109 protein-coding genes, 1 tRNA gene and 2 other RNA genes (1 of these 112 running past the window's edge) are annotated in these 112,220 nt (G+C 70.4%); 54 read left to right on the top strand and 58 right to left on the bottom strand.

Annotated elements, in window-relative coordinates; genetic code table 11:
- Positions 1-798 precede the first annotated feature (798 nt).
- Positions 799-1,227, bottom strand: coding sequence for a CBS domain-containing protein (locus tag KF910_RS08115; protein WP_292260387.1), 429 nt, complete (start codon positions 1,225-1,227; stop codon positions 799-801).
- Between the two features lie 214 nt (positions 1,228-1,441).
- Here KF910_RS08115 and hfaA point away from each other — a divergent pair, with 214 nt between their 5' ends.
- From hfaA to KF910_RS08135, 4 genes are all read left to right on the top strand, one after another.
- Positions 1,442-1,888, top strand: a complete 447-nt coding sequence (hfaA, locus tag KF910_RS08120) for a holdfast anchoring protein HfaA (protein ID WP_292260391.1) — start codon at positions 1,442-1,444, stop codon at positions 1,886-1,888.
- Entirely contained in the window at positions 1,885-2,877 is a 993-nt protein-coding gene (hfaB, locus tag KF910_RS08125) for a holdfast anchoring protein HfaB (RefSeq protein ID WP_292260393.1), read from the top strand. Before hfaA ends, hfaB begins: the two co-directional genes overlap by 4 nt.
- Positions 2,804-4,054: a holdfast anchor protein HfaD gene (gene hfaD / locus KF910_RS08130; protein ID WP_292260395.1), complete on the top strand. Its 1,251-nt coding sequence runs from the start codon at positions 2,804-2,806 to the stop codon at positions 4,052-4,054. The genes hfaB and hfaD overlap by 74 nt, the downstream gene beginning before the upstream one ends.
- 313 nt (positions 4,055-4,367) lie before the next feature.
- Positions 4,368-7,208, top strand: coding sequence for a M16 family metallopeptidase (locus KF910_RS08135; RefSeq protein WP_292260398.1), 2,841 nt, complete (start codon positions 4,368-4,370; stop codon positions 7,206-7,208).
- A 105-nt stretch (positions 7,209-7,313) separates the two neighbouring features.
- Here the strand turns inward: KF910_RS08135 and KF910_RS08140 are convergent, their stop codons facing one another.
- Positions 7,314-8,186: a hypothetical protein gene (locus KF910_RS08140; RefSeq protein ID WP_292260401.1), complete on the bottom strand. Its 873-nt coding sequence runs from the start codon at positions 8,184-8,186 to the stop codon at positions 7,314-7,316.
- A 112-nt stretch (positions 8,187-8,298) separates the two neighbouring features.
- On the opposite strand from KF910_RS08140, the gene KF910_RS08145 reads away from it, so the two are divergent.
- Positions 8,299-8,820 (top strand): PAS domain-containing protein, encoded by a 522-nt coding sequence (locus tag KF910_RS08145; RefSeq protein WP_292260402.1) that lies wholly within the window; start codon positions 8,299-8,301, stop codon positions 8,818-8,820.
- Here KF910_RS08145 and KF910_RS08150 read toward each other — a convergent pair.
- Positions 8,817-9,344 (bottom strand): gamma carbonic anhydrase family protein, encoded by a 528-nt coding sequence (locus tag KF910_RS08150; protein WP_292260405.1) that lies wholly within the window; start codon positions 9,342-9,344, stop codon positions 8,817-8,819. The genes KF910_RS08145 and KF910_RS08150 overlap by 4 nt on opposite strands.
- Before the next feature lie 282 nt (positions 9,345-9,626).
- On the opposite strand from KF910_RS08150, the gene KF910_RS08155 reads away from it, so the two are divergent.
- Positions 9,627-10,412 (top strand): PhoH family protein, encoded by a 786-nt coding sequence (locus tag KF910_RS08155; RefSeq protein WP_292260868.1) that lies wholly within the window; start codon positions 9,627-9,629, stop codon positions 10,410-10,412.
- Between the two features lie 9 nt (positions 10,413-10,421).
- On the opposite strand, the gene KF910_RS08160 is transcribed toward KF910_RS08155, so the two are convergent.
- The 4 genes from KF910_RS08160 to thiE form a co-directional block, all read right to left on the bottom strand.
- Positions 10,422-11,660 carry a cation:proton antiporter gene (locus KF910_RS08160; RefSeq protein WP_292260408.1) on the bottom strand — a complete coding sequence of 413 codons (1,239 nt, stop codon included), beginning with the start codon at positions 11,658-11,660 and terminating at the stop codon, positions 10,422-10,424.
- Positions 11,661-11,778: 118 nt separating this feature from the next.
- Positions 11,779-12,579 (bottom strand): hypothetical protein, encoded by an 801-nt coding sequence (locus KF910_RS08165; RefSeq protein WP_292260411.1) that lies wholly within the window; start codon positions 12,577-12,579, stop codon positions 11,779-11,781.
- A gap of 61 nt (positions 12,580-12,640) precedes the next feature.
- Positions 12,641-14,332: a sensor histidine kinase gene (locus KF910_RS08170; RefSeq protein ID WP_292260413.1), complete on the bottom strand. Its 1,692-nt coding sequence runs from the start codon at positions 14,330-14,332 to the stop codon at positions 12,641-12,643.
- 83 nt (positions 14,333-14,415) lie between these two features.
- The gene (gene thiE, locus KF910_RS08175; RefSeq protein WP_292260415.1) at positions 14,416-15,069 is read right to left on the bottom strand and encodes a thiamine phosphate synthase; all 654 of its coding nucleotides are present in this window, start codon (positions 15,067-15,069) and stop codon (positions 14,416-14,418) included.
- Positions 15,070-15,185: 116 nt separating this feature from the next.
- On the opposite strand from thiE, the gene KF910_RS08180 reads away from it, so the two are divergent.
- The 3 genes from KF910_RS08180 (at position 15,186) to KF910_RS08190 (ending at position 16,595) form a co-directional block, all read left to right on the top strand.
- Positions 15,186-15,371 (top strand): (2Fe-2S)-binding protein, encoded by a 186-nt coding sequence (locus KF910_RS08180; protein WP_292260417.1) that lies wholly within the window; start codon positions 15,186-15,188, stop codon positions 15,369-15,371.
- 125 nt (positions 15,372-15,496) lie between these two features.
- Positions 15,497-15,997 (top strand): bacterioferritin, encoded by a 501-nt coding sequence (gene bfr / locus KF910_RS08185; protein WP_292260419.1) that lies wholly within the window; start codon positions 15,497-15,499, stop codon positions 15,995-15,997.
- Positions 15,998-16,040: 43 nt separating this feature from the next.
- Positions 16,041-16,595 carry a tryptophan-rich sensory protein gene (locus KF910_RS08190; protein WP_292260422.1) on the top strand — a complete coding sequence of 185 codons (555 nt, stop codon included), beginning with the start codon at positions 16,041-16,043 and terminating at the stop codon, positions 16,593-16,595.
- A gap of 78 nt (positions 16,596-16,673) precedes the next feature.
- On the opposite strand, the gene ftsZ is transcribed toward KF910_RS08190, so the two are convergent.
- The 8 genes from ftsZ to murC all read right to left on the bottom strand — a co-directional run bounded on the left by ftsZ (position 16,674) and on the right by murC (position 24,957).
- Positions 16,674-18,260: a cell division protein FtsZ gene (gene ftsZ, locus KF910_RS08195; RefSeq protein WP_292260424.1), complete on the bottom strand. Its 1,587-nt coding sequence runs from the start codon at positions 18,258-18,260 to the stop codon at positions 16,674-16,676.
- Positions 18,261-18,452: 192 nt separating this feature from the next.
- Positions 18,453-19,778, bottom strand: coding sequence for a cell division protein FtsA (gene ftsA / locus KF910_RS08200; protein WP_292260426.1), 1,326 nt, complete (start codon positions 19,776-19,778; stop codon positions 18,453-18,455).
- Positions 19,779-19,798: 20 nt separating this feature from the next.
- Positions 19,799-20,680, bottom strand: coding sequence for a cell division protein FtsQ/DivIB (locus KF910_RS08205; protein WP_292260429.1), 882 nt, complete (start codon positions 20,678-20,680; stop codon positions 19,799-19,801).
- Positions 20,668-21,606, bottom strand: a complete 939-nt coding sequence (locus tag KF910_RS08210; protein WP_292260432.1) for a D-alanine--D-alanine ligase — start codon at positions 21,604-21,606, stop codon at positions 20,668-20,670. Before KF910_RS08210 ends, KF910_RS08205 begins: the two co-directional genes overlap by 13 nt.
- Positions 21,607-21,872: 266 nt before the next feature.
- Positions 21,873-22,796 carry a UDP-N-acetylmuramate dehydrogenase gene (gene murB, locus KF910_RS08215; RefSeq protein ID WP_292260870.1) on the bottom strand — a complete coding sequence of 308 codons (924 nt, stop codon included), beginning with the start codon at positions 22,794-22,796 and terminating at the stop codon, positions 21,873-21,875.
- Complete coding sequence (locus KF910_RS08220; protein ID WP_292260435.1) at positions 22,796-23,191, bottom strand: type II toxin-antitoxin system VapC family toxin; 396 nt, start codon at positions 23,189-23,191, stop codon at positions 22,796-22,798. The genes murB and KF910_RS08220 overlap by 1 nt, the downstream gene beginning before the upstream one ends.
- Positions 23,191-23,436: a type II toxin-antitoxin system VapB family antitoxin gene (locus KF910_RS08225; protein WP_292260438.1), complete on the bottom strand. Its 246-nt coding sequence runs from the start codon at positions 23,434-23,436 to the stop codon at positions 23,191-23,193. Before KF910_RS08225 ends, KF910_RS08220 begins: the two co-directional genes overlap by 1 nt.
- Before the next feature lie 93 nt (positions 23,437-23,529).
- Entirely contained in the window at positions 23,530-24,957 is a 1,428-nt protein-coding gene (gene murC, locus KF910_RS08230; RefSeq protein ID WP_292260440.1) for a UDP-N-acetylmuramate--L-alanine ligase, read from the bottom strand.
- A 247-nt stretch (positions 24,958-25,204) separates the two neighbouring features.
- Between murC and KF910_RS08235 the strand changes: the two genes are divergently transcribed.
- The 3 genes from KF910_RS08235 to KF910_RS08245 all read left to right on the top strand — a co-directional run bounded on the left by KF910_RS08235 (position 25,205) and on the right by KF910_RS08245 (position 29,783).
- Complete coding sequence (locus KF910_RS08235; protein ID WP_292260443.1) at positions 25,205-26,284, top strand: site-specific DNA-methyltransferase; 1,080 nt, start codon at positions 25,205-25,207, stop codon at positions 26,282-26,284.
- Between the two features lie 128 nt (positions 26,285-26,412).
- Positions 26,413-27,528 carry a glycosyltransferase family 4 protein gene (locus KF910_RS08240; RefSeq protein WP_292260446.1) on the top strand — a complete coding sequence of 372 codons (1,116 nt, stop codon included), beginning with the start codon at positions 26,413-26,415 and terminating at the stop codon, positions 27,526-27,528.
- A 104-nt stretch (positions 27,529-27,632) separates the two neighbouring features.
- Complete coding sequence (locus KF910_RS08245; RefSeq protein WP_292260449.1) at positions 27,633-29,783, top strand: amylo-alpha-1,6-glucosidase; 2,151 nt, start codon at positions 27,633-27,635, stop codon at positions 29,781-29,783.
- Here KF910_RS08245 and mutY read toward each other — a convergent pair.
- A complete protein-coding gene (mutY, locus tag KF910_RS08250; protein ID WP_292260452.1) occupies positions 29,780-30,799 on the bottom strand; it encodes an A/G-specific adenine glycosylase in 1,020 nt (339 codons plus the stop codon). The two genes, KF910_RS08245 and mutY, sit on opposite strands and share 4 nt — an antisense overlap.
- Positions 30,800-30,961: 162 nt before the next feature.
- Between mutY and KF910_RS08255 the strand changes: the two genes are divergently transcribed.
- From KF910_RS08255 to KF910_RS08280, 6 genes are all read left to right on the top strand, one after another.
- Positions 30,962-31,504, top strand: a complete 543-nt coding sequence (locus KF910_RS08255; protein ID WP_292260454.1) for a DUF721 domain-containing protein — start codon at positions 30,962-30,964, stop codon at positions 31,502-31,504.
- Positions 31,505-31,807, top strand: a complete 303-nt coding sequence (locus KF910_RS08260; protein ID WP_292260457.1) for a hypothetical protein — start codon at positions 31,505-31,507, stop codon at positions 31,805-31,807. It abuts the gene before it with no gap.
- A 96-nt stretch (positions 31,808-31,903) separates the two neighbouring features.
- Complete coding sequence (locus KF910_RS08265) at positions 31,904-32,551, top strand: DsbA family protein (RefSeq protein ID WP_292260460.1); 648 nt, start codon at positions 31,904-31,906, stop codon at positions 32,549-32,551.
- A 5-nt stretch (positions 32,552-32,556) separates the two neighbouring features.
- Positions 32,557-33,177: a thioredoxin domain-containing protein gene (locus KF910_RS08270; protein WP_292260463.1), complete on the top strand. Its 621-nt coding sequence runs from the start codon at positions 32,557-32,559 to the stop codon at positions 33,175-33,177.
- A gap of 10 nt (positions 33,178-33,187) precedes the next feature.
- Positions 33,188-36,628, top strand: coding sequence for a chromosome segregation protein SMC (smc, locus tag KF910_RS08275; protein WP_292260466.1), 3,441 nt, complete (start codon positions 33,188-33,190; stop codon positions 36,626-36,628).
- The gene (locus KF910_RS08280; RefSeq protein WP_292260469.1) at positions 36,625-37,059 is read left to right on the top strand and encodes a hypothetical protein; all 435 of its coding nucleotides are present in this window, start codon (positions 36,625-36,627) and stop codon (positions 37,057-37,059) included. The genes smc and KF910_RS08280 overlap by 4 nt, the downstream gene beginning before the upstream one ends.
- Before the next feature lie 8 nt (positions 37,060-37,067).
- Here KF910_RS08280 and murG read toward each other — a convergent pair whose 3' ends face one another.
- The 11 genes from murG to rnpB all read right to left on the bottom strand — a co-directional run bounded on the left by murG (position 37,068) and on the right by rnpB (position 49,102).
- On the bottom strand, positions 37,068-38,156 hold the full coding sequence (murG, locus tag KF910_RS08285; protein WP_292260472.1) for an undecaprenyldiphospho-muramoylpentapeptide beta-N-acetylglucosaminyltransferase: 1,089 nt from the start codon (positions 38,154-38,156) through the stop codon (positions 37,068-37,070).
- An 8-nt stretch (positions 38,157-38,164) separates the two neighbouring features.
- Positions 38,165-39,346: an FtsW/RodA/SpoVE family cell cycle protein gene (locus KF910_RS08290; RefSeq protein ID WP_292260475.1), complete on the bottom strand. Its 1,182-nt coding sequence runs from the start codon at positions 39,344-39,346 to the stop codon at positions 38,165-38,167.
- Between the two features lie 2 nt (positions 39,347-39,348).
- Positions 39,349-40,809, bottom strand: a complete 1,461-nt coding sequence (gene murD / locus KF910_RS08295; RefSeq protein ID WP_292260478.1) for a UDP-N-acetylmuramoyl-L-alanine--D-glutamate ligase — start codon at positions 40,807-40,809, stop codon at positions 39,349-39,351.
- Positions 40,806-41,915, bottom strand: coding sequence for a phospho-N-acetylmuramoyl-pentapeptide-transferase (mraY, locus tag KF910_RS08300; RefSeq protein ID WP_292260481.1), 1,110 nt, complete (start codon positions 41,913-41,915; stop codon positions 40,806-40,808). The genes murD and mraY overlap by 4 nt, the downstream gene beginning before the upstream one ends.
- The gene (locus KF910_RS08305) at positions 41,916-43,358 is read right to left on the bottom strand and encodes a UDP-N-acetylmuramoyl-tripeptide--D-alanyl-D-alanine ligase (protein WP_292260483.1); all 1,443 of its coding nucleotides are present in this window, start codon (positions 43,356-43,358) and stop codon (positions 41,916-41,918) included. It lies immediately after the preceding gene.
- Positions 43,351-44,820, bottom strand: a complete 1,470-nt coding sequence (locus KF910_RS08310) for a UDP-N-acetylmuramoyl-L-alanyl-D-glutamate--2,6-diaminopimelate ligase (RefSeq protein ID WP_292260486.1) — start codon at positions 44,818-44,820, stop codon at positions 43,351-43,353. Before KF910_RS08310 ends, KF910_RS08305 begins: the two co-directional genes overlap by 8 nt.
- A complete protein-coding gene (locus tag KF910_RS08315) occupies positions 44,817-46,595 on the bottom strand; it encodes a peptidoglycan D,D-transpeptidase FtsI family protein (protein WP_292260489.1) in 1,779 nt (592 codons plus the stop codon). The genes KF910_RS08310 and KF910_RS08315 overlap by 4 nt, the downstream gene beginning before the upstream one ends.
- On the bottom strand, positions 46,592-46,981 hold the full coding sequence (gene ftsL, locus KF910_RS08320) for a cell division protein FtsL (protein WP_292260491.1): 390 nt from the start codon (positions 46,979-46,981) through the stop codon (positions 46,592-46,594). The genes KF910_RS08315 and ftsL overlap by 4 nt, the downstream gene beginning before the upstream one ends.
- Complete coding sequence (gene rsmH / locus KF910_RS08325) at positions 46,978-47,928, bottom strand: 16S rRNA (cytosine(1402)-N(4))-methyltransferase RsmH (RefSeq protein ID WP_292260494.1); 951 nt, start codon at positions 47,926-47,928, stop codon at positions 46,978-46,980. Before rsmH ends, ftsL begins: the two co-directional genes overlap by 4 nt.
- Complete coding sequence (locus KF910_RS08330) at positions 47,925-48,401, bottom strand: division/cell wall cluster transcriptional repressor MraZ (protein ID WP_292260496.1); 477 nt, start codon at positions 48,399-48,401, stop codon at positions 47,925-47,927. The genes rsmH and KF910_RS08330 overlap by 4 nt, the downstream gene beginning before the upstream one ends.
- A 286-nt stretch (positions 48,402-48,687) precedes the next feature.
- Positions 48,688-49,102, bottom strand: an RNA gene (rnpB, locus tag KF910_RS08335) — RNase P RNA component class A.
- Between the two features lie 93 nt (positions 49,103-49,195).
- On the opposite strand from rnpB, the gene KF910_RS08340 reads away from it, so the two are divergent.
- A complete protein-coding gene (locus KF910_RS08340; protein ID WP_292260498.1) occupies positions 49,196-49,741 on the top strand; it encodes a hypothetical protein in 546 nt (181 codons plus the stop codon).
- A 9-nt stretch (positions 49,742-49,750) separates the two neighbouring features.
- Positions 49,751-50,236, top strand: a complete 486-nt coding sequence (locus KF910_RS08345; RefSeq protein ID WP_292260501.1) for a hypothetical protein — start codon at positions 49,751-49,753, stop codon at positions 50,234-50,236.
- On the opposite strand, the gene KF910_RS08350 is transcribed toward KF910_RS08345, so the two are convergent.
- From KF910_RS08350 to sppA, 3 genes are all read right to left on the bottom strand, one after another.
- A complete protein-coding gene (locus tag KF910_RS08350; RefSeq protein WP_292260504.1) occupies positions 50,233-50,994 on the bottom strand; it encodes an N-acetylmuramoyl-L-alanine amidase in 762 nt (253 codons plus the stop codon). The two genes, KF910_RS08345 and KF910_RS08350, sit on opposite strands and share 4 nt — an antisense overlap.
- A gap of 4 nt (positions 50,995-50,998) precedes the next feature.
- Positions 50,999-51,319: a hypothetical protein gene (locus tag KF910_RS08355; RefSeq protein WP_292260507.1), complete on the bottom strand. Its 321-nt coding sequence runs from the start codon at positions 51,317-51,319 to the stop codon at positions 50,999-51,001.
- 107 nt (positions 51,320-51,426) lie between these two features.
- Positions 51,427-53,205, bottom strand: a complete 1,779-nt coding sequence (sppA, locus tag KF910_RS08360; RefSeq protein WP_292260509.1) for a signal peptide peptidase SppA — start codon at positions 53,203-53,205, stop codon at positions 51,427-51,429.
- 205 nt (positions 53,206-53,410) lie between these two features.
- Here sppA and KF910_RS08365 point away from each other — a divergent pair, with 205 nt between their 5' ends.
- Both KF910_RS08365 and KF910_RS08370 read left to right on the top strand, forming a co-directional pair.
- Positions 53,411-54,160 (top strand): SIMPL domain-containing protein, encoded by a 750-nt coding sequence (locus KF910_RS08365; RefSeq protein WP_292260512.1) that lies wholly within the window; start codon positions 53,411-53,413, stop codon positions 54,158-54,160.
- Positions 54,161-54,163: 3 nt separating this feature from the next.
- Positions 54,164-54,439 (top strand): hypothetical protein, encoded by a 276-nt coding sequence (locus tag KF910_RS08370; protein ID WP_292260515.1) that lies wholly within the window; start codon positions 54,164-54,166, stop codon positions 54,437-54,439.
- 46 nt (positions 54,440-54,485) lie between these two features.
- On the opposite strand, the gene KF910_RS08375 is transcribed toward KF910_RS08370, so the two are convergent.
- Complete coding sequence (locus KF910_RS08375; protein ID WP_292260517.1) at positions 54,486-55,235, bottom strand: SIMPL domain-containing protein; 750 nt, start codon at positions 55,233-55,235, stop codon at positions 54,486-54,488.
- Positions 55,236-55,407: 172 nt separating this feature from the next.
- On the opposite strand from KF910_RS08375, the gene KF910_RS08380 reads away from it, so the two are divergent.
- A tRNA-Ile gene (locus KF910_RS08380) sits at positions 55,408-55,480 on the top strand.
- Here KF910_RS08380 and KF910_RS08385 read toward each other — a convergent pair.
- On the bottom strand, positions 55,478-56,962 hold the full coding sequence (locus tag KF910_RS08385) for a hypothetical protein (protein ID WP_292260519.1): 1,485 nt from the start codon (positions 56,960-56,962) through the stop codon (positions 55,478-55,480). The genes KF910_RS08380 and KF910_RS08385 overlap by 3 nt on opposite strands.
- Positions 56,963-56,975: 13 nt before the next feature.
- Positions 56,976-58,445, bottom strand: coding sequence for a tetratricopeptide repeat protein (locus KF910_RS08390; protein WP_292260522.1), 1,470 nt, complete (start codon positions 58,443-58,445; stop codon positions 56,976-56,978).
- Positions 58,446-58,680: 235 nt separating this feature from the next.
- Here KF910_RS08390 and KF910_RS08395 point away from each other — a divergent pair, with 235 nt between their 5' ends.
- From KF910_RS08395 to KF910_RS08420, 6 genes are all read left to right on the top strand, one after another.
- A complete protein-coding gene (locus KF910_RS08395; RefSeq protein ID WP_292260525.1) occupies positions 58,681-59,178 on the top strand; it encodes a GAF domain-containing protein in 498 nt (165 codons plus the stop codon).
- Positions 59,179-59,231: 53 nt separating this feature from the next.
- Positions 59,232-59,909, top strand: coding sequence for an SDR family NAD(P)-dependent oxidoreductase (locus KF910_RS08400; protein WP_292260528.1), 678 nt, complete (start codon positions 59,232-59,234; stop codon positions 59,907-59,909).
- Entirely contained in the window at positions 59,909-60,721 is an 813-nt protein-coding gene (locus tag KF910_RS08405) for an HpcH/HpaI aldolase/citrate lyase family protein (RefSeq protein ID WP_292260531.1), read from the top strand. Before KF910_RS08400 ends, KF910_RS08405 begins: the two co-directional genes overlap by 1 nt.
- Before the next feature lie 23 nt (positions 60,722-60,744).
- The gene (locus tag KF910_RS08410; protein ID WP_292260533.1) at positions 60,745-62,799 is read left to right on the top strand and encodes a capsular polysaccharide biosynthesis protein; all 2,055 of its coding nucleotides are present in this window, start codon (positions 60,745-60,747) and stop codon (positions 62,797-62,799) included.
- 72 nt (positions 62,800-62,871) lie between these two features.
- Complete coding sequence (locus tag KF910_RS08415; RefSeq protein ID WP_292260536.1) at positions 62,872-64,011, top strand: beta-ketoacyl-ACP synthase III; 1,140 nt, start codon at positions 62,872-62,874, stop codon at positions 64,009-64,011.
- A gap of 181 nt (positions 64,012-64,192) precedes the next feature.
- The gene (locus KF910_RS08420) at positions 64,193-64,474 is read left to right on the top strand and encodes a hypothetical protein (protein WP_292260538.1); all 282 of its coding nucleotides are present in this window, start codon (positions 64,193-64,195) and stop codon (positions 64,472-64,474) included.
- A 66-nt stretch (positions 64,475-64,540) separates the two neighbouring features.
- Here KF910_RS08420 and KF910_RS08425 read toward each other — a convergent pair whose 3' ends face one another.
- The 10 genes from KF910_RS08425 to KF910_RS08470 form a co-directional block, all read right to left on the bottom strand.
- Positions 64,541-65,062, bottom strand: a complete 522-nt coding sequence (locus KF910_RS08425) for a porin family protein (RefSeq protein WP_292260541.1) — start codon at positions 65,060-65,062, stop codon at positions 64,541-64,543.
- 189 nt (positions 65,063-65,251) lie between these two features.
- Positions 65,252-67,942, bottom strand: coding sequence for a pyruvate, phosphate dikinase (gene ppdK / locus KF910_RS08430; protein ID WP_292260543.1), 2,691 nt, complete (start codon positions 67,940-67,942; stop codon positions 65,252-65,254).
- A gap of 102 nt (positions 67,943-68,044) precedes the next feature.
- On the bottom strand, positions 68,045-68,404 hold the full coding sequence (locus KF910_RS08435; protein WP_292260546.1) for a hypothetical protein: 360 nt from the start codon (positions 68,402-68,404) through the stop codon (positions 68,045-68,047).
- Between the two features lie 213 nt (positions 68,405-68,617).
- Positions 68,618-70,840, bottom strand: a complete 2,223-nt coding sequence (gene glyS, locus KF910_RS08440) for a glycine--tRNA ligase subunit beta (RefSeq protein ID WP_292260549.1) — start codon at positions 70,838-70,840, stop codon at positions 68,618-68,620.
- The gene (locus KF910_RS08445) at positions 70,840-71,370 is read right to left on the bottom strand and encodes an endonuclease domain-containing protein (protein WP_292260551.1); all 531 of its coding nucleotides are present in this window, start codon (positions 71,368-71,370) and stop codon (positions 70,840-70,842) included. The genes glyS and KF910_RS08445 overlap by 1 nt, the downstream gene beginning before the upstream one ends.
- Positions 71,340-72,233 (bottom strand): glycine--tRNA ligase subunit alpha, encoded by an 894-nt coding sequence (locus tag KF910_RS08450; protein WP_292260555.1) that lies wholly within the window; start codon positions 72,231-72,233, stop codon positions 71,340-71,342. The genes KF910_RS08445 and KF910_RS08450 overlap by 31 nt, the downstream gene beginning before the upstream one ends.
- Before the next feature lie 229 nt (positions 72,234-72,462).
- Positions 72,463-72,930, bottom strand: a complete 468-nt coding sequence (locus KF910_RS08455) for a hypothetical protein (protein WP_292260557.1) — start codon at positions 72,928-72,930, stop codon at positions 72,463-72,465.
- 56 nt (positions 72,931-72,986) lie between these two features.
- Positions 72,987-73,865, bottom strand: coding sequence for a 4-(cytidine 5'-diphospho)-2-C-methyl-D-erythritol kinase (locus KF910_RS08460; RefSeq protein ID WP_292260560.1), 879 nt, complete (start codon positions 73,863-73,865; stop codon positions 72,987-72,989).
- A 4-nt stretch (positions 73,866-73,869) separates the two neighbouring features.
- Positions 73,870-75,702, bottom strand: coding sequence for a tetratricopeptide repeat protein (locus KF910_RS08465; protein WP_292260563.1), 1,833 nt, complete (start codon positions 75,700-75,702; stop codon positions 73,870-73,872).
- 57 nt (positions 75,703-75,759) lie between these two features.
- The gene (locus tag KF910_RS08470; RefSeq protein ID WP_292260873.1) at positions 75,760-77,412 is read right to left on the bottom strand and encodes an electron transfer flavoprotein-ubiquinone oxidoreductase; all 1,653 of its coding nucleotides are present in this window, start codon (positions 77,410-77,412) and stop codon (positions 75,760-75,762) included.
- A gap of 191 nt (positions 77,413-77,603) precedes the next feature.
- Here KF910_RS08470 and KF910_RS08475 point away from each other — a divergent pair, with 191 nt between their 5' ends.
- Entirely contained in the window at positions 77,604-78,413 is an 810-nt protein-coding gene (locus KF910_RS08475; RefSeq protein WP_292260566.1) for a uracil-DNA glycosylase, read from the top strand.
- 90 nt (positions 78,414-78,503) lie between these two features.
- The gene (locus KF910_RS08480) at positions 78,504-80,153 is read left to right on the top strand and encodes a lytic transglycosylase domain-containing protein (protein WP_292260569.1); all 1,650 of its coding nucleotides are present in this window, start codon (positions 78,504-78,506) and stop codon (positions 80,151-80,153) included.
- 188 nt (positions 80,154-80,341) lie between these two features.
- Here the strand turns inward: KF910_RS08480 and KF910_RS08485 are convergent, their stop codons facing one another.
- Positions 80,342-81,004, bottom strand: coding sequence for a glutathione S-transferase family protein (locus KF910_RS08485; protein WP_292260571.1), 663 nt, complete (start codon positions 81,002-81,004; stop codon positions 80,342-80,344).
- Between the two features lie 106 nt (positions 81,005-81,110).
- On the opposite strand from KF910_RS08485, the gene purB reads away from it, so the two are divergent.
- On the top strand, positions 81,111-82,412 hold the full coding sequence (purB, locus tag KF910_RS08490; protein ID WP_292260574.1) for an adenylosuccinate lyase: 1,302 nt from the start codon (positions 81,111-81,113) through the stop codon (positions 82,410-82,412).
- A complete protein-coding gene (locus KF910_RS08495; protein ID WP_292260577.1) occupies positions 82,409-82,897 on the top strand; it encodes a DNA-deoxyinosine glycosylase in 489 nt (162 codons plus the stop codon). Before purB ends, KF910_RS08495 begins: the two co-directional genes overlap by 4 nt.
- Positions 82,898-83,058: 161 nt before the next feature.
- On the opposite strand, the gene KF910_RS08500 is transcribed toward KF910_RS08495, so the two are convergent.
- Positions 83,059-83,382 carry a DUF1476 domain-containing protein gene (locus KF910_RS08500; RefSeq protein WP_292260580.1) on the bottom strand — a complete coding sequence of 108 codons (324 nt, stop codon included), beginning with the start codon at positions 83,380-83,382 and terminating at the stop codon, positions 83,059-83,061.
- Positions 83,383-83,628: 246 nt separating this feature from the next.
- On the opposite strand from KF910_RS08500, the gene purC reads away from it, so the two are divergent.
- The 9 genes from purC to KF910_RS08545 all read left to right on the top strand — a co-directional run bounded on the left by purC (position 83,629) and on the right by KF910_RS08545 (position 88,785).
- Positions 83,629-84,387: a phosphoribosylaminoimidazolesuccinocarboxamide synthase gene (gene purC, locus KF910_RS08505; RefSeq protein ID WP_292260582.1), complete on the top strand. Its 759-nt coding sequence runs from the start codon at positions 83,629-83,631 to the stop codon at positions 84,385-84,387.
- Complete coding sequence (locus KF910_RS08510) at positions 84,387-84,578, top strand: DUF5397 family protein (protein WP_292260585.1); 192 nt, start codon at positions 84,387-84,389, stop codon at positions 84,576-84,578. The genes purC and KF910_RS08510 overlap by 1 nt, the downstream gene beginning before the upstream one ends.
- Positions 84,578-84,862: a virulence factor gene (locus KF910_RS08515; protein WP_292260588.1), complete on the top strand. Its 285-nt coding sequence runs from the start codon at positions 84,578-84,580 to the stop codon at positions 84,860-84,862. Before KF910_RS08510 ends, KF910_RS08515 begins: the two co-directional genes overlap by 1 nt.
- Positions 84,859-85,089, top strand: coding sequence for a phosphoribosylformylglycinamidine synthase subunit PurS (purS, locus tag KF910_RS08520; RefSeq protein ID WP_292260591.1), 231 nt, complete (start codon positions 84,859-84,861; stop codon positions 85,087-85,089). Before KF910_RS08515 ends, purS begins: the two co-directional genes overlap by 4 nt.
- The gene (locus KF910_RS08525; protein WP_292260595.1) at positions 85,086-85,217 is read left to right on the top strand and encodes a hypothetical protein; all 132 of its coding nucleotides are present in this window, start codon (positions 85,086-85,088) and stop codon (positions 85,215-85,217) included. The genes purS and KF910_RS08525 overlap by 4 nt, the downstream gene beginning before the upstream one ends.
- A 50-nt stretch (positions 85,218-85,267) precedes the next feature.
- Entirely contained in the window at positions 85,268-85,732 is a 465-nt protein-coding gene (locus KF910_RS08530; RefSeq protein ID WP_292260597.1) for a YbhB/YbcL family Raf kinase inhibitor-like protein, read from the top strand.
- Positions 85,733-85,736: 4 nt separating this feature from the next.
- Complete coding sequence (locus KF910_RS08535) at positions 85,737-86,885, top strand: DJ-1/PfpI family protein (protein WP_292260600.1); 1,149 nt, start codon at positions 85,737-85,739, stop codon at positions 86,883-86,885.
- 33 nt (positions 86,886-86,918) lie between these two features.
- Positions 86,919-87,581: a phosphoribosylformylglycinamidine synthase subunit PurQ gene (gene purQ, locus KF910_RS08540; protein WP_292260603.1), complete on the top strand. Its 663-nt coding sequence runs from the start codon at positions 86,919-86,921 to the stop codon at positions 87,579-87,581.
- 415 nt (positions 87,582-87,996) lie between these two features.
- On the top strand, positions 87,997-88,785 hold the full coding sequence (locus KF910_RS08545) for a hypothetical protein (protein WP_292260605.1): 789 nt from the start codon (positions 87,997-87,999) through the stop codon (positions 88,783-88,785).
- A gap of 6 nt (positions 88,786-88,791) precedes the next feature.
- On the opposite strand, the gene KF910_RS08550 is transcribed toward KF910_RS08545, so the two are convergent.
- The gene (locus KF910_RS08550) at positions 88,792-89,187 is read right to left on the bottom strand and encodes a type II toxin-antitoxin system VapC family toxin (protein WP_292260609.1); all 396 of its coding nucleotides are present in this window, start codon (positions 89,185-89,187) and stop codon (positions 88,792-88,794) included.
- Positions 89,187-89,450, bottom strand: a complete 264-nt coding sequence (locus tag KF910_RS08555) for a type II toxin-antitoxin system VapB family antitoxin (RefSeq protein WP_292260611.1) — start codon at positions 89,448-89,450, stop codon at positions 89,187-89,189. The genes KF910_RS08550 and KF910_RS08555 overlap by 1 nt, the downstream gene beginning before the upstream one ends.
- Positions 89,451-89,518: 68 nt before the next feature.
- Here KF910_RS08555 and purL point away from each other — a divergent pair, with 68 nt between their 5' ends.
- Together purL and KF910_RS08565 are read left to right on the top strand one after the other, a co-directional pair.
- A complete protein-coding gene (gene purL / locus KF910_RS08560; protein WP_292260614.1) occupies positions 89,519-91,723 on the top strand; it encodes a phosphoribosylformylglycinamidine synthase subunit PurL in 2,205 nt (734 codons plus the stop codon).
- Positions 91,723-92,151, top strand: coding sequence for a DUF305 domain-containing protein (locus tag KF910_RS08565; RefSeq protein WP_292260617.1), 429 nt, complete (start codon positions 91,723-91,725; stop codon positions 92,149-92,151). The genes purL and KF910_RS08565 overlap by 1 nt, the downstream gene beginning before the upstream one ends.
- On the opposite strand, the gene KF910_RS08570 is transcribed toward KF910_RS08565, so the two are convergent.
- From KF910_RS08570 to KF910_RS08595, 6 genes are all read right to left on the bottom strand, one after another.
- Positions 92,145-92,561, bottom strand: coding sequence for a hypothetical protein (locus KF910_RS08570; protein ID WP_292260618.1), 417 nt, complete (start codon positions 92,559-92,561; stop codon positions 92,145-92,147). The two genes, KF910_RS08565 and KF910_RS08570, sit on opposite strands and share 7 nt — an antisense overlap.
- Positions 92,562-92,594: 33 nt before the next feature.
- On the bottom strand, positions 92,595-93,416 hold the full coding sequence (locus tag KF910_RS08575) for a TIGR00282 family metallophosphoesterase (protein ID WP_292260621.1): 822 nt from the start codon (positions 93,414-93,416) through the stop codon (positions 92,595-92,597).
- Positions 93,417-93,422: 6 nt separating this feature from the next.
- Positions 93,423-94,025, bottom strand: coding sequence for a 5-formyltetrahydrofolate cyclo-ligase (locus KF910_RS08580; protein ID WP_292260624.1), 603 nt, complete (start codon positions 94,023-94,025; stop codon positions 93,423-93,425).
- Positions 94,026-94,181: 156 nt separating this feature from the next.
- Positions 94,182-94,342, bottom strand: a non-coding RNA gene (ssrS, locus tag KF910_RS08585) — 6S RNA.
- Between the two features lie 192 nt (positions 94,343-94,534).
- Entirely contained in the window at positions 94,535-94,852 is a 318-nt protein-coding gene (locus KF910_RS08590; protein ID WP_292260626.1) for a cell division protein ZapA, read from the bottom strand.
- Complete coding sequence (locus KF910_RS08595) at positions 94,852-95,097, bottom strand: hypothetical protein (RefSeq protein ID WP_292260629.1); 246 nt, start codon at positions 95,095-95,097, stop codon at positions 94,852-94,854. Before KF910_RS08595 ends, KF910_RS08590 begins: the two co-directional genes overlap by 1 nt.
- 140 nt (positions 95,098-95,237) lie before the next feature.
- Between KF910_RS08595 and tkt the strand changes: the two genes are divergently transcribed.
- Together tkt and purT are read left to right on the top strand one after the other, a co-directional pair.
- On the top strand, positions 95,238-97,190 hold the full coding sequence (gene tkt, locus KF910_RS08600) for a transketolase (RefSeq protein WP_416354691.1): 1,953 nt from the start codon (positions 95,238-95,240) through the stop codon (positions 97,188-97,190).
- Between the two features lie 173 nt (positions 97,191-97,363).
- Positions 97,364-98,557, top strand: a complete 1,194-nt coding sequence (gene purT, locus KF910_RS08605; protein ID WP_292260634.1) for a formate-dependent phosphoribosylglycinamide formyltransferase — start codon at positions 97,364-97,366, stop codon at positions 98,555-98,557.
- On the opposite strand, the gene KF910_RS08610 is transcribed toward purT, so the two are convergent.
- On the bottom strand, positions 98,554-99,777 hold the full coding sequence (locus KF910_RS08610) for a S41 family peptidase (protein ID WP_292260875.1): 1,224 nt from the start codon (positions 99,775-99,777) through the stop codon (positions 98,554-98,556). The two genes, purT and KF910_RS08610, sit on opposite strands and share 4 nt — an antisense overlap.
- A gap of 57 nt (positions 99,778-99,834) precedes the next feature.
- On the bottom strand, positions 99,835-100,617 hold the full coding sequence (locus KF910_RS08615) for a ZIP family metal transporter (RefSeq protein WP_292260636.1): 783 nt from the start codon (positions 100,615-100,617) through the stop codon (positions 99,835-99,837).
- Positions 100,618-100,693: 76 nt separating this feature from the next.
- On the opposite strand from KF910_RS08615, the gene proB reads away from it, so the two are divergent.
- The 3 genes from proB to ligD are packed head-to-tail and all read left to right on the top strand — an operon-like array spanning position 100,694 to position 105,698.
- Positions 100,694-101,851: a glutamate 5-kinase gene (gene proB / locus KF910_RS08620; RefSeq protein ID WP_292260638.1), complete on the top strand. Its 1,158-nt coding sequence runs from the start codon at positions 100,694-100,696 to the stop codon at positions 101,849-101,851.
- Complete coding sequence (locus tag KF910_RS08625; RefSeq protein ID WP_292260642.1) at positions 101,848-103,110, top strand: glutamate-5-semialdehyde dehydrogenase; 1,263 nt, start codon at positions 101,848-101,850, stop codon at positions 103,108-103,110. Before proB ends, KF910_RS08625 begins: the two co-directional genes overlap by 4 nt.
- A 38-nt stretch (positions 103,111-103,148) precedes the next feature.
- Positions 103,149-105,698: a DNA ligase D gene (ligD, locus tag KF910_RS08630; protein ID WP_292260644.1), complete on the top strand. Its 2,550-nt coding sequence runs from the start codon at positions 103,149-103,151 to the stop codon at positions 105,696-105,698.
- Here ligD and KF910_RS08635 read toward each other — a convergent pair.
- Both KF910_RS08635 and KF910_RS08640 read right to left on the bottom strand, forming a co-directional pair.
- On the bottom strand, positions 105,695-106,420 hold the full coding sequence (locus tag KF910_RS08635; RefSeq protein ID WP_292260647.1) for an ABC transporter permease: 726 nt from the start codon (positions 106,418-106,420) through the stop codon (positions 105,695-105,697). The two genes, ligD and KF910_RS08635, sit on opposite strands and share 4 nt — an antisense overlap.
- Positions 106,420-107,352 carry an ABC transporter ATP-binding protein gene (locus KF910_RS08640; RefSeq protein WP_292260648.1) on the bottom strand — a complete coding sequence of 311 codons (933 nt, stop codon included), beginning with the start codon at positions 107,350-107,352 and terminating at the stop codon, positions 106,420-106,422. The genes KF910_RS08635 and KF910_RS08640 overlap by 1 nt, the downstream gene beginning before the upstream one ends.
- A gap of 96 nt (positions 107,353-107,448) precedes the next feature.
- On the opposite strand from KF910_RS08640, the gene KF910_RS08645 reads away from it, so the two are divergent.
- Both KF910_RS08645 and KF910_RS08650 read left to right on the top strand, forming a co-directional pair.
- Positions 107,449-107,946, top strand: coding sequence for a DUF2975 domain-containing protein (locus tag KF910_RS08645; protein WP_292260650.1), 498 nt, complete (start codon positions 107,449-107,451; stop codon positions 107,944-107,946).
- The gene (locus KF910_RS08650) at positions 107,946-108,188 is read left to right on the top strand and encodes a helix-turn-helix domain-containing protein (protein WP_292260653.1); all 243 of its coding nucleotides are present in this window, start codon (positions 107,946-107,948) and stop codon (positions 108,186-108,188) included. Before KF910_RS08645 ends, KF910_RS08650 begins: the two co-directional genes overlap by 1 nt.
- A 3-nt stretch (positions 108,189-108,191) precedes the next feature.
- On the opposite strand, the gene KF910_RS08655 is transcribed toward KF910_RS08650, so the two are convergent.
- Complete coding sequence (locus tag KF910_RS08655; RefSeq protein ID WP_292260657.1) at positions 108,192-109,052, bottom strand: Ku protein; 861 nt, start codon at positions 109,050-109,052, stop codon at positions 108,192-108,194.
- Between the two features lie 101 nt (positions 109,053-109,153).
- Here KF910_RS08655 and KF910_RS08660 point away from each other — a divergent pair, with 101 nt between their 5' ends.
- The 3 genes in view from KF910_RS08660 to upp are tightly spaced (at most 14 nt apart) and all read left to right on the top strand, a layout consistent with a single transcriptional unit that may run on beyond the window.
- Positions 109,154-110,425, top strand: coding sequence for a GTP cyclohydrolase II (locus KF910_RS08660; protein ID WP_292260659.1), 1,272 nt, complete (start codon positions 109,154-109,156; stop codon positions 110,423-110,425).
- Positions 110,412-111,653 (top strand): URC4/urg3 family protein, encoded by a 1,242-nt coding sequence (locus KF910_RS08665; protein WP_292260662.1) that lies wholly within the window; start codon positions 110,412-110,414, stop codon positions 111,651-111,653. The genes KF910_RS08660 and KF910_RS08665 overlap by 14 nt, the downstream gene beginning before the upstream one ends.
- 14 nt (positions 111,654-111,667) lie before the next feature.
- Positions 111,668-112,220, top strand: the 5' portion of a protein-coding gene (upp, locus tag KF910_RS08670; RefSeq protein ID WP_292260877.1) for a uracil phosphoribosyltransferase. 77 nt of this gene lie beyond the right edge of the window; only the first 553 of its 630 coding nucleotides appear in the window; it begins with the start codon at positions 111,668-111,670; its stop codon lies beyond the right edge, outside the window.

The following is a 112,220-nucleotide window of genomic DNA, read 5'->3' on the forward strand; positions in this document are numbered from 1 at the left end:
TTCTGACCTAAGCATGACAGTCCGAAGACCGTCTGGCATTAGTTCTACGTATTCTTGACGAGATCCCACGTTCACCGATCCGAAGATCGGTTACATGGTATGTCTTTTCAAAAAGACCGCAGATGTCAGTGTCGAGATAACCTCGAAGGGTTATCGCCAGGACACCGCCGCCTGCGTTTCTCTTTCCAGATCAACGATTTCAAAGACCTCAGGAACCGCCGGAGCGGCCCCACCGTTTAGCGCCCGGTTGCGGCGGAGGCGGCGATGTAGTCGCCTCGGTTTTCCGTGTCAAGCGATCCTTCCGAAGAAGTTTCCCTTTTCACGACCCCGCCCGGAAGCGAGGGAGGCGCTGTTTAGCGCCCCGGATTTCCTAGTCAAGCCGTTCTTTTCAGAAAAGAACTTCTCGGTTCGGAACCGCCCCGGAGGGCGGCGGAGGCGGCTACCTAAAGAGGCGGCCTCTCCGTGTCAACCGGGCCTTTCGACCTTTCTGCGTTCGTTGAGGCCAGAGCCTCCAGACCGCAAAAAACCACCGCAGGAAGCCGGAGGGGCTTCCCTCAGTTCGTCTCGAACGATTCGATTGAAGCGCGGAGACTAATCGGACGGCCCGCGAAAATCAAGAGGCGAACCTCGGATTTTCGCCGAGAAATCGGGGCCGCCGTGGCCGTCCCGGTTTCGTCGCCGCCCGTCCCCGAGCGAGGCGTCGATATAGGGGGACGCTTCCGGCCCCGCAAGCGGCTTTTTCATGGCCGCGCGTTTTTCCGGATCCGGACCGCCCGAGGCCCCGAAACCCGGCCCGGATCAGCCCGCGGCGATATAGGTGCGCAGGCTCTCGGCCTCCTGGGCGGCCTCGGCGATCTGGCATTTCACCACATCCCCGATGGACACCACCCCGCACAGACGCTCTTCGTGCAGCACCGGCAGGTGGCGCACCCGGCGATCAGTCATCCGCTCCATCAGCAGGTCGACGCTCTCGGCCGGCTGGGCGAACACCACCTCGCGAGTCATATAGGCCTCGGTAGGCTGCTCCAGGGCGGCCTGGCCGTCGCGCGCCACCGCCCGCACCACGTCCCGCTCGGACAGGACGCCCACCACCCGGTCGGCGTCGCAGACGATCAGGGCGCCGACCCGGCGCGTGTCCAGTTCGCGGCAGGCCTCGGCCAGGGTCGTCGCCGGCGCGATGGCGAAGACCGCATCGCCCTTGGATTTCAGAATCTCGGTGACCAGCACGACGTCGCTCCCTCTCTCTATGTATAGGGCGCGGCCGCGGCACGGCCGCTGTCAGGGGGCCAGCCTCGCCCAGACCGGCCGACGAATCAAATCCCGGACGCGCGATTCGATCCGCGCGCGGCCCGGAACCGGCCCCGCGATCTCAAGCGCTTCTTAATAACCTTAACGGAGATTGGCCCATCGACCGGCTGAGAAGATAGGGAGCGCCCCAGCCATGAGTCCGGCCATCACAGCCCTGAGCGGCGCCGTCGCGGCCCTGGCCGTCCTGGCGTTCGCCGACGCCGCGGCCGCCCAGTCGGCCCAGGCCGCCGGGTCCGCGGGCGCCGGCGCCTTCCAGGCCGGATACGGCGCCTCGCGCTACACCACCGCCCGCCAGGCTACCGGGTCGACCCGCGACGCCAGCGGCAACCGCCTGATCATCGACGGCATCATCCAGACCGGCGCCTCCAGCTATTCCAGCGCGTCCGGCGGCGTCGCCAGCGTCTATTCCGGCGCCGGCGGAAACCGCGGAACCCAGATCGGCGGCGCCTCGGCCGTCGGCAACAGCCTGAACGTGGTGGTCCAGGGCGACCACAACACGGTGATCGTCAACTCCACCCAGACCAACACCGGCGACATCACGGCCGGAACGGCGCTGAACGGGACGCTGAAGCTTCCATGACCGCTCGTCCGCTGCGATTCGGCGCCCTGACGGCGTCCCTGGCCCTTCTGGCCGGCTGCGTCAGCCCGACCGCCGGGCCGTCGGGCCTCTACGCCGCCCCCATCGGCAATGCGCCGGTGACCGCCAATCCCACTCCCTATTCGGCGGCCCTCTACTGCCTGGCCGACTACGCCCGGCGCTACAATCTGCCGTCGCCGCGAATCGCGGTGGGCCGGATCAGCGACTACACCGGCACGGTCTCGGCCGACGGCGGACGCCAGGTGACCGGCGGCGCCTCTCTGATGGCCTATTCGGCCCTGGCCAAGGCGGGCGCGCGAATCGTCGAACGCTTCGACACCTCGGTGTCGGAACTGGAGCTGCGCTACGCCAACAACAAGCTGATCGGCGAACCGGCCGGGGCCGAGGAATCCCAATACCGCCGCATCCTGGCGGGCCAGGTGCCGGGGTCGGACTTCTATATCGTCGGCGGCATCACCGAGGTGAACTACAACATCCGCTCGGCCGGCTTCGACGCCGGCATGGGCGAGGTGGACACCAACCGGGGCGGCTCGGGCGTCATCACCGGCAAGGTGTTCGTGATGAACATCGCCATGGACCTGCGCCTGGTCCAGACCACCAGCCTGGAGGTGGTCGACGTCATCTCCTACCAGAAGCAGATCATCGGCCGCGAGGTCTCGGCCGGGGTGTTCGACTTCCTGAACGGCAACGTCTTCGACGTCTCGGCCGGCCAGGGCGGTTTCGAGCCGGTCCAGCTGGCGGTCCGGGCCATGATCGAGCGGGCCACGGTCGAGATGATGGCCAACCTCTATGGCGCGCCGGGGCCGGAAGCCTGCCTGAACGCCGCCAACGACCCCCTGGGCACGGTGGGCCCGACCGGCGGCTACTATGCGGCCTATCCCAACACGGACAGCAACAATGGCCAGACCCGCGCCGACCCATCTCGCTGGCATGATCGCCGCGACGGCGATGTGCGCCGCAGCCGCTACTGAGGCCGCCGCGCAGACGCCTCCGGGCTCACTCGTCCTGAACGAACAGCTTCAGCTGGGCGACGTCGTCGCCGGCGAGGTGCTGAACGTCGTCGACGCCCAGGATCAGGTCACCGTCACCACCACGGCCCGGGGCAACGAGATTTCCGGCGCGGTCCAGAACGACAGCCTGACCGCGACCTCGCGCCAGACCCTGCGCGGCTCGACCACGGCCTCCACCAGCCTGACCCTGGGCGGCGACACGGCAGGGACGGTCACCGCCGTCACCCAGGCGCGGGGCAACTATCTGGCCGCCGGGGCCTATGACGCCAACCTGGAGCTGTCGTCCCGCCAGGACGTCGATGACGTCTATGTCGGCGCCGCCAGCGAGATCACGGGCGAAGAGGCGCGCCTGCTGGGCGGCGGCTCGGTCCAGGCGGCGGCCATCGCCAACACCACCGCCATCGGCGGCGAAACCGCCGTCATCGCCGCCGACATCGACCAGACCTCGGCCGCCACGGTCCGGGCCGAGAATTTCATGGGCAGCCGCTATGTCCCTGGGTCGGCCGAGTTTTCCAGCCAGGCCCTGGCCAACGCCGCCGCCTCGAACGGCGACCTGGCCTCGGGCCAGGCCCTGACCGTGCGCCAGCGGTCCAGCGGCGAAAGCGTCGAGGCGGACACCAGCGCCAACGCCGCCAACGCCTGGGACCTGGCCGGACGCGCCAACGCCGGCGCCAACCAGGCGGTCTTCTACAACCAGGGCGGCGCCCTGGTCGTGGCCTCGGACCAGGGCAACGCCGGCCGCGTCTCGGCCTCCGGGGTGGTCACCGCCTACGACTTCGGCGCCGCGACGGTTCAGGCGCGCGGCGTCGGCAACGAGCTGTCGGCCGGAAACAACGACATCTATCTGGAGATCGACAACGTCCAGCTGAACAGCGGCCCGATCGACGCCTCGGCCCAATTCTCGGGCGGCAATGGCTATGACGTCTATGTCGGCGCCGACGCGGCGGGCAATGTGGTGACCGGCTACGCCTGTTCGGAATGCCAGGGGGTGATCGACGCCCGCAACAGCCAGACCAACGCCGCCTCGGTCACGGCCGTGGCCGGGGCCACGGTCCAGGGCTCGGCCCGCGCCGTGGTGGCGGGCTCAAACGCCGTGGGCAATTCGGCCACCTTCTACGTCTCCCGGCCGGCGAACTGACGCAGCCGCGCCCACGCTTCCCTCTCCCATTGGGAGAGGGCTTAAGCGCCCAAGAGCCCGTCAGGGCGATTGGCCTTGCGCGAAAGGGTGAGGGTCGGCTCGTCGAGATCAGCGCGCGATGGGCCACATCCGCCCCTCACCCTTTCGCCTTGCCGATCGCTACGCTCCCGGAGGCTCAAGCCCTCTCCCAACAGGAGAGGGATCGAAGGGGCCATCCCCGATGTCGATTGAACCTAGCCGCGACGCGCGCCGGTGGGATACGGTCCGGCCGGCGACGCCTGTCGCCGTCTCCCCTGCCCTGCCGGAGTCTTTCATGCGCCGTTTCCGCCGCCTGCTTCTCGTCGCCGCATCCGGCCTTGCCCTCGGTGCGGGCGCCGGCCTGCCCGCCCTGGCCCAGACGCAAGCTCCGGCGGCCTGGTCGCATGAGGCCAGCGACCTGGCGCCCGACGCGGCGGTGCGGTTCGGCCGCCTGCCCAACGGCATGCGCTACGCCCTGATGCACAACGCCACCCCGCCGGGCCAGGCGTCCCTGCGCCTGCGGATCGACGCCGGAACCCTGATGGAGACGGACGACCAGAAGGGGCTGGCCCACTTCACCGAACACATGGTTTTCAACGGCTCGGACGACATTCCGGAGAACGAGCTGCTGCGGATTCTCGAACGGCTGGGCCTGGCCTTCGGGGCCGACACCAACGCCACCACCGCCCCGGACGAGACGGTCTACAAGCTGGAGCTGCCTCGCACCGACGACGAGACGGTGGACGCCAGCCTGCGGATCCTGCGCGAAATGATGTCGGACGCCCTGATGGCCACGGCGGACATCGACGCCGAACGCGGCGTCATCGTCGGCGAGGACCGCAGCCGCGACACCCCTGGCCGCCGTTCCGCGGTGGCCCAGCTGGGCCTGCTGGCCCAGGGTCAGAGGCTGGCCTCGCGCCTGCCCGACGGGGACAACACCATCGTCCAGACCGCACCGGCCCAGAGCTTCATCGACTTCTACCGCGCCTGGTATCGGCCCGAACGGGCGACCCTGGTCGCTGTCGGCGATTTCGACCTGGACGTCATGGAGGCCAAGATCCGCGCCGCCTTCGAGTCCTGGCGCGGCGAAGGGGCGGCCGGCGCCGATCCCGACCTGGGTCAGGTCGCCGAGCGCGGCCCCGAGACCCGCATCCTGGTCGAACCCGGCGTCCAGTCGACGCTCCAGCTGAACTGGGTCCGCCCGCCGGACCTCAGCCCCGACACGGCCGACCAGCGCAAGCAGAAGACCCTGGCCAGCCTGGGCCTGGCGGTGCTGAACCGCCGCCTGGGCGAGATCGCGCGCGCGGACAACCCGCCCTTCCTGGGCGCCGGCGCCTCGACCGGCGATCTGTTCGACAGCGTCGAGATCGGCACGGTCTCGGCGGCCTTCAATCCGGGCCAGTGGGCCCGCGCCCTCGAGACGATGGAGCAGGAGCAGCGTCGCCTGGTCCAGTTCGGCGTGACCGAGGCCGAGCTTCAGCGCGAGATCGCCGACACCCGCACCGCGCTTCAGAACGCCGCCGCCGCCGCCGCGACCCGCTCAACCCCCGCCCTGGCCGGCGCCCTGGCCGGCAGCGTCAACGCCGACCGCGTCTTCACCAGCCCGGCGGCTAATCTGGCCTTGTTCGAGGCCCTGACGCAGGGGCTGACCCCGGCCCAGGTCGACGCCGCCGTGCGCCAGGCCTTCGAGGGCCAGGGGCCGGTCATGCTGGTCGTCAGCCCCGTCCCGATCGAGGGCGGAGAGGCGGCGGTCACGGCCGCTCTGGAGGCCTCGCGCCAGGTCCCAGTCGCGGCCCGCGCCGCCGACGCGGCCCTGGACTGGCCCTATGCCGATTTCGGCCCGGCGGCCCAGCCGGTCGACCGGACGGAGGTCCAGGATCTGGGCCTGACCCTGTTCCGCTTCGCCAACGGGGTGCGGCTGACGGTCAAGCCGACCGATTTCCGCGACGACCAGATCCTGGTCAGCGTCCGCACCGGCATCGGCGACCTGGCCCTTCCGACCGACCGCGTGACCGAGGGCCAGCTGGTCGACAACGTGCTGGTCGCCGGCGGCGTCGGCCGCCTGACCCTGGATCAGATGACCCGGGTGCTCAGCGGCCGCACCTATAATGTCAGCGCCGGCATGGGCGCCGACGCCTTCCAGTTCACCGGCGCCACCACCCCGGCCGACCTGACGCTGCAGATGCAGGTGATGGCGGCCTATCTGACCGATCCGGGCCTGCGCGCCGCCCCCTTCGACCAAATCAAGTCGGCCTTTCCGCAGATGATGGGACAGATCCTGTCCACTCCGGGCGGCGCCTTCGCGGTCAAGTCGGCCGAGCTGCTGGCCGGCGGCGACCGCCGCGCCGCCTTCCCGACCGAGGCCGAGGTCGCGGCCATGGACCTGGACGCCCTGCGCCAGATTGTCCGCCAGGGCCTGGCCCAGGGGCCGATCGACATCGTCATGGTCGGGGACGTGACGCCGGAAGACGCCGTCGCGGCGGTGGCCGCCACCTTCGGCGCCCTGCCCGCCCGCGCGCCGGCCCTCGCCCCCGCGCCGGGCGCGGACCAGCGGCGCTTCCCCGACCCGACCGCCACCCCCGTCCGCCTGACCCACAACGGCCAGCCGGGCCAGGCCCTCGGCTATGTCGCCTGGCCGACCACCGACGCCGTCGGCGACCGCACCGAGGCGCGTCGGGTCAGTCTGCTGTCGGACGTGCTTCAGCTGCGCCTCAACGCCGTGATCCGCGAACAGATGGCCCTGGCCTATTCGCCCCGCGCCGGGGCCAGCGCCTCCAACACCTTCCCCGGCTACGGCTCCATCGCCGTCACCGCTGAGGTTACGCCCGACGACCTGCCGCGCCTGTTCGAGACCATCGACCAGATCGCCGCCGACCTGCGCGACACGCCGATCGAGGCCGACGAACTGATCCGCGCCCAGCGGCCCACGGTCGAAGCCCTGAAACGCAGCCGCAACGACAACGCCTACTGGCTGGGCCAGCTTCAGGACGCCCAGAAGACCCCCGCCAGCCTGGACGAGATCCGCAACCACCTCGCCGACCTGGAATCGGTCACCCCGGCCGACATCCAGGCCCTGGCCCGGACCTATCTGCGTCCCGACCGCGCCTGGCGCGCCGAGGTCGTCCCGGCCGAATAAAAAGACCCCGGCTCATCACGAGCCGGGGCCAGGTCCATGGTCGACGGAGGATCGACACGGACAAATCTTGCGCCGCGCCGCCTGACCGGCGGCTGAACGGCGGGTTCAGAACACCCGGCCGCCGACCCCGCCGTCCAGCATCATGCTGGCGCCCGAAATGGCCACGCCGGACCGTTCGACCACCTCTTCGCGGTATTCGACATATTCCTCTTCGCGGATCAGGGTCAGGATCTTGATCCCCGCCCCATAGCGCCGCAGCAGCGAGCGTTCGTTGCAGTCGCGCTCGGCCTTCTGGACCCGGCATTCGACGCGGCCGCCGCGGCCGTGCCACAGGGCCTCGCCCTTGCGGCAGGCCAGGGTCTCGCCGTGGTCCCAGCTGATCTCGCCATTGTAGTCGGCGATGGTGGCCTGCAGCCAGGTCCCGGCGAGGCAGCGATAGATCTCGCCCTCATAGTCGCCGTCCACGTCCCGGTCGGGCCGCACCTGCGAGGCCGGATGCGGACGGGCGCGGTCGTCGATGCAGACGGCCTGGATCACCACCCGCTTCTCCATCCGGCGACGCGAGGTGAAGGGGGTCCGCACCGTCTCGCGCATCCGCGCGCCCTCGACGTTCAGTCCCTGGATGACGGTGGGATAGGGCTGTTCAACATTGATGTAGGCCGAACCGCCGCCCTGGACATAGACCGATCCCCCGGCGCGGGCGTTGATCGCCGCCCGCGCGCCAGCCGCGGCGCCGGCGTTCGCATTGACGTTGACGTTCACATTGACACTGCCCGACCCACAGCACGGCGGCGCGGGCGGCGCCTCGCAGCACCCGCTTGGGGGCGGCGGCGGGGGCGGCGGGGGCGGCGGCTGGCAGCACGGCGGCGGGGGCGGTTCGCAGCCCTGATTGCACTGGGCCGCGGCCTTGTCGGCGAAGGCCGTCAGGGCCAGGAAGCCCAGGGCCGCCGGCAGCCAGGTCTTGATGCTCAGCCGCATGGGCCGGCCCTCCATACAGGTCGTCAGCCTGCATCAGACGGGAAAACCCTTGCATTTCCGTTTCCCTGATCACGGCGCGGCCCTTGCGCCGAGGCGGTCGGAGGGACCGACGATGTTCCATCGTGGCACACAGACGCTGATCGACGCCTGGAGCCTGCTGCCGGGGGCGCAGCGCATCCCGTCGCGTCTGTCGGTCGATCCCGCCGCCTTCGGGCCCCTGCTGCCGCAGGTGTTCGTGGCGAACCGCACCGGCGAGGGGGCGAAGGTGCGGTTCGCCGGCGGTTGGATCGAGGGTTTTCACGACCGATCCCTGGCGGCGCGCCCCTGGCTGGACCTCTGGGCCGCCGACAGCCGCCCCCTGGTCGCCTCGGCCCTGATCCAGGCCTTCCGCGAGGCCCGCCCGGTGGTGGTCGTGGCCGCCGCCGGCGCCGAGGGGCTGGAGATCGCCCTGGCCCCCCTGCGCGGCCCCGACGGCCGGCCTGACCGGCTGATCGGCCTGTATCAGCCCCTGGGCGCCCTGGCCCGGGATCTGCGCGGGGTCGAGGCCCTGAACGCCCGCGTCTCCATCGGCGTCGGCCCTATCCGCCCCGCCCCCGTGGCCCTGGCCTGCCTGGACGGCCGCCGGGTCGCCTAAATCTCCTTCAGCCCCGTCGCATAGCGGCGCCAATTCTCGACATAGTGGCGGGCCGAGGCCTTCAGGGCCTCGATCTGTCCCGGCTCAAGCTCGCGGACCACCTTGCCCGGCTGGCCCATCACCAGGCTGTTGTCCGGGATGATCTTGCCTTCGGTGATCAGGGCGTTGGCGCCGATCAGGCAGTTGTTCCCGATCCTGGCCCGACCCAGCACCACCGCCCCGATGCCGATCAGGCAGTTGTCGCCGATCTCGCAGCTGTGCAGCATGGCCATGTGCCCGACCGTGACCCCCCGCCCGATGGTCAGGGGCTCGCCGGGGTCGGAATGCAGGACGCTGCCGTCCTGGATATTGCTGTCGGCGCCGATGGTGATCGGGTCGTTGTCGCCGCGCACCACCGCCCCGAACCAGACGCTGGCCCCCGGATGCAGAATCACGTCTCCTGTGACGACAGCGTTCGGCGCCACCCAGTATTCGCCCTGGGGCGGCAGCTGCGGTTTCTTGTCCGCCAACGCATAAATCGTCATAAGACCATCACCTTATTAAAGAAAACGAGCGCTTTAAGCTCTCGTAAACCACGCTAGCATCACAGTGTAAGTGCGATTCGAGGCTCTGTTTTCGCCCCGGATCAGAAGCCGGATCAAGCCCGGTCCGGTCAGTCCACGGAGAACGCGCGTGCTGCGTTCCGGTCGGCGGGTCATCCCGCTGAGCATTGAACCCGCAGACGACCCCGGTGGTCGCGTCGCGCCCCTTCTCCCGTTCATCCTCGTTCGAGGCGATGCCTTTCCGGCGTCGCCTTTTTTCATGCCCTGGAGGCGTCCATGACCAAGCGTGCGGCACTCAAGCGTCAGGCCCGTGAGTTCGGTGTTCTCGACACCCGTCAGTTCGTCGAGGACGCCAAGGTCCGGCAGATGCCGCGTAACGCGGGGGGCGGCTGGTCGCCCTATCCGTCGAATGACGAACGCGACCAGGCCTATCTGAAGACGCTGAAGCCCAAGTCGGAGGGCCAGGCCGAACTGATGGCGGCCATGGACACCCACAATCTGGTCATGGCCCTGGGCCCGGCGGGTACGGGCAAGACCTATCTGGCCGTGGCCAAGGCGGTCGAGGCGCTGGAGGCCGGGCGCGTCGGCCGTATCGTCCTCAGCCGCCCGGCGGTCGAGGCGGGCGAATCCATCGGCTTCCTGCCCGGCGACATGGAGGACAAGCTGGCTCCCTATCTGCGGCCCCTCTACGACGCCCTGTCGGACCGGCTGTCGATGAAGCGCGTCAAGGCCCTGATGGCCGAGGGGCTGATCGAGATCGCCCCGATCGGCTACATGCGCGGCCGCACCCTGAACAACGCCTTCATCGTGGTGGATGAGGCCCAGAACTGCACCTACGTCCAGCTGAAGATGCTGCTGACCCGCCTGGGTTGGCACTCGACCATGGTGGTCACCGGCGACCCGCACCAGTCGGACCTCCTGCCCGGCGTCTCGGGCCTGTCCGACATCTCGGAGCGGCTGGAACAGGTGCCGGACATCGCCGTGGTCCGCCTGGCCGAACGCGACATCGTCCGCCACCCCCTGGTCGCCTCGATGATCGGGGTGCTGTAGCCCTCTGGATCAGGCCACGTCGCGCACGGTCGGGGGGGAGGCGGCCGGAGCCTTCGCGCCTTGGGGCGCCGGGCGGGCGCCCATCCGGTCGATCAGGCCGAAGACGAAGGGGTGCAAGGAGATCGACAGCAGGGCGCCGGCCAGGATCAGGTCGCGCGTCTCGGCCCGCATCACCCCTTCCTGCAGGCCCAGGGCCGCCAGGATGAAGCTGAATTCCCCGATCTGGGCCAGACTGGCCGCGACGGTCAGGCCGGTCGCCCTGTCCAGCTTGAAGTGATGGGTGATGACCAGGGCCGCCAGCGACTTGCCGATGATGATGATGCCCAGCACCCCGACCACCGCCAGGGGCCGGCTGACCAGGATGGCCGGATCGAACAGCATCCCCACCGAGACGAAGAACAGCACGGCGAAGGCGTCGCGCAGCGGCAGGGACCGCTCGGCCGCATTGTGCCCCAGGGGCGATCCGTTCAGCACCAGCCCCGCCAGGAAGGCGCCCAGGGCGAACGAGTGGAACAGCGCATAGGCCACCCAGGCGATGCCCAGGGCGATGGCCAGAACCCCCAGGGTGAACAGTTCCCGCGACCGGGTATGGGCGATCCGCACCAGGAGCCAGGGCATGACCCGCCCGCCCAGCACCAGCATGACGGCGACGAAGGCCACGACCTTCAGAACGGTCCAGCCGACGCTGAACGCCAGGGCGGTCCCGTCCACCGCCTCTCCCGGACGGACCAGGATCATGGGCAGCATGACCAGGGCGATGACGATCACCAGGTCCTCGACGATCAGCCAACCGACCGCGATCCGTCCGATCTCGCCCTTGCTCTGCTTTCGCTCCTCCAGCGCCCGCATCAGCACGACGGTGGAGGCCACGGACAGGGAGAAGCCCATCAGGGTGGCTTCCAGATCGCTCATCCCCAGCAGGAACCGGCCCAGCAGCCAGCCCATGCCGGTCGCGGCGGCGATCTGGGCCAGGGCGCCGGGCAGCGCGACCTTTCGCACCTGCATCAGGTCGCGCGGCGAGAAATGCAGCCCGACCCCGAACATCAGCAGGATGACGCCGATCTCGGCCAGCTGGGGCGCCAGATGGGTGTCGGCGACGAACCCCGCCGTGTGCGGCCCCGCCACCACCCCCGCCACCAGATAGCCCACCAGGGGCGACAGCTTCAGCCGATTGGCGATCATGCCGAACACGAAGGCCAGGACGAAGGCCCCGACCAGGGTGACGATCAGGCTGTCGGCATGGGGCATCGGCGCTCCGCGTCAGCGAAAGGTCGGAATCGGGGTTCCGGTCTAGATGGCGGTCGCGGCGTCCTTCGACAAGGCGGGCAGCGGATATGCCGCACGAAAACCCGCGTTCGGATTCGCCCTAACGCGGATCGACCGACTGGGCGAGGCGCTCGGCCAGGACGCGGTCGGCCCCGTCCACGCTGGCGACCCAGACGTGGATTTCGCGCGGTGCGGCGTCACGCTGGAACAGGTGCTCCAGGGCCAGGCGTTGTCCCTCCTCCGTCACCACAACCGAGGTGCGGCCGGCCGCCTGGACCTGCTGGCCGTCATAGATCGGAAACTGCGAGGCCGGCCCGGCATAGATCATGGCCAGGGTGCGGCCGGCCTTGCGGACCGACCAGATGCGGAAATCCGGCCCCGGCCGGGCCGCCGTGATCGTCGTTCCCGCCGGCAGGTCGACACGGAAGGGCAGGGCCGCGATGGCGGCGGCGTCCAGGGGGGCGGGCTCCGGCTCGGGCGCGGGCTCGGCCGTCGTTTCGGGCGTCGGCCCCGGGGGCGCTTCCGTCGTCGACCGCGGCGTCGCGGCGGGTGAAGAGGCGGGCGCGGTCGCCGGGCGCGTCTGGGCCTGAGCTGGTCCCTGCGCCTGAGCCGGGGCGGGAGTGGTCTGGGCCTGCGGCGCCTGGGCCCGAGGGGGCTGGACCGCCGGGGTCCGGGCGGGCTCGATGGCCGGCGCCGCAACGGGCCGGGTGCTGACCTGGTCCTCGTCGCGCGGGGTGGCCGGGGCCATGGCCGAAGGCGGCGCCTGGTTCAGCGACCGGGTGATGGCCGAACTGCTGGTCGACTGTCCCCCCGCATTCTGGGCTTGGGTCTGGGCCTGGGCCGATGCGGCGGGAAGGGCGACGGCCGCCGCGGCGACGGCGAGAAGGGTAAGGGATTTCATGGTCCGACCTTCGCCCCGGAAAGCGACGATCGCAAGGCGCCGGGAACCGCGCGTGACGGTATCAGGCGGCGGGCATCTCGACCCAGAACGCGGAGCCCTCGCCCACGGTCGAACGCACCCCGATGGTCCCGCCCTGCAGTTCGGTCAGCCGCTTGGCCAGGGCCAGGCCGATGCCGTGCCCCTCGACCGACGACCGCTCCAGACCCAGACGATTGAAGGGCTCGAACAACTGGGCCTGTTTCTCAGGCGACAGACCCGGCCCCTGGTCGATCACCTCGATGCGGACCACGCCGCCCGCCCGTCGGGCGTGCAGCCGAACCTTGCCGCCGGTCCCGCCGTATTTGACGGCGTTGCTGCCCAGGTTGGCGACGATCTGGTTCAGCCTCTGGGAATCCGCCAGGGCCACCAGGGACTCGCCTTCGGCCTCGATCTCGATCTCCACCCCCGCCGCCTCGGGCCGCAGGACCAGGGCGCGCCGCACATCCTCCAGAAGACCCCGCACGTCGGTGGGCCGCAACTCCACGCGCACGGCGCCCGATTCCGCTCGCGCCACGTCCAGCAGGTCGTGCGACAGGCTCTCGACCTGGCGGGCGGTCTTGACCAGCATCTCGGCCATCTCGGCCTGGGTCGGGCTGACTGGCCCCAGCTGGCCGCTGGTCCACAGCTGGCCGATGCCGATGATCCCCCCGACCGGGCTCTTGATCTCGTGCGCCACATTGGCCAGCAGCCGCGACTTGGCCTCGGACGCCAGTTCGGCGCGCCTCTGGCCCGCGCGGGCGCGTTCGGCCAGGGCGTCGCGCTCATCCAGCAGCACCGCGACCAGCATGATCGGCAGATAGCCGAACAGGACCAGCAGCTGGGCCATCATGGCGGCCTGCGCCGGCTCGAACCTCAGGGCGTAGGGGCCGTTGCCCATCATCGACCCGCCAACCGCCGTGATCGCCACCACCATCAGGGCCGCCGTCGCGCCCAGCACCCGCAACCGCGCCGCGATCAGCAGCAGGAAGGGCAGAAGGGTGAAGGTTATGGGCAGGTTCAGGGTCGAGAAGGTCAGGACGCACAGGGCGCCCAGGACGGCGAACAGGCCAGCCGCCTCGACCATCCGCCACGGACGCGCGAACATCGCCAGCCGCCTCGGCGTCAGGGCCAGGCCGAAACCGCCCACGACCGCCATGCCCAGGGCGTGCCCGAACCACCAGGTCTGGAACGCCGGCGCGGGGTCGGCCCCGGTCATGACCTGCAGCATCAGGGCGGCGAAGGCGGCGGCCGGCAGGGGCGCGACCACACCCGCGCTCAGCAGGAATCGCGCCGCGCCTTCGACGGTGGACAGGTTCGCATCGGGCGCGAAACGGCGCACCAGCACCACCGCCGCGACGATCTCGATCATGTTGGCGGCGGTGAACATCAGGCTCAGGGCCGGCGGATTGCCGACCAGGAACTCGGCCGCCAGCACCCCGGCCGTCATCAGCCCGCCGAAACACAGGTCGTAGGCGACGCCCCGGCCGCTGCGCAGCCACACCGCCACGGCCAGGCCGCCTGCGCCCCACAGCGCCGAGACCAGGCCCGCGGACCGGGCGAACAGGATGCTGACGACGATCAGCCCGGCCACACCCACCGCCGTCAGGATCGGGGCCAGGGGCTGGGCGAACAGGGCCGAGGCGCTGTTCCGCGCGCCCGCCGGGGCGGCGGCGCGCGCCGGCTGCATCGGCGCCGTCGGTCGGACGGGCCGGGCCTGGGGGTCGGAGGTGAGCACGCGGCTCGTCATTCGATCATTCTCGGTCGGACGTTCCGAACCGGAATAACCAGAGGTCTCCTAATATCCCCTGAAGCGCGAATTCAGCCGGCCAGGGCCCGGTTCAGGGCCGCCACCCCCGCCGCCGGCCCTCCGGGATGGGCCCAGACCCCGGCGCTGACGGCCACGAAGTCGGCCCCCGCCTCGGCCAGAACGCGGGCGTTGTCGGCCGTGATCCCGCCTATGGCCACGCAGGGGATTTCCATCGCCGCCTGCCAGGCGTTCAGCAGTTCGGGCTCGACCCGCTGCACCGCGTCCTTGGTCGTGGTCGGGAAGAAGGCGCCGAAGGCCACATAGTCCGCCCCTCCCTCGGCCGCCTCCATCGCCAGGTGATAGCTGCCGTGACAGGTGACGCCGATCATGGCGTCCGGCCCCAGGGTCCGGCGCGCCTCGGCCAGGGAGGCGTCCCCCTGGCCCACATGGACCCCGTCGCAGCCCAGTTCGCGCGCCAGATCGGGCCGGTCGTTCAGGATCACCGCCACCCCCCGCGCCTGGGCGATCGGCGCCAGCCGCCGCACGGCCGCGCGGATCGCCTCGTCCGGGGCGGGCTTCAGCCGGATCTGCAGGGCCGCGACCTCGCCCGCGTCCAGCGCCGCCTCCAGGTCGGCCGCGAAGGCCTCCAGGTCCGCGATCTGCGGCGGGGTCAGCAGATACAGGCGGCACGGCGGGCGCGGCGGGGTGGTCGGGGATCTGGCCATGGCCCGCCATCCCGCTTCCCGCCGCCCGCGTCAATCCGCCAATCTGAGAATGAATTGCACTCGCCGACGATCCTGCTATGGAGAACCATTCGCAACGCCTCCCGAGCTCGCCTCCCGTGTATGTCTGCAACTGCAACGGCCTGCGCCAGCGCGATGTGGCCCTGGCCATCGAGGCCGGCGCCGCCCGCCCGCGCGACGTGTTCGAACGTCACCAGTGCGCCCCCCAGTGCGCCAAATGCGTCTGCGAAATGCGTCAGATGATCCAGGAAGGCCGCGACGCCTTCGCCCTGGCCGCCGAATAGTTTTCGGAAACAATAATCACTCGCATTTTCAATGCAGTGATAAGTGTTCGCAAGTGAACATCGCCCCCTTTCTTCGTGTTATCTGAGCCGGACGCCGACGAATCCGCGGCGCAGGAGGCGACGACATGAAGGGCGATCCCGCGATCATCCGCACCCTCAACGCGGTGCTGACCAACGAACTGACGGCGGTGAATCAGTATTTCCTGCACGCCCGGATGTTCGAGAGCTGGGGCCTCAGCCACCTGGGCCATGTCATCTACGATGAATCGATCGGCGAGATGAAGCACGCCGACATGCTGATCAAGCGCATCCTGTTCCTGGACGGCCTGCCCAACCTGCAGGACCTGCACAAGCTCAAGGTCGGGGAGGAGCCCATCGAATGCCTGGGCGCCGATCTCCAGCTCGAGATCGACAGCCGGGTGACCACCGCCGCCGCCGTGACCCAGTGCGAAGAGGCCCGCGACTACGTCAGCCGTGACCTGCTGATGAAGATTCTGGCCGACACCGAGGAGCACATCGACTTCCTCGAGAACCAGCACAAGCTGATCGAACTGATGGGCGCCCAGAACTATCTGCAGTCGGCGATGAAGGAGATCGTCACCGACGGCGCGGCCACCGGGAACTAGGCCCGCCCCCGCTCATTCCCCCTCCCACAGCCAGGAGGGCCGGATGACCGATATCGACGACGCCATCGACGAGGTGCGCGACCGCGCCGCCGACCTGCTGAACGCCGAAGGGCGCAGCCTCGGCCATGTCCTGATGGGCGTCGCCCTGACCGCCGGATTCGCCCTGGCGGCTGCCGCCCTGGCGCGCGGAACCCTGCATCCCCGCCCGCCGAGGCTTCAGGATGCGCGAGAAGGCGACGCACCGATCACCGAACGGCCGCGCGGCGCCTTCAGCCTGATCCTGCCCGCGGTCTTTTCGGCCACCACCCTGTCGGCGGTGCGGGTCTGGAACGCCCCGGCCCGCCCGGAACGCACCCGCGCCATGGCCCTGTGGGCCGTGGCCCAGTCCCTGAACGCGGTCTGGATCGCCCTGCGGCCCGCCAGCCGGACGCTCCAGGTCGCCGCCGCCATGTCCACCGCCGGCATGGCCGCGGCCTTCGCCCATGAGGCCCGCAAGCTGGACCCCGGCGCCGGCAAGCTGGCCGCCCCGACCGGCGCCGGCGTCCGCCTGGCCAACCGCATCGACCGCAAGGCGGGCACGGAGCACACCCTGCATTGAGATCTTAGGGATGGTCGGACACGAAAAGGGGGCGACCGCGCGGTCGCCCCCTAATTCCTAACCCCTAAGCCCTACTCCCTAGTTCGCCAGTCGGCGAAGAAAGGAGGGGATTTCGAGGTCGTCGTCGGCCTGGCCCGTCTGGGGCGACTCGATCTCCGGCTCGGCCGGGACGGCGGCCGAGGCGCGTGGGCCGGGGCGGGCGCCGTAGGTTGGGGCCGGGGCGGCGCGGCGGCCGCGACCGAACAGGCTCCAGCCCGACTTGCGGTGATGATCGCCGTCGTCGGCCGGATAGTCGTCGGCCGCCCCGGTCTCGGGCGCGGCGACCGGGGCGGCCCGGTCCATGTAGAGGTCGCCCTGGACCGTCGGGGCGGCGGCGCGGGCGGCGGCGGGCTCGCCGGCTTCATAGGCCTCGACCCAGGGATCGATGATCGGCTCCAGGGTGCGCGGCGCCTCGGCGGCGTGGATCACCGGCTCGGCCCGGGTCTCGGCGGCCGTGGCGGGCGCGAAGGTCGGCTGGACCACCGGCGCCTCGGCGCGGGCGGCGGGGGCCGGACGGGCCGGAGCTTCGGCGCGGACCGGCTCGGCGCGCGCGGCCTCGTAACGGGTCGGGACGGGTTGAGGCGCGGCGGCCTGGGGCGCGCCCGGGCGGCGGATGTCGCCGGGACGGGCGGCCGGGGTCGGCTCGATCTTCTGCATCGAGGCCTCGTCCATGCCGGTGGCGACCACCGAGACGCGGATCTTGCCGTCCAGGGCCGGATCGAAGGCGGCGCCGAAAATGATGTTGGCGTCGGCGTCGACTTCCGCCGAGATGGCGTTGGCGGCCTCATCGACCTCCAGCAGGGTCATGTCCATGCCGCCGGTGATGTTGACCAGGACGGCCTTGGCGCCCTTCAGGCTGGTCTCGTCCAGCAGGGGATTGGCGATGGCGTTCTGGGCCGCCAGCAGGGCGCGGTCCTCGCCCTCGGCCTCGCCGGTGCCCATCATGGCCTTGCCCATTTCCGACATGACGGCGCGGACGTCGGCGAAGTCCAGGTTGATCAGGCCCGGCAGGATCATCAGGTCGGTGATCGAGCGCACGCCCGAGTGCAGCACCTGGTCGGCCATGCCGAAGGCGTCGGCGAAGGTGGTGCGCTCATTGGCGACGCGGAACAGGTTCTGGTTCGGAATGACGATCAGGGTGTCGACGTAGCGCTGAAGCTCGGCGATGCCCGCGTCGGCCAGCCGCATGCGGTGGCGGCCCTCGAAGGTGAAGGGCTTGGTCACGACGCCGACGGTCAGGATGCCGCGGTCGCGGGCGCATTTGGCGATGATGGGGGCCGCGCCCGTGCCGGTGCCGCCGCCCATCCCGGCGGTGATGAAGATCATGTGCGCGCCTTCCAGGTGCGCGTGAATCTCGTCGGCGGATTCCTCGGCGGCGTTCATGCCGACTTCCGGATGCGCCCCCGCCCCCAGGCCTTGGGTGATCGTCTCGCCCAGTTGGATGCGGCGGTCGGTCTTGGCGAACGACAGGTGCTGGGCGTCGGTGTTGGCGACGACGAACTCGACCCCTTCAAGGCCGGCGTCGATCATGTTGTTGACGGCGTTGCCGCCCGCCCCGCCCACGCCGAAGACGACGATGCGAGGCTTCAGTTCCGTGGTTTCCGGACGCACCAGAGAAAGAGACATGTAAGTTCCGACCTTCCGACCCTGCCCTGTCCGCCCCGCGAAATCCCGCCGATTCGCCAGTGGTTACGGGCGTCTTAAGGAAACGCCGGGAGCGTTAAGGGAAGGTTACCGGATAGCTTGAGTCGGACCCCCGCGAAGGGGTTTCGTTAACCTTGGCCGCAAATTTTCCGTGCCCGGATGGGGCGTTCGGGGTCAGAGGTTGTCACGCAGCCAGCCGGCGGCGCGCGCGACCAGGTTGCCGCGATGCACGCGCGGGGCGTCGGCGGCGCCGATCTGGCGCGACATCAGCTTGCGCGCCGAGACCGCCTCGCGCGGGCCGTAGGCGGCGCGCAGCAGCACCCCGGCCGAGGCGCAGAAGGCCGGACCGGAGGCGGCGTCGGCCAGGTGGGGCGCGCGCTGGGGCCGGCCCAGGCGCACGGGCCGGTCGAAAATGCGGACGGCCAGTTCGCGCACGCCCGTCAGCTGGCTGCCGCCGCCGGTCAGGACCACTCCGGCGCCAGGATCGATCAGGGCGCCCTTTTCGCGCAGGCGGTCGCGCAGCAGCTCCAGCGTCTCCTCGACCCGGGCCGAGATGATGGTCTTCAGCATGGCGCGCGGCACCACGACCGGGCCGGCGGAGGGGTCTTCGCCGCGCGGGGGCGCCTCCAGCATCTCGCGGTCCTCGTTGGCCGAGGCCATGGCCGAGCCGTGCAGGGTCTTCAGACGCTCGGCGCCCGAACGGCTGGTCGACAGGGCGCAGGCGATGTCGGAGGTGATGTGGTCGCCTCCGACGCCGACGCTTTCGACATGGATCAGGGACCGGTCGCGCCAGACGGCCGCGGTGGTGGCCCCGCCGCCCATGTCGATACAGACGCAGCCCAGGTCCATCTCGTCCTCCTCCAGCGCCGCCAGGGAGGAGACGACGGGGGCCGAGACGACGCCCTGGAGGTCCAGATGGGCCAGCTCCAGACAGTGGCTGAGGGCGCCGAAGACGCTCTCGGCCATCGACACCACCAGCAGGTCCAGGCCCAGGGCGCCGCCGCGCATGGCGCGCGGGTCGCGCACCCCGCGGGCGCCGTCGACCGACCAGGCGACGGGCAGGACATGGATGGGCCGGCGGTTGGGCAGTTTGAGCCTGGCCAGGGCCAGGCCGATGGCGCGGGCCAGGTCGGCGTCGTCGATCGGCCGGGCGCCCAGGGAGACCTCGGCGCGGATGCGGTGGCTGGCCATCTGGCCGATCGGGGTGGTGACGATGACGCCCGAGACCGCGGCCCCGGCGGCCCGTTCGGCCCGTTCGACAGCGTGGCCGATGGCGCCGGCGGCCTCGTCCATGTTGACGATGGCCCCGCCCTTGATCCCCTTGGCCTGGACATGGCTGGCCCCGGCGACGCGGATGGTGCGGTCGGCGTGGCGCACCCCGTCCGGCTTCATGATGAAGCAGGAGACCTTGGAATGGCCCAGGTCCAGGGCCGCGACCACGGGCGCGCGCGCGGCGCCCAGGGCGGCGGTCTTCGGATTGTCACCCACGCGTCCGGCCATACGCCCGCGACTCCTTCAGATCACGCATCACCGCCGTCGGAGGGCCGGACGGCGATCTCCTCGGGCGTTCTCAGGTCGACCCGGGCGAAGCCCAGGTCCAGCAGGCGCTCGCGCTGGTCCAGGGCGTCCAGCCGGATCAGGGCGGCATCCTGGCCCAGGGCCGGCAACTGGATCAGCGACCCGTCCTTGAGCCGCAGGTCCCAGCGGCGCTCGTCCACCCGCACCAGGGCGTCGACGCGGCCCATCAGGCGCGGGCGCTGGGCCAGAAGCGGCAGGATGTCGGCGGCGGCCTGGTCGGCGCCCTTGCCGACCACCAGGGGCAGCTGGGGATAGCGGGCCGCCTGGGCGCCGGGAATGACCGCCCCGTCGCCGTCGATGACCCAGGCGCGGCCGGCGTTCTGCCACACGGCCAGGCGGTCGTGCTCCTGGACCTCGACGATCAGAGTGTCGGGCAGCAGGCGGACCACGCGCGCCTCGCGCACCCAGCCGACGGCCTCGACCTGGCGGCGCAACTGGTCCAGGTCCAGGCCGATGATGGGCATGCCGGACTGAAGCGCCAGCGCCTGCTGGATCGCCGGCTGGGCCTCGGCCGAGGCGCCGGTGACATGGACGCGGCGCAGCTTCAGCCCCATGCCGGTGGTCACACCGTCGACCCCGTGGGAGACCGAGGCGCCGATGCGTTCGGCCCGGCCGCCGGTGGCCAGGACGGCGACCAGGACCAGGGCGCCGGCCGCCATGCTGAGCATCACCGCGCGCGGCGACAGGTCCAGCCGGCCCAGGGCCGCGACCTTGGCCGGGGTGGCCGGGGCGTTGCGGGGCGCGCGGCCGCGCCCGGCGCCCGAGCCGCCGCGTCCGCCCGCCGGCGCGCCCTGACGTCTGCCGCCGCGAACTACCGCCGGCATGAGGCGTCCTCCACCATCCATCGAACCAGGGCCGGGTAGTCCATTCCCGCGTGCGCGGCCTGTTCGGGCACGAGCGAGGTCGGGGTCATTCCCGGCTGGGTGTTGACCTCCAGCAGGACGAGATCGTCCTTAACATCGTCATAACGGAAGTCGGCGCGCGACACCCCGCGGCAGCCCATGGCGGCGTGGGCGCGCTCGGCCTGGCGCAGGCAGCGCTCGAACACCGCCGGCGGCAGGGGGGCCGGCAGGACGTGGACCGAGCCCCCGGGGGCGTATTTGGCCTCATAGTCGTAGAAGCCCTTGACCGGGGTGATGTCGGTCACGGTCAGGGCGCGCGGGCCGGACGCCTCACCCAGGACGGCGACGCACAGTTCGCGCCCGGCGATGAAGGGCTCGACCATCACCTGTTCGCCATAGGTCCAGTCGTCGGCGCCGACGGCGGTCTGGGGGGCGTTGGCGCCCTCGGGCACCAGGAAGACACCGACGGACGAGCCCTCGGCGTTCGGCTTGATCACATAGGGCGGGGCGATGACGTGGCGGCGCGCCACCTCATGCCGGTCGAACAGGCCGCCGCCCGGAACGGCCAGGCCGGCGGCCGCCAGCACGGCCTTGGACTTGTCCTTGTCCATGGCCAGGGCCGAGGCCAGGACGCCGGAATGGGTGTAGGGAAGGGCCAGGGTCTCCAGCACCCCCTGGACGCAGCCGTCCTCGCCCCAGACGCCGTGCAGGGCGTTGAAGGCGACGTCGGGCTTCAGCGCGGCCAGCACCTGGGCCAGGTCGCGGCCGGCGTCGACGCGGGTGACGCGATAGCCGACCGTCTCCAGGGCCGCGGCGCAGCCTTCGCCGGACGACAGGGAGACCTCGCGCTCGGACGACAGCCCGCCCATCAGGACGGCGACGTGCATGTCTTGGGGACGGCGGGTCATGCGGAACTCGAAACGGGCGCGAGCCACCTTGATCGCCGAAGGTTGGTTTACGCCGGGTTTACTAAGAGCCGATCTCGACGAGTCTTCTCTCCTCGAGGGAGAGGCCGCAGTCGTCTCCTCCCCATTTCATGGGGAGGGGGACCGCCGCAGGCGGTGGAGGGGATCTTCAGGGGCGCCAAGACAGAACCCCTCCGTCTCGTCGGCTGTCGCCGCCGATCCACCTCCCCATCGCTGCGCGACAGGGAGGAGACGGGAAGGCAGGCCTTTCAGCCGGGCCGCCCGATCCGCCGGATCTCCCAGTCCAGCTGGACGCCGGTCTTCTTCAGGACATCGGCGCGCACGGCCTCGCCCAGCGCCTCTATGTCGGCGGCGGTGGCCTCGCCGGGGTTGATCATGAAGTTGGAATGCAGGTCGCTGAACATCGCCCCGCCGCCCCCAAAAGGAAGTGGCGCGGCGTGAAGCCGGCCGCGCCAGCCCGCCTCGTCCACCAGTTTCCATGACGAATGGCCGGGCGGGTTCTTGAAGGTGGAGCCGCCGGTCTTTTCGCGGATCGGCTGGGTCTGTTCGCGGCGGGCGGTGATCTCGTCGATCCGGGCCTGGACGGCCTCGGGCGCGTCGGGCGTCCCGCGATAGACGGCCTCGACCCAGATGATGTCGGCGGGGGCCTTTGAATGGCGGTAGGTGTAGCCGAAGTCGGCCAGGGCGTAGTCGACCCGTTCGCCCGCCCGGTTCAGCCCCCAGGCCGAGACCAGCACATCCTTGGTCTCCGACCCATAGCAGCCCGCGTTCATGGTCAGGGCGCCCCCGACCGCGCCGGGAATGCCGGCATAGAACTCCAGCCCCGCCAGGCCCGCCCTGGCGCTGGCGCGGGCCACCATGCTGTCCAGCGCCCCGGCCCCGGCGGTGATCGTATCGCCATCAGCGTTCACCTGACCCCAGGCGCGGCCGGCCAGGCGGATGACCACCCCCTCGATCCCGCCGTCGCGGACGATGACGTTGGAGCCGACGCCCAGCACCGTCACCGGGACCGCCGGGTCCAGCGCCTTCAGGAAGTCCGCCAGATCGTCGGCGTCGGCCGGAATGAACAGCACATCCGCCGCCCCGCCCACCCGAAACCAGGTGTAGGGCGCCAAGGGCTCGTCCCGCAGCAGCTTGCCGCGTGTGGGGGGAAGGTGGTCGCGCCAGGTCATCATGCGGGCTCGATATCGGTGCGGGTGAAATCGTCGTCCTTGTAGAGCATGGGCGCATTTGCCTGGCGCGCGCAGGCATAGGCGAAGCAGTCGCCGAAATTCAGCGCGGCGGGATGACGGCCCTTGCCATAGCGGGCGTGGGCGGCAAGCGCCCCATGTCGCACTTCGGCCGGAACGGCCAACACCTCGACGCCGAACGCCTTGAGAAACGCCTCGACCGCGGTCTCGCTGTCATCGAGGTCAAGCCTGAGGCGACGGGCCACGGCCAGGGTCGCCTCCCACACGGCCAGGGGCGAGGTGATCCGACGTGGGTAGGTTGCCATGCGCGCGAACAGATGGCGCGCATCATCCTCGTCCGTGAGGATCGCCGTGATCGCCGAAGCGTCCAGGAACATCAGGACTCCTCATAAAGGCCGTCGATCCAGGCCTTATCCACCGGCTGCCCGCCTTCCCGATCGCCCCGTGCGATCAAGGCGCGCGTAAAGGCCACCCCGCGCTCGACGAAATCGGAGGGCGTTTCAACCTGGTCCAGCTCGCGGCGCAAGGCGCGGCGGACCGCCTCGGTCTTGCTGATGCGGCCGATACGGCTCAGGCGCTCGGCCATCTGATCGACTTCCGGATCTTTCACGTAAAGAGCCATGGTATATCCTCAGCGGTATATAGATATATTATCGCATGGATATAGGGTTGTCGCCCTCTCGATGAAACGGGACAGGCGCGAGGGCCGCAAGGCTCAAGCCAGGGCCTCCAGCTGGGCCGGAAGGGCATAGGCCCACTGGGTGATGTCGCCGGCGCCCAGAAGGACCACCAGGTCGCCGGGCCGGGTTTCGGCCGCGATCGCCTGGGCCAGGGCGGCGGGGCCTTCCAGCGCCTGGACCTGACGATGGCCGAAGCGGCGCACCCCTTCGACCAGGGCGTGTTTGTCGACCCCCTCGATCGGCGCCTCTCCGGCCGGATAGACGTCGGCGACCAGCACCGAATCCGCCTCGGAGAAACAGGTCGAGAAATCGTCCATCAGGTCGCGCAGGCGGGTGAAGCGGTGCGGCTGGACCACGGCGACCACGCGGCCGCCGGCGTCCTCGCCCTGGACCACCTCGCGCGCGGCCTTCAGCACGGCGGCGATCTCGACCGGGTGGTGGCCGTAGTCGTCGATGATCCGCACCCCCCGGGCCACCCCGGTGGTGGTGAAGCGGCGGCGGACCCCGCCGAACCCGGCCAGGCCGGCGCGGATGGCGTCGTCGTCCACCTGAAGCTCACGCGCCACGGCGATGGCGGCCAGGGCGTTCGACAGATTGTGGGCCCCGGTCATGGGCAGGCGGACGCCCTCGATCCGGTGCGCCTCGCCGTTCTGGATGACCACGTCGAACCGGGCGCCGTCGGCCCCCATGGTCACGTTCTCGGCCCGGACCATGGCCTGGGGGTTCAGGCCATAGGTGACCAGCCGCCGGTTGTCGATGCGCGAGACCAGGCGCTGGACCTCCGGATGGTCCAGGCAGACCACGCCGAAGCCGTAGAAGGGAATGTCCTCGATGAAGTCGCAGAAGGCCTTACGCACCGCGTCGAAGTCGCCGTAGTGGTCCAGGTGTTCCGGGTCGATGTTGGTGATGATGGCGACGGTGCATTTCAGGCGCAGGAAGCTGCCGTCGCTTTCGTCCGCCTCGACCACGATCCAGTCGCCGTCGCCGACTTTCGCATTCGTGCCATAGGCGTTGATGATGCCGCCGTTGACCACGGTCGGGTCCATGCCGGCGGCGTCCAGAAGGCTGGCGACCATGGAGGTGGTGGTGGTCTTGCCGTGGGTGCCGCCCACACCGATCGAGAACTGCAGCCGCATCAGCTCGGCCAGCATCTCGGCCCGGCGGACCAGGGGAATCCGCCGCCGGCGCGCCTCGACCAGTTCGGCGTTGTCGGCCTTGACCGCCGTGGAATAGACGACGGCCGAAACCCCCTCGCCGACATGTTCGGCGTCGTGGCCGATGAAGATGCGCGCGCCCAGCCGCTCCAGCCGTTCGGTGTTTGCGCTGGCCTTGGCGTCGGACCCCTGAACCCGATAGCCGATCTTCAGCATGATCTCGGCGATGCCGCTCATGCCGATGCCGCCGATGCCCACGAAATGGACGGGGCCGAGGTCGAAGGGGACGGGGCGTAGGCGAGCGATCATTGAGGCGTCTTAGCGGGGTCGATGATCGAATGCACGAGGGCGCGACAAGAACCCCTCCACCGCTTCGCGGTCCCCCTCCCCACGCCGTGGGGAGGAGACATGGCGACCGTCTCCTCCCTGTCGCGCCAGCGATGGGGAGGTGGATCGGCGGCGTAGCCGACGAGACGGAGGGGTTCTGTCAAGGAATCAACCCCGCCTTAACCGTAAGGATTCACCGTGGCGGCCCTGAGTTTGCCGGGGCCGAGCCATGTCCGAGTTCAAGACCGACGTCATCCATCGCGGCGACTGCATCGAGGTGCTGCGGTCGATGCCCGACGCCTGCGTCGATATGGTGTTCGCCGACCCGCCCTATAACCTCCAGCTGGGCGGCGACCTGCTGCGGCCCGACAATTCCAAGGTCGATGCGGTCGATGACGACTGGGACCAGTTCGAGAGCTTCGCCGCCTATGACGCCTTCTGCCGCGACTGGCTGAAGGAATGCCGCCGGGTGCTGAAACCGGAAGGGTCGATCTGGGTGATCGGCAGCTATCACAACGTCTTCCGTCTGGGGTCGGCGATCCAGGACCTGGGGTTCTGGGTGCTGAACGACATCATCTGGCGCAAGTCGAACCCGATGCCGAACTTCAAGGGCACGCGCTTCACCAATGCGCACGAGACCCTGATCTGGGCCGCCAAATCGCGCGAGCAGAAGCGCTACACCTTCAACTATGACGCGCTGAAGGCCTTCAACGAAGACACCCAGATGCGGTCCGACTGGACCTTCGCCCTGTGCACGGGCGAGGAGCGGATCAAGGACGCCGACGGCAAGAAGGCTCATCCGACCCAGAAGCCCGAGGCCCTGCTGCACCGGGTGCTGCTGGCCGCCACACGGCCGGGCGACGTGGTGTTGGACCCCTTCTTCGGCACGGGTACGACGGGGGCGGCGGCCAAACGGCTGGGGCGGCATTTCATCGGCATCGAGCGGGATGAGGGCTACGCCAAGGTGGCCGAAAAGCGGATCAAGGCCGTGGTCCCGGCCGCGCCCGAGGACCTGACGGTCATGGGATCGAAGAAGGCCGAGCCCAAGGTGCCGTTCGGGGCCCTGGTCGAGGCTGGGCTGCTGCGGCCGGGTGATCGGCTGTATTGTCCCAAGGGCGAACGCGAGGCGCGGGTGCGGGCGGACGGGTCCCTGGTCCACGGCGCCCTGACCGGCTCGATCCACAAGCTGGGCGCCCTGCTGGAAAACGCCCCGGCCTGCAACGGCTGGACCTACTGGCGCTTCAAGTCGGACCAGGGGTTCAAGTCGATCGACGCCCTGAGGGAACAGGTCCGCGCCGGGATGCAGTGACGGGCGCCAGCTTGGCCTTAAGCGCCCGTCTTCACGTTTGAAATTCGGCGTCCGGCGCGCGGAACCGGGGTCGCTCCGGAGGATTGAGGGAGCAGCGCGGACATGTGTCCCGCGCCGGAGTTTCCCACATGAAAATCGCCCAGGTCACGCCCCTTTATGAAGCCGTGCCGCCCAGACTGTATGGCGGCACCGAACGCGTCGTCGCCCATCTGACCGAAGCCCTGGTCGACCTGGGGCACGACGTCACCCTGTTCGCCAGCGCCGACGCCCAGACGCGGGCGCGGCTGGCCCCGGTGCGCGACCAGGCCCTGAGGCTGGACCCGGCGCCGCTGAAGTCGGACCTGGCGGCGCACATGACCATGCTGGCCCAGGTGATGGACCGGGCGGACGAGTTCGACATCATCCATTTCCACACCGACATGGTGCATTTCCCCTTCTTCCGGCGCTGGGCCGACAGGACGGTGACGACCCTTCACGGGCGGCTGGACATGAAGGACTTGCCCCAGGTGTACGACCGCTGGTCCCAGTTCGGCCTGGTGTCGATCTCGGACGATCAGCGCCGGCCCCTGCCCCGCGCCAACTGGAAGGCGACCGTTCATCACGGCATGCCGGGCGACCTTTATCGGTTCTCCTCGAAGTCGGACGGCTATCTGGCCTTCCTGGGCCGGATCTCGCCGGAGAAGCGGCCGGATCGGGCCATCGAGATCGCGGCCAAGCTGAACAGGCCGCTGAAGATGGCGGCCAAGGTCGACGCCGCCGACAAGGTCTATTGGGAGACGGTCATCAGGCCGATGGTCGAGGCCAGTCCCCTGGTCGAATTCGTCGGCGAGATCGGCGACCATCAGAAGTCGGCCTTCCTGGGCGGGGCGGAGGCCCTGCTGTTCCCCATCGACTGGCCCGAGCCGTTCGGCCTGGTGATGATCGAGGCCATGGCCTGCGGGACGCCGGTGGTGGCCTTGCGCTGCGGCTCGACGCCCGAGGTGATCGAGGACGGCGAAACCGGCTTCCTGGTCGATACGGTCGAACAGGCGGTGGCGGCGGCCGGTCGGGCCCATTTGCTGGACCGGCAGGCGATCCGGGCCCGGTTCGACCTGCGCTTCTCGGCCACGGCCATGGCCCGGCGGTATCTCGATGTGTATGGCGACATCCTGGCGCGCAAGCCCTTCGCCGAGGCGCCCATGCCCGAGGTGGTGGCGCCGATCCGGCCTCTGGACGAGGCGCGCAGCTTCGCCGTCCCGGCCTGAGCGCTGAACCGACCGGGGGTCTTGTCCATTAGCGTACCAATGTGACCGCGATGGCGCCGCATTGAAGGGCGAGTCTGATCGCCGACGCCGACGACGGAGCCTTCATGGACGACGCCTACAGCGTGAACCTGGCTATGCCCGACACGACCGACGCCGGCGGCTCGGTCGAGCAGCTGATGGCGCTGAAGGACGGCGACCTGTTCCTGGTCGCCGACGGCTGGGGCGACCTGAGGGGCGGGGCCGACGGCCTGTTCGCCAACGACACCCGGATGCTGTCGCGCCTGATCCTGACCATAGGCGGGGCGCGGCCGTCGCGGCTGAGTTCGGGCGTGTCGCAGGACAATGTCTATTTCACCTGCCATTCGACCAACCGCGCCCTGCCGCCGATGGGCGAGCACCGCACCCCGGCGGGAGTCATGCATGTCGAGCGGCGGCGCTTCGTCTGGCAGGGCCGGCTGTATGAGCGGGTGCGGCTGACCAACCACGGGATCGAGGACCTGTGGGCGCCCCTGGCCTTCGATTTCGCGGCCGATTTCGCCGATATCTTCCAGGTGCGCGGCACGCCGCGGCTGAAACGCGGGACGGCCGAGCCGCCGACGCACGACGGGCGGCGGGTGACCTTCCGCTATCGCGGCCTGGACGCGGTGGAGCGGGTCAGCTGCCTGGCCTTCTCCGAGCCGCCGCACCGGCTGAACGGCGGCCGGGCCGAGTTCATGGTCACCCTGCCCCGGGGCGGGCGGCACGACCTGTATCTGGAGTGCGGGGTGGATCGCTGCGAGGCGCCGGACGCGGATCGGTTCCGGCGGGCGGCGGTGCAGGCCCAGTTGCACATGCGGGCCAAGCGGCGGCGCGGCGCCTCGGTGCGGGGACCGCGCAGCCCGCGCTTCAACGACTGGCTGGACCAGAGCCGTGCGGACGTGGCGCTTCTGACCACCGACCTGCCGACCGGACCCTATCCCTATGCCGGGACGCCCTGGTTCTCGACCCCGTTCGGGCGCGACGGGATCCTCTGCGCCTGGCAGATGCTGTGGCTGGATCCCAGCCTGGCCAGGGGGGTGCTGACCTATCTGGCGTCGCGCCAGGCGACCGAGGTCTCGGCCTTCATGGACGCCCAGCCGGGCAAGATCATGCACGAGACGCGCGGGGGCGAGATGGCGGCCCTGAAGGAGGTGCCGTTCGGCCTGTACTACGGGGGCGTGGACACCACCTGCCTGTTCGTGGCCCTGGCCGGCGCCTATGCGAAGCGGACAGGGGATTTCGAGTTGATCCGGCGGCTGTGGCCCCATCTGGTCGCGGCGGCGGACTGGATGCGCGACTATGGCGACAGCAATGGCGACGGCCTGATCGACTACGCCCGCGCGGCCGAGACAGGGCTGTCGAACCAGGGCTGGAAGGATTCCGAGGATTCCATCTTCCACGCCGACGGCCGCTTTCCCAAGGGACCGGTCGCCCTCTTGGAGGTCCAGGGCTACGCCTGGGCGGCGTGGCGGGCCATGGGCGACCTGGCCGAGATCATCGGCGATCCGCGCCGGATGGAGTGGGACGAGCGGGCCGACGCCCTGTGCCACCGGGTCGAGACCCGGTTCTGGATGGAGGACGAGGGTTTCTACGCCATCGCCCTGGACGGCGACGGGGAACCGTGCCGGTCGATCGCCTCCAACGCCGGCCATCTGCTGTTCACCGGCCTGCCGTCGCCGGAGCGGGCGGCGCGGGTGGCGCACCGGCTGCTGGGCGCCGAGTTCCGGTCCGGCTGGGGCCTGCGGACCCTGGCGACGGGCCAGGCGCGGTTCAATCCGATGAGCTATCACAACGGCTCGGTCTGGCCGCACGACACCGCCCTGGCCGCCGCCGGCATGGCGCGATACGGAGAGCGGGACGCGGTGGCCCTGCTGCTGGGCGAAATCTATGCGGCGGCGATGCATTTCCACCTGCGGCTGCCGGAACTGTTCTGTGGCTTCGAGCGCCAGCCGGGCGAACCGCCGATCGCCTATCCGGTCGCCTGCCTGCCCCAGGCCTGGGCGGCGGGGTCGGTCTTCCTGATGCTGCAGGCGGCGCTGGGGGTCCGTATCGACGCGGTCGAGGGGGTGATCGAGGTCGACGACCCCGTCCTGCCCGCCGGGATCGACAGGCTGAACGTCACCGATCTTCAGGTCGGAGAGGCGCGCATCGATCTTAATTTCCAACGCATCGACGGCCACACGGTGGTGATGCCCGAAAACCGGCGCGGAAAGGTGGCGGTGCGATCGAACCGCTAGCCCAGGGCGCGGTCCAGGGCTTTGCGGAAGACGGTCGGCAGGGCGCGGCGGGCCTGGGCCGGGTCGGTCCAGATCAGGTCCGACGCCGGGGCGCGGGCGGTCAGGACGTCCAGGGTCAGGGCGAAATGGGTGAAGACATGCTCGACCGAGCCGGCCGCGCGCCAGTCGGCGGCGAGGGGCGGCCGCGTCTCGGCAGGGGCCGCCGACCAGTCGGAGGTCGGCAGGCCCAGCATGCCGCCCAGCAGGCCCCGCTCGGGACGGCGGACCAGGCCGACGCGGCCCTGAGTGTCGATGACGACCCAGGCCACCCCCTGACGGCGGGGGCGGTCGGCCTTCGGTGTCTTCAGCGGATAGCGGGCGGGGTCGCCGGTCCTGCGGGCCTGGCAGAAGGCCGAAACGGGGCATTGGCCGCACAGGGGCGACCGGGGCCGGCAGAGGGTCGCGCCCAGGTCCATCAGCGCCTGGGCCCAGTCTCCGGGCCGGTCGTCGGCAACCAGGGACCCGGCCAGGCGGCGCAGTTCGGGCCGGGCCTTCGGCAGAGGCGTCTCCACGGCGAAGAGCCGAGCCATGACCCGCCCGACATTGCCGTCCACCACATTGGCGGGCCGGTCGAAGGCGATGGCGGCCACGGCGGCGGCGGTATAGGCGCCCACCCCCGGCAGGGCCAGCAGCCCAACCTCGGTGTCGGGAAAGACGCCGCCGTGATCGGCCGCCACGGCGCGGGCGGCCTTCAGCATGTTGCGCGCGCGGGCGTAGTAGCCCAGGCCGGCCCAGGCGGCCATGACGTCCGCGTCGTCCGCCCCCGCCAGGTCGGCGACCGTGGGCCAGCGGCCGGTGAAGGCGTGGAAATAGGGGGCGGCGTGCGGAACCGTCGTCTGCTGCAGCATCACCTCGGACAGCCAGACGCGATAGGGATCGGTTCGGCGTCCCGACCCGGGCGGCGCGCGCCACGGCAGAGCCCGCGCCTGGGCGTCATACCAGTCCAGCAGGGCGGCGCGCAGCGCGGGGATGTCCATCGCGCCCCTCATACTCCGTCATCCTCGGGCTTGTCCCGAGGACCCATGGCGACCGGGCCCTGATCGCGGACGATCAGAGTCTCCGGAAGGATCATCACGCTTCGAGAACGCACAACGATGGGTCCTCGGGACAAGCCCGAGGATGACGGCTATCATGGTCCCATGCGCCGCCCCCTGCCCACCGAAGCCGAGGCCCGCGAGATCCTGGCGCGGCGACGCACCCGCCCGGCGCCGCGGCCCGCGCCCAAGGCCGGTCGGCATCTGCAGAAACTGGTGAAGGGTCTGGACGATCAGTTCGGGCGCGGGGCGGGCGCGCTGGAGCCGCGCTGGCGCGAGATCGTCGGCGACCAGCTGGCGCGCGTCACCCGGCCGCAGAAACTGTCCAAGGGCCGGGGCGGAAGCGGCGGGGTGCTGGAACTGCGCGTCGCCGGGCCGGCGGCCCTGCTGGTCCAGCACCAGTCGGCGGAGATCCTGAGCCGGGTGAACCTGTTCCTGGGCGCCGGATCGGTCGAGAAGCTGAGGATCGCCCAGGGACCGGTCAAACCCCTGACCGAGGCGGCCGCCAAGCCCCGCCGGTCCGCCAGGCCCCCGCCCCTGCCCGCCGAGACCGAGGCGGAACTGGCCAGGGCGGTTGAACCGGCGCCGGAGGGGCTGAAGGCGGCGTTGAGGAAGCTGGGGCGGGCGGTGCTGGGGGGCGGCGGCTAGATGTCCGGCCTCGACCCTCTGGCCATGGCCTTCGGCCGACGGCTGCCCCGGCCGGTCAATATTGTGGTCAACCTGGTATGGTGGCCGGTGTTTCTGCTGACGGCAACGTCGCTGAACGCGGCGCTATACGCCAGGCTGGAAGGATATGCGGCGCAGGCGTGGGGAATCCATCGGCTGCCAACCTACTTCGAACTGTTTCCCGTGATGTTCCTCCTGGTGGGCGCGCAAACCCTGCATGGCATGGCCATCAAGAGGCGGGACGAACTGTCGCCGCCCGTGATCCGCAACAACCCTTTCCGTTGACAAAAAGTCGCCATCCCTGTTCTCGACTGTGGGAACCTTGAGCGCGCGCGTCCGTGGGGGAATCGCGCGATGATCCGCAAAACCCGAGGAAGACCCATGACCCGATATGCTTCGATGAGCCGCCGCGCGGCGATGACGGCCGCGGCCCTGGCGGCGATGGCGACCCTGTCGGGATGCGGCGGCGGCAAGGCCGGCGGCGCGGCCGAGGGCGACATGGCCCTGGGCGCCGCCGAGGGGGCCAAGGTCACGGTGGTGGAATACGCCTCGGTCACCTGCCCGCACTGCGCCGCCTGGCAGGAGAACACCTGGCCCCAGTTCAAGGCCCAGTTCGTGGACAACAACAAGGTCCGCTATGTCTTCCGCGAACTGCCGACCCCGCCGGTCGAGGTGGCCACGGCCGGCTTCCTGGTCGCGCGCTGCGCCGGCAAGGACAAATATTTCGACGTGGTGCACCAGCTGATGGCCACCCAGCAGGAGATGGTGGCCGGCAGCGGCGGGCCGCGCGGCTGGCTGCTGCGGACGGCCAACGCCGCCGGGCTGAGCGACCAGCAGTTCGAGGACTGCGTGCGCGACGCCGACGCCATCAAGGCCATGGAAGGCCGCATCCGCGAGGCCCAGGCGGCCGGGGTGACCGGCACTCCCGCCTTCTTCGTCAACGGCGTCCAGGTGGTGACCCCCGGCGGCGAGGGCGCGTCCATCGAGGACCTGACCAAGGCCATCGAGGCCGAGCTGGCCAAGGGCTGATCCCGATGCGGACGCTGGCGCGCATCCTGGCCACGGCGGCGGTCCTGATCGGGGCCGGCGCCATGACGCGCCAGGACGCGCCGGTCGCCCCCGTGCCGGCGGTCCACGCCAACGACCGCGTCATGGGCCGGGACGATGCGCCCGTGACCGTGATCGAATACGCCAGCTTCACCTGCCACGTCTGCGGCGACTGGCACGCCCTGGTCTGGCCCGAGTTCAAGCGCCGCTTCATCGACACGGGCCGGGTCAGGATGGTGATCCGCAACATGCCGACGCCGCCGGCCGAGCTGTCGATCCCGGCCGCCGCCCTGGCGCGGTGCGCGGCGCCCGAGCGGTTCTTCGACACCGCCGACGCCCTGTTCGACGGCCAGCCGGCCATCCTGCGCGGCGGGGACCAGGGCGCCTGGTTCGACGCCGCCGTGGCCGCCAGCGGCCGCACCCGCGCCCAGATCGACACCTGTGTGGCCCGCCCCGAGATCAAGACCTTCCTGGAGGCCGAGATCGCCGCCGGCGCCGCGGCGGGGGCGACCACCACCCCGGCCTTCTTCGTCAACGGGCGGCGGGTGCACGACCGCTCGCTGGGCGGGCTGGAGATCGCCATCCGCACCGCCGAGGAAGGGCGGTAAGAGGGCTGGGATGCAGTTCCAGCGCCTGAGGCTCGTCGGCTTCAAATCCTTCGTCGATCCGACCGAGGTGCATATCGAGCCGGGCCTGACCGGGGTGGTCGGCCCCAATGGCTGCGGCAAGTCGAACGTGCTGGAAAGCCTGCGCTGGGTCATGGGCGCCAACTCGGCCAAGGCCATGCGCGGCCAGGGCATGGACGACGTCATCTTCGCCGGCGCCTCGGGCCGCCCGCCGCGCAGCCACGCCGAGGTCCAGCTGACCATCGACAACGCCCAGAGGCGGGCGCCGCAGCCGTTCACAGATGCGGCGGTCCTGGAGGTGTCGCGCCGCATCGACCGGGGCCAGGGCTCGACCTATCGCATCAACGGCAAGGAGGTGCGGGCGCGGGATGTGCAGCTGCTGTTCGCCGACGCCTCGACCGGCGCCAACAGCCCGGCCCTGGTGCGGCAGGGGCAGATCAGCGAACTGATCGCCGCCAAGCCCCAGAACCGCCGTCGCATCCTGGAAGAGGCCGGGGGCGTGGCCGGCCTGCACACCCGGCGGCACGAGGCGGAACTGCGTCTGCGGGCGGCGGAAACCAATCTGGAACGGCTGGACGACATCGGCCGCGAACTGGAGACCGCGCTGGGCCGGCTGAAGCGCGAGGCGCGCCAGGCCGAGAAATACAAGAAGATCAGCGCCGAGATCCGCGCCTTGCAGGCGGCGCTGCTCTATGTCCGCTGGAACGACGCGCGGGTGGCGGCCGAGGCTGCGGCGGACGAATTGCGTGCGGCGGATACAGCGGTGGCCGAGACGGCCAAGGCCTCGGCGGCGGCCCAGACGGCGGCCCTTAAGTCCCAGGAGGCGCTGAAACCCGCGCGGGAAGAGGATGCGGTGGCGGCCGCCCTGCTGCACCGCGCGTCGCTGGAACGCGACCGGCTAGACATGGCCGAACAGGCGGCGCGGGCCGAGATCGAACGACTGGGCGCCGAGGCGGCCCGCATTAACGCCGACATCGAACGCGAAACCGGCATGGCCGCCGATGCGGAAGGTGAGCTGGCGCGCGTCGCCGCCGCCCTGGAGGCCCTGAACGCCGAGATCGCCGCCGCCCCCGAACGCGGGCCCGAACTGGAGGCCGCCCTCAATGCGGCGGAAGACGCCCGCCGTGCCGCCGACGCCGAGGTCGAACGGGTGGCCGGGGCCGTGGCGGCGGTCGAGGCGCGGGTCTCGGCCGAGACGGCCCGCAAACGCGACGCCGAGGCGCGGGTGACGCGGGCGGAACAGGCGCTGACAAACGCCCGGCGCGAGCGCGAGGCCCTGGGGCCGCTGGAGACGCCCCAGATCGCGGCGGCGCAAAAGGCGCTGGAAGCGGCCCAGGCCGATCTGGCGGCGGCGCGGGCGGCGGTCGAGGCGGCGGAGGCGGATCGCGGCGACCGGGCGCGGGCCGAGGCCGAGGCGCGGCAGGCGGCGCGGGCGGCCGAGGACCGGCTGGGCCGGTTGCAGACCGAGGCGCGGGGCCTGGCGCAACTGCTGGTCACCGCACGGCGCGAGCACGCCCCGGCGCTGGAAAGCGTGGCGGCGGACAAGGGTTATGAGGCGGCATTGGCCGCCGCTCTGGGCGACGATCTGGACGCGGCCCTGGACGCCAGGGCGGCGGCCTATTGGGCGGGGGCGACGGTCCCGACGCCGGACTGGCCCAAGGGGGTGACAGCGCTGTCGGCCCATGTGCGGGCGCCGGATCAATTGGCGGCGCGCCTGGCCCTGTGCGGGGTTGTGGCGCGGGATGCGGCGGCGGGCTTGGCCAGGAGCCTGCCGGTCGGGGCGCGCCTGGTGACGGTCGAGGGCGACCTCTACCGCTGGGATGGCTTCGTCCAGCGGGCCGAGGCGCCGCGGCCGGCGGCGGTGCGCCTGGCCCAGCGCACACGGCTGGCGGAACTGGAAAGCGAGATCGACACGGGCAAGCCGGCGCTGGAAACGGCGCAGGCCGCGATGAAGGCGGCGGTCGAGGCCCTGCGCGCCGCCGACGAGGCGGTGAAGACCGCCCGCGCGGCCCCCTTCCCCCTGGACAAGGCCGTCGGCGCCGCGCGCGACCGGCTGGAGGCCCTGACGCGGGACCAGGCGCGGAAAGAGGCGCGGGCCCAGGCCCTGGACGACGCCCTGGCGCGCCTGAGCGAAGAGGCCGAGGCGGCGCAGGCCGCCCTGGACGAGGCGTCGGGAACCGAGGCGCCGTCCGAGACGCTGGACGCCCTGCGCGGTGAATTGGCAGCTGCGCGCCAAGGCGCCGAGACGGCCCGCGCCGCCGCCGCGGCCGCCCGCGCCGAACGCGACGCCGAGGCGCGGGAGGGGGCGGCGCGCCAGTCGCGTCTGGACGGTCTGACCCGCGAACGCGACGGCTGGTCCAACCGCGCCCGCGACGCCCGCGTCCGCATCGGAACGCTGGAAAAGGACGCGGAAAAGACCGCCCAGCAGAAGACCCAGGCCGAGACGGCGCCCGCCGGTTTCGCCGAACAGCGCGCCCGCCTGCTGGATACGCTGACCACGGCCGAGACGCGCCGGTCGGCCGCGGCCGACGCCCTGTCGGTCGCCGAGGGGGAAGCGGGCGAGGCCGACCGCGCCGCCCGCGCCGCCGAGGCCGCCGCCGGCCAGGCGCGCGAGGCCCGCGCCGGTCTGTCGGCCCGCGCCGAGGCCGCCGCCGAGCGCCTGCTGGACGCCGCCAATCAGGTGCGCGAGACGGCCCAGATGTCGCCCGAGGAACTGGGCCAGAAGCTGAACGACGACGCTATCGCCCGCCCGCCCGACGCCGCCGGGGCAGAAAGCCTGCTGTACGGCCTGGAGCGCGAGCGCGAGGCCCTGGGCGCCGTCAACCTGAGGGCCGAGGAAGAGGCGACGGAATACGGCGACCGCCTGAACGCCATGCGCGAGGAGCGCAGCGACCTGACCCAGGCCATCGCCAAGCTGCGCGACGGCATCGACGAACTGAACGCCGAGGGGCGCGAACGTCTGATCGCCGCCTTCGACATCATCAACGACAATTTCAAGGCCCTGTTCGAGGCCCTGTTCGGCGGCGGCCAGGCCGAGCTGAAACTGGTCGAGTCGGACGATCCGCTGGAGGCCGGGCTGGAAATCTACGCCTGCCCGCCGGGCAAGCGGCTGTCGGTCATGAGCCTGATGAGCGGGGGCGAACAGGCCCTGACGGCGGCGGCCCTGATCTTCGCGGTCTTCCTGGCCAACCCCGCCCCCGTCTGCGTGCTGGACGAGGTGGACGCACCACTGGACGACGCCAATGTCGACCGCTTCTGCCGCATGCTGGACGAGATGCGAAAGCGCACCGATACCCGCTTCATCGTCATCACCCACAATCCGGTGACCATGAGCCGGATGGACCGCCTGTATGGCGTGACCATGCCCGAGCGGGGGGTGTCGCAACTGGTCAGCGTCGATCTGAGCCAGGCCGAGCGGATGGTGGAGGCGTGATCGCCCTGGTGGTCGCGGCAGCCCTGGTCCAGGCCACGCCGCAGCTGGTGCTGACCGGGGTCGGGCGCTGGGCCATGTTCGCCGACGCGGCCTCGATCACGGCCGACGGCGAGGGCGCGGTGCGGATGCGGTCGCTGCAGGTCGCGGACGCGGACTTCACCGCGGGCGACAAATCCTATTGGGGCGGCTGGTCCTGGTGGCGGTTCGACTGCGAGGCGCGAACGGGGCAGAGACTGGATTTCGCCGCCCTGGCCGCGGACGGGGCCGAGGGGCCGATCACCCCCGTCAACGGCGCGCCCGAACCCCTGGCGCCCGGCGGGGATGCGGCGGAACTGGCCGCCGTCGCCTGCGCCGCCGCGCCACCCGCCGCGGACGCCGCCACCGCCGAGGCGGCGGTGCGGCTGGGCCGGGCGCGTCTGGAGGCCCGCTGATCCAAGGATCAGCCCGCCGTCGCCTCGACCAGATCGGCCAGGCGCCGCGCGGCGTCGGGGATGGCGGCGGACCGGGCGGCGGCGGACATGGCCGCCAGTCGCGCCGGATCGGACAGCAGGGGCGCCAGGGTCTCGGCCAGGCGTGCGGGCGTCAGGTCATCCTCGGCGATGACCACGGCGGCCCCGGCCTCCACCAGGGCGCGGGCGTTCAGCGTCTGGTGGTCGTCGGTGGCGATCTTCAGCGGGACCAGGACCGAGGGCCGGCCCGCCACAGCCAGTTCCGAACAGGTCGAGGCCCCGGCCCGGCCGATCACCAGGTGGGCGGACGCCAAAAGACCCGCCATGTCGCGGAAGAAGGGGGCGACCTCGGCCTGGACCCCCGCCTCCAGATAGGTCTGGCGCGCGGCCTCCATGGCGTCGGGGCGGCTTTGCTGGCGCACCTTCAGCCGGGCGCGCAGATCGGGCGGCAGTTGCGCCAGGGCGGCGGGCACGGCCTCGGACAACAGGCGGGCGCCCTGGCTGCCGCCGGTGACCAGCACTTCGATCGGGCCGTCCGGCGCGGGCGGGGCGTATGCGCGGTCCATCAGGGCGGCGATCTCGGCGCGCACCGGGCTGCCGACCACCTGGGCGCGGGCCACGACGGCCGGGGCGGCGCGGCCCAGGGTCGAGAAGGAGGAGGCCACCGCCCTGACCCGCGGCGCCAGCATCCGGTTGGTCCGGCCCAGCACCGCGTTCTGCTCATGGATCACCGTGGGCAGGCCATCGACCAGGGCGGCGACCAGGGCCGGGGCCGACGGATAGCCGCCGAAACCGACGACGACGCCCGCGTCCAGGCGCCGGAAGGCCCGGCGCGCCTGGGTCACCCCCTTCAGGATCGCCAGACCGGCCTTCACCAGGCCGAGGGAGCCCGAGCCGGTGGCGGCGTCCAGGGCCAGTCTTTCCTCGGCCGGAAAGGCCTGGGCGTAGCGTTCACCGCGCGCATCGGTGGCCAGCACCACGCGCCAGCCGCGCGCCGCCATCTCGCGCGCCAGGGCCTCGGCCGGGAACATATGACCGCCGGTGCCCCCGGCGGCGACGATGCAGAGCTTGGACGGCACGGGGCTCCTCACGGGATCAGGCGGCGGCGCGGCGCCAGGGCGGCGCCCGGTTCATAGGCCCCCGGACGGCGCCGGGTCAGGGCCAGGGCGAACCCCATGGTCAGCCCCATGGCCAGCATGGACGATCCGCCATAGCTGATGAAGGGCAGGGTCATGCCCTTGGTCGGGATCAGGTTCAGGTTGACGGCGATGTTGATGCAGGCCTGCAGGCCGATCAGGACGAACAGGCCCGCCGCCGCCGTCTGGGCAAAGGGATCGACCAGCTTCATCGCCCGCCGCATGCCGCGCACCACGATGAAGGCGTAAAGGCCGATCATGGCCAGGGACAGGACCAGGCCGAACTCCTCGGCGCCGACCGAATAGATGAAGTCGGTGTGCAGGTCGGGGACATAGCGTTTCATCACCCCCTCGCCCACGCCGCGCCCGATCAGGCCACCGGCGCGGATGGCCTCGCTGGCGCGGTCGATCTGGAAGGTGGCGTCGGCGTCGGCCGATCCGTGCGCCGCCAGCCGGTCGCGGAAATGGCTGAAGCTGAGGAAGATGCCGACCAGGCCGGCGGCCCCGGCGGCGGCGATCCCCATGACCCATTTCAACGGCACCCCGGCCATGAAGAAGACGGCCATGAAGGTGGTGGTGATCAACAAGGTCTGGCCGATATCGGGCTGGATCAGCAGCAGGGCCACGGTCAGGCCCCAGGCGGCGAAGGCGATGGAGACGCCGGGCACCCCCTGGCCTTTCTGCGATTCGGCGAACATCCAGGCGGCGAAGACGATCAGACAGGGCTTGGCGAACTCGCTGGGCTGGAGGCTGAACGGCCCCAGGTTCACCCAGCGGGCGGCGCCCTTCACCGTGTCGCCGATGACCGGCAGCAGGGCCATGACGAAGACCGCCCCCAAAAGGCCCAGGACGGCGATGCGACGCACCCCGCGCGGCGACAGCAGGGAGGCGGTCAGCATCATCCCCACCCCCGCCGCGGCGAAGACGATCATGCGCCAGGAATAGTGGAAGGGATCCCGGATCGATTCGTCGGCCAGTATGGCCGCGGGGCTGGAGGCGAAGCTGAGGGCCACCCCCAGGCCGACCAGGGCCAGGGCGGCCGACAGCAGGCCGCGATCGACCGTCCAGAACCATTGGGCGACCAGGCTCTGGTCATTGCGCGAGAAAGGGTGTGACCAGGACGGGGTGGTCATGTTCAGCCTTCCTCCGGACGGGCGCCCAGGGCCAGGACGGCGGCGCGGAAGGCCTCGCCCCGGGCCTCGAAGTCCGGATACTGGTCGAAACTGGCGGCGGCGGGACTGAGCAGGACCACCTCTTCGCGGCCGGTGGCGGCGGCGGCCTGGGCCGCGGCGCGGACGGCGGTCTCCATGTCGCCGCTGATGCGGTGCGGCGTGTCTCCCAGAGCCGCAGCGAACGGCCCGGCCGCCTCGCCGATCAGGAAAGCCTCGGTCACGCGCGGGAACAGATCGGACAGGTCGTCGATCCCGCCCGCCTTGGCGCGGCCGCCGGCGATCCAGAAGACGCGGTCGTAACTGGACAGGGCCTGGCGCGCGGCGTCGGCGTTGGTGGCCTTGGAATCGTTGACGAAGCGGACGCGGCCGAGGCGGCCGACCGGCTCCATGCGATGGGCGAGGCCGGGGAAACTGAGCAGGCCTTTCAGCGCCGTGGCGTGATCGACCCCCAGGGCGCGGGCGGCGGCATAGGCGAAGGCGGCGTTCTGGGCGTTGTGGCGGCCGGGCAGGGATCGGGCGGCGGAGAAATCGACGGATTCATCATCCACCGACAGGCGACCGGCCGACGCCCTGATCTGGGCCAGAGGCAGGTCGGCGGTCGAAACCATCCGCGCCCTGGCCCCCAGGGTTTCGGCGATCCCCAGGCCAGCCGCTTCGTCAACGCCGACGAGGGCGGTCGCCCATGGTTTAAGGTTCCGGAATATCCGCGCCTTGGCCGCGACATAGCCCTCCATGCCGCCATGACGGTCCAGATGGTCGGGGCTGATGTTGGTCAGGATCGCCACATCCGGCGCGAAGGTCGTGGTCAGGTCCAGCTGATAGCTGGACACCTCGATCACATAGATCGTGTGGGGAGCGCGGACCTCCAGGTCCGCCTCCGGAACGGCCCCCGCGCCGTCGGCGACATGCGGACCAGGAGGTCCGCGTTCCGGACGCGGAGTCAGGGCCGGCAGGGCCAGGACGCCGATGCCAATGTTGCCGCCGACATGAACCGTCAGCCCCGCCTGTTTCAGCACCCAGCCGATCAGGGCGGTGGTGGTCGACTTGCCGTTGGTGCCGGTGATGGCGACCACGCGCGGCCGGCGGTCCTGCGGCAGGGCCGACAGGGCGCGGGCGAACAGTTCGATGTCGCCGATGACCTCCACCCCCGCGCTCCGGGCCTTATCGACGGTCCAGTGCGGCCTCGGATGGGTCAGGGGCGCGCCCGGCGACAGGACCAGGGCGGCGAAGTCGGACCAGTCGGCGGCGGTCAGGTCCTGAACCGCGAACCCCTCGGCCTGGGCCTGCATGCGACTGGAGACGCTGTCGTCCCACAGCACCGGCTGGGCGCCGCCGGCCTGAAGCGCGCGCGCGGCGGTGATCCCCGACCGTCCCAGGCCGAAGACCGCGACGCGGCGACCCTGGAAGCCGGGGACCGGGATCATCGCAGTTTCAGCGTCGACAGGCCGATCAGGGCCAGCATGGCGGCCACGATCCAGAAGCGGATGACCACGGTCGATTCCGGCCAGCCCAGCTTTTCGAAATGATGGTGGATCGGGGCCATCAGGAAGATGCGCTTCTTGGTGGCCTTGAAATAGGCGACCTGGATCATGACCGAGGCCGCCTCGACCACGAACAGGCCGCCGACGATGCCCAGCACCAGCTCGTGCTTGGTGGCCACGGCGACCGCCCCCAGGGCGCCGCCCAGGGCCAGGGACCCGGTGTCGCCCATGAAGATCTTGGCCGGCGGGGCGTTATACCAGAGGAAGCCGACGCCGCCGCCGATGATGGCCGCCAGGAAGATGGCCAGTTCGCCCGCCCCCGGCACATGGTGGACGCCCAGATACTGGGCGAAGACGAAATTGCCGACCAGGTAGGCGATCAGGCCGAAGGCGGCCGAGGCCATCATCACCGGCACGATGGCCAGTCCGTCCAGGCCGTCGGTCAGGTTCACCGCATTGGAGAAGCCGACGATGGTGAAGGCGGCGAAGGCGACATAGAACCAGCCGATGTTCAGCAGCACGTTCTTGAAGAACGGAAAGGCGATCGAGGTCTCCAGGTTCGGCGAGGTCGGCGACAGGGTCATCCAGGCCACGGTCATGACGCCGGCGATGATCGCCACCACCGTCTGGGCCGCCAGCTTCTGTTTCGAGGTCAGGCCCGCCGAGGTCTGTTTGGTCACCTTGGCGTAGTCGTCGATGAAGCCCAGCACCCCGAAGGCCGCCGTCACGAAGCTGACGATCCAGATATAGGGATTGGTCAGGTCGCCCCACAGGAAGACGGCCACGGCGATGCCGGCCAGGATCATCAGCCCGCCCATGGTCGGGGTGCCGACCTTGCTGAGGTGGGTGACGGGGCCGTCGTCGCGGATCGGCTGGCCCTTGCCCTGCTTGACCCGCATCCAGGCGATGAAGCGGCTGCCCATGGCGACAGCGACGATCATGGCCGTCAGCATGGCCAGGGCGACGCGCACCGTCTGGTACTGGACCAGGTTCAGCAGGGGGTAATCCTGAGCCACGTCGGCGTAGTAGAGATAGAGCAGATAGAACATTCAGACGCTCCCCATCGCGTCGTTCAGGCCATGTCGGCGTTCGAGGTCGGCCCCGAGATTGGCGAGCGCGGCGGCGACCAGGGAGGCCCTCGACCCGTTCGATCCCTTGACCATGACGATGTCGTTCGGCCGCACCAGATCATCGGCGATCTCGGCCAGATCGGCGGCGGTCTCGCGCCATTCGCCGCGCCGTTCGGGGGCCACGGCCTGATGCAGCCAGCGCATCTGGGGCCCGGCGGCATGGACCACCTCGATCCCGGCGGCCTCGATCACATCGGCCAGACCGGCGTGCAGGGCGCGGGCCTGGTCGCCCAGTTCAAGCATGTCGGTCAGGACCACGACGCGGCGGCCGCCGGGCGCGGGGGTGCGGGCGCCCAGGCTCTGGAACCCCGCGCGCATCGACAGCGGATTGGCGTTGTAGCTTTCGTCGATCAGGGTGAAGGCGCCGCCGGGCACGGTCACCCGCCGCGTCTGGCCCCGACCGGCCAGGGGCTGGAAGTCGGCCAGGGCCGCCAGGGCCGTCTCGACCGGCACGTCCAGCGCCTCCAGCATCAGGATGACGGCCAGGCTGTTCAGCCCCCAGTGGAAGCCCGACTGCTTCAGCGGGAAGACATGGGTGCGGCCCCGGATCTCGGCCGTCACCCGGGCGCCGTCAGGGCCGGGGGCGAAGTCGATCAGTCGGGCGTCGTGGCCGATCTCTGACCCGAAGGTGGAGATGCGGCCCCCGGCCTTCAGCGCCGCCGAGCGCAGCAGGTCGCGCCAGGGGTTGTCGCCATTGACCACCGCGACCCCGCCGGGGCCCAGGCCTTCGAAGATGGCGGCCTTTTCCCGCGCGACGCCGGCCTCTCCGTCCGAAAACCCCTCGATATGGACCGGGCCGACGGTGGTGATGCAGGCGGCGTGCGGCAGAACCATCTTCGACAGGGGCGCGATCTCGCCCGGGGCGTTCATGCCGATCTCGAATACGGCGCGTTCGACCGAAGGATGCATGCGCGCCAGGGTCAGGGGCACGCCGATATGGTTGTTGTAGCTCTTTATCGAACTGTGGGCCGGGCCGGCCAGGTCCAGGCCCGCCTTGATCGCCTGGGTCACGCTGGTCTTGCCGACGCTGCCGGTCACGGCGCCGCGGCGGACGTGGGGGGCGCGGTCGCGGGCGGCGGCGCCCAGGGCCTCCAGAGCCTTCAGCGTATCGGGAACCACGATGCAGGGCCCGCCGTCGACCGGCCGTTCGACCAGGGCGCCGACCGCGCCCGAAGCGAAGGCCCCGGCGGCGAACTCATGCCCGTCGCGCGCGCCCTTCAGGGCCACGAACAGGTCGCCGGGGACGATCTCGCGGCTGTTGTAGGCGACGCCGGAGGCCTCGAACGATCCGCCTTCGATCCGACCGCCGACGGCCAGGGCGATCTCGGGGGCCGTCCACAGCGGGCGATGAGCGTCAGGCATGGGCGTTCAGGGTCTCGGCAGCCACGGCGGCGTCGTCGAAGGGATGGGTGGTCCCGCCGACGATCTGACCCTGTTCATGCCCTTTTCCGGCGATGACCACCACATCCCCGTCGCGCATCATCTCGATGGCGGCCGCGATGGCCGCGCGGCGGTCGCCGATCTCCATGGCCTCGGGACAGCCCTTGCGCACCTCGGCGCGGATGGCGGCCGGGTCTTCGGAACGCGGATTGTCGTCGGTGACGATGGCGACGTCGGCCAGCCGCCCCGCCGCCGCGCCCATCAGCGGCCGTTTGACCCGGTCGCGGTCGCCCCCGGCGCCGAAGACGACGATCAGACGGCCGCTGGCGTGGGGCCGCAGGGCGGTCAGGACGGTCTCCAGCCCATCGGGCGTATGGGCGTAGTCGACATAGACCTCGCCCCGGCCAGGGCCGGGAATGCGCTGCAGGCGGCCGGCCGCGCCCTGGATCTTCTCCATGGCCGCCACGACCGAGGCGGGGTCTTCGCCCGCCGCGATGCACAGGCCCGCCGCGACCAGGGCGTTCGAGGCCTGGAAACCGCCCGCCAGGGGCAGCAGCACCTCATGCAGTTCGCCGCGGCAGTCCAGCATCAGCCGCTGGCCCTCGGCGACTGCGCGCCGTTCGATCAGGGTCAGGTCGCGCCCGCGTTCGCCCACGCCCATAACCCCCACGCCCGCCATGATCGAGGCCGAGGCGAAGGCGTTGAAGGCGTCGGAATCGGCGTTCAGCACCGCCGTGCGCCCGCGCGGCAACAGGGTGTCGAACAGCCTGAGTTTGGCCGCGCGATAGGCGGCCATGTCGCCGTGATAGTCGAGGTGATCCTGGGTCAGGTTGGTGAAGCCGGCGGCCTTCAGCGCCACCCCGTCCAGCCGCCGCTGGTCCACTCCGTGCGACGAGGCCTCCAGCGCCAGGTGGGTGACCCCCTGCCCGGCCAGTTCGGCCAGCAGGCGGGCGGCGTCTGCGGCGTCCGGGCTGGTCAGGCCGGGGCCGGTCAGGGCCTGGGCCGCCCCCCGACCCTGATAGACCACGCCCAGGGTTCCCATGCTGGCGGCCTTGCGGCCCAGGGCGGCCCAGATCTGGCGACAGAAGGCGGCGACCGAGGTCTTGCCGTTGGTGCCCGTCACCGCCACGCAGGTCGCCGGCTGGGCGCCGTAGAAGCTGCGCGCCGCGATCGCATAGGCCCGGCGCACATCGCCCGAAGTCACCAGGACCGGCGCGGCGCCGTCCGGGGTGTCGGCGGGAGCCAGGACGGCGGCGGCCCCCTTGGCCAGGGCCTGGGGAATGAAGGCGCGGCCGTCCGACTGGGTTCCCGGCAGGGCCGCGAACAGGGCGCCGGGCGCCACCTTGCGGCTGTCGGCGGTCAGGCCGGTGATGACCGGGTCGGCGGCCACGTCCCGGCGCAGCAGTTCGGACAGTTTCAGCGCGCTTCCGTTCAGGGCCGTCACAGGGCGCCCTCCGCGCGCTGGGCGACCTGGGCGTCCTGCGGCAGGGCCTTGCCGTCCAGGCCGCGCCAGCGGTCGGCCCGACGCTCCACCCCCAGGAAGGGGGCGATGCGGTCGGCGATGCGGCCCACGGCCGGGGCGGCCACGAAGCCGCCGGTGCGCGGATAGTGGGCCGGCTCGTCCACCAGGATGAAGATGGCGTAGCGGCGCGCCGTCACCGGCCCGTCGGCGGGGAAGACGGCGGCGAAGGAGCCCACCGCGTGGGTCGGGTCATAGCGGCCGTTCACCAGTTTGTTGGCCGAGCCGGTCTTGCCCCCGACGCGCAGGCCCGGCGCCTCGGCCCGGCCGCCCGATCCGCGCACGACGTTGCGGCGCATCAGGTCCAGCATGGTCAGGGAGGTCTGTTCCGACACCACCTGGCGGATCTGGGGATTGCGCGCCCCGCCCTTGCGCAGGCTGAGCGGCACATAGCGGCCGCCGTTGGTCAGGGCGCCGTAGGCGGCGACCAGTTGGGCCGGGGTGATCATGGCGCCATAGCCGAACGACAGGGAGGCCAGGGTGGAATCGTCCCAGCGGCGCGGCACGGTCGGGCGGGCGCTTTCCTTCAGCTCCATCGGGGCGGCGTTCAGCAGGCCCAGACGCTGGAAATAGTTGCGCATCACGTCCGGCCCCATCTCGACCGCCAGGCGCGAGGTGCCGATGTTGGACGAGTGGAGATAGACCTCCTCCAGCGTCATCACCTTGTTCTGGGCGTGGAAGTCGGTGATGCGGCGATTGCCGATCATGAAGGGCTGGGAGGCGTCGAACAGGGTGTCCATGTCGGCCCGGCCGGTATCCAGCCCCGCCGCCACGGTGAAGGATTTGAACACCGATCCCATCTCGTAGTGGGCCGAGGTGAAGCGGTTCAGGGTCGCCCCTTCGGGCGCCGCGCCGCGCCGGTCGCGGTCGAAGGTGGGCCAGGAGGCCATGCCCAGCACCTCGCCCGTGTGGACGTCGGTGACCACCCCCACGGCGCCCCGCGCCCCATTCTCCAGTGCGGCGGCGGCCAGTTCGTTCTCAAGCACCCCCTGGACCCGCAGGTCTATGGACAGGACGAAGTCCTGGCCCGCGCGGCCGGCGGCGCGGATTTCATCGTTGAAGGCCAGCTCGGCGCCGGAGACCCCCTCCCCGCCGGTGTCGGCGAGGCCGATCAGATGCTCAGCCGAGGTTCCCAGGGGATAGACGCGCCGGTCCTCCGGCTCGAAGGTCACCCCGCCCAGCGCCAGGGCGTGGACGGAGGCCTTCTCGGACGGGGTCAGGCCGGGCATGACGATCAGGCGGCGCTCGCCGTTCAGCACCCGGTTCAGGCGCGACCAGGACACGCGCGGCAGGGCGCGCTTGATCTGGCGGGCGGCGGCGGCGCGGTCCCAGACCTCGGCCGGGTCGATGTAGAGACCGTAGTGGGTGATGTTGGTGGCCAGCAGGCGGCCGTCCCGGTCCACCAGGTCGCCGCGCACCAGGGCGTTGGGATTGGCCCCGCCGGCGAAGCGCCCGCGGTCGGCCAGGAGGGCCGCATGGGCCGCGCCCAGGGCCAGGCAGACGAAGACCGCCGAGAAGACGCTCATGATCAGGAAGATGCGGACGCGGGTGTCCTCTTCCGGCCGGGCGTCGGCGCGGGCGCGTTCGAAGGCGTGCTCCAGCCGCCAGATCAGTTCGGCGATCCAGCGCCAGCCGGGCGCCAGCCGCCGCGGCGCGGGGTTGGACACGGGCGGCCAGGCGTGGGGATCGTGCACGCTCATTGGCCGGCCTCCGGCTCGGTCGGGGCGGCGGGGGCGGGGGCGACGGCGCGCACGGCCGGATCGGGGGCCAGTTCGGTCAGGGCGGCCTCGCCGGCCTGACGCCGGGAATCCAGCGGCGCCATGCCGATGCCGCGCGACAGGGCCTCCAGCCGGGCCGGCTGCTCCAGCCGGGTCACCTCGGCGCGCAGGAGGCGGACGCGCTCGCGGTTGGCCGAGATTTCGCGCTGCAGGTCGCCGATGCGGGCGCTTTCGCGGGCGGCGGCGGCCTTGGCCACATAGACCGACAGAATCATCAGGGCGACGCAGACCACGCCGATGATCTCGACCCAGCGGACGCCGCGGATCTTCCAGTCGAACAGGCGCTGGACGGGGTTCAGGGCGCTCATGCCGCCGCCCTCCAGGCCGGGGCGTCGGTGCGGACGGCGGCGCGCAGCCGGGCCGAGCGGGCGCGGGGATTGACGGCGCGTTCCGCCTCTCCGGCCTCTCTCGCGCCCTTGAACTGCAGGGTGAAGCTGGGCCGGCGGGTGTCGACGGCGACCGGGGCATGGCGCGAGCCGCCGGGCGTATTGCCGGTGCGTTCGGTCAGGAACTGTTTGACGATCCGGTCTTCCAGCGAATGGAAGGTGACGACCGCCAGCCGCCCGCCGGGCGCCAGGGTCGCCTCGGCCGCCTGAAGCCCGCGCGTCAGCTCGCCCAGTTCGTCGTTGACCGCGATGCGCAGAGCCTGGAACACGCGGGTGGCCGGATGGATAGGCGCGCCGCGACGGCCGCCGACGGCCTTTTCGATGGTTTCCGCCAGATCCAGGGTGCGGGTGAAAGGCGTCTCGGCCCGGCGGCGCAGGATGACGCTGGCGATCCGGCCCGACTGCCGCTCTTCGCCATACAGTTTGAAGATATGGGCCAGGGGGCCGTGGTCCCAGCCGTTGACGATGTCGGCGGCGCTTTCGCCTTCACCGGACATCCGCATGTCCAGAGGCCCGTCGCGCAGGAAGGAGAAGCCCCGCTCGGCCTGGTCCAACTGCATGGATGAGACGCCGATGTCGAAGACGGCGCCGTCCAGCCGCGCCTGGCCCGTCCCGGCGAAGGCTTCGGACAGGCCCGAGAAGGGGGTGCGGACCAGCTGGAATTTGCCCGGGAAGTCTGCAGCCACGGCCTCGGCGTGCGGCTGGACCGTCGGGTCGCGGTCCAGGGCGATGACGGTGGCCCCGGTCGCCAGGATGGCGCGGGTATAGCCGCCGGCGCCGAAGGTGGCGTCGATCATCACATCGCCTGGCGCGGGGGCCAGGGCCTGGATCACCTCGGCCAGCAGGACGGGGGCGTGGGGGCCGCTCATTGCCCGCCCCCCTCGACCTTCAGCTGGGCCGCCAGGCGCAGGGCGCCCAGCTGGGCCATGCCGTCCTTGGCCGCCTGACGCTGTTCGGCGCGGCGAGCCGCCCATTTGTCGCGGTTCCAGATCTGGAACCGGTCGCCCAGGCCGACGATCATCACCGTCTCGCCCAGCCCTGCCTCGGCGCACAGGCCTTCCGGCAAGGTGATCCGTCCGCCGCCGTCGAAGGCCAGTCGCGTCTGTTCGCCCAGCACCTGCCATTCCAGGGACGACCGTTCCTTGGACCCGAACGGCAGGCCGCGGATCATTTCCAGATAGGTGGCCAGCAGGTTGTCGCCGCCCGCCTCCAGGCAGTCGGCCTCGATGGAGGGGAAGCAGAAGATGCGGGCGTCGGCGCCATTGTCTGCGGTCCGGAACTCCTGGGGGATCAGGAGCCGGCGCTTGCCGTCCAGCTGTTTCTCGAAGGTCGAGAAAAACACGCCCTGCCCCACCGGGCCGCCCGGCCCGCTCCCTTCAGAATCCCGTCGTCAGATGGCGACGCAGCCCCAGTTCATGAGACTGGGATAGCATGGGATCAAATGGGTCTCAATGGGAATGGTTGACGCGATTTAACCAAGATTGGGCTGTGGCGGACTGGTCACGCCCGGCGCTATACTGGAACAAACATGGAACATTGAAGTATTCACACCCTGTGGAGCGATCATGCGCCGCCTTGTCGCCCAAGGGGTTAACGGGCGCCGCGCCTGGGGATGGGATGGGGAGGAAAATGCCAGACGGCCTGTAAGCCGGGTTCTGTTCCGTTCCGAAAAACGGCGACGATCATTCCTCTGGGCCGGCCCTTGCGGACCGGCTCTCGCGACCAACCCGGGCGTCTCGGGCGGTGAACCCTGCGGACCGAAGCCCGCGCGACGCCCCTATTCGGTCTTGCTCCAGGCGGGGCTTGCCATGCCGGTCGCGTTGCCGAGACCGCGGTGGGCTCTTACCCCACCCTTTCACCCTTGCCCGCGCCGAAGCGCCGGCGGTTTGCTTTCTGTGGCGCTATCCCTCGGGTCGCCCCGGGCGGAAGTTATCCGCCGCCTCTTCACCGTGGAGCCCGGACTTTCCTCCCTCCTTCGCCGAGGCCTCGGAGGGCAGGCCCTGCGTAGCTTCAGCGGAGCAGGGCGACCGCCCGGCCGTCTGGCGCGCGACAGATGCGCCCGAGGCCCGCCCAGGTCAACCGGGGTCGTCAGGCGGCGTCAGTGGCGGCGGATCGGCGTTCGGCTAGGCTGATCTCATGATCCCGTTCGTCGCCGCCCTTCTGCTGGCCGCCGTCCAGACTCCCGCCGACGAGGCGCGGATGCAGCGGATCGGGCCGCATGTGTCCGCCTGCATCCGGGGCCAGGCCGCGCAGGGCGAGCTGATCGAGGCCTGCGCCGAGCGGCTGGCCGCCCGCGCCGAGGTCGTCGCCGCCCGCCGCGCCGAGGAGGAAGCCGAGGCTCTGCGCCTGTGGGGCGAGCCCTGCGACCCTCTGGACGAGGTGACCGGCCATTGCCCGGCCGAGAAACGCATGGCCAGCCACGCCCGCGCCTGCATCGACCGCCGCCCCGACGATCAGACCCTTCAGGACTGCGTCGCCGGCCGCGAGGCGGCGGGCGAACGCTATGACCACTGGGCCGAGAGTGTTCAGGCCCGGCGGCAGGCCGAGGCCGCGCGGGCCGAACCCGAGCCGGATCCCGACCCGGCCGCCGACCGAAACGGCTGCCGCCGCGAACGGGTGATCAGCCCGGACGGGCAATCCGTCTCCTATTCCTTCGCCTGCAACCGCTCCTGGACCCGCTGAGGCCTGCCCATGCTGATCTCGATCCTGACCCTGACGGGATTCATGGCGCTGCAGGAGCCCGCGCCCGCCGCTGCGCCGGCGACCGAGGCCGAGAGGGCCGCCGACCTGCGCGCCCGCGCCGTGGTCCGCTGCCAGACCACTCCGCGCGGCCAGGGCGAAAGCGTCGAAGCCTGCGCCGAGCGGCGGGTAGCGGCCCTGATGGGAACCTATGGCACGACCGCCGGGGCCCTGGCCGCCACCGCCGGCTGGGTTACGAATGAGGCGGGCCCGGCGAGGGGCCCTTTGGGCTTTCCCACGCTGGCCGACGGCCTGGCGCCGGAGAGGCGGGCGTTTACCCCGCCCGACCGGACCTATCAGCCGCCGCAGCCGCGCTGCCGCCGGGAATCGACGCGTAGCGAGGACGGCAGCTCATCCTCCAGCACCCTGATCTGCGGCAACGGCGGGGCGGCCGAAGAGGCGGCGCGGCGCATGCTGGACAATGTAATGGGGAACTAGAGAACCCCGGTCGTGCTCTCGGCGCTGGCCAGTTGCAGCAGGCCGACCAGGCGGGCGCGGGTCTCGCCGTCGGCGATCCCGTCGATGTTGGACGGCCGCCAGTGGCGCTGGAAGGCGGTGACGGTCAGGCGCGTTTCCTCGTCATAGTCGCCGCCCGGCTTCAGCCCATAGCCCAGCCGGTGCAGGCCCGCGCGCAGCACGATCACCCCCATCCCCTCGTCGCCCGGCGACAGGGGGGCGCCTAGGGCGGCGACGCGTTCGGCCGCCGGCTCGAACCACAGGCCGTGCCCCGCCCCCGCCAGCTGCTTCCACGGAAACAGTTCGCCGGGGTCCTGCTTGCGCTCGGGCGCCAGGTCGGAATGGGCGATGATGCGGGCGTCGGGGATGGTCCACCGCGACCGGATGTCGGCGACCAGGGCGATCACCGCCTCGATCTGATCGTCCGGGAAGGGGCGATAGCCGAACGCGTGGCCGGGATTGACGATCTCAATGCCGATGGAGGCGGCGTTGCAGTCGGTCTGCCCCTGCCAGGCGCCGCGCCCGGCGTGCCAGGCGCGCCTTTCCTCGGCCACCAGCCGCAGGATCGAGCCGTCCTCGTTGACCACATAGTGGGCCGAGACCTTGGCGTCCGGGTCGCGCAGCCGGGCCACGGCCTCATGGCCCGTCTTCATGCCGGTGTAATGCAGCACCAGCATGTCCGGCGGCGCGCGCCGCTGGTCGAAATTGGGCGACGGGGCCTCGAGGAGGGTCGGAGCCATCGGCTCAGCGCGACTGGCGGTCCCAGCCGTAGGCGACCCAGGTCCCGCCCACCTTCTGGGCCTCGATGACGTCGGCGTCGCCGGCGCGGCGGCGCGGCTGGGCGTTGCGGCGCGCGCGCAGGGCCAGGCCGGCGAAGAAGACCACCACACCGGCGCACAGGGCGAAGACGGCCACGGCGGCGGCGGTGAAGACGGCCAGGACGGCGCCGAAGACCAGGGCGGCGGCCGAGGCGACCAGTCCGGCCAGCCAGACGAACGGCGCCAGCAGGCCCGAGGGCCGGCGGCCGGCCATGCCGATCCGGACGAAACCGTCAGACTGGGTCATCACGCCTCCTTCATGGCGTCGGGGAGAACGCCTGAACCCGCAATGTCGGTCCTTGAACCTGAACGGTCAATGGAGCGCCCCTTCACAGGCGAGTGTGTCGCAGGCCCTCAGAACGGCTGGTCGGCCAGGACCGTGGCCCCCTGCCCGCGCGCCCGGTCGGCCTGGACCTGGCGCAGGGCCGCCTGGGCGGTCGGGTCGCGCGTCACGGCGCCCAGCATGACCAGGGCGCGCGCCGCCTCGGACTGGACGCCGAAGGCCTGGGACAGGGCCTCCCACGGCGACAGGGCCTTGGGATAGCGTTTGAACCGGACGGACTCGGTCTCGGGGATATTGGCCAGGGCGCGGGCGCGGCCGATGGCCTCCTCCAGCCCGCCCAGGTGGTCGACCAGGCCCAGGGCCTTGGCCTGGGCGCCGGTCCAGACGCGGCCGCGCGCGATCTCGCGCACCCGGGCGGCCGGGATGCGGCGGCCGGTCGAGACGCGGGCGACGAACTCGTCATAGGTGCGGTCCATCGAGGCGGAGAAGGCGCGGCGCTGTTCCGGGGTCCAGGACTGACCGGGCGAGAAGGCGTCGGCATAGTCGCCGCCGATCGACAGGCCGCGCATGTCCACCCCGAACCGGCCCAGGGCGTTGGCCAGGACGAATTTGCCGCCGAACACCCCGATGGAGCCGGTCAGGGTCGAAGGCTGGGCCACGATCTCATTGGCCTCGGAGCTGATCCAATAGCCGCCCGAGGCGGCGTAGGCGCCCATGGAGACCACCACCGGCTTGCCCGCCGCCTTGGCCGCGCGCACCGCGGCCAGGATCTGTTCTGAGGCTTCCGGAGACCCGCCGGGCGAGGAGACGCGGAAGACGATGGCCTTCACGTCCTTGTCCTTGATGGCGTCGTAGAGGGCCTCGGCCGTGTCGTCAGAACGGATGGACGAGCCCGAACCGAACGGGTCGGCGCCGACGCCGCGGCCGGTCATGATCGCCCCCTCGCCGCCGACGATGGCGATGGCGCTGCGGCCCGATCCGGCGCGCTCGCCCCTGGCCGTGGCGTAGTCGCCGAACGCGACGATGTCGGCATTGCGGCCGGCGCGGCGTTTGGCCTCGGCCTCAGCCTCCTCGACCTGGCCGATCCGGTCGATCAGCTTGCGTTCCAGGGCCTGATCGGCGGTGTAGGGACCGACCTCTATCGTCGCCTTCAGGGCGGCGGCGGTGGTCTTGCGGTCCTGGGCCGCGCTGGCCAGGGCGCTGTCGTAGATGGAGGTCATCCAGGCCCGCATCGCCTCGCGGTGCGGCTCGGTGAAATCGCTCTGGGTGTAGATGTTGACGGCGTTCTTGTATTCGTAGCGCTGCTCGAACTCGGCGCGCACGCCGTATTTGTCGAAGGCCCGGCCCAGGAAGACCTCGTCGGCCGAGAAGCCCGTGGCCTGGAAGGAGGCCGTGTTCTGCATCCACAGTTCGGACGCCGAGGCCCCGACCATATAGCTGGAGACCACCGCCCCGACGGGCTGGAAGCCCTGGGAATGGGCGATCACGGGCTTGCCCGCGGCGCGGAAGCGGCGGATGGCCTGGCGCACCTCGTCGGCGGCGGCCGGGGTCATGCCCGCCTCGGGCAGGCGCACCAGCAGCACCTTCACATGGGCGTCCTTCTCGGCCTGGGCCAGGGTGTCGACCACCTGGATCACCGACAGGCCCGAGCCGCCGAAGCTGGCGAAGGGGTTGGACGGCGCCTGGTCGGTCAGGCCGCCGCGCAGGTCCAGCTCCAGCACCGCATTGGCCGGGGTCGCCGGCTTGGACGAGGCGCCGGCCGCGGCCATGATCAGCACGATCGGCACGACGATCACGAACAGGATCAGGCCCGCGAAGACGCCCAGAAGCGTCAGGAAAAACTGTTTCATAGGCGGCGGGCGGGTCCAGGACGCGGCCAGGGTTCGGCGCGGATGAACCTTAGAGACCCAGTCGTAACCGTCAAATGAAGGTCGCGCAACGGGCGAGCCGCCCTGGCTGCATGGCGGGTTCCTGATCGGGGCGGTGGTGGATGAAGCCAGCGGCTTGACGCGCGGGCGCGTCGGCGGTCCCCTGTGAGCCCGATGGGAGGGTTAGATGATGCGTGTGGGTGTTTGCGCCGGTCTGGCGATGGGCCTGGCTATTTCGGCGTGTGCCCCCGCATGGGCCCAGGACGCCGTGGCGGACCGGCCCTCGATCGTAGTTAGTGGTGTCGGCACCGTCGAACGCGCGCCCGACCTGTTCCGGGTCCACGTCAATCTTGAGGGCAGAGGAGCCGACCAGGTTTCGGCCCTGCGCGCCCTGGCCCAGGTCCAGTCGCGTGTAAACGAGCGGCTGGGCGGTCTGCCTAATCTACAGCGGCTCAGGATCTCAACGTCCGGAGTGATGGTGAAGCCTGCCTATGAAAGCGATTGCCCCACATACAGCGAAATGAACTGCGCCTTGGCTGGCTATGTCGCCTCGATCCAGCTGAGAGTGGAGGGGTCGCCCTCCAACCTCGCAGGAAACATAGTGTCCGTCGCATCGGAGGCGGGGGCCGCTCGCGCTTCGCTGGAGGGATTCAGCGTGGATGATCAGTCCGCTCTACGCGCCGAGGCGAGCCGGCTGGCCATCGAGAGCGCCCGACGCCAGGCGACAATCATCGCCGACGCCTCGGGCCTGCGCCTGGTTCGCGTCCTGAAGATTCAGGAACCCGGAAGCTCGACGGCCATGGGCGTTCAGTTCGAGGATGCGGTGTTGGTCGATCTCGAAGGCGTCAATGGCGCCAACGCGGCGGTCGAACTATCGACCAATCCGACACCCGTCCAGGTGACCAGCCGCCTCAGCGTCGTGTTCGAGGTTGAGTAGACCATGACTCGTTCGCTGAAGACGCTGCGCTGGGCGCTGTTCGGGGGCTATGTGCTGGTCGGGGCCGTGGCGCTGATGGCGGCGACGCCGGCGGGGCTGGCGGCCCTGGGGCTGGGGCAGGTCGATGTCAGCTTCCTGCCGGCGACGATCCTGGGCCTGCCGTGGAGCCTGCCCCTGTTCCTGTTCGACGACGGGGCGGCGGCGCGGCTGGCCACCCTGGGTATCTGCTATGGGCTGAATGTCGGGGTCGGGCTGATGCTGGCCCGCGGGGACAGCTGAGGCGGGACAGCCCCGCCGCCGGACGGCGACGGGGCTGAGGGCGCGATCAGCGCAGGTCGTAGACACCGGTGATGTCGATCCGCACCGTCAGTTCGCCGGCGGCGACGGGGGTGGAATCGGCCCCGGCCATGGCCATTTCGGCGCGGGCGTACATGACCGGCGGACGCGGGGTGTAGCCGCCGCCTTCCGACAGGGAGCGGATGCCGCCCAGTTCGACGCCCAGGGCCTGGGCGTAGAGGGCCGCCTTGCCCTGAAGCGCGCGCACGGCCAGCTGGCGGGCCTGGTTCTCGGCCGCCGAGGGATCCTTCAGGCCGAAGCTGATGCCGTCGATCTGATTGACCCCGGCGGCGACCACGGCGTCGGCGGTCGTGCCGACCTTGGCCAGGTCCTCGATGATGACGGTGACGCGGTTGTTGGCCTGATAGCCGCGCAGGCGGGGCGGCTCGTTCTGGACATAGTCATACTGGGCCGACAGGTTCAGGCCCGAGGTCTGGACGCTGCGTTCCGGGATGCCGGCGCGGCGCAGGGCGGCCATCACCTCGGTCATCCGGGCCGCGTTCTGGCGCATGGCCTCGGCGGCGGTCGGGGCCTCGGTCACCACGCCGAAGCTGATGCTGGCCATGTCGGGCGCGGCCTTGACCTCGCCATAGGCCGACAGGTTCAGCGACGGGCGCTCGGTCACCGCCTGGATGGTCAGGGGCGCGCCGCCGTTCGGCTGGGACTGGGCGATGGCGGGGGCCGCGGCGGCGGCGGTCAGGGCGGCGCCCAGGATCAGGGCGGTGGTCGTGCGGTTCATGTCGGTCTCCGTCTAGGGGCGGTCGGCCCAGGGTGGCGCGCGACCGTGGCCGGACCTTGGCCTTATGGGCCTGAACCCAATGGCCACGCCCGTGTGCAGGTTCCGTTCAGCCTCGCGGCGAAACGGCGCCCTTTTCGCCCGTCCGCGCGCCTGCTAGGCGGGGGCGTTCGGCGGGCGCGTAGCTCAATGGTTAGAGCCGACCGCTCATAACGGTCTGGTTGGGGGTTCGAGTCCCTCCGCGCCTACCGACGCCAGAAGCCGCCGCCGCCGCGCCAGCGGTCGTCGCCGCGATAGCGGTCGTCGCTGATGTAGCGGCCGCCGCTGTCATACCAGCCATAGCCCTGCTGGAACCGATCATAGCCGTCCAGGACATAGGCGTCGTCGGCGTAGGGCACGCCCAGGCTGCCTTCATCGGCGTCCCACCAGTCGCGCGGATAGGGGCGGTTCTGGCAAGACCAGCCCTGGTCGCCGCCGCCCCAGGAGGGGGCGTAGCGGTCGCGCCAGCGCGGATCGAAGCGCGGGCGGCAGATGTCATAGCGGGACCAGACGCGGTTGCCGCTGGCCTCGATCACAGCGCGTTGTTCCGCATAGATGACGTCGCGCACGCCCGAGAAGACGTTGTCGCGGATGACCGCCCGGCCCGAGGCGGCGGCGACCCCGGTCGTGGCGCGCACCCGGCTGTCGGTCAGGCTGAGTTCGCCGTTGTAGAGGACCAGCCCCTTGTCGGCCTTGCAGACGCGGCTGTTGGACACCCCGACCGAGGCGCCTTCGACCACCACGCCTTCGACATAGCCGCAGATCTTGGCGTTCTGGACCTCCAGCCGGCCATATTCGCGGGCGGCGCGGACCAGAAGGCCGATGGCGCGGGGGCCGAAATTGACCGGCTGTTCCGAACCGATCAGGGTCACCGCCGACAGGCTGGACGCCGGGCCGGCGCCGGGCGTCAGCTCCAGCCCCGACTGGGATCCGGTGACCGTCAGTTCGTAGGCCGTCAGGGTCGCCCCGTCGGCCACCAGGGCCGGGGACACGGTCTGGGCGTCGATGACGCCGTTGCGGATGTCCAGAAGGCCCCCGTCGACATAGATCGCCGCCTCGTCCCCCGCATGGCGGAAGCCGACCCGGTTCATGACGATCTCGGCGCCGTAGCCGACCAGACAGGCCGCGTCGCCCGCGCGCGGCGAGGCGAAGACCATGTCGCGGATCTCGACCCGCACTCCTTGCGCCACGGTGATGCAGGGCAGGCCGTCCGGCGCCTGAAGCGTCGGCGTCGGGTTGCGGGTCCAGTCGCGCGGATCGAAGCCGCCCTCGCCGATGATGGTCAGGGGCTTGTCGATGTTCAGCCAGCCGACACAGGCGCCGGCGCGCGCCCGGATGACCAGGGTGCCCCCCGGCCGCACGCGGCGCACCGCGTCCTCGACCGCGCCCGAACCGGGATTGCCCCCGCAGTCGACCAGAACCACCTCCTGGCCGCCGGGGCCGTATCCGGGGCCGCCGGGCCAGCCGGGGCGCCAGTCGGGCCGATAGCGGCCGTAGTCGTAGCGGCGATGGCTGCGCGGGCGATAGGACCGCGTCGGCGGATCCAGCAGGACGCCGAAATTGGGCCGGGTCTGGCTTTCGACCTTGGCGGCGACCTGGGCCTGGGCCTGGGGCGCCTGGGTCGCCACGCCGGCGGCGACGGTCAGGGCCAGGGCGGCGGCGCCGATCAGGCTGTGACGGGGGCTCATCATACTCACGCCCTCCTTAGCGGCGCTGGGAGCGGGACACCTGGGCGAGGACCGCCTGCAGGCGCGACGCGGAGGGGCCGAAGCCCGACAGCGCCGATTCGATGCGTTGGACCACGGCCTCGGCCTTGTCCTGGTCGGCCACCCCGGCGACGCCCAGGGCGAAGAAGGTGGACAGGGCGAATTTGGCCTCGGGGCTGCCCTGTTTGGCGGCCTCGGAATACCAGTGGAAGGCGCGGGCGTAGTCGGCCGGCACCCCGATGCCCTCGGAATACATGACCGCCAGCACCAGCTGGGCCTCGGACGAGCCGTTGATGGCCGCCAGTTGGATGGCGCGCACCCGCTCCAGATAGCTGAGGCGGGATTCCATCGGATGGCCCAGCATGGCCTCCAGGATCTCGATCTGGCGCTTGGACAGGTCCTCGGGCCGCTGGACCGCCGTCTCGGTCACGCCCAGATAGCGCAGGGCCCGCCCGACGTGGATGAAGGGCAGTTCCGTCGCCATCCGCGACAGGGCGTATTCATAGGCGTCGCCGCGCGGCCGGCTTTCATCCGAGAAGGGCACGCCCGAGGCGGGGGCCTTGTTCGGATAGAATTCGAACGGCGGGGTCCACTGGCGGGCCTTGGCCTCGACGAACCGGCCATACTGGCTGCGGCCCGGCGACGACTGTTCGAAGTCCTTCAGCAGGACATAGGCCCCCACGTCGCCGGTCTGGACCGCCAGATAGTTGTAGAGATAGGCGTCCACGTCATTGCGCTGGAACAGGTTGGTGGCGGCCTGATAGCCGCGCCCGCGGCCGCGCCGGCGGTCGTTGCGGTCGGAGCGGTGACCCGAGGCCTCGCGCGCCTCCCGGTTGTCGGCCGGTTCGCCGAAGGCGCCGTAGAGGCTGTCGTGCAGCCGGGCCAGGGTGCGATAGCCGGCGGCGTCCTGGGTCGACAGGACATAGATGATGCGGTCGCGGACCTGTTCCTGCTCGTCCCGGGTCATCTGACCCAGCAGCCGGTCCAGCCTCTGATAGGCCGTGTGCCGCTCGAAGGCGCGGCAGTCGTCATAGCGCGACAGCGGCCGCCAGCCGCCGAATCCGCCGCGATCCACGCGGTTGATGGGGGCGTAGCCCTGATCGTTGGCCAGGGCCATGCCGTACCAGACGGCGCTCTCGATCGGGTCCTCGATATTCTTGTCGGTGGCGCGCAGGGCCGAATAGCGCGAGCCCAGCTCCAGCTGAGCGAAGAAGTCGCCGCGGAAGGCCGCGCGGCGCAGATAGCGCAGCCCCGTCTCCTGGGCGTTGAACTCCGGCCCCGTGAAGGACGGCGGGCGCGGACAGGCGTTGGCGGCCGGGTCGCTGCGCCAGAAGGCCATGCCTCGGTCCTGGCAGCTGGCCATGGTCAGGGCCGCAACGGCCAGGACCGCCACCGCCCCGGCCGCGGCCAGGGGCGCGCGGGAGCGATTGCGGGCGCGATCCTCGTCCATGCCCTCGCGGTCGCGCATGATCCCCTACCCCTCGACGCGGCCTTGGAATGCAGGCCGCGCGTTAACCATGTTACGCCGGGATGGTCCGGTCCAGTGAACTTGCTGTCAAGGTTAACGCTTCATTAGGACAAAGCGTTGCCGCACAGCGGCCAAAATGTGACTCGGAAGCGGGTTGCCCCAATCGATCAAGGGCTTGGGCGACGAATCAGGCCGCAGGCTCGCCCTTATCCTTCCACAGGCCTATATCGCGATCATGAGCTATGTCGCCCGAACCGACCGTCCCGCCGACAAGGCCGCCCGATATGTGGAGATCGAGGCCGAGATCCTGGCCGTGCTGGAGGGGGAGCCGGACCGGATCGCCCGGATGGCCACGGTCGCCTCCATGCTGGCGGACGCCTTCCCGGTCTATTTCTGGACGGGATTCTATCTGGTCGATCCCCAGCGGCCGCAGGAACTGGTGGTCGGGCCGTATCAGGGGACGCTGGGCTGTCTGAGGATCCCGTTTGGTCGAGGCGTCTGCGGCGCGGCGGCGCGCACCGGCCAGACCCAGATCGTCGAGGACGTGGAGGCCTTTCCCGGCCATATCGCCTGCGACAGCCGGTCCCGGAGCGAGGTGGTGGTTCCGGTGCGCGACGCCTCCGGCGCCCTGATCGCCGTGCTGGACGTGGACGCCGCCGTCCCGGCCGCCTTCGACGCAGCGGACGCCCAGGCCCTGGAGCGGCTGATGGCGCGGGTTTTCGCCGCCGGTTGATCGGCGGCCGCCGCCCATTATGGTCCGGCGACGTTTTCGAAGGGAGTGCGAGGATGGGCGAGCGGGTCGTGGCGGTCACCGGCGGGCACGGGGTGCTGGGCCGGGCCGTGGTCCAGGCCGCGCTGGACGGCGGCTGGACGGTCGCTGTGATCGACCATGCGCGCGGCCAGACGGCCCCTGACGGGGTCAAGGAAATCGGCGGCGTGGACCTGACCGATCCGGCCCAGGCCCAGGCCGCGATCGATGCGGTGGTCGAGACCTTCGGCCGGCTGGACGCCCTTCTGAACATCGCCGGCGGCTTCGCCTGGCAGACCACCGACGACGCGGCGCCCGCCTGGGACCGGATGTTCGCCCTGAACCTGACCACCGCCCTGAACGCCAGCCGCGCCGCCCTGCCCCATCTGAAGGCCTCGACCGATGGGCGGATCGTCAATGTCGGCTCGGCCGCGGCCCTGAAGGCGGGAACCGGCATGGGGGCCTATGCAGCCGCCAAATCGGCCGTGCACAGGCTGACCGAGGCCCTGGCCGAGGAACTGAAATCGACCTCGGTCACCGTCAACGCCGTCCTGCCCTCGATCATCGACACGCCCCAGAACCGCGCCGACATGCCGGACGCCGACCCGGCGGCCTGGGTCGCGCCGGAGGATCTGGCCGCCGTCATCCTGTTCCTGGCCTCGCCCGCCAGCCGGGCCATGACCGGGGCCCTGGTGCCCGTGACCGGCAAGGTGTGATGCCGGCCCGTTTCCGCAGCGTCCTTTACCTGCCCGCCGACAACGCCCGCGCGGTCGAGAAGGCGCGCGGCCTGGATTGCGACCTGGCCGTCCTGGACCTGGAGGACGCCGTCGCCCCGGACCGGAAGGTCCAGGCGCGGGCCGACGCCGTGGCGGCCCTGGCCAGCCATCCCTTCGGCGTGCGGATCAACGGGCTGGACACGCCCTGGGGGGCGGACGACCTGGCGGCCCTGGCGGGAACCGGCGTCCGGATCGTGGTCGCGCCCAAGGTCGAGAGCCGGTCGACGGTCATCGCCCTGGCTGAACGCCTGCCCGAACGCGCCCGCCTGTGGGCCATGATCGAAACGCCCCGCGCGGTGCGCAGCCTGAACGTCCTGGCCGGTTCGGGCGGGCCGCTGCAGGCCCTGATGCTGGGCGTCAACGACCTGGCCAAGGCGCTGGGGACCGGGCCGTCGCCGGACCGGGAGCCGCTGAAATCGCATCTGGCCGCCGTGGTCGCCGCCGCCCGCGCCCACGGCCTTCTGGCCATCGACGGGGTGTTCAACCGGTTCCGGGACGCCGAGGGGTTCGCCGCCGAGGCGGCCCAGGCGCGCCTTTACGGTTTCGACGGCAAGAGCCTGATCCATCCCAGCCAGATCGCCCCCTGCCACGCCGCCTTCGCCCCGACCGAGGCCCAGATCGCCTTCGCCCGCGCGGTGGTCGCCGCCTTCCAGGCGCCGGCCGCCGGGGACCGGGGCGCGGTCCAGGTGGAGGGCGAAATGGTCGAACGCCTGCACCTGGACCAGGCCCAGGCGCTGCTGGCGGGGCTGTAGAGCTTGGCCTACACAGGGCCGGCATGAGGTCCGAAACCGCCCCTTCGAAGACGCCCGCCTGGGTCTGCGCGCCCGGCGTGCTGAAGGTTCCGTTCCTGGCGGACTTCCTGCCCGAATACGAGCTGCGCCGCCTGCCGGGAGGCGATGTGCGCACCGTCATCGGCTGGGGCATGAAGCCGACGGCCGAGGCGGGGCGGCGCTGGGCGGCGGCGAACCGGCGGCCCTATGTGGCGCTGGAGGACGGGTTCCTGCGCTCGGTCGGCCTAGGCGAGACGGGGGCGACCAGTCTCAGCCTGATCGTCGATGACCTGGGGGTCTATTACGACGCCACCCGGCCCAGTCGGCTGGAGCATCTGATCTGCACCGCCGACGCCTGGTGCGATGCGGGCCTGCGCGGCCGGGCGCGGGGGCTGATCGACCGCATCGTTGCGGCGAGGATATCCAAGACCAACATGGGCGGGCCGCTGGACCCCGCCATCCTGAGGCCCGGACGGCGGGTGCTGGTGGTCGACCAGACGGCGGGCGACGCCTCGATCGGCTATGGCCTGGCCGGGCCGGACAGTTTCCGCGCCATGCTGGCCGCCGCGCGGGCCCAGAACCCGGACGCCCAGATCATCGTCAAGCGCCACCCCGCCGTCGCCGCCGGGCGCAAGCAAGGGTGCATCGACGCCGCCGATCTGGAGGGCGTGACCCTGATCGACGCCGATGTGCGGCCGGCCGATCTGCTGGCGGCCGTGGACGCCGTCTATTGCGTCACCTCGGCCCTGGGGTTCGAGGCCCTGTTGCGGGGCCTGCCGGTGTCGTGTTTCGGGGCGCCCTTCTATTCCGGCTGGGGCCTGACGACCGATGCGGTCGACACCGGCCGCCGGGGCGTGGCGCGCGATATCGAACAGGTCGCGGCCGCAGCCCTGATCGCCTACAGCCGCTATATCGATCCGGTCACGGGTCGGCGATGCGAGGCGGAACAGGCGCTGGAGCGGCTGATCGCCCTGCGCGACCGGGCGGACCGGCTGGCGGGGGGATGGTCCCTGACCGGCTTCGCCCCGGCCAAGCGCGGCGCCATCCGCCGCCTGCTGAACAGCCCCAAGGCCAGCCATCGCTTCGTCGGCTCGCCGCGCGCCGCCGCCCGTCATGCGGCCCAGACCGGCGGGCGATTGGCCTGGTGGGCGGGCAAGGAGACCGAGGCGGTGCGCGCCGCCGCCACCGCCTTCGACGGCCCCACGGTGCGGATCGAGGACGGCTTCATCCGGTCCCAGGGCCTGGGGTCCGACTTCTTCGGCGCCCTGTCGGTCGCCCTGGACGACCTGGGCGTCTATTACGATCCGCGCACGCCCAGCCGTCTGGAGGCCCTGATCCAGACCGGCGATCCGACCCCGGATCAGGCGGCCCGCGCCCGGCGACTGTGCAACCGCGTGGTCGAGGCGGGGGTGTCGAAATACAATCTGGCGGGCGCGCCCATCCCGACCGACTGGCCCGGGGATCGCGAGCGGGTCCTGGTCGTCGGCCAGGTCGAGAACGACAAGTCCATCCTGACCGGGTGCGAGGCCATCCGCACCAACGCCGGCCTGATCGCCGCCGTCCGCGCCGACCGGCCCGACGCCTTCATGATCTATCGCAACCATCCCGACGTCCTGGCCGGCAACCGGCCGGGGCGGCTGGATGCCGCGGCGCTGGGGGCGGTCGATGCGGTGGCCGACGGCCTGGATGTGATCGACTGCATCCAGGCCTGCGACCGGCTGGCCACCCTGACCAGTCTGGCGGGGTTCGAGGCCCTGTTGCGTGGCAAGGCGGTGTCCACCTATGGGCGGCCCTTCTATGCCGGATGGGGCCTGACCGAGGATCGGCTGACGTTCGCGCGCCGCACGCGCCGGGCCGATCTGGATGCGCTGATCCACGCCGCCCTGATCGCCTATCCGGTCTATGTCGCCCCGACCGGCTGGCCGTGCGAGGCCGAGGATCTGGTCGAGGCCCTGATCGCCGCGCGGGGCCGTCCCGCCGCGGCGCCGCCCAACCAGATCGCCCGCTGGTGGAAGGGAATCCGCTCCAGTCTCGACCGGACGCCTCCGCCGTCCTACTGAGAAGGTTCGCCAAGAGAACGGACCACCCTCAAGCAGCGAGGCCCCGCGGGCCGAGCGATAGGGACTTCAAGAATGCCGAACGCCGTCATCGCCGCCACGGGTCTGTTCACGCCCGACCAGTCCATCTCGAACGCCGAACTGGTCGGCGCCTACAACGCCTGGGCCGAGCGCTGGAACGCCGAGAACGCCCAGGCCATCGCGGCGGGCGAGCTGGAGGCGCGCACCCCCTCCTCGACCGAGTTCATCGAGAAGGCCTCGGGCATCAGGTCCCGCTTCGTGCTGGACAAGACCGGGGTGCTGGACCCCGCCCGCATGCGGCCGGTCCTGCCCGAGCGCTCCAACGACGAACTGTCGATCCTGGCCGAGATGGCGGTCAAGGCGGCGCAACAGGCGATCGCGGCCTGGGGCAAGCCGGTCAGCGAGATCGGCGCCGTCCTGTGCGCCGCCTCGAACATGCAGCGCCCCTATCCGGCCATGGCCATCGAGGTGCAGCAGGCCCTGGGGATCGAGGGGTTCGCCTTCGACATGAACGTGGCCTGCAGCAGCGCCACCTTCGGCATCAAGACGGCGGCGGACTTCATCGCCTCCGGCTCGGTCAAGGCGGTGCTGATGGTCAATCCGGAGGTCTGTTCGGCCCATCTGAACTACACCGACCGCGACAGCCATTTCATCTTCGGCGACGTGGCCACGGCCGTGATCGTCGAAGCCGAAGATCAGGCGACCGGCGGCTGGGAGATCCTGGGCTCGCGGCTGAAGACCGTCTTCTCGAACAACATCCGCAACAATTTCGGCTTCCTGAACACCGCCGCCCTGGCCACCGGCGCGGCGCCGGATACGCCCGGCGGACCGACCGACAAGCTGTTCGTCCAGCAGGGCCGGAAGGTGTTCAAGGACGTGGTGCCCATGGTCGCCGAGATGATCGTGGACCATGCGGCCGAACTGGGCCTGGACCCCGCCGGGCTGAAACGTTTGTGGCTGCACCAGGCCAATATCAACATGAACGAGATGATCGGGCGAAAGGTGCTGGGCCGCGACCCAACGCCGGAAGAGAACGTCATCATCCTGGACGACTACGCCAACACCTCCTCGGCCGGGTCGATCATCGCCTTCCACCTGCATAACGACGGCTTCGCGCCGGGCGAGGTGGGGCTGATCTGCAGTTTCGGCGCCGGCTATTCGGCCGGAACCGTCTTCGTCAGAAAGCGCGGCTGAGACGCGGGCTCATAACCGAGTCCACACTCCGTCACCCTCGGGCTTGTCCCGAGGGTGACGAGATTTATAGGTTCACACTTGGGACCGTCGAGCGGTTCACGATTGTGCGCTCACGCTTGCATCCCTCGCGAGTCTTTGCGACCCGTTCGGCAAGTGTCGAGACAGAGGGAGACGGGCCCGCATGACTCACGCCGATCCGCGAACGCCGGACGCCGGACCCTGGGGCTCCCGACTGGACCCCCTGGCCGCCGATGTGGCCCTGGTGCTGCAACGCATGGGCGGGTCCGCCCACCAGGCCGTGGTGGTGGACTGCGTCGCCGCCATCAAGCGCCAGCGCGGCGAACAGGTGGCCCAGGACCTGGCCGCCCGCGTCGTCGAGGTGTTCGAGAAATACCGCGACCTGTTCTTCCGACCGTTCGGCGAAGGCTCCATGCGCTGGGCCCTTCAGCCCGGCGTGGCCTGACGGCACACGGCCATGAAAAAGGGCGCGCCCGGCAGGCGCGCCCTTTGTTCTTCAGCCGTCGTGCGATCAGAATTTGCGCACGAAGCTCAGCGACCAGACATCGGCGTCGCCATTGCCGTGACGGAAGTCGCGGCGGGTCCAGTCGGCACGGACGCCGTTCTGGCCGTCCAGCAGATAGTTGGCGCCGAAGCCCCAGTTGACGCTTTCCTCGCTGTCCGAGGCCGAAACGCCCGCCACCTCGGCCTTGACCTTGGTCGTGCCGTAGCCGACGCGGCCGAACAGCTCCAGGTTCTGGCTGACCGGCACGGTGCCGGTGACATAGGCGGCCAGGTCATGCTTCAGCTCGGCCTTGGAGTTGGGGACGCCGGCGATACTGTCGTCGCCGAAGCCCAGCGAGCCTTCGCCTTCGACGCCGATGAAGGGCGTCAGGCGCGCGCCGATGCGGCCGGTCACGGCGTTCAGGTCGGCGTCGTCCGCCTGGACCCGGCCGTAGCCGAGGGTTCCATACCAGGCCGGGCTGACCGACTGGGCCGCCGCAGGGGCGGCGATGGCGGTGATGGCGGCGGTCGCGAGAAGAAGATTACGCATGTTTGTCTATCCTCTGGATGCAGTGACTTCTGTGGTCACCGGCCCCACCCAGCAGAGACACAAATGGGCGGCCGCCTGCGGCCGTTCCATGGCGGAACGATTACAGGCTCGTAACCGTGGAAAACAGGACACACACGCCGTTCAGCCAAGAATGACTGAAATGCGGCGGCCGAAATCTTGCCTTGGACCTTACCGGTCCTTTTCGCGCTCCTGCCCCGTGCGCGCCGCCAGGGCGGCCTGGGCCGCCGCCAGCCGGGCGATCGGCACGCGGAAGGGCGAGCAGCTGACGTAATCCAGGCCGACGGTTTCGCAGAAGGCGATGGACGACGGGTCGCCGCCGTGTTCGCCGCAGATGCCCAGCTTGATGCCCGGCTTCGCCGCCCGGCCGCGTTCGGCGGCGATGCGGATCAGGTCGCCGACGCCGTCGCGGTCCAGCCGCACGAAGGGGTCGGCCTCGAAGATGCCCTTGTCCAGATAGGTCTGGAGGAAGCGGCCGGAGTCGTCGCGGCTGATGCCGAAGGTCGTCTGGGTCAGGTCGTTGGTGCCGAAGCTGAAGAACTCGGCGCCCTGGGCCAGGTCGGCGGCGCGCAGGGCCGCGCGCGGCAGTTCGATCATGGTGCCGACCATATAGTCCACCCGGTCGCCCGTGTCGGCGAACACCGCCTGGGCCGTGCGGTCGGTCAGGGCGCGCAGGAAATTCATCTCCCCGCTCAGGGCCACCAGCGGGTGCATGATTTCCGGGATCGGCGCCTGACCTGTGCGGGCCTTCACCTCCAGCGCCGCCTCCAGAATGGCGCGCACCTGCATCTCGTAGATCTCGGGATAGGCGACGCCCAGGCGGCAGCCGCGATGGCCCAGCATGGGGTTGGTCTCGTGCAGGTCCGCCGCACGCCGCTTCAGCTTGGCCGCATCCAGCCCCTGCGACGCCGCCAGGGCGTCCATCTCGGCCTCGGTGTGGGGGATGAACTCGTGCAGTGGCGGGTCCAGCAGGCGGATGGTCACCGGCAGGCCGGCCATGATCTGGAACAGCTCGACGAAGTCCGCCTTCTGGAACGGGGCGATCTTGGCCAGGGCGGCGCGGCGGCCCGCCTCGTCATCGGCCAGGATCATCTCGCGCACGGCGGCGATCCGGGTGTCGTCAAAGAACATATGCTCGGTCCGGCACAGCCCCACACCCTCGGCGCCGAATCCGCGCGCCGTCTTGGCGTCGGTCGGGGTCTCGGCGTTGGCCCGCACCTTCAGACGGCGGATGCCGTCGGCCCAGCCCATCAGGGTCTGGAAGTCGCCGGTCAGCTCCGGCTCGATCATGGCCACGGCGCCCTCGATCACCTCGCCCTTGGAGCCGTCGATGGTGATGACGTCCCCGGCCTTGAACGTCCGGCCCCTGACGGTGAACAGGCGCGCCTTGTCGTCGATCTGGATGTCCCCGGCGCCCGAGACGCAGGGGCGGCCCATGCCGCGCGCCACCACGGCGGCGTGGCTGGTCATGCCGCCGCGCGCCGTGACGATGCCGCGCGCCGCATGCATGCCGTGGATGTCCTCCGGGCTGGTTTCCGTGCGCACCAGGATGACCGCGTCGCCCAGCTGGCTCATCCGCTCGGCCTCGTCGGCGTCGAAGACGATCTTGCCGGTGGCGGCGCCGGGGCTGGCGGGCAGGCCGGTGGTGACGACATTGCGCGTCGCCTTGGGGTCCAGCGTGGGGTGCAACAACTGGTCCAGCGCCGCCGGCTCGACCCGGCTGACGGCCTCTTCCTGCGAGATCACGCCTTCGGCCGCCAGATCGACCGCGATCTTCAGCGCCGACTTGGCCGTGCGCTTGCCGTTGCGGGTCTGCAGCATCCACAGACGGCCCTGTTCGACCGTGAACTCGATGTCCTGCATGTCGCGGTAGTGGCTTTCCAGCCGGCCGACGACCTCGACGAACTGGCCGAACACCTCGGGCATCGCCTCTTCCATCGAGGGCGCCGTTTCGCCCATCTCCTCGCGACCGGCGCGGGTCAGGGACTGCGGCGTGCGGATGCCGGCGACCACGTCCTCGCCCTGGGCGTTGATCAGGAACTCGCCATACAGCCGCGCCTCGCCCGTCGAGGGGTTGCGGGTGAAGGCCACGCCGGTGGCCGAGGTCTGGCCCATGTTGCCGAAGACCATCGACTGGACATTGACCGCCGTGCCCCAGCTTTCGGGGATGTCGTGCATGCGGCGATAGAATTTGGCCCGGTCGTTCATCCAGCTGGCGAAGACGGCGCCGACGGCGCCCCACAGCTGGTCGTTGGGATCCTGGGGGAAGTCGTGACCCAGTTCGCGTTCGACCACGGCCTTGTAGTCGGCGACCACCTGTTCCCAGTCCGCGGCCTCAAGATCGGTATCGACGCTGACCCCCAGGCGGTCCTTGTGGTCGTCCAGCACCTCCTCGAACAGGTCGTGGCCTAGGCCCAGCACCACATTCGAATACATGGTGATGAAGCGGCGATAGGAATCGAAGGCGAAGCGCCGATCGCCCGACAGGGTCGCCAGCCCCTCCACCGTCTGATCGTTCAGGCCCAGGTTCAGCACCGTGTCCATCATGCCGGGCATGGACGCCCGGGCGCCCGACCGGACCGAGACCAGCAGGGGGTTGGCCGCATCACCGAACCGCTTGCCCGTGATCCCCTCGACCTTCTCCAGGCCCGCCGCGACCTGTTGCGCCAGGTCGGCCGGATAGGTCTCGGCCTGGGCGTAATAGTGGACGCAGGCCTCGGTCGTGATGGTGAAGCCTGGCGGCACCGGCAGGCCCAGGGACGACATCTCGGCCAGGTTCGCCCCCTTGCCGCCCAGCAGGTTCTTCATCGAGGCGTCGCCGTCCGCCGAACCGCCGCCGAAGCCGTAAACCCACTGGGTCATATCCGCCCTGCTCCTGAGTCTGCCGTGATCCCGGTCTGACTAGCGCGCCGCACGGGCGAAGGCGAGGCCGGCCCCGTAACAAAGCGTGAGCGGGCGTTGCGTTCAGTCGTCGGCGCGCGTGATCGGAAAGCGGACCAGACACTGCTCCAGGCGTTCGGACAGGACCGCGACGCCCGCCTGCTCGGCCTCGCGCCGGATCTCGTCCGCCTGCTCGGGCGTCACGCTCGCGCCGTCGCCGGGCCGCGCGAACGGCAGGGGCCAGCCGCCGTGGCGATAGGTGTGGCCGTTGATCGCCGCGATCATCTGGACCTCGTCCATGTAGCGCCGATCAACGCGCGCCGACCGGTTCACCCGCCCATCCAGGGCCCGAAGCGTCTGCAGGCACCGCTCCGCCTCCACCGCCTCCGGCGCGGCCTGCAGGCCCAGGGACAGGGACAGGGACAGGATGAGGACGGCGAACATGGGGGGCAGGCTAACGGCCGGATCGTGCCGCGCCAGTGATGAGACGTGACGAGCTTCTTCCCTTCTCCCCTTGTGGGAGAAGGTGGCCCGCGCAGCGGGTCGGATGAGGGGTTTCTCAGGCCTTGCCTCACGACCTGCTGATGGGTTCCGCGCGACCCCTCATCCGTCAGCCTTCGGCTGCCACCTTCTCCCACAAGGGGAGAAGGGTCAGGTTCAGCCCCCGATCATCCCGAAATCCGCCACCCGGCCCATCACCGACCGCACCTGGCCCAGCAGCTTCAGGCGATTGTCACGCTCGGCCGGAACGTCGGAGTTGACCATGACGGCGGTGAAGAAGGCGTCCACCGGCGCGCGCAGGCGGGCCAGGGCAGTCATGGCGGCGGCGAAATCCTCGGCGTCCAGGGCCGCGTCCACGGCGGTCGCGGCGGCGGCGGCGGCGAAGGCCAGGGCGGTCTCTTCCGCCGGCTGGTTCGGCAGGCCGGTCTGGACCATGCCGGTGGGCAGTTCGCCCTTCTTCTGTTCGGCCCGCAGGATGTTGGAAGCCCGCTTGTAGCCCGCCAGCAGTTCGGCCCCGTCGTCGGTGGCCAGGAAGCTGTTCAGTGCCTCGACACGTCCGACCAAGAGCGGGAGCACGCTCTTTTCTTGGGCAAATGCAGCTTCGACGACCTCCGCGGCCATTCCTCGATCGCGCAAGGCGACTCGCGTCCTCTCCTGCATGAAAACAGCAATATCGACGTAGGCGCTATCTAGACGAGCAGCCTCAAGAGCGGATTTGGCGAAGCCCCGGCGCGCGAGACCGATCAGCACCGGAAGCTCAACCTTGAGATCGTTTTCGAGCAGAATACGGATCACCCCCAACGCCGCGCGGCGCAGGGCGAACGGGTCCTTCGATCCCGTGGGCTTCTCGTCGATGGCGAAGAAGCCGACCAGGGCGTCCAGCTTGTCGGCCAGGGCCACCGCCACCGTCAGGGGCGCGGTGGGGACCGTGTCGGTCGGGCCCTGCGGGCGATAATGGTCGCGCACGGCGTCGGCCAACCGATCCCTTCTCCCCTCGGGGGAGAAGGTGGGCGGCGGAGCCGTCCGGATGAGGGGGCTTTCGGAGACGGTCGGGGCGGCGGGCAATGAGGGCGATGACACATCCCCCTCATCCGTCTCGCGCTGCGAGACACCTTCTCCCCCAAGGGGAGAAGGAAGGGCGCGGGCGTAATAGCCACCCATGACGCCCTGCAATTCCGGAAACTCGCCGACCATTCCGCTGGCCAGGTCGGCCTTGGCGTAACGGGCCGCCAGCGCCGCTTCCTCAGGGTCGGCGCCCACCAGGGGGGCGATCTCGCGGGCCAGGGCGGCGATGCGCTCCACCCGCTCGGCCATGGTCCCCAGCTTGGCGTGATAGGTGACGCCTTCCAGCTTCTTCAGCCAGGCGTCGAAGCCGACCTTGCGGTCCTCGTCCCAGAAGAAGCGGGCGTCGTTCAGGCGCGCCGACAGGACGCGGCTGTTGCCCGCCGCCAGGGCCGCGCCGCCGTCCGTCGCCTCGACATTGGCGACCACCACGAAATGCGGGGCCAGTTTTCTGGAAACGTTCGGGTCGTGTTGCGACGGATCGCGCACCGCGAAATATTTCTGGTGCGTCTTCATCGACAGCTGGACCACCTCGGGCGGCAGGTCCAGGAACTGCGGGTCCATGTCGCCCAGGATCGGCGTCGGCCATTCGGCCAGGCCCGACACCTCGTCCAGCAGGCCGTCGTCATCGACCAGGGCCAGCCCCTTGTCGGAACAGACCTTCTGCGCCGCTTCGAGGATGCGCAGCCGCCGGTCGGCCGGGTCCAGCAGGACGAAATGCTGTTCCAGCGCCTTCCGATAATCGGCGAAATCCTTGACCGCGAACGGACGGCCCGAACCCAGGAAGCGATGCCCCTCGGTCACGTCACCGCTGTCGATGCCTTCGATGGCGAAGGGCACGACGGCGCCGTCGAACAGGCACAGGATACGCTTGATCGGCCGCACCCAGCGCAGGGTTCCAGAGCCCCAGCGCATCGACTTGGGCCAGGGGAAGCCGCGCACGATCTCTTCGACCATGGCGGGGATCATCTCGGCCGTATCGCGGCCCTTTTGGCTGATGACGGCGAACAGCACGCCGTCGCGTTCGACCAGTTGATCGCGCGTCAGGCCGGTCTTGCGCAGGAAGCCGTCCAGCGCCTGTTCCGGCGCCGAGGTTTTCGGCCCCTTGATCTCTTCCTCGCGGTCAGGCGTGGCGGCGGGCAGGCCCTCGACCACCAGCGTCAGGCGCCGCGGCCCGGCGAAGGTGGTCAGCGCCTCCCACGACAGGCCCGCGGCCTTCAGCCGGTCGGACGCCATCCGCTCCAGATCACGCGCGGCCCCGGCCTGCATGCGGGCGGGAATTTCTTCGGACAGGATTTCGAGGAGAAGCTGGGGCATCAGAGTTCGTCGTCCCGCACCCATTGATCGCGGGCGCGCCATAGAGCCCTTCCCCGTTGATGGGGGAAGGGTTGGGATGGGGGTGAAAGCATGTCCGCCTGGATCGCGGTCAGCACGGCCTCGCGGTCCTCGATCACCTGCCGGACGGTGAAGCGTCGGACACGAAAGCCCTGACTTTCCAGCCAGGCCGTGCGGGCGGCGTCTTGGGTTTGCGCCTCTGGCGTCTCGTGGCGCGGCCCATCGACCTCGATCACCAAATGCCTGTCATGATGAACGAAATCGACGATGAAACGGCCGATAGGCGCCTGGCGACGGATGTTGGTCTTGAGGGTTCGAGGGGCGTCCCAGAGCACTTTTTCGGGGAAGGTCTGGTCGCGGCGCAGGCGGCGCGCCCGTCCGATGGCGCCGTTCAGATGGCGCGGCCGAACGGCGAGGCCTTCACCCCCAACCCCGGCCCTTCCCCCATCAAGGGGGAAGGGAGCGCGCGCGGTCTCGTCGCTCACGCCCGCGCCCTTTCCTGTTCGACCCATTCGACAGCGCAGGCCTTACAGAGATCGCGGATGCGGCCGATGTAGGCCTGGCGTTCGGCCACGGCGATGGCGCCGCGGGCGTCCATCAGGTTGAACAGGTGGCTGGCCTTCAGCACCTGGTCATAGGCGGGCAGGACCAGGGCCTGGCCCTGTGGTCCCTTCATGGCCAGGAAGCGCGACACCTCGGCCACCATGTCCTCGAACCGGCGCTTCAGGCCATCGACGTCATAGCCGTGGAAATTGGCCTCGGACTGCTGGCGCTCGTTCTCCAGGAAGACCTCGCCATAGGTCAGGCCGTCGTTGTTGAAGCGCAGGTCGTAGACGTTATCGACGCCCTGGACATACATGGCCAGACGCTCCAACCCATAGGTCAGCTCGCCCGACACCACATCCACCTCGATGCCGCCGACGCCCTGGAAATAGGTGAACTGGGTCACCTCCATCCCGTCGCACCAGACCTCCCAGCCCAGGCCCCAGGCGCCGACGGTGGGGTTCTCCCAGTCGTCCTCGACGAAGCGAATGTCGTGCAGTTTCGGGTCGATGCCGATGGCCGCCAGGGAGCCGAGATACAGATCCTGCAGATCGTCCGGGTTCGGCTTCAGGATGACCTGGAATTGGTAGTAGTGCTGGAGCCGGTTTGGGTTTTCGCCATAGCGGCCGTCGCCGGGGCGGCGGCTGGGCTGGACATAGGCGACCTTCCATGGGCGCGGCCCCAGGGCGCGCAGCACGGTCGCCGGATGCAGGGTGCCGGCCCCGACCTCGATGTCATAGGGCTGCAGAAGGGCGCAGCCCTGTTCGCCCCAATAGCGTTGCAGGGTCAGGATCAGGTCCTGGAAGGAAAGGGGTTCGGTCGGTCGGGACAAGGCGGTTTCCGGCGTTCGCAGGCGCGAAAAAAGGTCGGCGGACCTAGAGCCTGATCCGCTGAGGTGGAATCGCTTCGCGATTCCGCCGATGCGGTGAATCAGGCTCCAGATATCAGCGAGAGCATGATTCACGCTTCAGCCGGAACCGCGCAGCGGTTTCGTCTAAAAACGATCATGCTCTAGAAGCCGCCGACCCTTTGTTCAACCGACCAGAGTCCGGTCGCCGGCCTTATTTCGGCGCGCGAGGGCCGTCCACGCGGCCGTCCGTGGGATTGCGGATCGGCGGGGCGCTGACCACGATCACGCCCGAGGCGCGCTGGCCGTTCGGAGCGTTCAGGGTGGTGGGCATGGGCGCGCTTTCGGTGACCCCGCCTTCCGCCTGGCCGACCGGGGCCATGGAGGAATCCGTGGGCCGCAGCGGGCCGCGCGCGGAGACGCGGGCGTTTGCGGTGGCGATGGCGCGGGGTTCGGCCGGGGCGCTGGCGCTCGACGGCGCCGAATGCGGGGCGTGGCCGTCCACCTGACCGTCGGTCGGATTGTGGACGGGCGAGGAGGCGGTGGTCGTGGCCGTGGCGGCCGGCTGGCCGTTGGGGGCGTTCAGGGTGGTCGGGTGCGGCGCGCTGGTCGACTGGGCGGCGGCGGCGCCGGCCAGGGCCATGGCGGAGACGCCGGCGAGGGCGGCGATGACGATGCGCATGGGAGGGCTCCTTTCGATCCGTGAAAGGAAGCCCGTTCGGCCGTTCCGGTTCCCTCTCAGCCGTTCAGGACGCAGGCCCGCACCCACCAGCCGGGATGGGCGGCCGCCAGGGCCGAGGCCGCGTCGCGGGCGGCGGCGGCGTCCGCGCAGAGGCCGATGACCGTCGCCCCCGAGCCCGACATCCGCGCCAGGGCCACCCCCGGACAGGCCGCGGCGGCGTCCAGGGCCGCGCCTATGGCCGGCGCCAGCCGCAGGGCCGGCGCCTCCAGGTCGTTGCGCGCTTTCACCAGCCAGTCGATCACCGCCGCCGCCGACCAGTCGGCGGGCGGCGCCGGCCGGTCCGCCTCGCCCGCGGGATCGGCGTCATAGGCGCGATAGACGGCGCCGGTCGGCGACAGGACGCCGGGATTGACCAGGACGGCGTGCAGGGGCGGCAGGCGCGGTTCGGGCGTCAGCCGTTCGCCCCGCCCCTCGGCCCAGGCGGCGCGCGGGAACAGGCACAGGGCGCCGTCCGCCCCGGTCCGGGCCGCGATCTCGGCCAGGGCCGCGTCGTCGATGTTCAGCCTCAGCAGGTCGCGCGCCAGGCGCAGGGCCGCGCCCGCGTCGGACGAGCCGCCGCCCAGGCCGGCCGCGATCGGGAGCTGTTTGTCCAGGGTCAGGGCCAGGGGCGGCGCCCCCTGCCCTGTGGCCCGCCCCAGGGCCTCCAGGGCGCGCAGGACCAGGTTGTCGTCCTGCCCCGCCAGTTCGCCGCCGAACGGCCCCTGCACCCCCAGCGACAGCCGGTCGGACACGGTCGCGGTCAGCCGGTCTCCGACATCAGCGAAGACGGCCAGGCTGGCCAGGGGGTGATAGCCGTCCGCCTGAACCGGGCCGACGTGCAGGAACAGATTGATCTTGGCCGGCGCCACGAGGGCGGCCGAGGCGGAGCCCGTCACGGCGTCACGGCTGGGCGCCGACCACGTCCAGCCCCTGGTCCAGCTTGCGCCGGGCGCGAGCCTCCTGGTCGGCGTCGGGATCGAGGGTCAGCACCCTTTCCCACTGATAGCGCGCCTCGCGCCGGCGTCCGACCTGCCAGTAGGCGTCGCCGAGGTGGTCATTGATCTCGGGGTTGCCGGGCAGTTTGGACACCGCCATCTCCAGGGTGGTGACGGCTTCGTCGAACCGGCCCTGGCGATACTGGGCCCAGCCCAGGGAGTCGCGGAAATTGCCGTTTTCCGGCTCCTTGACCAGGGCCTGGGCGATCAGGGACGCGCCCTGTTCCACCCGCTCGCCGCTGTCGACCCAGAGATAGCCCAGATAGTTCAGGGCCGCGGCGTTGTCCGGCTCTTCCTGCAGGGCGGCCCAGAGTTCGGCCTGAGCCTCCGGCGCCCGGTCCAGCGCCTCATAGACCGCGCCGCGCAGGAAACGGACGCCGAACGGCTGGTCCGCCGTGTTCAGCAGCGGCCCGTTCAGGACGGCCAGGGCGTCTTCATACTGTTCGGCCTGGTTCAGCTGGGCGGCCAGAAGCTGGGCCACCGCCGGGTCGGACGGACTGGCGGCGAGGGCGCGGCGCAGGGCGGCAAGGGCTTCATCCGGCTGGCCCGCGTCGTCCAGCAGCCCGGACAGACGCGCCTGGGCGGCGGCGTATACTCCCGGTTCGCGCGACGAAATGCGTTGAAGCTCGCGCCGGGCGACATCGTTCATCTGGGCCCGGGCCAGGCTTTCGCCCAGGCGCAGCCGGGTCTGATCCGACGGATCAAGCTGGTTCGCCAGCCGCAGGTAGAAGGCCGAGAATTCGTGCGCCCGGGCCGAGTTGGCCATGGCCGCGGCGCCGATCAGGCTGATCGCGGCCCCCTGGCGGAAATCCGGGGCGGCGGGGGGGCGGCCGCGGCGCGAGGCGGCGCGTTCGCGCGCCTGGATCAGGAAGACGTTGGAGGCGTCAGCGGTCAGGCCGGCGTCATACAGGGCCACGGCCTCGGCCCTGCGGCCGCGCCGCTCCAGGAACTCGCCATAGGGCAGACGGAACAGGGCGCCCGACTGGGGCGTCTCCATCAGGGCCTTCAACTCGGCCTCGGCCTCGGCGAACCGGCCCCTTTTTTCCAGCAGGGCCGCGCGGCTCTGGCGCAGGAACAGGCGGGTCACGGCGTCCGCGTCGGTCGGAATCGGCGCCAGGGCCCGGTCCCAGTCGCCGGCCGCGGCGGCGGCCCAGGGCGCCAGAAGCAGGCCGGCCCGCGCATGCGACCCTTCGACCGGGGCGCGTTTCAGTTCGGCGTCAGCCTCAGCGGGGCGGTTGTGGGTCAGGGCCTGGACGGCGCGGGCCAGGCGGCCGCCCTGAACCAGGGTCACGCCCCCCTCTTCGACCAGGGGCGACAGCCGCGCCGCCACATCCAGATCGCCGGCCAGAAGGGAGGCGGTCAGGGCCTGGCCGCGAACGCGCGGCTGTTCCGGCGTAAGGTCGGCCGCAGCGGCCACATAGGCGGCGCCGATCTCGCCCTCGCCCGAGGCCAGGGCGACCCGGCCGGCCAGATAGAGGCCATAGGCGCTGCGGCCCTGGTCGTCGCGCGGCGCGGGCGACCAGACCGCCGGAATGGCCGGGGTCTCGGCAACGGCCGGAGCCGCGTCCTCGTCCGCGTCGAGCGCGTCGTCGGGAAGAACAGGCTGGGCGTCGTCGTCAGGCTCCGCCGTCTCGGCCGGCGCGGGCTGCGGGGGCGGGTCCTGGGCCAGGGCCGGACCGGCCAGCAGGGCCGAGGCGGCGACGGACAACAACAGGCGGCGAAGCAGGACGCGGGTCATGGCGTCACCTTGCCTGATCGCGCCCGCGCCGCAAGGCCGCGCGCGCCACAGCCCCGGTCACATGTTCGGATAGTTCGGCCCCCCGCCGCCCTCGGGCGTCGTCCAGACGATGTTCTGGGAGGGATCCTTGATGTCGCAGGTTTTGCAGTGGACGCAGTTCTGGGCGTTGATGACGAAGCGCGGATCGGCGCGGTTCGCCTCGTCCGCATAGACCACCTCATAGACCCCCGCCGGACAATACAGCCGCGCCGGCTCGCCGTATTTCGGCAGGTTGACCTGGATCGGCACGGACGAGTCCAGCAGCTTCAGGTGGGCGGGCTGGTCCTCGGCATGGTTGGTGTTGGAGATGAAGACGCTGGACAGTTTGTCGAACGACAGCTTTCCGTCCGGCTTGGGATAGGCGATGGGCGCATGTTTCGACGCCGGCTCGGTGGCCGCCGCGTCGGTCTTGCCGTGCTTCAGAGTCCAGGGGACGTTGACCCGGAACAGGGACGAGAACCACATGTCCATGACGCCCAGCGCCCCGCCCAGGGTGGTGCCGAATTTCGACAGATAGGGCTTGGCGTTGCGGACCTGTTTCAGCTCGCGATAGACCCAGCTCTTCTCATAGGCGGTCTGATACGCCTCCAGCACGTCGCCCGCGCGGCCAGCAACCACGGCGTCATAGGCGGCGTCGGCGGCCAGCATGCCGGTCTTCATGGCGTTGTGGCTGCCCTTGATGCGCGGCACGTTCACGAAGCCGGCGGAACAGCCGATCAGCGCCCCGCCCGGGAAGGCCAGTTTGGGCACCGACTGGAAGCCGCCCTCGGTGATCGCTCGCGCGCCATAGGAGACGCGGGTTCCGCCTTCCAGATGCTCGGCGATGGCCGGGTGGTGCTTGAACCGCTGGAACTCGTCGAACGGCGACAGGAAGGGGTTCCTGTAGTTCAGGTGCACGACATAGCCGACGGCCACATAGCGGTCGCCGAAGTGGTACAGAAACGACCCGCCGCCGGTGTTCTCGTCCAGGGGCCAGCCGGTCGAGTGCTGGACCAGACCGGGCCGGTGCTTCTCGGCCGGGATCTGCCACAGCTCCTTCAGGCCGATGCCGAATTTCTGAGGTTCGGCGCCGTCGCACAGGTTGTGGCGGGCCATGATGGTCTTGGCCAGGGAGCCGCGCACCCCTTCGGCGATGAAGACATATTTGCCGTGCAGTTCGATGCCCGGCTGGAACTCTCCGGTCGGCTTGCCCTCCCGGTCGATGCCGAAAACGCCGGCGACCACGCCCTTCACTCGACCCGTCTGATCTTCCCAGACCACATGGCTGGCGGCCATGCCGGGATAGACCTCGACCCCCAGCGCCTCGGCCTGCTCGCCCAGCCAGCGGGTTAGATTGCCCAGGGAGGCGATGTAGCAGCCGTGGTTGTGCATCAGCGGCGGCATCAGGGGCATGGGCAGGCTAAGCTGCCCCTGCGGGCCCAGCAGCAGGAAACGGTCCTTGGTCACCGGCGTTTCCAGCGGCGCGCCCATGGCCTTCCAGTCGGGGAACAGCTCGTTCAGCGCCTTGGGGTCGATCACCGCGCCCGACAGGATGTGGCCGCCGATCTCGGCCGACTTCTCCAGCACGGCGACGGAGATCTCCTTGCCGTCCTTTTCCGCCCGTTGCTTCAGGCGGATGGCCGCTGACAGGCCGGCCGGACCGCCGCCGACGATGACGACGTCGTATTCCATGACCTCGCGCTCGACCCCCGCCAGGGCCTCGGCGGGGGGCAGGTTGTCGATCACGGCTTCCTGCCAGGCGGACTTGGCGCCGCCTTCAATGATATCCTCGGCCATGGCTGTTTCCTGATCAGCGCTTGTTGTTGTCCGCTTATCGGGACGTGACGCGCGGGCGGTCAAGGCTTATCCCTGAGGCCAAGCCCATGACCGACGCCGTTCCCGACCCCCGCGCGCTGGAAAGCCTGCTCGCCTTCTGGCGCGATGGGGGGGTCGATGCCTGTTATGGCGACGCCCCGGTGGACCACACTCACATCAAGCCGACGCCGGCGCTGAAGGCGGTGGCCCGGGCGACCGCCGCCGTAGCCGCCCCCGCGGCCATGGACGGGGGCGAAGCCGTGGCCGAGGCGCGACGGCTGGCGGCCGGGGCGGCGACACTGCAGGACCTGGCCGGGGCTGTCGCGGCCTTCGAGGGATGCCCGCTGCGGGGCATGGGCGCGACCCAGGCCGTCTTCGGGCGCGGCGATCCGAACGCCCCCGTCCTGGTGATCGGCGAGGGTCCGGGCGGTGAAGAGGATCGCGCGGGCCAGCCCTTCGTCGGCAAGGCGGGCCAGTTGCTGGATCGGATGCTGGCGGCGGCGGGCCTGACCGGAAAGGTCTTCATCACCAACACCGTCTTCTGGCGGCCGCCCGGCAACCGCACCCCGACGCCGCAGGAACAGGCCGTCTGCGCGCCGTTCGTGGAGCGGGTCTTCGCCATACTGAAGCCCAGGGCGGTGCTGCTGCTGGGCGCGGCGGCGACCAAATCCATCCTCCAGACCGAGGAAGGCATCATGCGGACGCGCGGACAATGGCGCGAATGGCGGCTGAACGAGGGGGATGTCTCGGCCCCCGTCATGCCGACCCTGCACCCGGCCTTCCTGCTGCGTCAGCCCCTGGCCAAGCGCCAGGCCTGGGCGGACATCTTGTCGCTGGCGGCCCGTCTGGAGACGGCCGAGGTTGAGATCAAAGGTTAATTCCGGCATCCTTCTTGCCTGACGACCGACGCCGAAGACCGCCCTTCCTGAATCGAGACGGGTAGGACGTGACCGAGGGGGCCGCCGCCTATGACCGATTTCCGACGCGCCATCCTGGCGCCGGCGCTGGCGATTCTGCTGGCTGCGACCGCCGGGGCGGCGCGGGCCGATGACGACGGCCCGGCCGACGGACGCCCGCGCGCCCTCTCCAGCGCCGACCGGCTCAGCTACACCACCGCCTTCGACGCCCTGCGGCGCGGTCAGCTGGATCTGGCCCGGGCCTCGGCGCGCCAGGCCCGCGACCGCATCCTGCTGGGCGAGGTGGAGTTCGAACGGCTGTTCCATCGCGACTACGCCGCCACCTATGACGAGCTGGCGGCCTGGCTGGATGAATACGCCGACCTGCCGATGGCGCCGCGCGCCTACGCCCTGGCGCTGCGACGCCGCCCCGACGGCGCGCCCGAGCCGCGCCGGCCGTCGCGTCTGAACCTGCGCGGCTGGGACAGTGTGGCGACGCCCGTCGATCCGATGAAGGCGGCCCGCATCGCCCTGAACGCCGACGACCTGAGCGGCGCCTACGCCACGGGCGTCGAGATCGGCGACTGGTGGACGGCGGGCCTGGCGGCCTGGCGGCTGGGTCAGTTCAACGACGCCTATCTGGCCTTCGAACGGGTCGCCTCCGACCCGACCGAGGACCCTTGGGTCCGCGCCGGGGCCGCCTACTGGACCGCCCGCGCCGCCGGCCAGAGCGGGCGTCAGGACCGGATCGTCGAACACCTGCATCTGGCCGCCCGCTGGCCCTCGACCTTCTATGGCCAGATCGCCCTGCGCCAGCTGGGCCGGGAGCCCGAGATCCTGAACCGCGGCCCGCGCCCCTATACGGCCGGCGCCGCGTCCGAGCCGACCCTGTTCCGCACCGCCTCCACGCCCGTCGATCCGACCGAGATGGCCGGGTTCATCGACCAGAACCTGGAAGCGCGCCGCACCCTGGCCCTGTTCGAGGTCGGCCGCCGGGCCGAGGCCGAGGAAGCCCTGCGGACCGGTCTGCGATCGGCCGCCGGCGACACGGCGCGGCGGATGTGGACGGCCATCGCCGAGGCCATCGACCCGCGCCCGGCCGGGACCGCCGACGCCCTGAAGATCGACGCCGACCGCTATCCGATGCCGGTGCTGGAGCCCGAGGGCGGCTTCACCGTCGAACAGGCCCTGATCTATGCGGTGGCGCGCAAGGAGACCGGCTTCAATCCCGACGCCCGCTCGGGCGCCGGCGCCTATGGGCTGATGCAGGTCATGCCCGGCACGGCGGCCGAACTGTCCGGCGACAGGGGCTTCGTGACCCAGCCCCAGCGGCTGCTGGAGCCCGCCGTCAACATGCGGCTGGGCCAGGCCTATCTGAACCGGATGCTGCAGCTGCCGGCGTTCCAGAACGACCTGCTGCGGACGGTCGCCTCCTATAACGCGGGACCGGGACCGATGCTGGCCGCCTTGCGGAAACTGGGGCCGGACCCCGATCCGCTGCTGCTGATCGAGATCATCGACGTGCCCCAGGCGCGCGACTATGTCGAAAAGGTCGTGGCCGCCTACTGGATCTATCAGCGGCTTATGGGCCGGCCGCTGAACACCCTGGACGCCATCGTCGCGGGCCAGACCAACATCAGCATCGGCCTGGACTATGTCCCGCCCCCGCCGGCGCCGGTCATGGAGGCGGCGTCGCCCGCCACGGCCTCGGGCGCCAACTAGAACAGGCTGGCCGCCAGGATCGCGGTCAGGCAGCCGCCGATCAGCAGCGCCAGGGCCATGCCGGCCAGGGGCGACAGGGGACGGACGGCGGGATCGATCGGTTCGGGCATCATGCCGCTCCAACGGCCGTTCTGGCCGAATGGATGCACGATAACGCGGGTCTCTTAACGTCCGGTCAGCGGGTCCGGTTAATCGGCGGCCAGATCGGCCGTCGCCAGGGCTGTCCATTCCAGGAACAGGGGATCGTTCAGCAGGGCGTCGCGATAGGTGGCCGCGGTCCCATCGACGTCGCCATGAGCCGCCAGATCGACCTGGAAATGCCGCATCCGCGCGGCGACCGGGGTGAAGAAGGCGTCGGCGATCGACCAGCCGCCGAACATATAGGGGCCGCCGGCCCCGAAGCGCCCACGCATGTCCCGCCACAGCTCGACCATCCGGCCCAGGTCCGCGTCCAGGGCCGGATCGGCCGGGATTTCGGCGCGCGCCTCGCCGATCATCGGATGGTCCGGCCCCATCCCCATCAGATTGCGCAGGGCGCCGAAGGCCGAGTGCATCTCGCACACCGCGCTGCGGGCCAGCCAGCGGGCCTTGGGCTCGGCGGGCCAAAGCCCCGCATCAGGCCAGCGCTCGGCGCACCAGACGGCGATGGACAGGGAATCCCAGATCACCTCTCCCTCCACCAGCAGGGCCGGAACCTTGCCGTTGGGCGAGACCTTGCGGATTTCGTCGAAGGTGTCGGGCCGGTTCAGCCGGACGATCTGGGTCTCGAACGCCGCGCCGCAACGCTTCAGCACCAGCCACGGCCGCAGGGACCAGGTCGAATAGGCGGGATCGCCGATCAGCAGCTTCATGGCCGAATCTCCGAGCTTTGACGTTGGGCCGTTCCTGCCCGGCGCGCGCGACCCCGGCAAGCCGCCGCCTTGACTCCGCCGGCCGCCCGACCGACACCCCGCGCCCATGATCAGCCGCTATTCCCGCCCCGAAGCCGTCGCCATCTGGTCGCAGGAGACCAAATATCGGATCTGGTTCGAGATCGAGGCCCATGCGGCGACCAAGATGGCCGAGCTGGGCGTCATCCCGGTCGAATCCGCCGACGCCATCTGGGCCAAGGGCAAGGACGCGGTGTTCGACGCCGACCGCATCGACGAGATCGAACGCACGACCAAGCACGACGTCATCGCCTTCCTGACCCATGTGTCGGAAATCGTGGGTGACGAGGCCCGCTTCCTGCACCAGGGGATGACCTCCTCGGACGTGCTGGACACCTGTTTCGCGGTGCAGCTGGCGCGGTCCACCGACCTGCTGCTGGGCGGCGTCGACCGGGTTCTGGCGGCGCTGGAGACCCGGGCGAAGGAGCACAAATACACCGTCACCGTGGGCCGCAGCCACGGCATCCACGCCGAGCCGGTGACCTTCGGCCTGAAGCTGGCCGGTTATCATGCCGAGTTCCAGCGCGCGCGTCGCCGCCTAGTCACGGCGCGCGAGGAGATCGCCACCTGCGCCATCTCGGGCGCGGTCGGCACCTTCGCCAATGTCGATCCGGCGGTCGAAGCCTATGTGGCCGACCAGATGGGCCTGAGCGTCGAGCCCGTCTCGACCCAGGTGATCCCGCGCGACCGCCACGCGGCCTATTTCGCCGCCCTGGGCGTGGTGGCCAGCTCGATCGAGCGCCTGGCCACCGAAATGCGCCACCTGCAGCGCACCGAGGTGCTGGAGGCCGAGGAATTCTTCGACAAGGGTCAGAAGGGCAGTTCGGCCATGCCCCACAAGCGCAACCCGATCCTGACCGAGAACCTGACCGGCCTGGCGCGGCTGGTCCGTTCCGCCGTGACCCCGGCCATGGAAAACGTCGCCCTGTGGCACGAGCGGGACATCAGCCATTCCTCGGTCGAGCGCGGCATCGGGCCGGACGCCACCATCCACCTGGACTTCGCCCTGCATAGGCTGGCGGGCGTGATCGAGCGGCTGAACATCTATCCCGAGAACATGCAGAAGAACCTGGATCGCCTGGGCGGCCTGGTCTTCTCGCAGCGGGTCATGCTGGCCCTGACCCAGGCCGGGATCAGCCGCGAGGACGCCTATGCGGCGGTCCAGGAGAACGCCATGAAGGTCTGGCGCGGCGAAGGCCGGTTCATCGACTTCCTGAAGGCCGACGCACGCGTCACCCTGGCCGACGCCGATCTGGAGGCACTGTTCGACCTCGGCTACCACACCAAACACGTGGACACGGTGTTCGACAGAGTGTTCGGCGCGGCGTGACGCGCAAGACCCATTTTCCGCCGATTGTCGACGACCGGACCCGGGTCCTGATCCTGGGCAGCCTGCCGGGCGAGGCGTCGCTGAAGGCAGGGCGGTATTACGCCCATCCGCGCAACGGCTTCTGGCGGCTGACCGGCGCCGTGATCGGGCGGGACCTTCAGGCGATGGACTATGAGGCGCGGCTGGCGGCCTTGGGCGCGGCCGGGATCGGCCTGTGGGACGTCGTCGCCTCGGCCGAGCGGGCCGGAAGCCTGGACGCCGCCATCCGGTCGCCCCAGGCCGCGGACCTGCGGGCCCTGGTCGCGGGCCTGCCCGGCCTGCGCGCGGCGGCCTTCAACGGCGGGGCGGCGGCGCGGCTGGGGATGAGGCAGTTGGCCGGGGCCGCGATACCCCTTCTGGCCCTGCCGTCGTCCAGCCCGGCCCACGCCCGTCCGTTCGCCGGAAAATTGGAAGGTTGGAGCGTGCTGAAACCGTTTCTGGACTGAGGGCGCGCGATTCTACGATCGGGCGGGAACCGCCGCGCCCGAGCGCCGTTATCGGATCGCGCACGACGCAGTACCGGACGCGATGATTCCCCCGTCCGTCCGATGAAGGAAGGGCCGCGCCACCCCCCGGGCGCGGCCCTTTTTTGCTTTCAGCGGCGCGATTATTCGCCGGCGCGGATCTGGTCGCGGGCGATGGAAGCCAGTTCGTCCATCTTGGAGCGGATTTCGCCTTCGGACAGGGTCAGACCCGCGCCCTTGAAGTCGCCGGCCACCTTGCGGAACACATCTTCCTCGCCCGGCTGTTCGAAATCGGCGCGCACCACCGCCGAGGCGTATTGTTCGGCGCTGTCGGCGTTCAGGCCCATCTTTTCGGCCGCCCACAGGCCCAGCAGCTTGTTCCGGCGCGCCACCGCCTTGAACTCCTGTTCCTGATCCAGCGCGAACTTGGACTCGAAGCCCTTTTCCCGTTCGTCGAAGGTCGTCATAGGCGTCAGAAGCTCCACTGGCGGGACCGGTCCCGTTTCGCGCCGTCTATAGCCCGAAGGCGGATGAACGCAACCTGACTTCCGCGCCGCTCCACAGGCGCGGGCGTTTGTGTCGCGCCCTCGCTTCCGCTAAAGGAGGCGGCGAACACTCCTCCGCCCGACCGATTCCGAAATCGCGCCGTCAGGACTTCGCTCCGGCCGCGCGTTTTTTGTTTTCCGGCAGGCCAGGCCCGAACGGGACCGACCATGAACGTCAAGCGCAAGAAGCTCTACGAGGGCAAGGCCAAGATCCTGTATGAGGGACCCGAGCCTGGCACCCTGATCCAGTATTTCAAGGACGACGCCACCGCCTTCAACGCCCAGAAGAAGGCGACGCTGGAGGGCAAGGGCGTCATCAACAACCAGATCAGCGAATTCATCATGTCGCGCCTGAACGGCATCGGCGTGACCAACCATTTCATCAAGCGGCTGAACCTGCGCGAGCAGCTGATCCGCGAGGTCGAGATCATCCCTCTGGAGGTAGTCTGCCGCAACGTGGTGGCCGGTTCGATGAGCCAGCGGCTGGGCATCGAGGAGGGCACGCCCCTGCCCCGCTCGATCATCGAATTCTACTACAAGAAGGACGAGCTCAACGACCCGATGGTCACCGAGGAGCACATCACGGCCTTCAACTGGGCCACGACCCAGGAGCTGGACGACATCCTGGCCATGACGGTGCGAGTCAACGACTACCTGTCCGGCCTGTTCGCCGGGGTCGGCATCACCCTGGTGGACTTCAAGATCGAGTTCGGCCGCATCTGGGAGAACGACTACAGCCGCGTCATCCTGGCCGATGAGATCAGCCCCGACTCCTGCCGCCTGTGGGACATCAACACCGGCGAGAAGCTGGACAAGGACCGCTTCCGCCGCGACCTGGGCGACGTGATCGAAAGCTATACCGAGGTGGCGCGTCGCCTGGGCATCATGAAGGGCATGCCGACGGTGATTCAGGGGGGACTGCACTGATGGCCAGCGTCCGGGAACAGGGACGTGCGTTTGCAGCGGCGCCGGCTATTCGTTTTCGGCGCTTCGGGCTCGACGGACCGGTCTACGAAGTGGAGCGGATTGAAGGGGCGCTCGCGTTTATCCGTGTGATCGAAAGCGGAGAAACGCTGGAATATCCCGTGGATCGCCTCGAACAGGATCCGGCCGCCTGATGTTCGCGATCGCGTTCGACCTCGTGGTGGCGGACACGGCGGCCGTCCATCCCAAAGGCGTCACCCAGGCCTATTCCGATATCGGCGCGACCCTGTCTCGATACGGCTTCCGGCGCATCCAGGGCAGCGTCTATGTGGTCGAAAATGAAGACCTCGCCAATCTGCTCCAAGCCATGAACGCCCTGCGCGCACTGGTCTGGTTTCCACAATGCGTTCGGGACATCCGGGCTTTCCGTATCGAACAGTGGTCTGACTTTACAGATTTCATGAAAGGCAACGCATGAAGATCCGTGTCCACGTCTTCCTGAAACCCGGCGTGCTGGACGTTCAGGGCAAGGCGGTCGAGGGCGCCCTGAACGGCCTGGGCTGGACCGGCGCGTCGAACGTGCGCGTCGGCAAGCTGATCGAGTTCGACTACGCCGGCGATGACGTCGAGGCCGAGGTCAAGCGCATGTGCGACACCCTCCTGTCCAACACGGTGATCGAATCCTACCGGATCGAGGTCGCGTGAGTCGGATCGGCAAGGGGCTGCTGGCGGTCTTCATCCTGATCGGCTGCCTGATCTTCGCCTCGGCCCTGTTCGGCGGACTGATGGACGACCGGGCCTTCACTCCCGCGGCCAAGGAAGCGGCTCACTGAGGCGATTCGTGCGTTAGGATGGGTCAACCGTCCCCGCACAGGAGCGCGCCATGACCTTCACCCTGACCTCGAACGACATCACCGACGGCGGCGTCCTGCCCGACGCCCAGGTCAAGGCCGGGGGCAATAGCTCGCCCCATCTGAAATGGTCCGGCGCGCCCGAGGGGACGAAGAGCTACGCCATCACCTGCTACGACCCCGACGCGCCCACGGGATCGGGCTTCTGGCACTGGACCGTTGCCAACATCCCGGCGGACGTCGCCGAGATCCCCAGCGGCGGCCCGGTCCCGGCCGGCGCGGTCGAGGGTCGGACCGACTATGGGGAGCCTGGTTTCGGCGGCGCCGCCCCGCCCCCCGGCCACGGCCCGCACCGCTACATCTTCACCGTTTTCGCCGTGGACGTGGAAAGGCTGGACGTCACGCCCGACAACTCCGGCGCCGTCTTCGGCTTCAACCTGCATTTCCACACCCTGGCCAAGGCGACGATCACGGCCACCTACGAGAACCGGGGCTAAGGCCATGCGCCGGCGCGTCTTCCTGGCGGGAGCCGGCGGCCTGGTCGCCCTGGGCGCCGTGGGCGGGGCCGCCAGGCTGGCCTCCCTGCCCGACGCCCCGCCCGTTATCGACCCGCCGGTCGTTCCGGCCGAGGAACAGGCCGCGATCCTGGCCGGGCTGAGGCCGACCAAGCGTGCGCGGCCGGTGATCGCCGTGGTCGGGATCAACGACGCCACCGAGACCACCGACTATCTGATGCCCTACGGCGTTCTGAAGCGTTCGGGCGCCGCCGATGTCTTCGCCCTGACCCCGGAAGACGCGCCGGTCAGCCTGTATCCGGCGCTGAAGGTCCGGCCGGACATGACAATGGCTCGGTTCGACGCCCTTTATCCGGACGGCGCCGACCATGTGATCGTGCCGGCCATGAGCCGCGACGACGACCCGGCCGTCCTGGCCTGGCTGGGCGCTCAGGCGGCCAGAGGCGCCGTCATCATCGGCGTCTGCGCCGGGGCGCGGGTGGTGGCCGAGGCGGGCCTGCTGGATGGCCGGCGGGGCACGACCCACTGGTATTATCTGAAGGGACTGCGGGCGCGTCACCCGCGCATGACCTATGTCCCCGACCGGCGACTGGTGCTGGACCGGGGCGTGGCGACGACCACCGGGATCACCGCCTCCCTGCCCATGGCTCTGACGCTGATCGAGGTGATCGCCGGGCGCGCGCGGGCCGAGGCGACGGCGCGCGACCTGGGCCTGGCCGACTGGGACGCCCGTCACGCCAGCGCCATGTTCCGCTTCAACCGCCCCTTCGCCCTGACGGTTCTGGGCAACCGTCTCAGCCCCTGGCGGCGCGAGCGGCTGGGCCTGCGCCTGACGCCGGGCATGGACGAGGTGACCCTGGCCCTGACCGCCGACGCCTGGTCCCGCACCTATCGGTCTCAGGCCGTGTCCTGGACGCCGGACGGCGGCGAGATCGTGACGCGTAGCGGCCTGCGCCTCCTGCCTGACGAGGCCGCGGCCGAATGGCCCGCCGACCGCCGCCTGCCGGACCCGGGCGCCCAGCCGCCGGCGCGGGCCCTGGACCTGACGCTCCAGGCCATCGCCGACCGTTATGGGCCCCAGACCGCCGACGTCGTGGCCATGCAGTTGGAATATCCGCGCCGCTTCGCGTCCTGACATCAGCGCCGAACCCTGCTAAACGCCCGCGCCATGAGCGCCGCCGTCATCGTCTTCCCCGGGTCCAACTGCGATCGCGACTGCAGGGTCGCCGTCGAACGCTCGACCGGCGAGCGGGTCAGCATGGTCTGGCATCAGGAGACGGAACTGCCCCAGGGCCTGGATCTGATCGTCCTGCCGGGCGGCTTTTCCTATGGCGACTATCTGCGCTGCGGCGCCATGGCGGCCCAGTCGCCGGTGATGCAGGCGGTGAAGCAAGCGGCTGACAATGGCGTGGCCGTGGTCGGCATCTGCAACGGCTTCCAGATCCTGTGCGAGGCGGGGATGCTGCCGGGCGCCCTGATGCGCAACGCCGGTCTGAAATACGTCTGCAAGCCCATCACCCTGGAAGTGGCCAACGGCCAGACCCGCTTCACCTCGGCCTATCAAGGCCGGCGCGAGGTGGTGATGACCCAGGGCAATGGCGACGGAAACTATTTCGCCGACCCCGAGACCCTGGCCCGCATCGAGGGCGAGGGTCAGGTGGTGTTCCGCTATGTCGACAATCCCAATGGCTCGGTGGCCAACATCGCCGGCCTTCAGAATGCACGCGGAAACGTCCTGGGCATGATGCCCCACCCGGATCGGGCTTTCGAGGCCGAGCTGGGCTCGGCCGACGGCGCCGACCTGTTCCGCTCGATCTACGCGGCGGCGTGACGCGAAAAGGCCGCCGCCCCGCTCGGCGACGGCCTTCCCTTCAGCCCGGACGGGATCAGGCCTGCGGGGCCTGACGTTCGGTGTCGTCCTGATCGGCGCGCTGTTTCTGAAGCTGGGCGCCGTCTTCCAGGCTTTCGGCGTCGGCCTTTTCGCCCGGATCGCGCTGGGCGTTCAGTTCGCGCGCGCCGACGCCCAGACCCTACTGTTCGGCCTGATTGGCCTGGACGGTGTCGGTTTCGAACGGGGGCTTTTCCTTGGGTCGGTTCTGGTCGGTCATGGCGGTCTCCGAAATCATGCGCTGGTCGCCCCTGACCAACCCAAGGCGGCCCTGCCCGTTCCCGTCATCACGCAGCCGTGCAACCTCGCCCCGCGCCGGACGTAGATGCGGATAATGCAAAGCCTGACGGGAGCCTCCATGTCCATCGTCCGCCCTACCTCCGCCCAGATGACGCGGCGACTGGCCGTTCTGGCGGCGGCCCTGTTCGCCATCATCATTCCCCAGGCGCAGTTGTTGCTGGGCTGGGGCCAGACCCAGGCTGAGTTCGCCGCCGACAGCGACGCGACCTTGCGGGTCGCCGGCTACGCCTTCTCGATCTGGGGCCTCATCTATCTGGGCCTGCTGGTCTATGCGGTGCGCCAGGCCCTGCCGCGAACGGGCGAGAGCGACATCCTGGGGCGGCTGGGCTGGCCCTCCGTCGTCGCCCTGCTGGGCATCGGCTGGTGGATCGTGGCGGCGGCGGCGGATTGGGAGTGGGCGACGGTGGTGCTGATCTTCGGCTCGGTCGCCGCCCTGGCGGGCGCGATGCTGGCCAATGCCGAGACCATCCGCCTGCTGCCGCGCGGCGACGCGGATCGCTGGATGACGGTGCTGCCGCTGAGCCTCCTGGCCGGCTGGCTGACCATCGCCGCACCCCTGAACCTGATCACCGTCCTGACCGGGAACGGCCAGTTGCCGGGCGTCCTGCCGCCGACGGCCTGGGCCCTGCTGGTGGGCGTGATGGTGACGGGGATGGGCCTGTTCGGCGCCTGGCGGATGCGGCTGCTCAGCTATCCCCTGCCTATCGCCTGGGGCCTGCTGGGGGCCTTCGTGGCCGAGCAGGAACGCAATCCCGCCCTGGCCTTCCCGATCCTGGGCCTGGCCGTCCTGACACTGGTCGGCGGCCTGTGGCTGTCGCTGCGGCTGAAGCCGGGGGTCGAGCGCTGATGACCGCTAGGTAACGGCGGTCTGAACGTCCGTCAGAGCGAAATCCGTCCCCTTGAACATCAGGGGCTGACCCGAAGCCCTGGTCAGGGCGTAGCTGAAACAATCGCCGAAATTCAGCTGGGCGGGATGGCCGCCCCCTTTGCCGAACCGGGCGAACCCGGCCCAGGCGAGCCGCATCTGACCCTCATCCACCGGCGTCAGTTCAATGCCATACTCTTGAATCAGATCGTTCACGGCGGCGCTCTGGTCGAACCGGCGTCGCCTGGTGAGAACTATCAGAAGCTCCACCGCGCTCGCCACGCTCATCAACCGCACGTCGGCGGAACGCAGCATGGCATCATAAACCTCGGCTTCCGGCTCCAGAAACTCGATGGCGAACAGGATGGAAGTGTCGATCACCATCAGATCGGCTGGCCGTCATCGCCATAGACCTCGGCCTCGATCACCTTCAGGTCGCGGCCGTCCCCCGCCCCGCGCGCCCGGATGCGAGCAAAAAGAGCCTCCCGTCGGCGAAGACGATCCGCATTCTCGTCCTGGGAGGGGGCCAGTTCCCGCCAGGTCTTGTCCAGGGCGATGTCGATCGCCTCGGTCAGGCTGACGCCCAGACATTCCGCCACCGCACGCGCTTTGCGCTCGGTTTCCGCCCGCTTGATGCTGAGACCCATTTCTAGAACTCCGGAAGATCGTTCTAGAATATAGCTTAAACCCACGCCTGCCGCTAGAAGGCGCCCCCATGAGCGCCCCCCAAAAGACCATGGCCGAACTGGCCGCCGAATACGGCCTGGCCCCCAACGAATATCAGGTCGTCCTCGACCGACTGGGGCGAGAGCCCAACCAGGTCGAACTGGGCGTCTTCTCGGTCATGTGGTCCGAGCACTGCAGCTACAAGTCATCGAAAATCCACCTGGGCAAATTCCCGACCAAGGGGCCGCGCGTCATCTGCGGACCGGGCGAGAACGCCGGGGTGATCGACATCGACGACGGCGACGCCTGCATCTTCAAGATGGAGAGCCACAACCACCCCAGCTTCATCGAGCCCTATCAGGGCGCGGCGACGGGCGTGGGCGGCATCATGCGCGACGTCTTCACCATGGGCGCGCGGCCGGTGGCCCTGCTGAACGCCCTGCGGTTCGGCGACGTGAACCACGAGAAGACCCGGCGGCTGGTCTCGGGCGTGGTCTCGGGCATCGGCGGCTATGGCAACTGCGTCGGCGTGCCGACCGTGGCGGGCGAGACCAATTTCCACGCCGGCTACAACGGAAACATCCTGGTCAACGCCATGTGCGTGGGCCTGGCGAAATCGGACGCCATCTTCTATTCGGCCGCGCCGGCGGCGGGGCTGTCGGTGGTCTATTTCGGGTCCAAGACCGGCCGCGACGGCATCCACGGGGCCACCATGTCGTCCACCGAGTTCGACGACGAGTCCGAGAGCAAGCGCCCGACCGTCCAGGTCGGCGATCCCTTCGCCGAGAAGCTGCTGATCGAGGCGACGCTGGAGCTGATGGCCTCGGGCGCCGTGGCGGCGATCCAGGACATGGGGGCGGCGGGCCTGACCAGTTCTTCGGTCGAAATGGCCGGCAAGGGCGGCGTCGGCATCGAGCTGAACATGGACGCCGTGCCCCAGCGCGAAGAGGGCATGACCGCCTATGAGATGATGCTGTCGGAAAGCCAGGAGCGGATGCTGGCCGTCCTGAAGCCCGGCCGCGAGGAAGACGGATACCGCATCTTCCAGAAGTGGGGCCTGGACGCCGCCGTCATCGGGGTGACCACCGACACCGGCCGACTGGTGCTGAAGCACCACGGTGAGACGGTCTGCGACGTCCCCCTGGCGCCCCTGTTCGACGATGCGCCCCTGTATGACAGGCCCTGGGTCCAGCCCGCGCTTCAGCCGCGCCTCGACCCGGCGGAAGTCCCCGCGCCCGACAGCTGGCCCGACGCGGTGCTGAACGTCGTCTGCTGCCCCGACATGGCGTCCAAGCGCTGGATCTGGGAGCAGTATGACCGCCACGTCATGGCCGACACCCTGCAAGACTCGGCCACCGGCGCCGACGCCGGCGTGATCCGCGTGCACGGCACGGACAAGGGGCTGGCGGTCACGTCGGACTGCACCCCCCGCTATGTCCAGAACGACCCCTATGAGGGCGGCAAACAGTGCGTGGCCGAGGCCTGGCGCAACCTGACGGCCGTGGGGTCTCGCCCCATCGCCATCACCGACAACCTGAATTTCGGCAATCCGCAGCGGCCCGAGATCATGGGTCAGATCGTGCGCGCCATCGACGGCATGGCCGAGGCCTGCGGCGCCCTGGACTTCCCGGTCGTGAGCGGCAACGTCAGCCTGTATAACGAGACCAACGGCGTCGCCATTCCGCCGACCCCGACGGTGGGGGCGGTCGGCCTTCTGCCCAACTATGACGTCACGGTCGGCTTCGGCGGCATGGCCGAGGGCGATGTTCTGGTGCTGATCGGCGAGACACACGGCGAACTGGGCGCCAGCCTTTACTTGCGCGAAGTGCTGGGCCGCGAAGACGGCGCCCCGCCGCCGGTCGACCTGAAGCTGGAACGCAAGACCGGCGACTTCGTGCGCGGCCTGATCGAGGCGGGCGACCTGACCTGCGTCCACGACCTGTCGGACGGCGGCCTGATCGGCGCGGCGGCGGACATGGCCCTGGCCAGCGACTGCGGGATCGAACTGGACGCCACCAGCGCCGCCCACGCCCACGTCCTTCTGTTCGCCGAGGACCAGGCCCGCTACCTGACCGCCGTCAACGATCCGGCCGAGCTGATCGCCAGGGCGCAGGGCGCCGGGCTGCACGCCTCGGTCGTCGGGCGGGCCGTGGGGCGCGACCTTTCGTCCGGCGACCTGTTCCGCATCCCGCTGGACCACCTGCGCGAAATGCACGAGGGCTGGATGCCCAACTGGATCGAAGGAAACGCCTGATGCGCCGTCTGATCGCCGTTCTGCCCGTCCTCGCCCTGCTGAGCGCCTGCGACGGCGGGGGCGATCCGGTCAACCAGGCCCTGCGCGACGCCTCGGCCGAGCGGCAGGCGGCCACGGTCGCGGACGGGGCCGTCTCCGGCCCGGCCCATGGCCCGACCCATGAAGCGGCAGGGCCGACGCCCGGCGACCGCGCCTTCGCCGCCGCCGAGGCCGAGATGCACCGGGGCATGACCCAGGCCTCGGGCCAGACGGTCGATCAGGCCTATGTCGCCAAGATGATCGCCCACCACCAGGGCGCCCTGGCCATGGCCCAGGTGGCGCTGCGCGACAGCCGCGACCCGGAAATCCGCCGCATGGCCCAGGCCGTGGTCGACGCCCAGACGCGCGAGATCGCCGAGATGCAGGCCTGGAAGCCCGCCGCTCAGTAGGCCCGTCTTCGGGGCCGCCAGCCCAGGCTCAGAAGGGCGCAGACGGTCGCCGCCCCGCCGCCGCAGACCACGGTCACCATCAGGCTCTCGCCCAGGTCGGCCAGGCGGTGGACCAGGGCGGTCGTCGCCATGCCGCAGGCCGCGCTGGCGCCGATCCAGGCCAGGCGGGTTTTCAGCCGATGCGACAAGGCCGCCATCACCACACCGGTCGCCAGCGCCGGGATGAAGCCGATCATCATGCCCAGGACGGCCGCGAACGGCCACATCAGGACGGTGAGGATCCCGTTCGCCGGATTGGTCATCATCAGGGCCGCCGCCAGCACCAGCAGCACCAGGGTGGTTCCGACCAGTGGGCCGATCAGGGCGAAGACCGCCGCCACGCCCACCCCGCGTCCGATTGCTCGTCCCATCGTCACCCCCTCCGTCCCGAGCCGGGCCGGCGATCAGTTCGCGGGCACGGCCTGGCTGAGACGCCCGCCGACGCGGATCGGTTCGACCCGCACGGCCAGGCCGCTTCTGTCATCGGTTTCGACATACACGCCGCAGATGGTCGCAGGGCCTGACGCGGGCTGATAGCGACCGCCGCTGATCCGCGTGGTGAACCGCCGCAGCGGCTCCTCCTTCTCGTTGCCGATGACGGAATCGTAGTCGCAGCAGCCGCCGGCGTCGGTCTGATAGGCCGTTCCGCCGGGCAGGATCTGGCAATCGGCGGTCGGCACATGGGTATGGGTGCCGACGACCAGCGAGGCCCGCCCGTCGCAGAAATGGCCCATGGCCATCTTCTCGCTGGTCGCCTCGGCGTGGACGTCCACGATCACCGCATCGGCCGCCAGGCCCAGCGGACAGGCCGCCAACTCCTTCTCGACCGCGCTGAAGGGATCGTCCATCGGGTCCATATGCACCCGGCCCAGGACGTTCATGACCAGGACGGTCCGCCCGCTCTGGGTCTCGAACAGATTGGCCCCGGCGCCCGGTGCATCCATCAGGCGCGGATAGTTCAACGGGCGGATCAGCCGCGGCTCGCGCACGATATAGGTCAGGGCCTCGCGCTGATCCCAGCTATGGTTGCCCAGGGTCAGGCAGTCGGCGCCGGCCATGAACAGTTCGTTGGCCGTCGACTCGGTGATGCCGAAACCGCCCGCCGCGTTCTCGGCGTTGACCACCACGAAATCCAGCTTCAGGTCGCGCTTCAGTCCCGGCAGGTGGTCGCTGAGACCGTCCCTGCCCGACTTGCCGACCACATCTCCGAAGAACGCCAGACGCATGAGGATTCAGACCTTTCGGCAGGCCGTATAGCCGACCTCGGTCAGAACGCCATGCAGGCGGATGTCGTGCCCTTCCATCGGCAGCCGCTCAGCCTCCTGTCCGGCATAGGCCAGGCCGACGAAGGCGATGCCAGGCCGCGCCGCCAGGGTGCGATCGTAATAGCCCCCGCCCTGGCCCAGCCGCCCGCCGAAACGATCGAAGGCCAGCAGGGGGCAAAGGATCAGATCGGGCTCGACCCGGGCGGCATCCGCAAGGGGCGCGGGCGAGCCGGCCAGGTCAGGGGCCAGGGTCTGGCCTGGGGACCAGGCGCGAAAGACCAGGGGCGCATCCAGCACCTCGACCACCGGCAGACACAGGTCGCATGACCGTTGCGCCAGGGCGCGGGCCAGGGCGGCCGGGTCGATCTCGGCCCCCCGCGCCCGATACAGCGCCACAGTCAGCCGCCGCCCTCGCGCGGCCTCGTCCACCCAGCCCGCCTCGCGTCCGAACAGGGCGTCCAGCAGGGGGTCGGCATGCGCCGCCAGCCGGTTCGCCGCATCCGGCGTCGCCTCCGCCAGCCGCTTGCGCAGGGCGCGGGCTTCAGTGCGAAGTTCGGATTTCGAAATCATCGCCCGCCCTCAAGACGCAAGCTCCCATGGGCGTGGACTCGCGTATAGCGGCGCACCTCAAGCAGCGAGGCTCTGCGAGCCGAGCGTTAGGGGCAAGAAAACCCCTCAAGCAGCGAGCCGCCGCGCGGCGAGCGTTAGGGGCAAGCAAGAAAACTTGGCGGCGCCGCGAGAACCGTGGAGGACTGTTCAATCCTCTCGACCTGGATAACCAGGTGGGCGCCGTGTGCCCAGGCCCTCGAGCCCAAACAGGGACAGCTCCCTTCGAGTGAATTAAGGTCGCGAGGATAAGTCGCCTCCGACGAGAGCCGCAGCAGGACCCGCCGCCGATCAAGATAGGCCCGGACCGGGGGCGGAACAATGGCGGGGATTGGCGTCTCCTCCCCATGACAATGGGGAGGCGGTTCGGCGGCCCAGCCGACGAGACGGAGGAGTTCTTTTCGTCGTGTCGTGAAGAACCCCTCCACCGCCTGCGGCGGTCCCCCTCCTCATGGAATGGGGAGGAGACGGGATCACAGACTCTGGGCGATCTTCTCGATGCGGGCGGCGACGGCGTTCAGCGCCTCGGCCACTCCCGCCTCGGCCTCTCCTGTCGGAGGGGCGACCGTTCCGCCGTTCGCCTGGGCCAGGCGCGCCTCCTGCAGTTCATCGGCCAGGACCAGGGCCGCCATCAGGAATAGGCGGATGTCGCCGACATGGCCGACGTCGCGGCCGACCTGGCGCACATGGGCGTCGAACTGGCGCGCCAGGACGCGGACCCGCTCCTCCTGCCCGTCCGCACAGCCGACAGCGTAGGGGCGGCCGTTGATGTCCACCGTGACCGTCGCCATCAGTCCGCCCCGCTCAGCATGTGGCGCAGTTCGTCGGCGGCGCGCGACAGGGCGTCGGACGCCTCGCGCCCCGCGGCCTCCAGTTCGGCGATGCGGGTGGCGGCGGCCGGGTCGTGGGCGGCGAACAGATCGTCTTCCGCCACGGTCGCGGCGGCGGACCGGGCCTTGATGTCCATCACCCGGCGTTCCAGCGCGGCCAGGGCGCGGTCGATCCTCTGTTTCGCGGCGGTCGTGGCGTCGGCCATCGGTCGCTTACCTCCAGAATCCGTATAGAACCCGCCCGCGCGCCGGGGTAAAGGCGGCGCGCCCCCTTTTTCCGTCGCCGTCCGAAGGTCCAGCCATGACCCAAGCCGCCCCCGCATCCGAAAAGGCCACTCCGAAACAGATGGCCGACGCGATCCGCGTCCTGGCCATGGACGGGGTCGAAAAGGCCAACAGCGGGCATCCCGGCATGCCCATGGGCATGGCCGATGTGGCGACGGTGCTGTTCTCGAAATTCCTGAAGTTCGACGCCAGCCGCCCCGACTGGGCCGACCGCGACCGGTTCATCCTGTCGGCGGGCCACGGCTCGATGCTGATCTACGCCCTGCTGCATCTGACCGGCTACAAGGCCGCGACCAAGGAACAGCTGTCCAGCTTCCGCCAGTGGGGATCGAAGACGGCGGGCCACCCGGAATACGGCCACATGCCGGGTGTCGAGACGACCACCGGACCTCTGGGCCAGGGCCTGGCCAACGCTGTCGGCTTCGCCATAGCCGAGCGGCATCTGGCGGCGCGCTATGGCGCCGATCTGGTCGATCACCGCACCTGGGTCATCGCCGGCGACGGCTGCCTGATGGAAGGGGTCAGCCAGGAGGCCATCACCCTGGCCGGGCGCTATAAGCTGGACCGGCTGACGGTGCTGTGGGACGACAATTCCATCACCATCGACGGCGCCGTCGGCCTGTCGGACGCCACCGATCAGAAGATGCGTTTCAAGGCCGCCGGCTGGGCCGTGAAGGCCGTCGACGGCCACGACATGAAGGCCGTCAAATCGGCCCTGCAGTGGGCGACGAAACAGGACAGGCCGACCCTGATCGCCTGCAAGACCCGCATCGGCCGCGGCGCCGCGACGATGGAAGGCAGCCACAAGACCCACGGCGCCGCCCTGGGCGCCGCCGAGATCGCCGCCACCCGCCTGGGCCTGGGTTGGACCCACGATCCGTTCGAACTGCCCGAGGCGGTCGAGAAGGCGTGGCGCAAGGTCGGGCGTCGCGGCGCCAAGCTGCGCAAGGCCTGGGAGGCGCGCCTGGCCGCCAGCGGCCAGGCCGCCGATTTCACCCGCGCCATGAAGGGCGACCTGCCCGCCGGCGCCTTCGACAGGCTGGACGCCAAGATCGCCGAACTGGTGGAGACGAAGCCGGCCCAGGCCACGCGCCAGTCGTCGGGCGCGGCCCTGGATGAGCTGTTCAGCGCCATCCCCGAGATGATCGGCGGCTCGGCCGACCTGACCGGCTCGAACAACACCTTCGTCAAGGGGACGCCGATCTTCGACGCGCCCGACTATGCGGGCCGCTATGTCAACTGGGGCATCCGCGAGCACGGCATGGCGGCGGCCATGAACGGCATGGCCCTGCACGGCGGGATCATCCCCTATGGCGGCACCTTCATGGTGTTCTCGGACTACAGCCGTCCCTCGATCCGCCTCGCGGCCCTGATGGGGGTGCGGGCGATCCACGTCCTGACCCACGACAGCATCGGCCTGGGCGAAGACGGCCCGACGCACCAGCCGGTCGAGCATCTGGCCGCCCTGCGCGCCATTCCGAACCTGCTGGTCTTCCGCCCGGCCGACACGGTCGAGGCCATGGAGTGCTGGAAGCTGGCGCTGGAACACAAGACCGCGCCCTCGGCCCTGGCCCTGTCGCGCCAGAAGACGGCGGCGGTGCGCACCACGGCGGCGACCGAGAACCTGTCGGCCCGCGGCGCCTATGAGCTGAAGGCGGCGTCGGGCGCCGCGAAGGTCACCCTGTTCGCCACCGGCACGGAGGTCCCCGTCGCCCTGAAAGCCGCCGAGACTCTGGAGGCCGAAGGGACGCCGACCCGCGTCGTCTCGGCCCCCTGCTTCGAACTGTTCGAGCAGCAGACGGCGAAATACCAGGCCAGCGTCATCGGGCGCGGCACGGTGCGCGTCGCCGTCGAGGCCGCCATCCGCCAGGGCTGGGACCGTTTCATAGGCGAAGACGGGGGTTTTGTCGGCATGACCGGCTTTGGCGCCAGCGCCCCGGCCGACGTCCTTTACCGCGAGTTCGGCATCACGGCCGATGCGGTGGTCGCGGCGGCGAAAGCTCGCCTTTCCTGAACCCTCTCCCGAGGGGAGAGGGAGGGGCCCGCTCGCGTTAGCGAGTGGGAGGGTGAGGGCGTCCGGCGTTTGACGTTTCGCACCGTAACCCCTCACCCTTTCGCGCAAGAACGACGGCTACGCCGCCGTGCGCTCAAGCCCTCTCCCGCCGGGAGAGGGAAGTGGAGACGATGATGAAACTCGGCGCCCCCCTCTCCGACACCGCCGTCCGCGTCATGCTTCTGGGCGCGGGCGAACTGGGCAAGGAGGTGGCCATCGAGTTGCAGCGCCTGGGCGCCGAGGTGATCGCGGTCGATCGCTACGCCAACGCCCCAGCCATGCAGGTGGCGCATCGCTGCCATGTCATCCCCATGACCGATCCCCAGGTGCTGAACGGCGTCATCCTGGCCGAGGCGCCGCACATCATCGTGCCCGAGATCGAGGCCATCGCCACCGAGGTTCTGGCGGGGATCGAGGCGGCCGGGCCGGCCACCGTCATTCCCACTGCCCGGGCGACCCAGCTGACCATGAACCGCGAGGGCATCCGTCGTCTGGCGGCGGAAGACCTGGGCCTGCCGACCAGCCCCTATGCCTTCGTCGGCTCGGCCGCCGAACTGGCCGAGGCGGCGCAGCGGATCGGCCTGCCGGTCTTCGTCAAGCCGGTCATGTCCTCATCGGGCAAGGGCCAGAGCGTCGTCGAGGCTCTGGACGAGGCGCCCAACGCCTGGGCCTACGCCCAGTCCGGCGGCCGGGTCGAGACGACGCGGGTGATCGTGGAGGGCCGGATCGATTTCGATTTCGAGATCACCCTGCTGACCGTGCGCTCGATGCGCGACGGCGCGGTGGTCACCGACTTCTGCGACCCCATCGGCCACCGTCAGGAACGCGGCGACTATGTCGAAAGCTGGCAGCCCCAGGCCATGTCAGCCGCCGCCCTGGCCCGCGCGCAGGAGATCGCCGGAAAGGTCACCGATGCCCTGGGCGGCCTGGGCGTCTTCGGCGTCGAACTGTTCGTGAAGGGCGATGACGTCTGGTTCTCGGAGGTGTCGCCGCGCCCGCACGACACCGGCCTGGTCACCCTGGCCAGCCAGACGATGAGCGAATTCGCCCTGCACGCCCGCGCCATCCTGGGCCTGCCCGTCGATGTTGCGCGCCGCGACACAGCCGCCAGCGCCGTCATCTATGGCGGGCTGGAGGGGACGGGCTTCGTCTTCGAGGGCGTGGCCCAGGCCCTGTCGGTCCCGACCGCCGACCTGCGACTGTTCGGCAAGCCGGAAAGTTTCGAACGCCGCCGCATGGGGGTGGCGACCGCCCGTGGCGACACGGTCGATCAGGCGCGCGAGCGGGCGCGCCAGGCGGCCGGGCGGGTGCGGGTCGTCACCGGTTAGGAGCGCGCCAGCAGTTCGATCGCCGCTTCCAGCTGCGGATCCCGACCTTCGCGGCGGTCCTGGATCGAGCGGGGGACCACGGCGTCGGGCGTCACCCCCGTCTTCTCCAGCCGCGCCCCGTCGCGCATCACCAGGTCGGCGCGGCTGAGCGTCAGCCGCCCGCCGTCCGGCAGGTCGGTGTCCTGCGAGATCAGCACCGCCCCGGCCGTCTTCTCCCCCACCACCACGGCGCGGTTGAACTGTTGCAGGGCGGCGGGGGTCAGTTCGGCCGCGCTGCGGCTGGCGCCGTCGACCAGGACGGCGAGATCGTTGGTCAGGGGCGCATCACGACCGCCGCAGCCCGACTGGGCGCGCAGCACCACGACCCGGCCGTTGCGGCCCGTCCGCCGGGCCCATTCCTGGCCGCGCGGCAGGAAGCAGGCCAGCACCGCCTCCACCTCGTTCAGCCGCCCGCCGGGGTTGCTGCGCAGGTCCAGGACGATGTCCGTCTCGGGCGCCACGTCGCGCAGCTGTTCGGCCACCCAGCGGCCCAGGCCCGCCTCGAACCCTTCGGCCCTCAGCACCACCACCCCCGGCCGCGACCGGTCGGCCGAGAAGGCCGGGATCGGCTCCATGACGCGGGGAACGACCACGGTTTCGCGCTCGGCGCCGGCGTCGTCGATCAGGCTGAGCCGCACCTCCCGCCCCTCGACCACGTCGAAATCCGGCCCCCAGTCCTGGCCGTCGATGGCCCGCAGCCGCCAGCCCAGGCCGATGCCGGCCTCGTCGGCGGGCGAACCGGCGCGGACCTGTTCGACGCGATAGGTGGCGTCCGCCTCGCGCGCCAGGGTGAAGCCGATCACCGCCCGGCGCTGGCGCAGCGCCTCCTGACGGCGCACCCCCGCCGGAGGCTGGGCGCCCGCATGGTCGTCGTCCAGAAGATCGAGCATGCCGGACAGGGCGCGGTACAGCTGGCGCTCGTCCTGGGCGGCCAGGGCCCGGGGCCGCCAGGTCTCGCGCGCGGCGCGCCAGTCCACCCCGTGCAGGCCGGGGTCGTAATAGGCGCGCCGGACCTCCTCCCAGACGGCGTCGAACACCCGCTGGTTCATCCGCGCCCGGTCGGCGGCGGCGGCGGGCGCGGCGGAAACGGGCGCTTCCGGCGGTCGGGCCAGGGCGGGGGCGGGGGCGCCCAGGCCCAGAAGAACCAGGGGCAGGACAAGGCTGGACGGCAGGCGGATCATGACCGCCACTAAGGACATCTTTGCACGGCGCGGCAATTCACGATCACGACGGCCGGGTCACCCCAGGGCGATGTCCAGGAACATCATCCCGACCAGGCCGATCATCAGGCCGACCATGGAGCGTTCGTCCCCGGCGTTGCTGCGGGTCTCGGGAATGATCTCGGCGGCTACGACATAGATCATCGCCCCCGCCGCCAGCCCCAGGCCCCAGGGCAACAGCGCCGGCAGCAGGGCGACCAGGCCCGCGCCGATCAGCCCCCCCACCGGCTCGACCAGGCCCGAGGCCAGGGCGGCGGCGAAGGCGGCCCGCCGGCCCCAGCCCAGGGCGCCCATTGCGGCGGCCACGGCCAGGCCCTCGGGCATGTTCTGGATGCCGATGCCCAGGGCCGTCGACAGGCCCTGGCTCATGTCGCCGCCGCCGAAGGCGAAGCCGACCGCCGCGCCCTCTGGGAAGTTGTGCAGGGTGATGGCGAAGACGAACAGCCAGATGCGCCGGGCCAGATCCTTGGACCCTGCCGGGCCGATGGCCAGCATGTCGACCGGGGCGAACCGGTTCAGCAGCCCTACCGCGACGGCGCCCAGCAGCACCGCGACGGCCATGACCCCGGCGGCCATGGCGCGGCCCGTCCCATGATCTTCCAGCACTCCGACGCCGGGGATGATCAGCGAGAAGAACGAAGCCGCCAGCATGACCCCGGCGGCGAAGCCCAGAAGCACGCTCTCGGTCTGTTTCGACGGGGTCCGCATGAACAGCAGCGGCAGGGCGCCCACGGCGGTCATCAGACCGGCGACCAGACTGCCCAGGGCGCCGGCGGCGATGGGAGAGAGTTGATCCAACATCCCGCCCTGTTTGGAGCGCGGCCGGCGTCCCGGCAAGGCGCTTTCGTTTCCCCGGGCGCGGCCGTATGGAGAAGCCGTGTCCGACGCCCCTGCCCTCCCCCAGCGGCCCGGCGCCGCTTCGGCCCTGGCCGGGGCGCGGCGCATCGTGGTCAAGATCGGCTCGGCCCTGTTGATCCAGGGCCAGGCGCGCGGGGTGGCGCGCGACTGGCTGGCCGCCCTGGCCGCCGACATCGCCGCCCTTAGGGCCGAGGGCCGCCAGGTCATCGTCGTCTCGTCCGGCGCCGTGGCCCTGGGGCGCGGACGGCTGGGCGTCGCCGCAGGAGGCCTGGAGGACAAACAGGCCGCCGCCGCCGTGGGCCAGTCCCTGCTGATGCACGCCTGGGAAGAGGCGCTGGTGCCACACGGCCTGGTGGCGGCGCAGATCCTGCTGACCCGCGACGATACCGAGCGGCGGCGTCGCTGGCTGAACGCCCGGGCCACGGTCGACGCCCTGCTGGGGCACGGCGTCGTCCCGGTGGTCAATGAGAACGACACGGTGGCGACCGAGGAAATCCGCTATGGCGACAACGACCGGCTGGCGGCGCGCGCGGCCCAGTTGGCGCGGGCGGACCTGCTGGTGCTGCTGTCCGACGTGGACGGTCTCTACAGCGCCGATCCGCGCCACGATCCCGCCGCCCGCCATCTGCCCGTGGTCGAAAGCCTGGGGCCCGAGGTCCTTGCCATGGCCGGCGGGGCGAACGCGGGCGCCGGGGTTGGCACGGGCGGCATGGCGACCAAGCTGGCGGCGGCCCAGATCGCCCGCTCGGCCGGGTGCGCCACCGTCATCGCCTCGGGCCTGGCGCCCCATCCGTTGAAGGCGGTGGCCGAAGGGGCGGCGGCAACCCTGATCACCGCCCCGTCCGGCCCGATGCAGGCCTACAAACAGTGGATCGCGGGCAGTCTGGCGCCGGCCGGGACCCTGGTGCTGGACGCCGGCGCCGCCCAGGCCCTGGCCAGCGGCAAGAGCCTGCTGCCCAGCGGGATCACGGCGGTGCAGGGCGGGTTCGAGAAGGGTGACTGCGTGCGCCTGAGCGGCCCTGACGGCGCGGCCCTGGGCGTCGGGCTGGCGGCCTATCCGGCCGAGGACATGGCCCGCATACGCGGCCGCCGCAGCGACGAGATCGAGGCGATGCTGGGCTATCGCGGCCCGGCCGTGGCGATCCACCGCGACGACATGGTTCTGGAGGCCCGATGAGCGATCTGCACGACCGGATGCTGGACATCGGCCGCCGCGCCCGCGCCGCCGCCCACGCCCTTGCCCAGGCGCCGGCCCAGGCGCGCACCGAGGCCCTGACGGCCCTGTCCCGGGGTCTGGCCGAGGCCCAGGACGCCATCCTCGCGGCCAACGCCCGCGACATCGCCGCCGCGCGCGACGCCGGTCTGTCGGAGGCCCTGATCGACCGCCTGGCCCTGACGCCCGCGCGGGTCCAGGCCATGGCCGAGGCTGTGGCGACCATCGCCGACGTGGCGGACCCCCTGGGCGCCGAACTGGCCCGCTGGACCCCCGCCAACGGCCTGGACATCGCGCGGGTCCGCACCCCCATCGGGGTGCTGGGCGTCATTTACGAAAGCCGGCCCAATGTCACCGCCGACGCCGCCGCCCTGTGCATCCGGTCGGGCAACGCGGCCATCCTGCGCTGCGGCTCGGACTGCCTGCAGTCGTCCCTGGCCATCGCCCAGGTAGTGGGCCAGGCCCTGTCGGCCGCCGGCCTGCCCGCCGATGCAATCCAGCTGATCGCCACGCCCGACCGCGCCGCCGTGGGCCATCTGCTGTCCGGACTGGAGGGGACGGTGGACCTGCTGATCCCGCGCGGGGGCAAGAGCCTGGTCGCGCGGGTCCAGGCCGAAGCGCGGGCGCCGGTCCTGGGTCATCTGGAAGGTCTGTGCCACACCTATCTGCACCAGGGCGCCGATCTGGACGTGGCCCGGCAGGTGGTGCTGAACGCCAAGATGCGGCGCGTCTCGGTCTGCGGGGCGACCGAGACCCTGCTGGTCGATCGCGCGGGCGCCGAGCGCCTGCTGCCGCCGGTCGCCGCCGACCTGATGGCCGCCGGTTGCGAACTGCGCGGCGACCCCGCCGCCCGCGCCCTGGTCCCCGGCATGGCCGAGGCGACCGAGGCCGACTGGACCACCGAATACCTGGCGCCGATCCTGTCGGTTCGCATCGTCGAGGATCTGAACGGGGCGGTCGATCACATCCGCCGCCATGGTTCGGGCCACACCGAGGCCATCATCACCGCCGACGCCGACGCGGCCGAGCGGTTCGCGGCGGTGGTCGACAGCGCCATCGTCCTGGTCAACGCCTCGACCCAGTTCGCCGACGGCGGAGAGTTCGGCTTCGGCGGCGAGATCGGCATCTCCACCTCGCGCCTGCACGCCCGCGGCCCGGTGGGGGCCGAGCAACTGACCACTTACAAATACGTCGTGCGCGGCCAGGGCCAGACGCGGCCCTGACAGGCTGAGCCATTCCGCGTCTGGCGCGTTCAGCCGCCATGCGCGGCGAACTGAAGACCTACCAGGCCAAGCGGAATTTCTCCGCCACTCCGGAGCCGAAGGGCGTCAAGGAGAAGGGCCGCCGGGGCAAGGGCCTGCGCTTCCTGATCCAGCGTCATGCGGCGACGCGGCTGCATTATGATTTCCGCATCGAGCATGACGGGGTGCTGAAGTCCTGGGCCATAACCAAGGCGCCGTCGCGCGACCCGGCCGTCAAGCGGCTGGCGGTCGAGGTCGAGGATCACCCGATCAGCTATGGCGGGTTCGAGGGGACGATCCCCTCCGGCAACTACGGCGCCGGAACGGTGCAGATGTGGGATGCGGGAACCTGGGAGCCGCAGGAGCCCGATCTCGACGCCGCCTTCGCCCGGGGCCAGATCAAGATGGTCCTGCATGGCGAGAGGCTGCAGGGCAAATGGGCCCTGATCCGCCTGAAGGCCGACCGCGGCAAGCCGTCCAAGCGTAACAATTGGCTGCTGATCAAGGAGAGGGACGAGCACGCCGTCGCCGGCGAGGGCGACGCGAACATGGAGATCGACGCCTCGGTCACCACCGGCCGCACCCTGGCGGAGATCGCCGACGGCAAACGCCAGTGGACCGCCTCCAGGCCCGTCGCCCGCAAGGGGCCCTCCAGGCCGAAGCCGACCAAGGCCCAGGCCGCGACGGCGAAGAAGCCCCACGCCTTCGTGCCCATCCAGCTGTGCAAGCTGGCCGACCATCCGCCGCCCGGCGCCGGCTGGGCGCACGAGATCAAGTTCGACGGCTATCGCATCCAGATCGCGGTCGGCGGCGGCAGGGCGACCCTGCGGACACGCAAGGGGCTGGACTGGTCCGACAAATTCCCGGCCCTGGCCGAACAGGCCGCGGACTGGCCCGACGCCGTGGTCGACGGCGAACTGTGCGCCCTGAACGCCGACCATGCGCCGGACTTCTCGGCCCTTCAGGCGGCGATCTCGGAAGCCCGCACCGAAGACCTGATCTATTTCGCCTTCGACCTTCTGTTCGAGGGCGCCGAGGACCTGCGCGACCTGCCCCTGTCGCATCGCAAGGCGCGGCTCCAGGCCTGGTGCGATCGCGTCGGCAAGGCCGGCCCCAGCCTGCGCTATGTCGAGCATTTCGCCACCACCGGCCAGGCCGTGCTGGACAGCGCCTGCCGCATGGACCTGGAAGGCGTCATCTCCAAGAAGCTGGACGCCCCCTATCGCGCCGGTCGCGGCCCGACCTGGATCAAGTCCAAATGCCGGGGCCGGGACGAGGTGGTCATCGGAGGCTGGTCATCCGAGGGCGGGGCGCGGCTGCGCTCCCTGCTGGTCGGAGTGCGCGGCAAGGGCGGCCTGACCTATCAGGGCAAGGTCGGAACCGGCTTCTCGGCGACCCTGGCCAAGCCCCTGATCACGGCGCTGAAGGCCCAGGCCAGCGATGACAATCCCTTCGCCGGCAAGAGCCGGCCGAAAGGCGGTCGGGACATCCACTGGGTCAGACCCGTCCTGGTGGCCGAGATCGAGCACGCCGGCCTGACCGAGGGCGGCTCGGTCCGGCACGCCGCCTACATGGGCCTACGCGAGGACAAGACGGCCGCCGAGGTCACCCAGCCGCCCCAGCCTCCGGCCTCGACGGTCAAGGCGCCGGCACGATCGCCCGACGCCAAGAACAAGCTGATCGTCGCCGGGGTCACCCTGTCCAACCCCGACAAGGTGCTGTGGCCGGCCCAGGATGGCCACCCCGCCGTGACCAAGGCCGATCTGGCCCGATATTACGAAATGGCCGCGCCGCGCCTGTTGCCTCATGTGGCGGATCGGCCGGTGTCGATCATCCGGGCGCCGGAGGGGATCGGCGGCGAGCGCTTCTTTCAGCGCCACGCCATGCGGGGCCACAACCCGCGTCTGAAGCTGATCGATGTGAAGGAACGTAAGCCCTATGTCGGGGTCTCGGACGTCGGCGGCCTGGTCGCCATCGGACAGTCCGGCGGACTGGAGCTGCACCCCTGGGGCGCGCGGCCGGACGATCCGGAAACGCCCGAACAGATCACCTTCGACCTGGACCCGGACGAGGGCCTGGACTTCGCCGACGTCATCGCCGCGGCCCGGCTGGTGAAGGCCGAACTGGAGGAGCTGGGCCTCAAACCCTTCGTCAAGACGACGGGCGGCAAGGGGCTGCATGTGGTGGTCCCGATCCGATCCGACGCCCGCAGCCGCATCGAATGGGACCAGGCCAAGGCCTTCGCCAAGGCCGTCTCTGAACGGGTTCGCGTCGCCCATCCGGACCGGTTCACCACCACCCTGGCCAAGAAGGCGCGGGGCGGGAAGATCTTCCTGGACTATCTGCGCAACGGCCGCATGGCGACGGCCGTCGCTCCCTGGTCGCCCCGCGCCCGCCCTGGCGCGACCATCGCCTTTCCGCTCAGCTGGACCCAGGTGAAGGCGGGCCTGAACCCCAGGGCCTTCACCGTGCACACGGCGCCCGCCCTGCTGAAAAAGCCTGACCCCTGGAAAGATTTCCGCGCCTCGGCCGTCAGCCTGAAGCCCATCCTGAAGACGCTGGGCCTCTAGCGCACCTCTCTGCGGCTCAGGCTGACCAGCATCAGCACCAGGACCGCAAGCCCTCCGACGCAGCCCAGGCCCAGGGCCGTCTGGACGCGCCACGGCTCGGACGCAAGCATGTTCACCGGCATCTGCCAGGGCAGGAAGACCCCCTGTTTGGCCGAGGTGGCGACCACGGCGAAGAAGGTCCCGCCGATCCCCACCGACAGCGCCGGCACGAAGCTGTGGAACCGCAGGGCGACCCACAGCTGGATGGCGATCAGCATCAGGGCCGCCAGATACATCCGCCCCAGCACCCCGGCCTGATGACCCCAGTCGACGACGCCGGTCGGCCGGATCCCCGGCTGGATCGCGGACCCCGCCTGCAGCGCGGCCCAGCTCAGCGTCGGGACCGCGACGGACATCAGAGCGACCAGGGCCAGGACGCCGACCGCCTTGGCCGCATACAGCCGCCAGCGCGGAACCGGCAGGGCCCGCAGATGATCCCAGGTCCGCGGTCCATGCTCCATGTGCGCGACCAGGGCGGTCAGGGCCGTCACGCTCATGGGCAGCATGAAGAAGGCCCAGATTCCGGCCGAGGACGTCAGCCAGACGTCCCACGATCCGGGCGTCTTCATCCGCAGGGCGTTGAAAAAGGTGAACAGGGCGATCAGCCCGGGCGCCAGCAGGGCCACGACCAACGCGAGGGACCGCTTCAGCTTGACGAATTCGACATGGAGGGGGGCCAGCATCAGGCGGCCTCCGCCACGGGTTCGACCGCGGTCGCCTGGCGATATAGACCCTCAAGCGTCCGAGCGCGCGGGCCGATGGCCGTGACCTCTATCCCCGCCTCGACCAGGCTCCGGTTCAGGGTCGCCGAGGCGGCGTCCATCGCCACGCCAGGCTTCAGCCGCACCTCGATGTCCTCCTCCATCACCTCCGCCTCCAGACCTCTTGCCCGGATCAGGGCCAGGGCGCGGGCCGGGTCGGTCGTCCGCAGGGCGATCCGCCCCGCCACCCCGGCGCGCAGGGCCGCCAGTTCGCCTTCCAGCACCAGCCGTCCCTGGTGGATCACCCCGACGTGGCTGGCCGTCTGCTCGATCTCTCCCAGCAGGTGGCTGGACAGCAGGACGGTCGCCCCGGTTCGGTCCGGCAGGGACCGCAGGAAGCGGCGCATGTCGGCGATCCCGTCCGGGTCCAGGCCGTTGGTCGGCTCATCCAGGATCAGCACCGGCGGCGCGCCCAGCATGGCCCGCGCCAGACCCAGCCGCTGGCGCATGCCCAGGGAATAGCCGCCCACCCTGCGGTTGGCGTCGGCGGTCATCTCGACCACCGCCAGCACCCGGTCGATCTCGCTGCGGGCAAGGCCCAGCAGCCGCCGGGTCAGATCCAAATTCTCGCGCCCCGTCAGATGACCCTGAAAGCCATGCGCCTCCAGCAGGGCGCCGACACGCCGCGCCGCGCCGATCCGGTCGGCCGCCACATCGACCCCGTCGATCAGGGCGCGGCCGGCGCTGGGCCTCAGCAGGCCCAGCAGCATCTTCAAACTGGTCGTCTTGCCCGCACCGTTACGGCCCAGGAAGCCATAGACCGCCTGGCGCGGCACGGTCATGGAAACGGCGTCGACGGCCGTGACCGCACCGAAACGACGCGTCAGACCCTGGGTTTCTATGGCGGCGGACATGGTCCCGGCGCTCCGGCTTGTTTAAGTCTTGCATAAAGCTGCAGAGCCGATATCTTTAAGTCAAGATTAAAACTTCGACAGCTTCGGAGCCCCGCTTTGAACCCGGCCGATCTGACGCGTTTCCGTCGCATGTGCCGCCAATACCGATGGCTGGCCGTCTTCATGGTCGCCAGCGTGGGCGGCCTGCTGGCCCTGATGTATCTGGTCCTGCCCGTCATCCAGGCCGTGCGGGGCGAGCATGTGCTGGACCGGGGTTTCTGGAACGGGCTGATCATGGGCTTTCCCGCCTTCTGCTATCTGATCGGCGTCTGGTCCGTCGGCGCCGCGATGAAGCGGATCGGCGCCGGCGACCTGTTGCAGCCCGCGATCGCCGACACCCTCCGCCGCGTCGGCCTGGCGCTCGGGATCGGCGGGGTCGCCAGCGTCTTCCTGGTGACCAACATCAGCCGCCTGATCGGCGTCGGTCGTGGCGCCTATCTGTATTTCGACGTGCCCGGCATGACCCTGGGCATGATCGGCGGCGCCCTGTTCCTGCTGGGCCGAGTAATGGAGCAGGCCGCCGCCGCCCAGGCGGAGCTGGACGAGATGATCTGATGCCCATCCGCGTCACCCTGGACGAACTGATCGTCCGCAAGGGGATCAAGGCCCGCGACCTGGCCGCCCAGGTGGGACTGAGCGAGACCCAGTTGTCCCTGTTCCGGTCGGGCAAGGTGAAGGGCATCCGCTTCCGCACCCTGGCCCGACTCTGCGCCGCCCTGGGCTGCCGGCCGCGGGACCTGTTGGATTACGATTTCGACGCCGCCGACCTGGAGCCGGCCGACAGGGCCGAGGATTGAAACCTAGGCCGCCTTCTTCTTCGTCGCCGTCTTCCTGGCGAGGGTCTTCTTCGCCGCCGCCTTCCTGGCCGGAGCCTTCTTGGCGCCGGAGGCCGAGCCCGTCAGGCTGTCTCGCAGGGCGGCCATCAGGTCGATGACATTGGTGTCGTCCGGCTCGGGCGCTTCGACGATCTTCCGCCCCTTCTGCTTGGCCCGGATCATCTCGCGCAGAGCGTCGTCGTAGCGATCCTTGAACTCGCTGGGGTCGAAGTCGGCTTGCTTCTGGGCGATGATCCTTTCGGCGATCTCGACCATGGCCTTGTCCGCCTTGACCGAGGGAATGTCGTCGAAGAAGTCGTCGGCGGCGCGCACCTCGTCGTGGGCGCGCAGGGTATAGGCGACCAGCCCCTTGCCGTGCACCTCCAGCGCCAGGCGCCGCTCCCTGCCGCGCAGCACCAGGCAGCCCAGGGCCACCTTGCCCGCCGCCTTCATGGCCTCGCGGATGACGACGAAGGCGTCGATCCCGACGCCCTTGTCCGGCACCACATAGAAGGGGTCGTCCCAGTAGAGGCGGTCGATGTCCGCCTCGTCCACGAACTCGCCGATCGAGATGGTGCGGGTGCTTTCCAGCTTCACCCTGTCGAAGTCGGTCTCGTCGAACAGGACGTATTCGTCCTTGGACACTTCGTAGCCCTTGACCAGGTCCGACCGCTCCACCGGCCCGGCGTCCGGATCGGTCGGGACCATGCGGATACGGTTGTTGGTCCTGGGGTTGATCAGGTGGAAGCTGATGTCGTTCGTCTTGGTCGTCGCCGTGTAAAGGGCGACGGGGCAGGTCACCAGAGAGAGTTTCAGATGTCCCTGCCAGGTCGGGCGCGCGGCCATGTTCGGTCTCCAGATCTTCGCCGTTGAAATGACGCTGGACAGGAGTCCGTTCCGGGTGTGTCCTGAACGGTCCGGCGCAGATCAAGAGCAACAAACCGGGCATGAGGCAGGAAACCATGTCGTCCAATCGGCCCAGCCATATCCGGCTGAACTCCCACCCCGGCGCGGGCGCCGCGTCGCGCTTTCCGATCGCCTGGGGCGCGTCCACGGCCAGGGATCGGGGGCCGATCGTGGCGGGGCCTTCGGCCGGATCGGACCGGAACGCCGTCGGCGCCCACGGCGGGGCGTATTCGCTGTATCGCGCCCTGGCGGTGGCGTCGGGCGCCATGAGCGCGGGCAACCGGCCCGACCTGACCAACACCGCCCCGACCGACCCGATGGGGCCGTTCGCCCAGTGGACCGATCCGGGCAAGATCGTCTCCCTGGACCCCTGGGGCGCACGGGTGGCCGAGGACTTCGCCCCGGAACTGGCCGAGGGCGTCGACATCCGCCCCACCATCGCCGTGACCAAGGCGCGCCTGACCCTGCCCGAGATCGCCGAGGCCATTTCCGCCGGCCGGCTGAAGGTCGATGGCAAGGTGGTGCACGACAGCGGCGACGTGTCTGTCACCAAGGCGGCGGTTGATCCGGTCTGGTATCTGCCCGGCATCGCCGAACGGTTCGGCGTCGGCGAGACGGACCTGCGCCGCACCCTGTTCGAACAGACCGGCGGCATGTACGCCGACCTGGTGACCCGGCCGGACATCAAGGTCTTCCTGCCGCCCATCGGGGGCATCACCCTGTATATCTTCGGCGACCCGGCGGCGATCGCCGACCCGGCGCGGCGACTGACCTGCCGGGTGCATGACGAGTGCAACGGCTCGGACGTGTTCGGATCCGACATCTGCACCTGCCGACCCTATCTGACGCACGGGATCGAGGAGTGCGTAAGGGGCGCTCAGGACGGCGGCGGCGGCCTGATCGTCTATAACCGCAAGGAGGGCCGGGCCCTGGGCGAGGTGACCAAATTCCTGGTCTACAACGCCCGCAAGCGCCAGCCGGGCGGCGACCAGGCGGCCACCTATTTCGAACGCACCGAATGCGTGGCCGGGGTGCAGGACGCGCGGTTCCAGCAGCTGATGCCCGACGTCCTGCACTGGCTGGGGGTGACGCGGATCGACCGTTTCGTCTCCATGTCGAACATGAAGCACGACGCCCTGACCGGATCGGGGATCGAGATCGGCGAGCGGGTGCCGATTCCGGATGATCTGATTCCGCCGGACGCTTCGGTCGAGATGGAGGCCAAGAAGGCGGCGGGCTATTTCGCGCCGGACGGCGCCGCCTCGGCGGACGAACTGACCCGGGTGGTGGGGCGCGACCTTGGCAAATTCTGAGGCCGGGCTGGCGAAAGGCCTGCTCACACCCGCCGCCGTGCGACAAACAGCCGAGGCCATGCTGGCGCTCGGGGTCGCGGGCGAACTGGAGCACTGGCGCGTCGATCTGGACCGCCTGCCCGAGGCGGCCCGCTATGTCGCCGATGTGGCGCGCGAGCGGTATCCGACCCTGGACACGCCGTTCCATGCGCGCTGGCGGCATTTCGAGGTGGAGGGCGTCGACCTGTGGGGGCCGCAGGCCGACGCCGCCGACTGGCCCGACGACGCGACGCGGGCCCGGGCCGAGTTCGACCTGGCGATGGTCTCGGTGCTGCTGGACGCCGGGGCGGGGCCGGACTGGTCCTATGCCGACGCCGCGACGGGGCGGTCCTACGCCCGGTCCGAAGGGCTGGCCGTCGCTTCGTTGCGGATGTTCCAGGCGGGCGCATTTTCGGCCGACGAAGACGATCCGTGGCGCGCCGACGCGGTCAGCCTGACCCTGCTGTCGGCCGAGGATCTGGCGCGCGGGTTCCAGGTGACGGCGGACAATCCCCTGGTCGGACTGGAGGGGCGGGCCGCCCTTCTGCGGCGGCTGGGGCGCCAGTGCCTGGCGCGGCCGGACCTGTTCGAGCGGGAGGACGGGCCGCGGCCGGGCGGTCTGGCGGACGTGTTGTTCGCCCGCACCGACAGCGAGGACCGCCTGCCGGCGCCGGCGATCCTGGAGCTGTTGCTGGAGGCCCTGGGGCCGATCTGGCAGGACCGGATCAGCCTGGGCGGCGTCGATCTGGGCGACACCTGGCGGCACCCGGCGATGCGCCGCGAGGGGGCGGCCGACGGCCTGGTTCCGATCCACAAGCTGTCGCAATGGCTGAGCTATTCCCTGGTCGAGCCGCTGCAGCGGGCGGGGGTGACGGTGACCGATCTGGACGGGCTGACGGGGCTGGCGGAATATCGCAACGGCGGGCTGTTCATGGACCTGGGGGTTCTGAGCCTGGCCGATCCGGCGGACGCGGCGCGGGAATGGCCGGTGTCGGACCCGCTGGTCGTGGCCTGGCGGTCGATGACCGTGGCCCTTCTGGACCGGATCGCGCCGATGGTCCGGGCCGAACTGGGGGTGGAGGCGGACCGCCTGCCGCTGGCCAGCGTGCTGGAGGCGGGCACCTGGGCGGCCGGGCGCCGCATCGCCGCCCAGCGCCGGGCCGGGGGCGGGCCGCCCCTGACCATTCTTTCGGACGGGACCGTATTCTGATGGACAGGACGATCATGGACGGGGTCACGGTGATCGATCACCCCCTGGTGCGGCACAAGCTGACGATCATGCGGCGCAAGGAGACCTCGACGGCCCAGTTCCGACGGCTGCTGCGCGAGATCGCCACCCTGCTCTGCTACGAGGTGACACGCGACCTGCCGCTTCAGGACACGGCCATGGAGACGCCGGTGGGGCCGATGACGGGCCAGACCATCGAGGGCAAGAAGCTGGTCTTCGTGCCCATACTGCGCGCCGGCCTGGGGCTGGTGGAGGGGATGCTGGACCTGGTCCCCTCGGCCCGGGTCGGCCATGTGGGCCTGTATCGCGATCCCGAGACCCTGGGCGCCTTCGAATACTATTTCCGCGCGCCCGAGGACGTGGCGGACCGCCTGTGCGTCGTCATCGACCCGATGCTGGCCACCGCCAACACCGCCGTGGCGGCCCTGGACCGGCTGAAGGAGCGGGGGGTGGACCGGCTGAGGTTCGTCTGCCTGGTCGCCTCTCCGGAAGGGATCGAGCGGCTGCGGGCTTTCCATCCTGACGTACCGATCTGGACCGCGGCGGTGG

The organism is Brevundimonas sp., assembly GCF_019636155.1.
Classification (GTDB): Bacteria; Pseudomonadota; Alphaproteobacteria; order Caulobacterales; family Caulobacteraceae; genus Brevundimonas.

Coding starts and splice junctions, on each gene's coding strand:
- hfaA (WP_292260391.1), top strand. CDS start 1,442: ATGAGTCCGGCCATCACAGCCCTGAGCGGCGCCGTCGCGGCCCTGGCC.
- hfaB (WP_292260393.1), top strand. CDS start 1,885: ATGACCGCTCGTCCGCTGCGATTCGGCGCCCTGACGGCGTCCCTGGCC.
- hfaD (WP_292260395.1), top strand. CDS start 2,804: ATGGCCAGACCCGCGCCGACCCATCTCGCTGGCATGATCGCCGCGACG.
- KF910_RS08135 (WP_292260398.1), top strand. CDS start 4,368: ATGCGCCGTTTCCGCCGCCTGCTTCTCGTCGCCGCATCCGGCCTTGCC.
- KF910_RS08140 (WP_292260401.1), bottom strand. CDS start 8,186: ATGCGGCTGAGCATCAAGACCTGGCTGCCGGCGGCCCTGGGCTTCCTG.
- KF910_RS08145 (WP_292260402.1), top strand. CDS start 8,299: ATGTTCCATCGTGGCACACAGACGCTGATCGACGCCTGGAGCCTGCTG.
- KF910_RS08150 (WP_292260405.1), bottom strand. CDS start 9,344: ATGACGATTTATGCGTTGGCGGACAAGAAACCGCAGCTGCCGCCCCAG.
- KF910_RS08160 (WP_292260408.1), bottom strand. CDS start 11,660: ATGCCCCATGCCGACAGCCTGATCGTCACCCTGGTCGGGGCCTTCGTC.
- KF910_RS08165 (WP_292260411.1), bottom strand. CDS start 12,579: ATGAAATCCCTTACCCTTCTCGCCGTCGCCGCGGCGGCCGTCGCCCTT.
- thiE (WP_292260415.1), bottom strand. CDS start 15,069: ATGGCCAGATCCCCGACCACCCCGCCGCGCCCGCCGTGCCGCCTGTAT.
- bfr (WP_292260419.1), top strand. CDS start 15,497: ATGAAGGGCGATCCCGCGATCATCCGCACCCTCAACGCGGTGCTGACC.
- KF910_RS08190 (WP_292260422.1), top strand. CDS start 16,041: ATGACCGATATCGACGACGCCATCGACGAGGTGCGCGACCGCGCCGCC.
- ftsZ (WP_292260424.1), bottom strand. CDS start 18,260: ATGTCTCTTTCTCTGGTGCGTCCGGAAACCACGGAACTGAAGCCTCGC.
- ftsA (WP_292260426.1), bottom strand. CDS start 19,778: ATGGCCGGACGCGTGGGTGACAATCCGAAGACCGCCGCCCTGGGCGCC.
- KF910_RS08205 (WP_292260429.1), bottom strand. CDS start 20,680: ATGCCGGCGGTAGTTCGCGGCGGCAGACGTCAGGGCGCGCCGGCGGGC.
- KF910_RS08210 (WP_292260432.1), bottom strand. CDS start 21,606: ATGACCCGCCGTCCCCAAGACATGCACGTCGCCGTCCTGATGGGCGGG.
- murB (WP_292260870.1), bottom strand. CDS start 22,796: ATGACCTGGCGCGACCACCTTCCCCCCACACGCGGCAAGCTGCTGCGG.
- KF910_RS08220 (WP_292260435.1), bottom strand. CDS start 23,191: ATGTTCCTGGACGCTTCGGCGATCACGGCGATCCTCACGGACGAGGAT.
- KF910_RS08225 (WP_292260438.1), bottom strand. CDS start 23,436: ATGGCTCTTTACGTGAAAGATCCGGAAGTCGATCAGATGGCCGAGCGC.
- murC (WP_292260440.1), bottom strand. CDS start 24,957: ATGATCGCTCGCCTACGCCCCGTCCCCTTCGACCTCGGCCCCGTCCAT.
- KF910_RS08235 (WP_292260443.1), top strand. CDS start 25,205: ATGTCCGAGTTCAAGACCGACGTCATCCATCGCGGCGACTGCATCGAG.
- KF910_RS08240 (WP_292260446.1), top strand. CDS start 26,413: ATGAAAATCGCCCAGGTCACGCCCCTTTATGAAGCCGTGCCGCCCAGA.
- KF910_RS08245 (WP_292260449.1), top strand. CDS start 27,633: ATGGACGACGCCTACAGCGTGAACCTGGCTATGCCCGACACGACCGAC.
- mutY (WP_292260452.1), bottom strand. CDS start 30,799: ATGGACATCCCCGCGCTGCGCGCCGCCCTGCTGGACTGGTATGACGCC.
- KF910_RS08255 (WP_292260454.1), top strand. CDS start 30,962: ATGCGCCGCCCCCTGCCCACCGAAGCCGAGGCCCGCGAGATCCTGGCG.
- KF910_RS08260 (WP_292260457.1), top strand. CDS start 31,505: ATGTCCGGCCTCGACCCTCTGGCCATGGCCTTCGGCCGACGGCTGCCC.
- KF910_RS08265 (WP_292260460.1), top strand. CDS start 31,904: ATGACCCGATATGCTTCGATGAGCCGCCGCGCGGCGATGACGGCCGCG.
- KF910_RS08270 (WP_292260463.1), top strand. CDS start 32,557: ATGCGGACGCTGGCGCGCATCCTGGCCACGGCGGCGGTCCTGATCGGG.
- smc (WP_292260466.1), top strand. CDS start 33,188: ATGCAGTTCCAGCGCCTGAGGCTCGTCGGCTTCAAATCCTTCGTCGAT.
- KF910_RS08290 (WP_292260475.1), bottom strand. CDS start 39,346: ATGACCACCCCGTCCTGGTCACACCCTTTCTCGCGCAATGACCAGAGC.
- murD (WP_292260478.1), bottom strand. CDS start 40,809: ATGATCCCGGTCCCCGGCTTCCAGGGTCGCCGCGTCGCGGTCTTCGGC.
- mraY (WP_292260481.1), bottom strand. CDS start 41,915: ATGTTCTATCTGCTCTATCTCTACTACGCCGACGTGGCTCAGGATTAC.
- KF910_RS08305 (WP_292260483.1), bottom strand. CDS start 43,358: ATGCCTGACGCTCATCGCCCGCTGTGGACGGCCCCCGAGATCGCCCTG.
- KF910_RS08315 (WP_292260489.1), bottom strand. CDS start 46,595: ATGAGCGTGCACGATCCCCACGCCTGGCCGCCCGTGTCCAACCCCGCG.
- ftsL (WP_292260491.1), bottom strand. CDS start 46,981: ATGAGCGCCCTGAACCCCGTCCAGCGCCTGTTCGACTGGAAGATCCGC.
- rsmH (WP_292260494.1), bottom strand. CDS start 47,928: ATGAGCGGCCCCCACGCCCCCGTCCTGCTGGCCGAGGTGATCCAGGCC.
- KF910_RS08340 (WP_292260498.1), top strand. CDS start 49,196: ATGATCCCGTTCGTCGCCGCCCTTCTGCTGGCCGCCGTCCAGACTCCC.
- KF910_RS08345 (WP_292260501.1), top strand. CDS start 49,751: ATGCTGATCTCGATCCTGACCCTGACGGGATTCATGGCGCTGCAGGAG.
- KF910_RS08350 (WP_292260504.1), bottom strand. CDS start 50,994: ATGGCTCCGACCCTCCTCGAGGCCCCGTCGCCCAATTTCGACCAGCGG.
- KF910_RS08355 (WP_292260507.1), bottom strand. CDS start 51,319: ATGACCCAGTCTGACGGTTTCGTCCGGATCGGCATGGCCGGCCGCCGG.
- sppA (WP_292260509.1), bottom strand. CDS start 53,205: ATGAAACAGTTTTTCCTGACGCTTCTGGGCGTCTTCGCGGGCCTGATC.
- KF910_RS08365 (WP_292260512.1), top strand. CDS start 53,411: ATGATGCGTGTGGGTGTTTGCGCCGGTCTGGCGATGGGCCTGGCTATT.
- KF910_RS08370 (WP_292260515.1), top strand. CDS start 54,164: ATGACTCGTTCGCTGAAGACGCTGCGCTGGGCGCTGTTCGGGGGCTAT.
- KF910_RS08375 (WP_292260517.1), bottom strand. CDS start 55,235: ATGAACCGCACGACCACCGCCCTGATCCTGGGCGCCGCCCTGACCGCC.
- KF910_RS08385 (WP_292260519.1), bottom strand. CDS start 56,962: ATGATGAGCCCCCGTCACAGCCTGATCGGCGCCGCCGCCCTGGCCCTG.
- KF910_RS08390 (WP_292260522.1), bottom strand. CDS start 58,445: ATGCGCGACCGCGAGGGCATGGACGAGGATCGCGCCCGCAATCGCTCC.
- KF910_RS08395 (WP_292260525.1), top strand. CDS start 58,681: ATGAGCTATGTCGCCCGAACCGACCGTCCCGCCGACAAGGCCGCCCGA.
- KF910_RS08400 (WP_292260528.1), top strand. CDS start 59,232: ATGGGCGAGCGGGTCGTGGCGGTCACCGGCGGGCACGGGGTGCTGGGC.
- KF910_RS08405 (WP_292260531.1), top strand. CDS start 59,909: ATGCCGGCCCGTTTCCGCAGCGTCCTTTACCTGCCCGCCGACAACGCC.
- KF910_RS08410 (WP_292260533.1), top strand. CDS start 60,745: ATGAGGTCCGAAACCGCCCCTTCGAAGACGCCCGCCTGGGTCTGCGCG.
- KF910_RS08415 (WP_292260536.1), top strand. CDS start 62,872: ATGCCGAACGCCGTCATCGCCGCCACGGGTCTGTTCACGCCCGACCAG.
- KF910_RS08420 (WP_292260538.1), top strand. CDS start 64,193: ATGACTCACGCCGATCCGCGAACGCCGGACGCCGGACCCTGGGGCTCC.
- KF910_RS08425 (WP_292260541.1), bottom strand. CDS start 65,062: ATGCGTAATCTTCTTCTCGCGACCGCCGCCATCACCGCCATCGCCGCC.
- ppdK (WP_292260543.1), bottom strand. CDS start 67,942: ATGACCCAGTGGGTTTACGGCTTCGGCGGCGGTTCGGCGGACGGCGAC.
- KF910_RS08435 (WP_292260546.1), bottom strand. CDS start 68,404: ATGTTCGCCGTCCTCATCCTGTCCCTGTCCCTGTCCCTGGGCCTGCAG.
- glyS (WP_292260549.1), bottom strand. CDS start 70,840: ATGCCCCAGCTTCTCCTCGAAATCCTGTCCGAAGAAATTCCCGCCCGC.
- KF910_RS08445 (WP_292260551.1), bottom strand. CDS start 71,370: ATGGGTCGAACAGGAAAGGGCGCGGGCGTGAGCGACGAGACCGCGCGC.
- KF910_RS08455 (WP_292260557.1), bottom strand. CDS start 72,930: ATGCGCATCGTCATCGCCGCCCTCGCCGGCGTCTCCGCCATGGCCCTG.
- KF910_RS08465 (WP_292260563.1), bottom strand. CDS start 75,702: ATGACCCGCGTCCTGCTTCGCCGCCTGTTGTTGTCCGTCGCCGCCTCG.
- KF910_RS08470 (WP_292260873.1), bottom strand. CDS start 77,412: ATGGAATACGACGTCGTCATCGTCGGCGGCGGTCCGGCCGGCCTGTCA.
- KF910_RS08475 (WP_292260566.1), top strand. CDS start 77,604: ATGACCGACGCCGTTCCCGACCCCCGCGCGCTGGAAAGCCTGCTCGCC.
- KF910_RS08480 (WP_292260569.1), top strand. CDS start 78,504: ATGACCGATTTCCGACGCGCCATCCTGGCGCCGGCGCTGGCGATTCTG.
- KF910_RS08485 (WP_292260571.1), bottom strand. CDS start 81,004: ATGAAGCTGCTGATCGGCGATCCCGCCTATTCGACCTGGTCCCTGCGG.
- purB (WP_292260574.1), top strand. CDS start 81,111: ATGATCAGCCGCTATTCCCGCCCCGAAGCCGTCGCCATCTGGTCGCAG.
- KF910_RS08500 (WP_292260580.1), bottom strand. CDS start 83,382: ATGACGACCTTCGACGAACGGGAAAAGGGCTTCGAGTCCAAGTTCGCG.
- purC (WP_292260582.1), top strand. CDS start 83,629: ATGAACGTCAAGCGCAAGAAGCTCTACGAGGGCAAGGCCAAGATCCTG.
- KF910_RS08510 (WP_292260585.1), top strand. CDS start 84,387: ATGGCCAGCGTCCGGGAACAGGGACGTGCGTTTGCAGCGGCGCCGGCT.
- KF910_RS08515 (WP_292260588.1), top strand. CDS start 84,578: ATGTTCGCGATCGCGTTCGACCTCGTGGTGGCGGACACGGCGGCCGTC.
- purS (WP_292260591.1), top strand. CDS start 84,859: ATGAAGATCCGTGTCCACGTCTTCCTGAAACCCGGCGTGCTGGACGTT.
- KF910_RS08530 (WP_292260597.1), top strand. CDS start 85,268: ATGACCTTCACCCTGACCTCGAACGACATCACCGACGGCGGCGTCCTG.
- KF910_RS08535 (WP_292260600.1), top strand. CDS start 85,737: ATGCGCCGGCGCGTCTTCCTGGCGGGAGCCGGCGGCCTGGTCGCCCTG.
- purQ (WP_292260603.1), top strand. CDS start 86,919: ATGAGCGCCGCCGTCATCGTCTTCCCCGGGTCCAACTGCGATCGCGAC.
- KF910_RS08545 (WP_292260605.1), top strand. CDS start 87,997: ATGTCCATCGTCCGCCCTACCTCCGCCCAGATGACGCGGCGACTGGCC.
- KF910_RS08550 (WP_292260609.1), bottom strand. CDS start 89,187: ATGGTGATCGACACTTCCATCCTGTTCGCCATCGAGTTTCTGGAGCCG.
- KF910_RS08555 (WP_292260611.1), bottom strand. CDS start 89,450: ATGGGTCTCAGCATCAAGCGGGCGGAAACCGAGCGCAAAGCGCGTGCG.
- purL (WP_292260614.1), top strand. CDS start 89,519: ATGAGCGCCCCCCAAAAGACCATGGCCGAACTGGCCGCCGAATACGGC.
- KF910_RS08565 (WP_292260617.1), top strand. CDS start 91,723: ATGCGCCGTCTGATCGCCGTTCTGCCCGTCCTCGCCCTGCTGAGCGCC.
- KF910_RS08570 (WP_292260618.1), bottom strand. CDS start 92,561: ATGGGACGAGCAATCGGACGCGGGGTGGGCGTGGCGGCGGTCTTCGCC.
- KF910_RS08575 (WP_292260621.1), bottom strand. CDS start 93,416: ATGCGTCTGGCGTTCTTCGGAGATGTGGTCGGCAAGTCGGGCAGGGAC.
- KF910_RS08580 (WP_292260624.1), bottom strand. CDS start 94,025: ATGATTTCGAAATCCGAACTTCGCACTGAAGCCCGCGCCCTGCGCAAG.
- KF910_RS08590 (WP_292260626.1), bottom strand. CDS start 94,852: ATGGCGACGGTCACGGTGGACATCAACGGCCGCCCCTACGCTGTCGGC.
- KF910_RS08595 (WP_292260629.1), bottom strand. CDS start 95,097: ATGGCCGACGCCACGACCGCCGCGAAACAGAGGATCGACCGCGCCCTG.
- tkt (WP_416354691.1), top strand. CDS start 95,238: ATGGCCGACGCGATCCGCGTCCTGGCCATGGACGGGGTCGAAAAGGCC.
- purT (WP_292260634.1), top strand. CDS start 97,364: ATGAAACTCGGCGCCCCCCTCTCCGACACCGCCGTCCGCGTCATGCTT.
- KF910_RS08610 (WP_292260875.1), bottom strand. CDS start 99,777: ATGATCCGCCTGCCGTCCAGCCTTGTCCTGCCCCTGGTTCTTCTGGGC.
- KF910_RS08615 (WP_292260636.1), bottom strand. CDS start 100,617: ATGTTGGATCAACTCTCTCCCATCGCCGCCGGCGCCCTGGGCAGTCTG.
- KF910_RS08625 (WP_292260642.1), top strand. CDS start 101,848: ATGAGCGATCTGCACGACCGGATGCTGGACATCGGCCGCCGCGCCCGC.
- ligD (WP_292260644.1), top strand. CDS start 103,149: ATGCGCGGCGAACTGAAGACCTACCAGGCCAAGCGGAATTTCTCCGCC.
- KF910_RS08635 (WP_292260647.1), bottom strand. CDS start 106,420: ATGCTGGCCCCCCTCCATGTCGAATTCGTCAAGCTGAAGCGGTCCCTC.
- KF910_RS08640 (WP_292260648.1), bottom strand. CDS start 107,352: ATGTCCGCCGCCATAGAAACCCAGGGTCTGACGCGTCGTTTCGGTGCG.
- KF910_RS08650 (WP_292260653.1), top strand. CDS start 107,946: ATGCCCATCCGCGTCACCCTGGACGAACTGATCGTCCGCAAGGGGATC.
- KF910_RS08655 (WP_292260657.1), bottom strand. CDS start 109,052: ATGGCCGCGCGCCCGACCTGGCAGGGACATCTGAAACTCTCTCTGGTG.
- KF910_RS08660 (WP_292260659.1), top strand. CDS start 109,154: ATGAGGCAGGAAACCATGTCGTCCAATCGGCCCAGCCATATCCGGCTG.